This window comes from Modestobacter sp. VKM Ac-2985 (assembly GCF_026967925.1).
GTDB lineage: Bacteria > Actinomycetota > Actinomycetes > Mycobacteriales > Geodermatophilaceae > Modestobacter.
This window is the reverse complement of the sequence record NZ_JAPVBI010000002.1, coordinates 1,185,270-1,300,612: the sequence shown is the minus strand read 5'-3', so window position 1 is coordinate 1,300,612 and position 115,343 is coordinate 1,185,270. Positions and strand designations below refer to the sequence as shown.

The window sequence follows — 115,343 nt, the reverse complement described above, 5'->3', positions numbered from 1 at the left end:
GGACGTCGACGCCGGAGTCACGCAGCGACAGCGCGTGGGCGTGGCCCTGGCTGCCGTAGCCCAGGACGGCGACGGTGCGCCCCTGGATGATCGAGAGGTCGGCGTCGTCGTCGTAGAAGATCTCGGCGGCCATGCGGTTGTGTGCTCCTTCAGTGGACGGGCCACCAGGATGGCCATCTTGGTGGTGGTGGTTCGGGCGGGTGGGGCTAGGCGGAGCGCTCGACCGGGCGCAAGGTACCGGCGCCGCTCATCGACCGCGGTCCGCGGCCCAGGGCGACGGTGCCGGACTGGGCCATCTCCTTGATGCCGAGCGGTGCGAGGACGGCCAGCAGCGCCTGCAGCTTGTCCGGCGTGCCGGTCGCCTCGAGGGTGACGGTGTCGGTGTTGACGTCGATCACCCGGGCCCGGAAGAGCTCGGCGGTCTGGAGCACCTGGGCACGGTCGGCCAGCGGCGCGCGCACCTTGACCAGCAGCAGCTCGCGCTGCACCGCGGCGGTGTCCAGCTCGACGATCTTGATCACCTCGATCAGCTTGTTCAGCTGCTTGGTGATCTGCTCCAGCGGCTGCGCCTCGGCGTCGGCCACGATCGTCATCCGGGACAGGTCCGGGTTCTCCGTCGGCCCCACGGCGAGGGACTCGATGTTGAACCCGCGCCGGCTGAACAGCGCCGAGACCCGGGCCAGGACGCCGGACTTGTTCTCCACCAGCACCGAGAGCGTGTGCCTCGTCATCAGACCTGTCCCTCCCCGAAGACCGGGCGCACGTCGCGCGCGGCCAGGATCTCGTCGTTGCTCTTGCCGGCGGCGACCATCGGCCACACCTGGGCGTCGGAGCCGACGATGAAGTCGATGACGACGGGCGCGTCGTTGATCGCCATGGCCTTCTCGATCACCGCGTCGACGTCGTCCTTGGACTCGCAGCGCAACCCGACGCAGCCCAGCGCCTCGGCGAGGGTGACGAAGTCGGGGATGCGGACCTGCCGGGCCGTCCCCTCCTTGCCGCCGTGGGTGTTCAGGTGGGTGTTGGAGTAGCGGCCCTCGTAGAACAGGGTCTGCCACTGCCGGACCATGCCCAGGTTGCCGTTGTTGATGACGGCGACCTTGATCGGGATGCCCTCGATGGCGCAGGTGGCCAGCTCCTGGTTGGTCATCTGGAAGCAGCCGTCACCGTCGATCGCCCACACCGTGGTGCCGGGCATGCCGTACTTGGCGCCCATCGCGGCCGGGACGGCGTAGCCCATCGTGCCCAGCCCGCCGCTGTTGAGCCAGGTGCCCGGCTTCTCGTAGGAGATGAACTGGGCCGCCCACATCTGGTGCTGCCCGACCCCGGAGGCGTAGATCGCGTCCGGGCCGGCGATCGCACCCAGCCGCTCGATCACGTACTGCGGGGAGAGCATCCCGTCCTCGGGCCAGTCGTAGCCCAGCGGGTAGCGGGTGCGCCAGTCCTCCAGCTGCTCCCACCAGGCGTCCAGGTCCGGGGTCCGGCCGGCCTCGTGCTCGGCGCGCAGCGCGGACACCAGCTCCACGATCGTCGCCTTGGCGTCGCCGACGATCGGCACGTCGGCCTTGCGGTTCTTGCCGATCTCGGCCGGGTCGATGTCGGCGTGGACGACGGCGGCGTGCGGGGCGAAGCTCGACAGCTCGCCGGTCACCCGGTCGTCGAAGCGGGCGCCCAGGGCGACCAGCAGGTCGGCCTTCTGCAGCGCGGTGACCGCGGTGACGTTGCCGTGCATGCCCGGCATGCCCAGGTTCTGCCGGTGGCTGTCCGGGAAGGCCCCGCGGGCCATCAGCGTGGTGACCACCGGGGCGCCGGTCAGCTCGGCCAGCTCGGCCAGCTCCTCGGCGGCACCGGCCTTGAGGACGCCGCCGCCGACGTAGAGCACCGGCTGGCGGGCCGCGGCGATCAGGGCCGCGGCCTCGCGCACCTGCTTGCCGTGCGGACGGGTGGTCGGCTTGTAGCCGGGCAGGTCGATCCGCGGCGGCCAGCTGAAGTCGGTCCTGGCCTGCAGGACGTCCTTGGGGATGTCGACCAGGACCGGCCCGGGACGCCCGGTGCTCGCCAGGTGGAACGCCTCGGCGATCTTCTGCGGAATCTCCGCTGCGTCCGTGACCAGGAAGTTGTGCTTGGTCACCGGCATGGTGATGCCGCGGATGTCGGCCTCCTGGAAGGCGTCGGTGCCGATGGCGGCGGTCGGCACCTGCCCGGTGATCGCGACCATGGGCACCGAGTCCATGTACGCGTCGGCCAGCGGGGTGACCAGGTTCGTGGCGCCGGGCCCGGAGGTGGCCATGCAGACCCCCACCCGGCCGGTCGCCTGGGCGTACCCGGTGGCGGCGTGCCCGGCGCCCTGCTCGTGCCGGACCAGCACGTGCCGCAGCGCGGAGTCGAACAGCGGGTCGTAGGCCGGCAGGATCGCCCCACCCGGGATGCCGAAGACCACCTCGACACCGACCGCCTCCAGCGACCGGACCAGGCTCTGTGCGCCGGTGATGCCGGAGACCGGCTCGGCGGCCGCCTCGGCCATCGACCGGGCGGTCGTCTCCACCCCGAGGGTGGCCTGGGCGGCGGCCTCGCTGGGGACGACGGCCGTGGCCGGCGCGGGACCGGCGCCAGGAGCCGGGCCGGCCGCGGGACCGGCTGCGGACGAGGGGTGGGCCGCGGCGGTGCGGCCGGTGCTGGTGGTGCTCATCTCGACGATCTCCCTGGGCGCGGGGTGGGGTGCTGCGGCGGACGCCTGTCGGTGGCGGGGAGTCGGCCCGGAAAGTGCCCGGCCAACAAAAAACCCCTCGTGCCGGGTGGCACGGAGGGGTGGCGCGTCGGTCGGGAGGGACCGGCGCGCTAGTGGATCGCTACGAGCAGACGAGTGCGTGGCACGTGGACACTGTGCGCCCCGCAACACGGCCCCGTCAACCGCGTCGTCCCACGTCGTGGGAAACGGCTACACGGTTCCTGGGACGGCGACCGCCGGCGACGCCTGCCCGGACACGGCGTCGAGCAGGTCCGGGTCGAACGCGTCGATGACCGCCGGCAGCTCCGCGGGGCTGGTCGGGCGACCCAGCAGGAAGCCCTGCAGGTACCGGCAGCCGAGGTCGCGCAGCGCCGCCAGCTGCTCCGGGGTCTCCACGCCCTCGGCGACGACGTCGATGTACAGCCGCTTCCCCAGCTCGATCACGCTGTGCACGAGCGCCGCGCTGCGTGCGTCGCCGGCGATGCCGGCGAGGAACTCGCGGTCCATCTTGAGCACGTCGACCGGCAGCCGGGCCAAGTAGGCGAAGGTCGAGTACCCCCGGCCGAAGTCGTCGAGGGAGATGACGCAGCCCATGTCGTGCAACGTCTGCAGGTCACCGTCGGCCCGGTCCGGCTGACCGATGAACAGCGACTCGGTCACCTCCAGCATGAGCCGCTGCGCCGGCAGCCCGGCGCGGGCCAGGGCGGCAGCGACGTCGGGCACGAGGCTGCCCGACTGCAGGTGCCGCACGCTGATGTTGACCCCCACACGCAGGTCACGTCCCTCGCGGACCAGCCCGGCGAGCTCGGCGGTGGCCTGTTCCAGCACCCACCGCTGGAGCGGCACGATCAGCCCGTCGTCCTCGGCCAGCGGTACGAACTCCTCCGGCGACACCTCACCGAGCACCGGGTGGTCCCAGCGGACCAGCGCCTCCACGCCCAGCACCCGGCGTTCGGCGACGCCGACGACCGGCTGGTAGACCAGCCGCAGCTGCCCCCGGGACAGCGCGTCGGGCAGGTCGCGGGCCAGCCGGGTGCGCCGGACGGTGGCGCTGTCGGCGGTCTCGCCGTGCCGGCGGACCCGCCCCTTGCCGGCCGCCTTCGCCGCGCGCAGCGCCAGGTCGGCGTTCCGGATCGCCACCGGGACCTCGTCGGCCGGGTTCAGCTCGGTCACCCCGATGCTGCAGGAGACGTCGAAGACCAGGTCCGGGTCGGCGCCGGGGGTGGGCACCGAGCGGTGGACGCCGGCCAGCTCGGCGATGATCCGCTCGGCCAGGGCGGTGGCCTCGTCCAGGTCGGCCCGGACGACGACGGCGAACTCGTCGCCACCGAGCCGGCCGACCAGGTCGCGGTCCCGGACCGAGGCGCGCAGCCGGTCGGCGACCTCGGTCAGCAGCAGGTCGCCGGCCTCGTGCCCGGCGATGTCGTTGACCGCCTTGAAGCCGTCGAGGTCCAGCAGCAGCACGCAGGAGACCTCGCCCTCCGCGGCCCGGCTCCGGGCGCCGGCCAGGGCGGCCATCAGCCGGGCCCGGTTGGGCAGCCCGGTGAGGTAGTCGGTGTAGGCCATCCGCTCCAGCTCGCGCTCGCTGTGCCGGCGCGAGTCGACGTCGCGCAGGTGCAGCACCAGACCGGCGGCGTCGTGGACACCCGGCGCCGCGCTCGGCAGCGCGTCGAGCGTCCTCGAGGGCACCACCCGCACGGTCTCGTACGCCCGCCAGCTGCCGTCCTTGCCCCGCAGCCGGAAGACCCGCCCGCGACCCTGCCCCGGGTCGCCGCCCGCGGCGAGGGCCGCCGCCAGCTCCGCCCGGTCGTCGGCGTGGACGAACTCCACCAGCTGCCGGCCCTCGAGGTCCCGCGCCGTCCAGCCGTGCGGGTGGTGCCCTGCGGTGGAGTCCCAGGTGATCCGACCCCGGTGGTCCAGCACGATGGCGATGTCGGCGGCGCTGTGCACCAGCGTCCGGAAGTAGGCCTCGGTGCGCAGCACCTGCCTGGTCAGCCGGGCGCCGTCCGCCGCCCACACCAGGGTGCGGGCGAAGGTGAGCAGCAGGAGCAGGGCCGCGGCGGCCGCCTCCACCGGCAGGATCGACCGCCCGGCGATCCTGCCCACCAGCAGGACGAGGACCACGCCGAAGGCGGCGCAGTAGCCGACCACGACCCCCAGCAGGGGCACCTCGAGGGGTTCGTCCGGGTCGGCGGACCGCCCCGGGTCGGCGGCGATGGCGAGGGTGCCGAAGGCCAGCATGGCCAGCCAGGCCGTGCCGCTGACCACGTCGGTGAGGACGGAGGGGACGGCCACGGCGATGGCACCGCTGACGGTCACCACGGCCACCGAGGCGAAGCAGGCGAGCAGCCACCCGGCCGCGGCCCGGCGGGCCTGGCCCACCCCGGCGAAGGTGACCAGCCCGACGGTGCACAGCACCACGCCCGCGGCGGGGTAGCCCCGCGCCATGAGGTCGTCGACCGAGTCGGCCGTCCGGCCCAGCGCCGTGCCGATCACCACCTCGGCCAGCGCGGAGAGGGCGACCAGGGCGACAGCGGCGTCCAGCGCCACCCGCGCACCGATCCCGACGGCGGCCGACCGGATCAGCCGGGCGCAGCCGAGCAGCGCGAAGGGGACCGCGGCGACCAGCGCGACGTCCTGCGGCCCGGCGGTCACCGCGTTCACCCCGGCCCCGCGGACGGCGGCGATCGCCTCGCCCAGGGTCAGCAGGGCAGCGAGCACGGCGAACGCCCGCCAGGGCGCCGCCGACTCCCGGTCCAGCCGCTTGGCGTGCCGCACCACGAGCACCCCGATGGCCAGCGACGCTGCGCTGAGCACCGCCGGCGCCGAGTGCGCCGAGGCTGCGGGCCAGAGCGTCTCCACGACGGCGAGGCCGCCGGCGACCGCACCGAGCAGGGACAGCACCGTCGCCCGCGGCCAGCGCGCCCCGGCGGGCACGAGGGGCAGCGCCGGGACGCCGGACGACGGAGCGGGCAGCGCGGTCACGATGCGCCCACCCGGCCGGCCATGCCGGGCCACAGCCGCCCGGTGTCGGACTCCAGCAGCTGCACCAGCCCGGCCAGCCCGACCGGGCGGGAGAGCAGGAAGCCCTGGGCGTACCCGCAGCCGAGGGCGCGCAGCGCCGTCAGCTGGCTGGTCGTCTCCACGCCCTCGGCCACGACGTCGATGCCCAGGGTCGCGGCCAGCGAGACCACGGCCTGGCAGACGGCCCGGCTGTACGGGTCCCGGTCGACCCGGGACAGCAGGCTGCGGTCCAGCTTGATGATGTCGATCGGCAGTCGTCCGAGGGCGGGCAACGAGGAGCGCCCGCTGCCGAAGTCGTCCAGGGCCAGGCGCACGCCCATCAGCCGCAGCGCCGCCACGTCGTCGGCGAGCGCACCGACCTCAAGGCTGGACTCGGCGATCTCCACGACCAGTCGCTCCGGCGGCAGGCCGCTGTCCCGCAGGGCAGCCGTCACGTCACCGACCAGCGTCCCGGCCGCGAGGTGGGCGGCCGAGACGTTGACCGCCAGCTTCAGCGCCGCGCCGTCCCGGGGCAGGGTCAGCGCGGCGGCGGTCGCCTCGCGCAGCACCCAGCGCTGCAGGTCGACCACCAGGCCGGCCCGCTCGGCGACCGGCAGGAACTCCTCCGGCGGCACCTCCCCGTACAGCGGGTGCTGCCAGCGCAGCAGCGCCTCGACGCCGGTGACCCGCTGGTCGTCCAGGGCGACGATCGGCTGCCAGGCGAGCGCGAGCTCACCGCGCTCCCGAGCGCCGACCAGGTCCTCGCGCAGCTGCTCCCGGCGGTCGCGGGCCGCGGACAGCTCGGACCGGTACCGGCGCACCGAGCCGCTGCCGGCCGCCCGGGCGGCCACGACGGCGAGCTCGGCCCGGTCGACCGCCTGACCCTCGGACAGCCCCCGGTCCAGCGGGACGAGCCCGACCGCGCCGGAGAGGTCCACGATCCCGGCGTCGGTCACGATCGGCGTCTCGATCGCCGCCAGACAGCGGGCGGCGAGCCGATCGTGTTCGTCCCCGGTCCCGTGCGCCAGCACGCTGAACAGCTCGGTGCCGATCCGGGCCACCTGGTCCTCGCCGCGCACCGTCGCGCGCAGCCGGCGGGCGACCTCGGTCAGCGTCGTCTCGACGACCTCGCTGCCGGCGTTCTCCAGGGCCGCACGCAGGCCGTGCAGCTCGACGATCAGCAGCGCGGCGTCGGTCGGTTCGTCCTGGCCGGCCAGCAGCTCGGCCAGGGCGAGCCGCTGCGCTGCCCGGTTCGGCAGGCCGGTGAGCGGGTCGACGAAGGCCAGCGAGCGCAGCTCGAGCTCCCGGTCGAGCCGGGCGGTCACGTCGCGGCAGTGCAGCACGAGCGCGGCGACGTCGGCGTCCCCGCGCAGGTCGGTGGCCCCGGCCTCGAAGACCCGCCAGGCGCCAGTGCGGTCGGCCAGCCGGAAGCTGCGCAGGCCGACGACGTCCCCGCCCGGCCCCTCGCCGAGCCACGCGGCCACCTCGACCGCGTCCTCCGGGTGCACGACCTCCGGCAGGAACCGGCCCCGCAGGCCCGGCCCGCCGGCCGGCTCCACCGCGGGGGCCGCCCAGCTGATCCGCAGGTCGCCGTCGAGGATGAGCACCGCGTCGCTGCTGGAGCGGACCAGGGAGCGGAAGTAGGCCTCGCTGCGCCGGAGCCGGCCGGCGACCCGGTGCTCGTCGCGGGCGGCGGCGGCGCGGTGGACGGCGGTGAGGCACAGGCAGCTGAGCATGGCGAACGCGGCGGCCGGGGACGGGTCTGCGCCGAGCAGCGGTGCACCCAGGTAGGCCACGCCGGCGGCCACGGTCACCAGGTGCGGGAGCAGCTGGCCGACCACGTTGAGCCGGGCGCTGGCCCGGGTCGGCGGCGTCTCGTCGTGGGCGCCCGGGTCGCGCAGTGCCGCCAGGCAGAGCAGCAGCAGGCTGACGAGCTCACCGGCGGGTGCGGCGCCGCCCAGGGCGGCGAGGTGCAGGTCCTCACCGGCGATCGCCAGGCCGTGCGTGGTGGCCCAGGTCGCCGCGGCGAGCAGCAGCAGCGCGCCGGCGCCCCGCCGGGGTCCGGGGGACGCCGCGATCAGCAGGAGGACGGCGGAGAGCACCGAGGCGGTCACCAGGCAGGCGACCTCCAGGACGACGCGGTCCGCACCCTCCAGGGACTGGGTCCGCATCGCCGGTCCGACCACGAGGACCTGGGCCAGCACGAGGGAGGCGCAGAAGAAGAGAGCGGTCTGGGTGGCCAGCCGGGCACCGCCGCGGCGCAGCCGCCCCGGGGACAGCAGGGTGAGCACGGCGACCAGCGCGAGCAGCGCCGCCGGCAGCTGGACCAGCTGACCGGTGGCGTCGAACAGGCCCTCGGGCGGCGGGTCGGTGAGCAGCCCGGCGAGCAGGCTGGTGCCCACTCCGAGGAGCACGGCGAGGGAGAGCAGGCGCCAGCCGCGCAGGCAGCCGGAGCCCCGGCTCCCGGTGCGCCACAGCAGCCCCGCGGTGACCAGCGCGGCAGCGAGCAGCACCAGGTCGGCAGCCAGCGGGGCGGCACCACCCGCGGCTCCGGTGAGCACCGGGACGGCGAGCAGCCACCCACGGGTCGGCCACCGGCGCGTCTGCTGCACCTCAGGACTGTCGACGCGGGAGGGCGCCGGCAACAGGGCGGACGGCCCGGCCTCACCCGTTCGGGCAGGGCCGGGCCGGTGCAGACGTCAGCCGCAGACCGCGCCCTGGGCCGCGGAGCCGACCAGCTTCGCGTACTTGGCGAGCACCCCGCGGGTGTAGCGGGGCGCCGGCGGCGCCCAGCCCTCCCGGCGGCGGGCCAGCTCTGCGTCGTCGACGAGCAGTTCCAGCGTGCGGGCGGCCAGGTCGAGCCGGATCCGGTCGCCCTCGCGGACGAACGCGATCGGGCCGCCGTCGGCCGCCTCCGGGGCGATGTGCCCCACGCACAGGCCGGTGGTGCCGCCGGAGAACCGGCCGTCGGTGAGCAGCAGCACGTCCTTGCCCAGCCCGGCGCCCTTGATCGCACCGGTCACGGCGAGCATCTCGCGCATGCCGGGGCCACCGCGCGGCCCCTCGTAGCGGATGACCACGACGTCGTCCTTGGCCAGCGTGCCCTCGGTGACGGCGTCCATCGCGCCCTGCTCGCCGTCGAAGACGCGGGCGGTGCCCTCGAAGACGTCGGCGTCGAAGCCGGCGGACTTCACCACCGCGCCCTCCGGCGCGAGCGAGCCACGCAGGATCGTCAGCCCGCCGGTCTTGTGGATCGGGTCGCCCATCGCGCGGATGATCGCGCCGTCGGGGTCCGGGGGGCTGAGCTCGGCGAGGTTCTCGGCCAGCGTGCGACCGGTGACGGTGAGCACGTCGCCGTGCAGCAGGCCGGCGTCCAGCAGGGCGCGCATGACCACCGGGACGCCGCCGATGCGGTCGACGTCGGTCATCACGAACCGGCCGAAGGGCTTCACGTCGGCCAGGTGCGGCGTGCGGTCACCGATCCGGTTGAAGTCGTCGAGGGTGAGGTCGACGTCGGCCTCGTGGGCGATCGCCATCAGGTGCAGGACGGCGTTGGTCGACCCACCCAGCGCCATGGCCACGGTGATGGCGTTCTCGAACGCCTCCTTGGTCATGATCTGCCGGGCGGTGATGCCCTGGCGGAGCAGGTTCACCACGGCCTCGCCGGAGGCGATCGCGATGGCGTCGCGGCGGGCGTCGGGCGCGGGCGGCGCCGCGCTGCCGGGCAGGGCCATGCCCAGCGCCTCGGCCACGCTGGCCATCGTGTTCGCGGTGTACATGCCCCCGCAGGAGCCCATCCCCGGGCAGGCTGCCTTCTCGATGGCGGTCAGCTCGTCGCGGGTGATCTTCCCGGCGGCGCACGCGCCGACGCCCTCGAAGACGTCGATCAGGGTGAGGTCCTTGTCGCCGAGCTTCCCCGGCAGGGTGGAGCCGGAGTAGACGAACACGCTGGCCAGGTCGAGCCGCGCGGCGGCCATCAGCATGCCGGGCAGCGACTTGTCGCAGCCGGCCAGCAGCACCGACCCGTCGAGCCGCTCGGCGAACATGACGGTCTCGACCGAGTCGGCGATGACCTCGCGGGAGACCAGCGAGGCGCGCATCCCCTCGTGGCCCATGGAGATGCCGTCGGAGACGGAGATCGTGCCGAACTCCAGCGGGTAGCCGCCGGCGGCGAACACGCCCTCCTTGGCCCGCTTCGCCAGCCGGTCCAGGGACAGGTTGCAGGGGGTGATCTCGTTCCAGGACGAGGCGACGCCGATCTGCGGCTTGGCGAAGTCGTCGTCGCCCATGCCCACCGCGCGGAGCATGGCCCGGGCCGGGGCCTTGGCGTCCCCGTCGGTGACCTCGCGGCTGCGCGGCTTGACGTCGACGGTGCGGTCGTTGGTGGTGGGGCGGTCCTCGACGGTCGTCACGACCGGCGATGGTAGGCCGGTGGCCGCGGGCCCGGCGGTGGGCTGGGTGGTGGTCATGGCGTGCTCCTGATCAGGGACGGGGGCCGGGGGCACCGGCCGGGAGGGTGGGCTCGGGCTCGGGCGCGGCGCTCCGGCGCGCCCAGTGACCGGCCAGCAGCGAGCCGGAGACGTTGTGCCAGACGGAGAACAGCGCCGCCGGCAGCGCGGCCGCCGGGGAGAAGTGTGCGGTGGCCAGCGCCGCGGCCAGGCCGGAGTTCTGCATGCCGACCTCGATGCTGACCGCCCGCCGACCCTGCTCGTCGAAGCCGCAGGCGCGGGCCACCGCGTAGCCCAGCCCCAGGCCCAGCAGGTTGTGCGCGATGACCGCCACGACCACGAGCAGCCCCACCGACAGCAGGGTGTCCGCGCTCGCCGCGACCACGATCGCCACCACGGCGGCGATCCCGGCGACCGAGACCAGCGGGAGGAGGTCCAGCAGCCGCTCGATCAGCCGGGGGACGAACCGGCGGAGCAGCAGCCCCAGCAGGACCGGCACCAGCACGATCTGCAGGATCGAGGTGAACAGCCCGGCGCCGTCGACCGGGAGGTACTGGCCGGCCAGCCACAGCACCAGCAGCGGGGTGAGCAGCGGCGCCAGCAGGGTGGAGACCGACGTCATCGCCACCGACAGGGCCGTGTCGCCGCGGGCCAGGTAGACGATCACGTTCGACGCGGTGCCACCCGGCGCCGAGCCGACCAGCACCATCCCGGCCGACAGCGCCGGCGACAGGTCGAGCACCTGGGCGATCCCGAACGCCAGCCCGGGCATGACGACGAACTGGGTGGCCACCCCGGCCAGCAGCGCCCAGGGGCGGCGGGCCACGATCGCGAAGTCGACCGGCCGCAGGGTCATGCCCATCCCGAGCATGATCACCGCGAGCAGCCACGGGACCGCCGCCGTCCCCCCGGCGAACGCCCCGGGGACCGCCAGCGCCAGCGCGCCGGCGAGCACGACGATGACGGCGAACCAGCGCCCGACGAACGAGCTCACGCCCCTGACCCGGTCCACCCGTGACCCCCTTCGCGCGCAGCGGTGCGCCGGCCCAGCGTGCGGGCCGGTCGACGGGGGCACAAGAGAGCAGTGATGCTGGTACTGGCACCACCACCTCCGTCGTCCCGAGGAGCTCCCCCGTGACCGGTTCCCCCCGCACCGAGCTGGCGGCCTTCCTGCGCTCCCGGCGCCGGCAGGTGCAGCCGGCCGACGTGGGTCTGCCCGGGCACGGTGCCCGGCGCTCGCCGGGGCTCCGGCGGGAGGAGGTCGCGCTGCTGTCCGGGGTCAGCCACACCTGGTACACGTGGCTCGAGCAGGGCCGGGACATCTCGCCGTCCCGGCAGGTGGTGGACGCCGTCGCCCGCACGCTGCAGCTCTCGCCGGCCGAGCACCAGTACGTGCTGCGGTTGACCGGGCACGCCGCGACGGCGCCGGCCGAGCCCGGTCCGGCGGAGCTGCCGGCGCACGCCGTGCGGCTGCTGGAAGCGCTGGGCCCCTCCCCCGCCTTCGTCCTCACCCACAGCTGGTCGATCCTCGGGTGGAACACCGCCTACGAGCGGCTGTATCCCGGGGTGGCCACGGCGCCGGAGGACGAGCGGAACCTGCTGTGGGTGGTGTTCACCGACCCGGCCGTGCGGAGCCTGCTCGGCGACTGGGGCACCGACAGCCGGCGCTTCCTCACCCAGTTCCGCGCCGAGGTCGGCAGCCGGGTGCACGACCCGGCCGTCGTCGACCTGGTCACCCGGCTGCAGGAGGCCAGCGAGCACTTCCGGGCCGGCTGGGCCAGCCACGACGTCGAGTCGTTCAGCTCCAGCGAGCGCCGCTTCGAGCACCCCCGGGTGGGCAGCCTGCTGCTGGAGCACCACCAGCTCACCCTGGCCGACTCCCCCGACCTGCACCTGGTCGTCTACACGGCGGCCGCGGGCACGGACAGCGCGGCCCGGCTGGCCCGGCTGAGCCGCGACTGAGGCGTCGCCGGCCGGCCGGGGTGCCGGATCTGGGAGCATCGGGGCGTGGCTGTCGCCCGGATGCGGATGAGCCGGATCTCCCTCGTCCCCGTCCTCTTCCTGACCATCTGCGTGCTGCCGGTGACCGTCGCCAGCCCGTGGGCGTTCCTGCTGCTGCTGGTGCCGCTGGCGTTGGCGGTCTGGGTCCTCCGGGTCGGCGTCGACGTCGGGGACGGCGGGATCACCGTGCGGTCGCCGGTCGCCCACCGCACCATCGCCTGGGACGACCTGGCCGGCGTCCGGGTCGGGGAGCGCGCCGACCTGTGGCTGGTCACGACCGCCGGCACCCAGGTGCAGCTGCCGGTGCTGCGCGCCCGCGACCTGCCCCGCCTCGCCGCCCTCTCCGGCGGCCGCATCCCCGCCCCCTGATCGGCCCCCTCGCAGGGGCCCGCCGCGAGCTCGCGAGCGGTGGGGGGCGAGGGGGTCCTTCTAGTAGTCCGCGACGACGTTGCGCAGCGGCTCGCCGGCCAGCACCCGGGTCAGCTGCTCGGTGACGGCGGCGGTGGCGCGGGCGTTCGTGTCCGGCACCGCGCCGGCCACGTGCGGGGTGAGCAGCAGGTTGGGCGCCGACCACAGCGGGTGCCCGGCGGGCAGCGGCTCGGGGTCGGTCACGTCCAGCGCGGCGCGCAGCCGGCCCGAGGTCAGCTCGGCCAGCAGCGCGTCGGTGTCCACGACCACCCCGCGGGCGGCGTTCACCAGCAGGGCGTCGTCCTTCATCGCGGCGAGGAAGGCGGCGTCGACCAGGCCGGTGGTCTGCGGGGTCACCGGCACGATGAGCACCACGACATCGGCCTCGGGCAGCAGTCGGGGCAGCTCCTCGATGCCGCGCACGCCGTCGCGGGCGGTACGGGCGACGTAGGTGAGGTCGACGTCGAAGCCGGCCATCATCCGGCCGATCGTGCGGCCGATGTCGCCGGCGCCCACCATGAGCACCTTCGCGCCGATCAGCGAGTGCTCGGTGCGGAAGTCCCAGCGGCCGGCGTCCTGGGCACGGGTGAAGTGCGGGATGCCCCGCTGCGCGGCCAGCGTCGCGGCGACCGTCCACTCCGCGGTCGAGGGGGTGTGCGCGCCCCGGGCGTTGCACAGCGTGACCCGCTGGGGCAGCCGGCCGACGAACTTCTCCGCCCCGGCGCTCATCAGCTGGACCAGCCGCAGCTGCGGCAGCGCGTCCAGCACCTCGGCGGGGATCTCCCCGCCACCGCGCGGCACGAGCACCTGCGCCTGCGTCGCCTCCCCGGTGGGCAGCCCCTCGTCGGGGAGCCGGTGGGCACGGATGCGGGGCGAGACGGCCGCGACCGCCTCGGCGAGCGCCCGGGAGGGGACGAGCACGTGCAGCGTCTCCTCCCGGCCCAGGGGCAGCGTGGGGGCGGTGTCGGGACCGGTGACGTCGGGCACGGGTCCCGACCCTAGGGGGGTCACTCGGCGGCGGCGCAGCGGGCAGCCGCCGTACTGTTGCCGGGGTGGGACGACGGACGACGGCACCCGGTGCCCGGCGACGGACGGCACTGCTCCTGGGCGGGCTGCTGCTGGCCGGCTGCGGCGGCGGCTACGAGCCGGCCGGCCCGTTCCGCGAGGTGCCGCAGGGTCAGCCACCGCAGGTCGCCCCGCCGCCGACGAGCCCCGCGATCCCGGCTCCCGGCCAGCCGTCCACCCCGGGCGCCGACGACGACCAGGCCGGTGACCCGAACGTGGTCGCCACCGACCTGGCCGTCCCCACCGGCCTGGTGCTGCTCCCCGACGGGACGGCGGTGGTCGGTGAGCGGGACACCGGGCGTCTGCTCCAGGTCTTCCCCGACGGCGCCGAGCCCCGGGAGCTGATGACCGTGCCCGGCGTCGACACCGGCGGGGACGGCGGGCTGCTCGGGCTGGCCCTGTCGCCGACGTTCCTCGAGGACGGGCTGTTCTACGCCTACGTCTCCACCGCGACCGACAACCGGGTGGTGCGCTTCCCGATCGGCGGCACCCCCAACCCGGTGCTGACCGACATCCCCCGCGGCGAGGTGCACAACGGCGGCGGGCTGCTGTTCGGACCGGACGGCGTGCTGTACGTGGGCACCGGCGACGTCGGGGACCCGGCGCTGGCAGCCGACCCGGCATCGCCGGCCGGCAAGGTGCTGGCCATCGACGTGTTCGGTCAGCCCGCCGGCGCCGGCCCGCTCGTCAGCCGCGGGCACCGGGACGTCACCGCGCTGTGCCAGGGCGGGGACGAGCAGCTCTACGCCACCGACGACGCGCTGCAGGGGCCCGACGAGTTCAACGCCCTCGTCGGCGGCGGCGACTTCGGCCCCGGCGGCATCCCACCGGTGCTCGAGGTGCCCGCGGAGGAGGGCGGGCTGGGCGGCTGCGCGGTCACCGGCCCCTACGTCTTCCTCGGGGCGCTCGACGGGCAGCAGGTGCACGTCGCCGAGCTCGACGGCGGGCGGGTCCCGGTCGAGGAGCCGACCGCGTTCCTGGACGAGGACTACGGGCGGCTGCGCTCGGTGGCCGTGGACGCCGAGGGCGCGCTGTGGATCACCACCTCCAACCGCGACGGAGTGGGCACGCCGACCGAGGACGACGACAAGGTGCTGCGGGTGCTCCCGCCGACGTCCTCGGCAGGCTCTCCGCTCTGACGCGAGGCCGCCTGGGCTACCGGGCGAAGCGGTGGACGACGTGGTCGGGCGGGTCGACCGGGTTGTCCGGCACCAGCTCACCCTCGGCGTACCAGGTCGCCCCGGCGCGGCGCAGGGCCCGCCACGAGGCCTCGTTGCCCAGCGCGACCGCCACCAGCACGTCCTGCGCCTCGGGGTGGTCGGCGAAGCCCTGGGAGACGGCGGCCGCGATCATCGCCGCGCCCAGCCCCCGGCCACGGGCCCCCGGTTCGCCGACCAGGTAGTCGATGCTCAGCGCTCCCGCGGGCACCTCGCAGATCGCCGACAGCTCGGCGAGCGACTCCGGCTCGTCGGCGAACGCGTACACCTGCACCAGTCCGAACGGCTCACCGTCGTGCAGGCCGAGGTACACCGCGGTCGGGTCGGTGCCGTCGACACTGGGGCCGTACCGCCGTTCGACGGCCGCCGGGCTCGGGTCGTCGTCCCACCAGCGGGCGACCAGCGGCTCGGCCAGCCAGCGGCAGAGCAGCGGGAGGTCCGCCCGCCGCAGCGGGCGCAGCTCGACGGCGGGCAGCCCCACCGCCCCAGGCTAGGAGCCCAGCACCCGCTCCTCCAGCATCCGCTTCACGGTGGGGGCATCGGCCTTGCCGCGGGTGGTCTTCATGACCGCCCCGACGAGCGCACCCAGCGCCTGCACCTTGCCGGCCTTGACCTTGGCGATGACGTCGGGGGCACCGGCGATCGCGGCCTCGACGGCGGCGACCAGCTCGTCGGACTCCCCCATCACGGCGAGCCCCTGCGCCTCGACGACCTGCGCCGGGTCGCCCTGGCCGGCCAGCACACCGTCGAGCACCTGGCGGGCCAGCCCGTCGTTGATGGTGCCCGCGTTGACCAGGCCGACCAGCTCGGCCACCTGCGCCGGGGTGACCGCCAGCTCGCCGAGCTCGGTGCCGGCCTCGTTGGCCCGGCGGGCGAGGTCGCCCAGCCACCACTTGCGGGCGTCACCCGGGGTGGCGCCGGCGGCGACGGTCTGCTCGACCAGGCCCAGCGCGCCGGCATTGGCCAGCCAGGTCATCTCCGTGCCGGAGATGCCCCACTCCTGCTGGAGCCGGGTGCGCCGGGCGGCCGGCAGCTCGGGGAGCTCGGCGCGCAGCTTCTCGATCCAGTCGGCGTCCGGCGCCAGCGGCACCAGGTCGGGCTCGGGGAAGTACCGGTAGTCGGTCGCCTCCTCCTTGCTGCGCCCGGAGGAGGTGCTGCCGGTGTCCTCGTGGAAGTGCCGGGTCTCCTGCACGATCCGGCCACCGGAGTCGAGGACGGCGGCCTGCCGGCGCATCTCGAAGCGGACGGCGCGCTCGACCGACCGCAGCGAGTTCACGTTCTTGGTCTCGGTGCGGGTGCCCCACTCCAGGTCGCCGACCGGGTTGAGCGAGATGTTCACGTCGCAGCGCAGGCTGCCCTGCTCCATCCGGACGTCGGAGACGCCGAGGGCCTGGACGATCTCGCGCAGCTCGGTGACGTAGGCGCGGGCGACCTCGGGGGCCAGTCGGCCGGCGCCGGGCACCGGGCGGGTGACGATCTCCACCAGCGGGATGCCGGCCCGGTTGAAGTCGATCAGCGAGTGGTCGGCGCCGTGGATGCGCCCGGTGGCCCCACCGACGTGCAGGTTCTTGCCGGTGTCCTCCTCCAGGTGCACCCGCTCGATCTCCACGCGGTGCGTCGTCCCGTCGACCTCGACGTCCAGGTGGCCGGCAACGCACAGCGGCTCGTCGTACTGGCTGGTCTGGAAGCCCTTGGGGATGTCGGGGTAGAAGTAGTTCTTCCGGGCGAACCGCGACCAGTTCGCGATCCGGCAGCCCAGCGCCAGGCCGATCTTGATGGTCGCCTCGATGGCGGCGGCGTTGGCGACCGGCAGCGAGCCGGGCATGCCCAGGCACACCGGGCAGGTGTGGGTGTTCGGCTCGGCACCGAAGGTGGTGGCGCAGCCGCAGAACATCTTGGAGGCGGTGCCCAGCTCGACGTGGGTCTCCAGCCCGATGACCGGCTCGTAGCGGGTCAGGACCTCGTCGAACTCGACCAGCCGGTCGGCGGTGCTGGTCATGGCTTCTCCTCCGGGTGGTCGATCGGGCCGGACGTCGTGCTGCGGCCGGTGGTGGCGCTGCGGGTGGTGAACCAGGCACCGATGGCGGTCAGCACGCCGAGGACGATGAAGACGGCGAAGATCGCCTGACCGGTCACGGCCCACAGCACCGCGCCGGCGACGATCACGAAGACCGTCAGCCCCCAGGCTGCCTTCATGGGCCCGTTCACGCGGCACCCAGCTCGTCGAGCAGCCGGTGGCCACGGGTGGCGTCCTGCGCGGCCTCCAGTGCAGCGGCGATGCGGTAGCACCGCTCGTCGGCCAGCGCCGGCGCCATGACCTGCAGCCCGACGGGCAGCCCGTCCGACAGCCCGCTGGGCACGGAGATCGCCGGGAGCCCGGCCAGGCTGGCCGGCAGCGTGCACAGGTCGGCGGCGTACATCGCGATCGGGTCGTCGACCCGGGCGCCGATCGGGAAGGCGACCGTGGGCATGGTGGGGCTGACCAGCACGTCGACGTCGGCGAAGGCGGCACCGAAGTCGCGGGTGATCAGCGTGCGCACCTTCTGCGCCTGGCCGTAGTAGGCGTCGTAGTACCCGCTGGAGAGCGCGTACGTGCCCAGGATGATCCGCCGCTTGACCTCCGGGCCGAAGCCCTGCTCCCGGGTCAGCGCCATGACCTCGTCGAGGTCGCGGCTGCCGTCGTCACCGGCCCGCAGGCCGAACCGGACGCCCTCGTAGCGGGCCAGGTTGCTGGAGGCCTCGCTCGGCGCGATCAGGTAGTAGGCCGGCAGCGCCAGGTCGAAGGAGGGGCAGGAGACCTCGGTGACCTCGGCGCCCAGCCCGGCCAGGACCTCGATCGCCTCGCGGGTACGGGCCAGCACGCCGGGCTCGTAGCCGTCGGTGTGGCCCTCGCCGCCGAGCTCGCGCACGACGCCGACCCGCACGCCGCGCAGGTCGCCGGCCGCGCCCTCGCGGGCAGCGTCGGCCAGCCGGGCCAGCGGGGTGTCGATGCTGGTGGAGTCACGCGGGTCGTGGCCGCCGATGACCTCGTGCATCACCGCGGCGTCCAGCACCGTGCGAGCCATCGGCCCGGCCTGGTCCAGGCTGGAGGAGAAGGCGATCAGGCCGTAGCGGGAGACCGAGCCGTAGGTCGGCTTGTGCCCGACGAGCCCGGTCACGGCGGCCGGCTGCCGGATGGAACCGCCGGTGTCGGTGCCGATCGACCAGGGCGCGAGGTGCCCGGCGACCGCGGCGCTGGAGCCACCGGAGGAGCCGCCGGGGATGCGGTCGGTGTCCCAGGGGTTGCGGGTCACCTGGTACGCGGAGTTCTCGGTGGAGGAGCCCATCGCGAACTCGTCCATGTTGGTCTTGCCCAACAGCACGGTGCCGGCCTCGGCGAGCCGGGTGGCGACGGTGGCGCTGTACGGGGGGAGCCAGCCCTCGAGGATCTTCGAACCGCTCGTGGTCGGCACGCCCTCGGTGACCACCAGGTCCTTGAGGGCCACCGGGACCCCGGCCAGCGGGCCGAGCTCGGCGCCGGTGGCACGGGCCTGGTCGACCGCGGCGGCCGCGGCGAGCGCGGCGTCGTCCTCGACGTGCAGGTAGGCGCCGAGCCGGCCGTCGTCGGCGGCGATCCGGTCCAGGTGCGCGCGGGTCACCTCGACGGCGCTCACCTCCCCGGAGCTCAGCAGCCGGGAGAGCCCGGCGACGTCGACGCGGGTCAGGTCACTGCTGGTGCCGGTCACTCGGCGTCCCCCAGGATGCGCGGCACGCGGATGCGGCCGTCCTCGGCGGCGGGCGCACCGGCCAGCACGACGTCGCGGGACAGGCTCGGGGTCACCTCGTCGGGACGGAGCACGTTGGTCAGCGGGACGGCGTGGGTCATCGGCGGCACGTCGGCCACCGCGGCCTCACCCACCCGGGCGACGGCGGCGAGCACCTGGTCGAGCTGCCCGGCGAACCGGTCCAGCTCCTCGTCGGTGACGGCCAGGCGCGACAGACGCGCCAGGTGTGCGACGTCCTCACGGGAGATGCTGCTCATGCTGCGCTGGGACCCCACTTCGGCGGCCGGACGGGCCCGGCCTCGACTCGCTCCACGACCCAGCCACTGTACGTGGGACGCCGCGGCCCTCCGACCGCGAGCCGGGGTTGGTCCGGGGGCCCTCCATGGGGGAGGCTGCCCCCTGTCCGCGATCGACGGCGATCGACCTGCTCCAGCACGCCGTCCGGGGGAATCCGTGTCCTACCTTCTGCGATTGGTCGTCCCCGACCGGCCCGGCACGCTCGGTGCCGTCGCCACGGCCCTCGGCCGGGCCGGCATCGACATCGTCTCCGTCGACGTCCTCGAGCGCGGGAACGGCGTGGCCGTCGACGACATCGTGGTGGAGCTCCCCGCCGACCGGGTCGCCGACAGCCTGATCACCGCGGCGACCGCCGTGCCGGGCGTGCAGGTCGAGTCGCTGCGCCCGTTCGCCGGTCCGATGGACACCCACCGGGAACTGGAGCTGCTGGAGGCGCTCGCCCCGGCCGGGGACGGCACCGCCAAGGTGCTCGCCACGGAGCTCCCTCGGGTGTTCCGCAGCGGGTGGGCGGTGGTGCTCGCCGGTTCTGCCGACCAGCTCACCGTGCTGGCCGCTTCGGACGCTGCGCCGTCGCTGGAGGGCGTCCGCACCCCGTGGCTGCCGCTGACCACGCCCCTGCTGCTGCCCAGCGAGGGCGAGTGGGTGCCGCGCCGCTGGCAGGAGATGGCGGTGGAGATGATGGCCGCACCGCTGGACCCGGGCACCGCCGTGCTGCTGGGCCGGTCCGGCGGGCCGGTGTTCCGCCGCTCGGAGCTGCTGAGGCTGGCCCACCTGACCGGGCTCGCCGCGACGGTCACCCGGCTCCCCCCGGCCGACTGAGGAAGGGCCCGGGCGGGGCCGTCAGGCTCCGGCGGGCTCGGCAGGCTCGGCGGGTGCCGTGCCGTCGCCGATGGTGGCCACCTCGCGGGCGGCGTCCGGCCCCTGCTCGAGCAGGACCGTGAAGCCGTCGTCGTCCAGGACCGGCGCCTTCACCGCGACCGCCTTGTCGTACTTGCTGCCGGGGTCGGCGCCGACGACGACGAAGCCGGTCTTCTTCGACACCGAGCCGGTGACCTTGCCCCCGCGTTCCTGGATGGCGGCGATCGCCTGGTCCCGGCTGTGGTCACGCAGCGACCCGGTGACGACGACGGTGATCCCGGTGAGCGGACCGGGCCCGGAGTCGGACTCGGGGTCCGCCATCCGGACGCCGGCGGCCCGCCACTTCTCCACCACGTCGCGGTGCCAGTCGACGGCGAACCAGTCGCGCACCGCGGTGGCGATGGTCGGCCCGACGCCCTCGGCGGCGGCGAGCTCCTCCTCGGTCGCGGCCATCAGCCGGTCGATCGAGCGGAACTCCCGGGCGAGCGCCTGCGCCGCCGTGGGGCCGACGTGCCGGATCGACAGCGCCACGAGCACCCGCCAGAGCGGGACGTCCTTGCGGGTCTGCAGGTTGGTCAGCAGCCGCTTCCCGTTGGCGGAGAGGGTGCCGTCCTTCTTCGTGAAGAAGTCGGTGCGGCACAGCGCGTCCTCGTCCAGGGTGAAGACGTCGCCCTCGTCGGTGAGCAGCCGGCTCTCCAGCAGTGCGGTCGCCGCCTCGTAGCCGAGCACCTCGATGTCGAAGGCGCCGCGGCCGGCGACGTGGAAGACCCGCTCCCGGAGCTGGGCGGGGCAGGACCGGGCGTTCGGGCAGCGGATGTCGGCGTCGCCCTCCTTCTCCGGCCGCAGCTCGGTGCCGCACTCGGGGCAGTGCGTGGGGAAGACGAACTCCCGCTCGGAGCCGTCGCGGGCCGCCACGACCGGGCCGAGCACCTCCGGGATCACGTCGCCGGCCTTGCGGATCACCACGGTGTCGCCGATCAGCACGCCCTTGCGCGTCACCTCGCTGGCGTTGTGCAGCGTGGCCAGCTGCACGGTGGACCCGGCGACCTTCACCGGCTCCATGTAGGCGAACGGGGTGACCCGCCCGGTGCGGCCGACGTTGACCCGGATGTCGTGGAGCTTCGTCGTCGCCTCCTCCGGGGGGTACTTGAAGGCGATGGCCCACCGCGGCGCGCGGCTGGTCGACCCGAGCCGGCGCTGCAGGGAGACCTGGTCGACCTTGACGACGACGCCGTCGATCTCGTGCTCGACGGCGTGCCGCTGCTCGCGGTAGCGCTCGATGTAGGCCCAGACGCCGGGGAGGTCCTCGACCACCTCGTACCGTTCGCTGACCGGCAACCCCCAGGCGCGCAGCTGCTCGTAGGCGTCGGACTGGCGGGCGGGCTCGAAGCCGCGGCGGGCGCCGATGCCGTGCACCACCATGCTGAGCGGGCGCTTCGCCGTCTCCCGGGCGTCCTTCTGCCGCAGCGAGCCGGCCGCGGCGTTGCGCGGGTTGGCGAACGGCGGCTTGCCCGCCTCCACCAGCCCGGCGTTGACCTCGGCGAAGGCGGCGACCGGGAAGTAGACCTCGCCGCGGACCTCGAGGAACTCCGGCACGTCGTCCCCGGTCAGCTGCTGGGGGACGACGGCCAGGGTGCGCACGTTGGCAGTGACGTCCTCCCCCGTCGTCCCGTCGCCGCGGGTGGCCGCCCGGACCAGCCGGCCGCGCTCGTAGACCAGGTCGATGGCCAGCCCGTCGACCTTCAGCTCGCAGAGGTAGCCGGCACCGGCGGCACCATCGCGCTCCGCGCGGGCGGCCCAGGCGGAGAGCTCGTCGGAGGAGAAGGCGTTGTCCAGGCTCTGCATGCGCTCCGGGTGGGTGACCGGGGCGAAGGTGGCGCCGAAGCCGCCGTTGACCTTCTGACTGGGCGACTCCGGCGTGACCAGCGCCGGGTGAGCGGCCTCCAGCCCCTTCAGCTCACCCATCAGCTCGTCGTACTGACCGTCGCTGACCAGCGGAGCGTCCTGCACGTAGTAGGCGAAGGCGTACCGGTCGAGCTCCTCGGACAGGTCGCGGTGCCGGGTGCGGGCCTCGTCGGGGACCTCGGTGACGTCCTGCCGATCGACGGGTGCCTCGACCGCGGGCTGGTCGGCCCCGTCCACCGTGTCCTGCTCCCCTGCCTCGCTGCTCACGGACGAGACGTTATCCGGCGGCTCCGACGGGAAACGGCGCCCGGACCGTCCAGCCCGTGACGACGTCCCGGTCAGCGAGGTCGGGAGCCTCCGCTGAGCCGGGCCGTCACTCCGGCAGCAGGTACTTCGCGGCCTCGCGGACGTGCGCCATCGCCGTCCGGGCGTAGGCCTCGCTCGCCCCGGCCAGGCCGCAGGACGGCGTGAGCGTCACGGCGCCGGCCAGCTCCTCGGCGGGGAAACCGAGCTCGCGCCACCAGGCCTGCACGCGGGTGGCGGTCGCCTTCGGCCGGCCCAGGTCGGTGTCGGTGCCGGGGACGACGCCGACGAACAGGTGGGTGCCTGCCTCGACGGCGGTGCCGACGGCGTCGAGGTCCTGCACCAGCCCCAGGTCGAAGGACAGCCCCTGCGCCCCGGCGGCCCGGAACAGGTCCAGAGGGGCGCGCTGGGCACAGCAGTGCAGGACGACCGGCGCCGGCACCCGCTGCACGAGCCCGGTCAGCTGCTCCTCCACGACGTGGGACTCCACCGCCGACAGCTTCCCGAAGCCGCTGACGGTGGGCAGGCCGCCCTGCAGCACGGCGGGCACCGACGGCTCGTCGAACTGGAGGAGGACCGAGGCCCCCGGCACCCGTGCGGAGACGGCGGCGACGTGGGCAGCGATCCCCTCGGCGAGGGACTGCGCGAGGTCGCGGCGCGCCCCCGGGTCCACCACGGCGCGGTCGCCGCGGGTGCGCTCCAGTCCGGCGGCCAGGGTCCACGGCCCGGCCACCTGCACCTTGAACGGCCCCACGTACCGCTCGGCCACCTCGTAGAGGGCGTCCAGGTCCCGGGCCATCGCCTCCTGGGCCCGGCGCAGGTCGACACCCGGTCGGGGGACCAACCGCCAGCCCGCCGGGGTGAGGTCGACGTAGAGGTCGACCAGGAGCGCAGCAGCGCGCCCGATCAGGTCCGAGCCCGGGCCGCGGCCGGGCAGCTCGGGAAGGTGTGGGAGGTCTGGCAGCTCGCCGACGGTCAGCCGCATCGCCTCGACCGGGTCGCTGCCGGGCAGGGACCCGACACCGGTGGCCGGCCCCCACACGGGGAGTTCCGGTCGCACGTCGTCGCCGGCGCCGCCCGGCCCACTGCTGTCGTCCGGGAGGTCCGTCGCCGAGGTCACGTGCCGACCGTAGCCCGCCGTCCCGCCGGCATCGGGGACGGTCAGCTCAGCACGGGCTCCGGTCGTTCCCGGGCGCCCAGCACCGTGCTCTGACCCAGCACCAGGTCACCCCGCTCGGCATCGGGGGCGTAGAGCACCGCCGACTGTCCGGGGGCGATCCCACGCTGCCGTTCGCCGAGCACGAGACACAACCCGCCGTCCTCGGCGAGGGAGACCTCGCAGGCGACCGGCACGGCGTGGGCGCGCAGCTGGACCTGCGCCCGGAACGGCAGGTCGGGCACCGGCCCGGTCCACGTGGGGGCGCCGGTGTGCACCTCGTCGACCTCCGCCTGGTCCGCGGTGCCGATGGTCACGGTGCGACTGACCGGCTCGATCCCCAGCACGTACCGGGGGCGCTGGTCACCGGCGGTCACCCCCAGCCCGCGACGCTGGCCGATGGTGAAGCCGTGCGCGCCGGCGTGCGTCCCGACGGTCTGACCGGTGGCGGCGTCGACGACCGGACCGGGCTGCTCGCCCAGGCGGCGGGCGAGGAACCCGCGGGTGTCGCCGTCGGAGATGAAGCAGATGTCGTGCGAGTCCGGCTTGGTGGCCACCGCGTAGCCGCGCTCGGCGGCCAGCTCCCGCACCCGGTCCTTGGTCATCGAGCCGAGCGGGAAGACCGCGCCGGCCAGCTGCTCGGCGGTGAGCACACCGAGCACGTAGGACTGGTCCTTCGCCGGGTCGACCGAGCGGCGCAGCTCGCCGTCGGCCAGCCGCGCGTGGTGACCGGTGACGACGGCGTCGAAGCCCAGCGCCCGGGCCCGGTCGAGGACCGCGGAGAACTTGATCTTCTCGTTGCAGCGCAGGCAGGGGTTCGGTGTCCGGCCGGCGGCGTACTCGGCCACGAAGTCGTCGATGACGTCCTCACGGAACCGGTCGGCCAGGTCCCAGACGTAGAAGGGGATGTCGAGGGAGTCGGCGACCCGCCGGGCGTCGTGGGAGTCCTCGACGCTGCAGCAGCCCCGGGCACCGCTGCGCAGCGTCTGCCGGTCCGGGGAGAGCGCCAGGTGCACCCCGGTGACGTCGTGCCCCGCCTCGACGGCCAGCGCAGCGGCGACCGCGGAGTCCACTCCCCCGCTCATGGCGGCGATCAGTCGCATCTCAGTGCCGCCCGGTCCCGGCCCGCCGGGCCCGCTCCACGACCGGGCCGATCACCTCGAGCAACGCGTCGACGTCGGCGTCGGTCGAGGTGTGGCCCAGGCTGAAGCGCAACGAGCTGCGGGCCCGGGCGGGGTCGGCGCCGGCGGCCAGCAGCACGTGGCTGGGCCGGGCGACGCCCGCACTGCACGCCGACCCGGTGGAGCACTCGATCCCCCGCGCGTCCAGCAGCATGAGCAGCGCGTCGCCCTCCGCGCCGGGGAACGACAGGTGGGCGTTCCCCGGGAGCCGCCCCGGGCCACCGGCGACCACGTCGCCCAGCGGCGGGCCGTTGAGCTGGGCGTCGGGCACCTCGGCGACCACGCCGGCGACCAACCGGTCACGCAGGGCGGCCACCCGGGCGGTGCGCTCGGCCCGGTCGGCGACGGTGGCCTGCGTGGCCGCGGCCAGCCCGACGATCGCGGCGACGTCCAGGGTGCCGGACCGGACGTCGCGCTCCTGCCCGCCACCGTGCAGCAGCGGGGTGCACTCTGCGTCCCGGCGCAGCAGCAGCGCGCCGGCGCCCATCGGACCGCCCACCTTGTGCCCGGTCATGGTCAGCGCGTCGAGGCCGCTGGCGGCGAAGTCCAGGGGCAGCTGCCCGATCGCCTGCACCGCGTCGGTGTGCAGCGGCACCCCGACCTCGTGGGCCAGCGCGGCGAGCGCGGTCAGGTCGCTGACGGCGCCGATCTCGTTGTTGGCCCACATGACCGTGGCCAGGGCGACGTCCCGCCCGTCGCCGAGGGCCTCGGCCAGCGCGTCGGCGGTGACCCGGCCGGTCGGCTCGACGCGCAGCCAGGTGACCTCGGCGCCCTCGTGCTTCTCCAGCCACTCGACACTGTCCAGGACGGCGTGGTGCTCCGCGGGGCTGGCCACGATCCGCCGGCGTCCCTGGTCGGCCGTGCGGCGGGCCCAGTACAGCCCCTTGACGGCGAGGTTGTCGCCCTCCGTGCCACCGCCGGTGAACAGCACCTCCGACGGCCGCGCCCCCAGGGCTGCGGCCAGTCGCTCCCGCGACTCCTCGGCGACCCGCCGGGCCTCCCGGCCACTGGCGTGCAGGGACGAGGCGTTGCCCACCCGGGCCAGCTGCTCGGTCATGGCCGCGAGCGCAACCGGCAGCATCGGGGTCGTCGCCGCGTGGTCGAGGTAGGTCATGGCAGAGCCAGCGTATGCCTCGCCCGCCGAGGGCAACCCGATCGTGTCCGACAGGTGGAAGTCCACACGACCTCCCCGCCTCCTCGTCCCTGTGGCCGCGACGTGCGTCGAGCGCCGACCCGGAGGCCGGCGCCCGACGCGACGCGCTGGGACGGCCCTCCTGCAGGGGCCCACCACGAGTCTGCGAGTGGTGGGGGGCAGGAGGGCCGTTCGACTACTTGCGGGCGCTGATCTGCTCGGTGGCCGCCGGGACGACGGTGAACAGGTCGCCCACGACACCGAAGTCGGCCAGCTCGAAGATCGGTGCCTCGGGGTCCTTGTTGACCGCGACGATCGTCTTCGACGTCTGCATCCCGGCCCGGTGCTGGATCGCCCCGGAGATGCCCACCGCGATGTACAGCTGCGGCGAGACGGTCTTCCCGGTCTGCCCGACCTGGAAGGAGTGCGGGTAGAAGCCGGAGTCGACGGCGGCCCGGGAGGCACCGACGGCACCGCCGAGGGAGTCGGCGAGCCCCTCGATCACCGAGAAGTTCTCGGCGCTGGCCACCCCGCGACCGCCGGATACGACGATCGCGGCCTCGGTGAGCTCCGGCCGGTTGGACTTCTGCTCCACGACCCGGTCGAGCACCCGGGTCTGCTTGGCGGCCTCGGAGACGGCGACCTGCACCGCCTCCTCGGTACCGGCGGCGGGGGCCGGCTCGGGGGTGACCGAGTTGCCGCGCAAGGTGTAGATCGGCGTGCCGACGGTGACCTGCGAGTGCACGATCGTCGCCCCGGCGAACGCCACCTGGGTGGCGGTGCCGTCGGCGGCGATCTCGGTGACGTCGGTCAGGAAGCCGCTGCCGGTCTTGATGGCCAGCCGGCCAGCGATCTCCTTGCCCTCCGGGGAGGACGGGATGACGACTGCAGCCGGGGACCTCTCGGCGACCAGCTGGGCCAGCACCTCGGCCTTGGGGGCCACCAGGTAGGCGTCGACGTCGTCGGACTCGGCCACGTAGACCTTCACCGCGCCGTACTCGGCCAGCACGTCCTTGATGCCCGCAGCGGTGCCGGGGGCACCGAGGACGACCGCGGAGGGCTCACCGAGCACCCGGGCGGCGGTCAGCGCCTCCAGCGTCGTCTTGCGGGGCCCACCGTCGGCGGGGTTCAGCTCGGCAAGGACCAGGACCTCTGCCATGTCTGTTCTCTCCTCAGCTCTGAGTCGCGCGCCGGTCAGACGATCTTCTGGGCGGCCAGGTAGCCGACCAGCTTCTCGGCGCCGTCGCCCTCGTCGGCGACCTTCACGCCCTCGCCCTTGGGCGGGCGCCCCGCGGAGTCGACGACCCTGCTGGTGGCGGTGGCCAGGCCCACGGTCGACGGGTCGATGCCGAGGTCGGCCAGCGTCTTGGTCTCCACCGGCTTCTTCTTGGCGGCCATGATCCCCTTGAAGGAGGGGTAGCGCGGCTCGTTGATCGTGTCCCAGGTGGAGACGATCGCCGGCAGCGGCGCCTCCACCTCCCAGTACCCGCCGTCGGTCTGGCGCTCGATCTTGGCCATCGAGCCCTCGATCGTGAGCTTGCGGGCGCCGGACAGCTGCGGGATGCCCAGTCGCTCCGAGATCAGCGCCGGCATCACCGACACCTGCCCGTCGGTGGACTCGGCGCCGCACAGCACCAGGTCGTACTCCAGCTGCGACAGCGCGGCGGCGATGATCGCGCTGGTCTGCGGGGCGCAGGAGCCGTGGATCGCCGGGTCGCTGACGTGCACGGCCTTGTCCGCGCCCATCGACAGGGCCTTGCGGATGGCGTCGGTGGCGGTGTCGGGGCCGACGGTCAGCACCGTGACCTCGCCGCCGTGCGCCTCCTTGACGGTGAGCGCCTCCTCGATGGCGTACTCGTCCATCTCGTTGATCACGTTGTCGGCGGTGGCCCGCGCGACGGTGTTGTCCGACGGGTCCAGCTTCCGCTCGCTGCCGGAGTCGGGGACCTGCTTGACCAGAACGACGATGTTCATCGTCAGACCAACCTCCGCGGTGGTTCGGGTGGGCGCGGGCGAAGCCCGCCTCGTGCCGATCATCGAGGCTACTTGCGGGTAACACCCAGCGCGCAGGGAGGGGCCGGGTGACCTGGCTCACCCGGCGGGGACCCACTCCCCCGTGCGGGCGAAGTGCTCGAGGACGGCGGTGTGCGGGGCCAGGTCCAGCCCCTGCGCCGCCACCCAGGCGTCGTCGTAGTAGGTGCAGGCGTAGCGCTCCCCGCCGTCGCACAGCAGCGTGACGACGCTGCCGGTGCGGCCGGCGGCGAGCATCTCGGCGATGAGCCCGAACGCCCCCCACAGGTTGGTGCCGGTGGATGCCCCGGCCCGGCGCCCGGTCACCTGCCTCAGGTGGCGCATGGCGGCCAACGAGGCCGCGTCGGGGACGCAGACCATCCGGTCGACGATGGTCGGGACGAAGGAGGGCTCCACCCGGGGGCGGCCGATGCCCTCGATCCGCGAACCACGCCCGACCGTGGCCGGGTCGGCGTCCCGCCAGCCGGGGAAGAACGCCGAGCCCTCCGGGTCGACGACGGCCAGCCGGGTGGGCAGCCGGCGGTACCGGACGTACCGGCCGATCGTGGCGCTGGTGCCGCCCGTGCCGGCGCCGACGACGACCCACTCCGGCACCGGGTGCCGTTCCCGGCTCAGCTGGTCGAAGACCGACTCGGCGATGTTGTTGTTCCCGCGCCAGTCGGTGGCCCGCTCGGCGTTGGTGAACTGGTCGAGGTAGTGCCCGCCCGTCTCGGCGGCGATCCGGCGCGCCTCGTCGTAGACGGTCCCCGCATCGGCGACCAGGTGGCAGCGGCCGCCGTGGAACTCGATCAGGGCGATCTTCTCCGCGCTCGTCGTCGCCGGCATCACCGCGACGAAGGGCAGCCCCAGCATCCGGGCGAAGTAGGCCTCGCTGACCGCCGTCGACCCGCTGGATGCCTCCACCACGGTGCTGCCCTCGTGCAGCTGCCCCGAGCACAGCGCGTAGAGGAACAGCGAGCGCGCCAGCCGGTGCTTGAGGCTGCCGGTGGGATGGGTCGACTCGTCCTTCAGGTACAGGTCGACGCCCCACTCGGGCGGCAGCGGGTAGGCCAGCAGGTGGGTGTCGGCGGACCGGTGCGCGTCGGCATCGACCAGCGCGACGGCGCGATCGACCCAGGCCCGCCCGCCGGGGTCGGAGCGGTCGAGGTCGGTGGGGTGCACGGCGGTCACCGGGGCATGCTCCCGCACCGACGACGCCGGCACCGCGGGGTGGTCAGCGACCGGTGAAGGTGGCCTTGCCGGGGCCGTGCTCCAGGAACGAGCGCATCCCGGCCGCCTGGTCCTCGGTGTCGAACAGCTCGGCGAACAGCCGGCTCTCCAGCTCCAGCCCGGCGGCCAGGGTCCCGTCCAGCCCCTCGTCGATGGCCCGCTTCGCCGCGGCGAGCGCCAGCGGCGGGCCCTCGGCGAACTTGCGGGCCATCGCCAGGGCGGTGGCGTGGACCTCCTCGTCGGGCACGACGGCGTCGGCCAGCCCCATCTCCAGGGCCTCCTCGGCGCCCACGTGCCGGCCGGTGAACACCAGGTCCTTGGCCTTGGCCGGGCCGACCAGCCGGGCCAGCCGCTGGGTGCCACCGGCACCCGGGATGACGCCCAGCTGGATCTCCGGCTGCCCCACCTTCGCGCCGCGGCCCATGATCCGGAAGTCCGCGCACAGCGCCAGCTCGTAACCACCACCGAGGGCGTAGCCGGTGATCGCGGCGATCACCGGCTTCGGGATGCGGGCGACCGTGCTGAACGACGACGTCAGCTCCCGGCCCCAGGCGACCATGCTCGCGCCGGTCAGCTGCGACATGGCCTTGATGTCGGCCCCGGCGGCGAACACCCGCTCGCCGCCGTAGAGGACGACGGCCCGCACGTCCGGGTCCTGCCCGGCCTCCAGCGCGGCGGCCCGCACCTCCCAGTGCAGCTGCTCGTCGATCGCGTTCATCTTCGGCCGGTCCAGCCGGATCGTGCCGACGCCGTCCTCGACCTGGAGGGTGACGAACTCGGGCGCTGCCATGCGGGCCTCCGTGTGCTGCGGGACGTCGGTGTCCGGGATCCGTGCGCCCCGACCCTAGGTCGTCCGGCGGGCGCTGAACCGCCCGTTGTCGCGCTGCACGTCCAGCGGCAGGCCGAACGCCTCCGACAGCAGCGGCCCGGTCAGCACGTCGTCCACCGGGCCGGAGCCGACCACCTCACCGCCGCGCAGCAGCAGCGCGTGGGTGTAGCCCGGCGGGATCTCCTCGACGTGGTGGGTCACCAGCACCTGCGCCGGCGCGTTCTCGTCGCGGGCCAGGTCCGACAGCCGGGTGACCAGGTCCTCCCGGCCGCCCAGGTCCAGCCCGGCGCCGGGCTCGTCGAGCAGCAGCAGCTCCGGGTCGGTCATCAGCGCGCGGGCGATCTGGGTGCGCTTGCGCTCGCCCTCCGACAGGGTGCCGAAGGGCCGGTGCGCCATCCGGGCCACGCCCCACTGCTGCATGAGCAGCGCCGCCCGGGTCAGGTCGTGCACGCCGTAGCGCTCCCGCCACCGGCCGACGACGGCGTACCCGGCGCTGACCACCACGTCACCGACCCGCTCGCCCGGGTCGATCCGCTGCGCCAGCGCCGCGCTGGTCAGCCCGATCCGGGTGCGCAGCTCGAAGACGTCGACCGCGCCGAGGGTCTCCCCGAGGATCTCCACCTCCCCGCGGGTGGGGTGCAGCTGCGCGCCGGCCAGCTGCAGCAGCGTCGTCTTCCCCGCCCCGTTGGGGCCCAGGAGCACCCATCGCTCGTCGGGTCGGACCGTCCAGTCGACCGCGCGCAGCAGGTGCGCCTGGCCCCGGACGACGTCGGCTCCGCGGATCTCGACGACCGGCTCAGTCCACACGCCTGCCATCCAACCAACCCGCCGAGCGCCGTGGTCACCCGGTTCGGCCCCGCCGGTGGGGCACGATGCCCGGGTGACCGCGTGGACGAGTGACCGACCGGTGGAGGTGTGGCCCGGCTCGCCGGCGCCGCTGGGCGCCCACTGGGACGGCACGGGCACCAACTTCGCCCTGTGGTCGGCCGGCGCGTCGGCGGTCGACCTGTGCCTCTTCGACCCCGACGGCACCGAGCACCGGCAGCGGCTGCGGGAGACCACCCACCAGGTGTGGCACGGCCGGCTGCCGGGCGTGGGCCCCGGGCAGCGCTACGGGTACCGGGTGCACGGCCCGCACGACCCCGCCTCCGGAGCCCGGTACAACCCGGCGAAGCTGCTGCTGGACCCCTACGCCCGCGCCGTGGACGGCGAGCTCGTGCTCGACGACGCGCTCTTCGGCTGGTCCGCGCACGACCCGTCCGCCGCCGACCCCACCGACTCGGCGCCGTTCGTGCCCCGCGGGGTGGTCATCCACGACTCGTTCCCGTGGAACGGCGACCGGGTGCTGCGCACCCCGTGGACCGACACGGTCATCTACGAGGTGCACGTCAAGAGCGCCACGATGACCCACCCCGACGTCCCCCCGGCGCTGCGCGGCACCTACGCGGGCCTGGCCCACCCGGCGTTCGTCGAGCACCTGGTCTCCCTGGGCGTGACCGCGGTCGAGCTGCTGCCGGTGCACCACTTCGTCAGCGAGCCGCACCTGCTCCGCCGCGGGCTGACCAACCACTGGGGCTACAACACGCTGGGCTACTTCGCCCCGCACGCGGCGTACAGCTCGGCCGGCACGGGCGGTGAGCAGGTCACCGAGTTCAAGGCGATGGTCAAGGCGATGCACGCCGCGGGCATCGAGGTGGTCCTCGACGTCGTCTACAACCACACCGCCGAGGGCGACCACGTCGGCCCGACGCTGTCCCTCAAGGGCATCGACAACGCCGGGTACTACCGGCTCGACGGGGAGGACCGCTCCCGCTACACCGACTACACCGGCTGCGGGAACACCCTGGACGTCCGCCGGCCGGCCGTGCTCGGCCTGCTGATGGACTCGCTGCGCTACTGGGTCACCGAGATGCACGTCGACGGCTTCCGCTTCGACCTGGCCTCCGCCCTGGCCCGCTCCATGCACGACGTCGACCGGCTGTCGGCGTTCTTCGACGTGGTCCACCAGGACCCGGTGGTGAGCACCGTGAAGCTGATCGCCGAGCCGTGGGACGTCGGCGAGGGCGGCTACCAGGTGGGCAACTTCCCGCCGCCCTGGACGGAGTGGAACGGCAAGTACCGGGACACCGTGCGCGACGTCTGGTCCGGCGCGCGAGTGGGCGTGCGCGACCTGGCGTACCGGCTCACCGGCTCCTCCGACCTCTACCGCTCCGACGGCCGCCGTCCGTTCGCCTCGGTCAACTTCGTCACCGCGCACGACGGCTTCACCCTGGCCGACCTGGTGACCTACGAGCAGAAGCGGAACGAGGCCAACGGCGAGGAGAACCGGGACGGCGAGAGCCACAACCGGAACTGGAACTGCGGCGTGGAGGGCCCCACCGACGACCCGGCGGTGCGCGAGCTGCGGGCCCGGCAGGTGCGCAACCACCTGGCCACCCTGCTGCTGTCGACCGGGGTGCCGATGCTGACCGCCGGCGACGAGCTGGGCCGCACCCAGGGCGGCAACAACAACGCCTACTGCCAGGACGACGAGGTCTCCTGGCTCGACTGGGGGGCGATCGACCCGGACCTGTGGAGCTTCGTGGCCACCCTGGCCGGGGTGCGCCGCCAGTCCCCGGTGCTCCGGCAGGAGGCGTTCTTCGAGGGCACCGAGATCCCCGGGACCGGCGGCACCCGGGACCTGGCCTGGTTCGCCCCCGGCGGGCACCAGCTCACCAGCAGCGACTGGTTCGACACCGGCCTGCAGACGCTCGGGATGTACCTGGACGGCCGGGGCCTGCGGCACCGCGACGAACGGGGACGGCCGGTCATCGACGACTCGTGGCTGATCTGGTTCCACGCCGGCGCCGACCCGGTCGACGTCGTCCTCCCCGGATCCCCTTGGGGGGACGGCTACGAGCTGGTGCTGGCCACCGAGTACCCGACCGGCACTCCCCCGCGGCCGACCGCACTGCCCCCGGGCCCGGCCCAGCTGCCCGGCCACTCCGTCTGGGCGATGCGGGTGGTCCGCACGCCGCGCCCCTGACGGGGCCGCACCGGGATCGCATTGCACGGGTTCCCTCCGCACTGCTCGTGCTGCAGCACGAGCAGTGCGGAGGGACGGCGTGCAATGCCGAGGCCCTCGTCGCCGAGACGACGCAGCCCGCCGCCGGAAGACCGGGGCGGGCTGCGTCGTCGGGACGTCGGGCTGCGACTACTCGGCGGCCTGCTCGAAGGTGATGACGGTCCAGCCGAGCAGCAGCCGGTCGCCGTCGGCGAGCGGGTGCGGCACGCCGGGCTCCAGCTGGGTCCACTCGGTGGCCTCCGGGCCGGCGACGTGGGTGCCGTTGAGCGAGCCGAGGTCGGTCAGGGAGACCTCCCGGCCGGCGCGCTGGATGGCGGCGTGGGCCGAGGAGAGCACGTTCTGGGTGTCGGCGATCGGCACCGGCCGGGCGTTGCCGGTGGTCACCAGGTCGTGGCCGTCGGGACGGCGACCGAGCACCAGGTCCTCGTCGACGGTGACGACCAGACCGTCGTCGAAGCGCAGCACCGGCGCGGCCGGCGGCTCGGGCCGCCAGAAGGCGGTCTGCTCCCCACCCTGGCCGACCGGGGCGTTGGCGATCCGGCCGGAGGCGCCGAAGCCGGCGTCGGAGGCCGCGGTGAAGGACTCGCCGGTGGGCAGCGAGGTGGCCGGCGGGACGGCGACGGACGGCGACGCGGCCGCCGCGAGCTGCAGCAGGGCGCCGGAACCGGGCACGGTGCCCTCGACCAGGTCCAGCGCGACCCCCGGGGGCATCGCCGCGGCGGGCTGGCCGGGGCCGACGTAGAGGGTCTGCCCGAGCGCGAACCCGGAGGCGAGCGTGCAGCCGTCGACCGCGGAACCGGAGACCGGGACGCCGTCCACGGCCGGCTGGCCCTTGCCCGACCAGAGCGCGACGCCGGCACCGGTGCCCCCGGAGGTGTCGGCGAGCACCAGCGCGAAGGACGCCGGCCCGTCGGCGAGCCGGGAGACCTGCGCGGCGACCGCGCCGAGCACGCGTTCGGCCCCGGGGCCGGCGACCCCCAGACAGGCGTGCAGGGCCGCCACCAGCGCCGGCGACCCGGGGGCGTCGACCCACAGCAGGCCACCGCCACGGCGGGCGACGACAGAGTCTCCGGGGAGGACCTCACAGCGGTCGGGCATGACGGCCAGCCTAATGACCGGACCGGCATCCCGTGACCCGCGGGCGCATGGCACGCCGCGACGTCGATCCGTCGTGCACGACCCGCCCCAGTGGCCACGACAGTCCCACCCGGATGGACACCGACCGGGGCCGATGACCAGCGCGCTCCCCGCTCAGGCGTTGACGACGACGCCGAGCTCCGCGGGCACCACCAGGTGCGCCGAGTGCGGGAGCACCCGCACGGTGTACCCGAACGCGCCGGTGCGCTCCAGCGGCACGGTGCCGGTGAACCAGTGCCGCGAGCCGTCCGCGGCCTCGTGCCGCAGCGCCAGCGTGGTGACCTCGTGCAGCCCGTCGGCGTCGTCGACCCGGCCGTAGGCCGCCTCGACCAGGACGTCGGACGGCGCGAGCCCGGGCAGCTCGACCTCGGCCCGCAGGTCGATGCCCCCGCCGATCTCCGGGGTCTCCCCCACGCCGGTGGCCTCCACGTGGGCCACCCGGACACCGGACCAGTGCTCCAGCAGCGTCGCCCGCCAGGCCGCCTGGGCACGGGCCGCCTCGTACCCGCCGGCGGCCATCGAGCGGGCCGAGCCGGCGGCCGGCACGTAGAGCCGCTGCACGTAGTCCCGCACCATCCGGGTGGCCAGCACCTTCGGTCCGGTCTCCCGCAGGGTGTCCCGCACCATCTCCACCCAGCGGGTGGGCAGGCCGTCGGCGTCCACCTCGTAGAAGCGCGGCACCACCTGCCGGTGGAGGAGGTCGTAGATGGCCTGCGCCTCGACGTCGTCCCGCCGCTCCGGGTCCTCGACGCCGTCGGCGGTCGGGATCGCCCAGCCGTTCTGGCCGTCGAACCACTCGTCCCACCACCCGTCGCGGATGGAGAGGTTGAGCCCGCCGTTGAGCGCCGACTTCATCCCCGAGGTGCCACAGGCCTCCAGCGGCCGCAGCGGGTTGTTCAGCCAGACGTCGCACCCCCAGTACAGGTACCGGGCCATGCCGATGTCGTAGTTGGGCAGGAAGGCGATCCGGTGCCGGATCTCCGGGTCGTCGGCGAACTTGACCATCTGCTGGATCAGCTGCTTGCCGCCGTCGTCGGCCGGGTGGCTCTTGCCGGCGATGACCAGCTGGACCGGCCGCTCCTCGTCCAGCAGGAGCGCCTTGAGCCGATCGGGGTCGCGGAGCATCAGCGTCAGCCGCTTGTACGAGGGCACCCGCCGGGCGAAGCCGATGGTCAGCACGTCGGGGTCGAACGCGGTCTCGGTCCAGTCGAGCTCGGCCTCGGCCGCCCCGCGGGACAGCGCCGTGGCCCGCACCCGCCGGCGCACCTCGTCGACCAGCCGGCCCCGCAGCAGCCGGCGGGTGCGCCACAGCTCCGCGGCGGGGATCCGGTCGACGCCGTCGAAGTGCACCTCGCCGTCCACCTCGAGCGGATCGCCCTGGCTGGTGGTCTGGGTGCCCAGCTCCACCAGCTCGCGCGCGGTCCAGGTCGGGGCGTGCACCCCGTTGGTGATGGACCCGATCGGGACGTCGTCGGGGTCGAAGCCCGGCCACAGGGGACCGAACATGTCCCGGCTGACGTGCCCGTGCAGCTGGCTCACCCCGTTGGCCCGCTGGCCCAGCCGCAGCCCCATGTGCGCCATGTTGAACGTGCCGGGGTCCGGTTCCTGACCCAGCGTCAGCAGCTGGTCGACCGGGACGCCGAAGCCGGCGAAGTACCGCTCGATCAGCGACTTGGGGAAGCGGTCGATGCCCGCGGGGACCGGCGTGTGGGTGGTGAAGACCGTGCCACCGCGCACGGCCTGCAGCGCCTCGGCGAAGGACAGGCCGTGGGACTCGGTGAGCTCCCGGATCCGCTCGATGCCCTGGAAGCCGGCGTGGCCCTCGTTGGCGTGGAAGACCTCCGGCGGCGGGGTGCCGGTCAGCGAGCAGAAGGCCCGCAGGGCACGCACCCCACCAATCCCCAGGAGCATCTCCTGGCGGAGCCGGTGGTCCTCGCCGCCGCCGTAGAGCCGGTCGGTGACCCCGCGCTCGGCCGGGCTGTTCTCCTCGATGTCGCTGTCGAGCAGCAGCAACGACACCCGGCCGACCTGGGCCCGGTAGACGTGGGCGTAGAGCGTGCGGCCCTCGGGGAGCGGCACGGCGATCACCACGGCGTTGCGGTCGGCGTCGCGCACGAGCTTCAGCGGCAGGCCGTGCGGGTCCAGTGCCGGGTAGTGCTCCAGCTGCCAGCCGTCGGCGGACAGGCCCTGGGAGAAGTAGCCCGACCGGTACAGCAGGCCGACGCCGATCAGCGGGACGCCCAGGTCCGACGCGGCCTTGAGGTGGTCCCCGGCCAGGATGCCCAGTCCGCCGGAGTACTGCGGCAGCACCTCGGTGATGCCGAACTCGGCCGAGAAGTAGGCGATGGTGGCCGGCGCGTCGGCGCCCAGGGACTGGTACCAGTGCGGTGCGTCGAGGTACTCGCGGAGGTCGGCGGCGACCGTCGTCAGCTGCTGCAGGAAGGCCGGGTCGTCGGCCAGTGCGGCCAGCCGGTCGGCGCTGACCTCGCCGAGGACCTTGACCGGGTCGCCACCACAGCTGGCCCAGAGCCCGGGGTCCAGCGCCTCGAAGAGGTCGCGGGTCTCCGGGTGCCAGGACCAGCGCAGGTTGGTGACCAGCTGCGACAGCGGCATCAGTGCCTCGGGGAGGGAGGCGCGGACGGTGAGTCTGCGGAGGGCTCGCACCTCCGAGACCCTAGCGTGACGACGCTCACGGACAGTGCGGGACGGCGATCGGTCCGGACCCGCCCGGGACCACTCCGAGCCCACCCGTCACTCCCCCTCCCGGTTGAGCCGGTCCCCCGCCGACGTGTGCGCAGCTGATGATCTGGATAGCGTTGCCCCGATGACTGGCCGCGCTGACCTCCGCCTCGGCATCTCTGATGTCGCCCCCGTCGTGTCCTGCGGGTCGTTCTCGACCCGCGCCGTGGTCGGTGAACACCTGCCGATCACCGCCACCGTCTTCCGCGAGGGCCACGACGCCGTGGCCGCCAACGTCGTCTTCACGCCCCCGGGCGAGGAGCCGTCGGCTGCGCCGCTGCTCCGGATGACGAAGTTCGGGCCCGAACCCGACCGCTGGACCGCGACCGTCGTGCCCGACCGCGAGGGGCTCTGGACGTACCAGGTCGAGGCCTGGGACGACCCGCTGAGCACCTGGCACCACGACGTCGAGGTCAAGGTCGAGGCCGGCCAGGGCCCGGAGGAGCTGGCCAACGACCTGGAGTCCGGCGCCCGACTGCTCGAGGAGGTGTCCGCCGCCGCACCCGAGGAGCACCGTGAGGCGCTCACCGGTGCGGCCGCCGCGCTGCGCGACGAGTCGCTGGAGCTGACCGCCCGGATCGCCCCGGCTCTCTCCCCCGCCCTGCAGCAGGTGCTGCACGACCACCCGGTGCGCCGGCTGGTCACCGGGTCGCAGCGGCACGAGCTGTGGGTCGACCGGTCGCGTGCGCTCTACGGCTCCTGGTACGAGTTCTTCCCGCGTTCGGAGGGCCCGGTCGTCGGTGGCAGCCCGACGCACGGGACCTTCGCCCAGGCCGCCGAGCGGCTGCCGGCGATCGCCGAGATGGGCTTCGACGTGGTGTACCTGCCGCCGATCCACCCGGTCGGCAAGGTCAACCGCAAGGGGAAGAACAACACCCTGGTGGCGCAGGCCGACGACGTCGGCTCACCGTGGGCGATCGGCAGCGACGAGGGCGGCCACGACGCCGTGCACCCGCAGCTCGGCACCCTCGACGACTTCAAGGCCTTCGTCGGCCGCACGCGCGAGCTGGGCATGGAGGTCGCGCTCGACCTCGCCCTGCAGGCGGCGCCGGACCACCCCTGGGTGACCTCGCACCCGGAGTGGTTCACCACCAAGCCCGACGGCACGATCGCCTACGCGGAGAACCCGCCGAAGAAGTACCAGGACATCTACCCGATCAACTTCGACAACGACCCCGAGGGCATCTACGCCGAGGTGCTGCGGGTCGTCCGGCACTGGATGGACGCCGGGGTCCGGGTGTTCCGGGTGGACAACCCGCACACCAAGCCGCTGAACTTCTGGCACTGGCTGATCTGGGAGGTCAAGAAGACCGACCCGGACGTGCTCTTCCTGGCCGAGGCGTTCACCCGGCCGGCGATGATGCACCAGCTGGCGCGGATCGGCTTCACCCAGAGCTACACCTACTTCACCTGGCGCACCGAGCGCTGGGAGCTGGAGGAGTACGGCCGGGAGCTGGCCGAGAACGCGCACTACATGCGGCCGAACTTCTTCGTGAACACCCCGGACATCCTGCACGAGAGCCTGCAGGTGGGCGGCCCGCCGATGTTCAAGATCCGCGCGGTGCTGGCCTCCATGATGAGCCCGACGTGGGGCGTCTACTCCGGGTACGAGCTGTTCGAGCACGTCGGCCTGCGGCCGGGCAGCGAGGAGTACCTGGACACCGAGAAGTTCCAGCTGCGACCGCGCGACTGGGCCGCCGCGGACTCCTCCGGACGGTCCCTGGCGCCCTACCTGCGCCGGCTCAACGAGATCCGGCGCGCACACCCGGCCCTCCAGCAGCTGCGCACCCTGCGGTTCCACGCGATCGACAACCCGAACGTGCTCTGCTTCTCCAAGACCGACCCCGGGTCCGACGACTGCGTGCTCGTGGTGGTGTCGCTCAACAGCACCTACACCCAGATCGGCACCACGGCGCTGGACATGCCGGCGCTGGGGCTGGACTGGTCGGACCGCTTCTCGGTCACCGACGACATCACCGGGGCCCACTACGACTGGGGCCAGGCCAACTACGTCGAGCTGGACCCCTACCGGGAGCCCGCGCACGTCTTCACCGTCCACCGCAGCCTGTCCACCGCACCGTCGCCGCAGTGAAGAAGGGCCTGCCTGCTCCCCACCGCTCGCCGACTCCCGGCGGGCGCGTGCAGGCAGGCCGCACCCCGCCAGCCCAGCTCAACCTCTAGGACTCCCCCTCATGACCCTCCCCGTCCCCGCACAGTCGACCCCCGGCACGGGCGAGCAGTCGGCCAACCAGTCAGCGCTGCCGCCCCCGGGGAGCGACCCCGAGTGGTTCAAGCGCGCCGTGTTCTACGAGGTCCTCGTCCGCGGCTTCGCCGACAGCAACGCCGACGGCATCGGCGACCTGCGCGGCATGCTGGGCAAGCTCGACTACCTGCAGTGGCTCGGCGTCGACTGCCTCTGGCTGCCCCCGTTCTTCGCCTCACCGCTGCGCGACGGCGGTTACGACGTCAGCGACTACACCGCGGTGCTCCCCGAGTTCGGGGACATCGAGGACTTCAAGGAGCTGATCGGGGCCTCCCACTCGCGTGGGATGCGGATGATCATCGACTTCGTCATGAACCACACCTCGGACCAGCACCCCTGGTTCCAGGCCAGCCGCAGCGACCCCGAGGGGCCCTACGGCGACTTCTACGTCTGGGCCGACGACGACACCGGCTACGCCGACGCCCGGATCATCTTCGTGGACACCGAGAGCTCGAACTGGACGTTCGACCCGGTCCGCAAGCAGTACTTCTGGCACCGGTTCTTCAGCCACCAGCCCGACCTGAACTTCGAGAACCCGAAGGTGCAGGAGGCGATCATCGACGCCCTGCGCTTCTGGCTGGACCTGGGCATCGACGGCTTCCGGCTCGACGCCGTCCCCTACCTCTTCGAGGAGGAGGGGACCAACTGCGAGAACCTCCCCCGCACCCACGAGTTCCTCAAGAAGGTGCGGAAGATCGTCGACGCCGAGTACCCCGACCGGGTGCTGCTGTGCGAGGCGAACCAGTGGCCGGCCGACGTCGTCGAGTACTTCGGCGAGAACGGCGACGAGTGCCAGATGGCCTTCCACTTCCCGGTCATGCCGCGCCTGTTCATGGCCGTCCGCCGGGAGCAGCGCTTCCCGATCTCGGAGATCATGGCGCAGACGCCGGACATCCCGGACAACTGCCAGTGGGGCGTCTTCCTACGCAACCACGACGAGCTGACCCTGGAGATGGTCACCGACGAGGAGCGCGACTACATGTGGGGGGAGTACGCCAAGGACCCCCGGATGAAGGCCAACATCGGCATCCGCCGGCGGCTGGCGCCCCTGCTCGACAACGACATCGACACCCTCGAGCTCTTCACCGCCCTGCTGCTGTCCCTGCCGGGCTCGCCGGTCATGTACTACGGCGACGAGATCGGCATGGGCGACAACATCTGGCTCGGTGACCGGGACGGCGTCCGCACCCCGATGCAGTGGACCCCGGACCGCAACGGCGGGTTCTCCACCGCCGACCCGCAGCGGATGCACCTGCCGCTGGTGGCCGACCCGGAGTACGGCTTCCAGGTCACCAACGTCGAGGCCCAGCTGCGGAACTCGAACTCGATGCTGAACTGGATCCGCACGATGATCGCGGTGCGCAAGCAGCACCCGACCTTCGGTGTCGGCGGCTACACCGAGATCGGCTCGCGGAACCCGACGGTCCTGTCCTTCGTGCGCGAGTTCGGGGACGACGTGGTGCTCTGCGTCAACAACCTGTCCCGGTTCCCGCAGCCGGTGGAGCTCGACCTCCGCCGCTTCGAGGGCTACACCCCGGTCGAGCTGACCGGGCGGGTGCAGTTCCCGCAGATCGGCGTCCTGCCCTACATGCTCACGCTCGGCGGGCACGGCTTCTACTGGTTCGAGCTCTCCAAGCCCGCCGCCCCGGCGGTCGAGGAGGAGGAAGAGGACTGGGAGACCACCGCCAGCAGCAGCGTGGCGCAGTCGCTGCTCGAGGCCGGGGTGGTCGGCCCCGCCGACACCTCCTCCGGCACCGGCGGCCTCGGCGCCGAGGCCCCCACGAACCCGACCCACGGAGAGTCCTGATGAGTGCTCTGACCGACATGCTGGCCGACTGGATGCCTCATCAGCGCTGGTTCGGCGGCAAGGGCCGCGAGTGGGCGGGGGTGACCGAGGAGGGCTTCTTCCTGGACCAGTCCGACCCGGCGCTCTCGGTGCACCGCGTCCGAGTCGAGTACACCGACGGGGCCAGTGACACGTACCTGGTGCCGCTGTCCTGGCGCAGCGCGCCGGCCGAGGAGCTCGCCGGCGCCTTCGTCGGTGCGGTCTCCGGGTCCCAGGGCGAGAACTACGCCTACGACGCCATGCGGGACCGGGACGCGACCGTCCCGTGGCTGACCCACCTGGTCGCGGCCTCCACCGTCGGGCCCATGCGCTTCCACCCGGCCGGTGTCGCCTACATCCCCGAGGGCCTGCCCGGGGACGTCATCTCCACCGAGCAGAGCAACACCTCGCTGGTCTACGGCGAGACCGCGATCCTCAAGCTGTTCCGCCGGCTCGAGCCGGGGCTCAACCCCGACGTGGAGATCCACGACGCGCTGCGGCAGGCGGAGAACCAGCACATCGCCGGGCTGCTCGGGTACATCGAGATCGACGACCCGAACGGCCTGGAGCCGGCCACGGTGGCGATGCTGCAGACCTTCCTGCCCAACGCCAGCGACGGGTGGCGGCTGGCCACCTCCAGCGTCCGCGACCTGTACGCCGAGGCCGACCTGCACGCCGACGAGGTCGGCGGCGACTTCGCCGGGGAGAGCGAGCGGCTGGGTGAGGCGACCGCCTCGGTGCACGCCGACCTGGCCAGGGTGCTCCCCACCGAGCCGGCCGACCGCGACTGGTACGCCGCCGTCGCCGGGCAGATGACCGCCCGGCTGGAGGCGGCCCTGGCCGTCGTCCCCGACCTCGCCGAGCACGCCGACGCGCTGCGCAGCCTGTACGCCGCGGTCGCCGACACGACCGAGCCGGTGGTGCGCCAGCGGGTGCACGGTGACCTCCACCTGGGCCAGGTGCTGCGCACCACCACGGGCTGGATCGTGCTGGACTTCGAGGGTGAGCCGGCCCGCCCGCTCGCCGAACGGCGCGAGCTGGACACCCCGCTGCGCGACGTCGCGGGGATGCTGCGCTCCTTCGACTACGCCGCCCGGCACATGCTGGTCGAGCAGCCCGACGACCCGCAGCGGGTCTACCGGGCGCACGAGTGGGCCGAGCGCAACCGGCACGCCTTCTGCGAGGGCTACTCCGCCGCCGGCGGACTCACCCTGTCCAGCGACTCCGCCCTGCTGCGGGCCTTCGAGGCCGACAAGGCGGTGTACGAGTGTGTGTACGAGGCGCGCAACCGACCGCACTGGCTGATGATCCCGCTCAGTTCGCTGTCCCGGCTGACGGCCGGCCGATGACGACCCCCGGCCGGACGACCAGCACGACACCGATTCGGACCTGGAAGGACAACCGATGAGCACCGACGACGGCAGCACCCCCCCGGGCACGGACACCAGCAGCGAGCCCGCCGACAAGGCGGAGCTCATGCGCCGGGTCGAGGAGAAGACCGAGGAGGTCCGCGAGTCGAGCGCGACCGACGACGCGCCGGCGCCCGCGAAGAAGGCCACCCGCAAGGCCGCTGCGAAGAAGGCGCCGGCGAAGAAGGCCGCCGCCGACGCACCGGCGAAGAAGACGACGGCCCGCAAGGCCCCGGCGAAGACCGCCGTCGCCGCCGAGTCGCCCGCCGGTGAGCAGACGAGCATCGCCGACGACGCGGCGCAGACCGCTCCCGCGGCTCGCACGACCGCCAAGCGGGCGGCGAAGAAGGCCACGCCGGCCGAGGCCGGGGACGCACCGGCCAAGCGGGCACCGCGGAAGGCGGCCAAGAAGGTCACCGCGGCGCCGGTGATCGCACCGGCGCCGATCGCGCAGCCGGGCGACCCGTCGGCTCCCTCCGCTCCCCAGCCGGAGCCGCCGAGCCCCGACCCCGCTGAGCCGAGCACCCCGCAGGCCCCCGAGGGTGGCGAGCAGGGGGGCACCGGGGGCAGCTCCCCGGCGCAGACCGCCTCCGAGCCCGGCGCGGCGGCCACGACCACCGCCGACCTGGCCACCGGTGAGGTCGCCGACCTGCCCCCGGCGCCGGACGAGGCGCCCGAGCCGGCGGCCGCCGGCCTCGTGGAGGCACTCCCGGAGGGCGAGGTGCCGGTCAGCACCTCGGTGCCCGCCGAGGCCACCCCGTCCGCTCGAGAGGTGAGCCAGGAGGAGATGGCCGCGGTCGTCGACGGCTGGTCCTTCGACCCGCACGGCGTGCTCGGCGCGCACCGCCTGCCCGAGGGCTGGGCCGTGCGCACGCTGCGCCCGGACGCCGAGGCCGTCGCGGTCATCGACCAGGACGGCACCCGCTACGAGGCCCGCCAGGTCTTCCGCGGTGGCGTCTACGAGGCTCGGCTCCCCCAGCAGCCCGGCGACTACCGGATCGAGGTCGTCTACCCCGACGGGCAGGGCGGCACCGACACCTTCACCGTCGACGACCCGTACCGCTGGCTGCCCACGCTGGGCCAGCTCGACCAGCACCTCATCCGCGAGGGCCGGCACGAGAAGCTGTGGACCGTCCTCGGTGCGCACGTGATCGGCTACGACACCCCCGGCGGCCGGGTGGACGGCGTCTCCTTCGCCGTCTGGGCGCCCAACGCCCGGGGCGTGAAGGTGACCGGCGACTTCGACTACTGGCAGGCCCGCGCCTACCCGATGCGGTCGCTCGGCTCCTCCGGTGTCTGGGAGATCTTCGTGCCCGGTGCCCAGGTCGGCACCCGGTACCGGTTCCACGTCCTCGGTGCCGACGGGCAGTGGCAGGTCAAGAGCGACCCGATGGCCTTCGCCACCGAGGTGCCGCCGGCCAACGCCTCGGTGGTGACGGCCTCCAGCCACGAGTGGAACGACGCCGAGTGGCTGGCCCGGCGGGCCGAGGCCAAGTGGCACGAGCAGCCGATGAGCGTCTACGAGGTGCACGCGGCCTCCTGGCGGCAGGGGCTCTCCTACCGCGAGATGGCCGACGATCTGGTCACCTACGTGAAGGACGCCGGGTTCACCCACCTGGAGTTCATGCCGCTGGCCGAGCACCCCTTCGGCGGCTCGTGGGGCTACCAGGTGACCTCCTACTACGCCCCCACGTCGCGGTTCGGCTCCCCCGACGACCTGCGGTACCTCATCGACGCCGCCCACCAGGCCGGCATCGGCGTCATCGTCGACTGGGTGCCCGCGCACTTCCCGAAGGACGACTGGGCGCTGGCCCGATTCGACGGCACGCCGCTGTACGAGCACGCGGACCCCAAGCGCGGTGAGCAGCCGGACTGGGGCACCTACGTCTTCGACTTCGGCCGGCCCGAGGTGCGCAACTTCCTGGTCGCCAACGCGCTGTTCTGGGCGCAGGAGTTCCACATCGACGGCATCCGGGTCGACGCGGTCGCCTCGATGCTCTACCTGGACTACTCCCGCAACGACGGCGAGTGGACGCCGAACCAGTACGGCGGCCGGGAGAACCTGGACGCCGTGGCCTTCCTGCAGGAGATGAACGCCACCCTCTACCGCGAGGTGCCCGGCGTCATCTCGATCGCCGAGGAGTCGACCGCGTGGCCGGGCGTCACCCGGCCCACGTACCTCGGCGGGCTGGGCTTCGGCTTCAAGTGGAACATGGGCTGGATGCACGACTCGCTGGGCTACATGGCCACCGAGCCGGTGTACCGCAGCTACCACCACGGCCAGCTGACGTTCTCCATGGTCTACGCGTACTCGGAGAACTACGTGCTGCCGATCAGCCACGACGAGGTCGTGTACGGCAAGGGCTCCATGCTCGGGAAGATGCCCGGCGACCGCTGGCAGCAGCTGGCCAGCCTGCGCGCCTACCTGGGCTACATGTGGGCCCACCCCGGCAAGCAGCTGCTGTTCATGGGCTCGGAGTTCGGGCAGCTGTCGGAGTGGGCCGAGAGCCGGTCGCTGGACTGGTGGCACCTCGACGACCCGGCGCACCGGGGCGTGCTGGAGCTGGTGACCGACCTCAACACGGTCTACCGGGACAGCGAGGCGCTCTGGAGCCAGGACGTCGACCCGGCCGGGTTCCAGTGGATCGACGCCAACGACGCCGGTGGCAACACCCTCACCTTCCTGCGCGTGGGCAAGGGCGGGCAGCTGCTGGCCTGCGTGGCGAACTTCTCCGGTCAGCCGCACGAGCAGTACCGGATCGGGCTGCCCCGCGGCGGGCGCTGGCGCGAGGTGATCAACACGGACTTCGAGGGCTACGGCGGCTCCGGGGTGGGCAACCTCGGCGGGATCGACGCGGTCGCGCAGTCCTGGCACGGGCAGCCGTGGTCGGCGACGCTGACCGCGCCGCCGCTGGGCACCGTGTGGTTCGTGCACGAGGGGCCGGAGCCGGAGCGCCCGGACGAGGGCACACCGGCCGACCAGGCGGAGATCGCCGCGGCCGAGGCCTCCGGCGCGGCCGAGGGTCCGGGCAGCGGGCTGGAGCCGACCGAGCGCTGACCTGATCGGCCGACGCTGATCGGCTGGGGCTGATCGGGAACGGGGCGGGGACCTCCCAGGGTCCCCGCCCCGTTCCTGTCCCGACGGGCGCTCGTCACCGGGCTGCCCTGCCTGCCGGACCCGGCACGGTCCGGCAGGATGGAGGGGTGCTGCCGCCGCGGGCGGCCTGAACGGATCGGAACACATGTCCTCCTCGCCCCGCCGGCTCCTCGCCGGTGCCGTCGCGAGCGTGCTCCTCGGATCGGCCCTGCTCTCCGGCTGCGCGGTGACCGTGATCGAGGGGCGGGCCAGCCCTGAAGCCGGCCCGCTGGGCGACGTCCTGCCCGAGGAGTTCCCGGTCATCGGCGCGACCGACGACGAGGTCGACCGCCTCGCCCGCAACGCGCTCGCCGACCTGGAGACCTACTGGGCCGCGCAGTTCACCCCGACCTTCGGCCAGGCCTTCACCCCGCTGGCCGGCGGCTACTACTCCGTCGACCCGGGCGACCTGGACCCCGCGCAGTACCCCAACGGGCAGGTGGGCTGCGGGGAGACGCCGGACTCCGTCCTCGACAACGCCTTCTACTGCCCGCCGGGCGGCGAGTACCCCAACGGTGACGCGATCCAGTACGACCGCGCGTTCCTGGGCGCCCTGGCCTTCGGCACCGTCGGCAGCGAGGGGTACGGCCGGTTCATCCCTGCCCTGGTGATGGCCCACGAGTTCGGGCACGCCGTCCAGGGCCGGGTGGGCTACCCGCTGCCGGCGTCCATCGCGATCGAGACCCAGGCCGACTGCTTCGCCGGCGCCTGGACGGCCTGGGTCGCCGCGGGCAACGCCGCGCACAACTCCATCCGCCCGGCGGAGCTGGACGACGTGCTGCGCGGCTACCTGCTGCTGCGTGACCCGGTGGGCACCGGCCTCGACGAGGGCGAGGCGCACGGTTCCTACTTCGACCGGGTGTCGGCGTTCCAGCAGGGGTTCGACGACGGACCGGAGGCCTGCCGCGACTCCTTCGGCGCCGACCGGCCCTACACCCAGGGCGCCTTCCAGAGTGACCTGGACTTCGCCAGCGGCGGGGACGCCCCCTACGACCAGACGGTCGACGCCTTCCTCCCCGAGGGGCTCGGTGAGTTCTGGCAGCTGGCGTTCGACGAGCTGGGCGAGGAGTTCACGCCCCCCGAGCTCGAGCCGTTCGCCAGGACGGCCCCCGACTGCGCGGGCGAGGACGCCGAGGTCGACCTGCTCTACTGCCCCGCCGACGCGACCGTGCGCTACGACGAGGTCGACCTGACCCTGCCGCTGTACGCCGCCGAGGAGGGCGGGGACTACGCCGTGCTGACCGCGGTGGCGATCCCCTACGCCCTCGCCGCCCGCGACCAGCTGGGCCTGTCCGTGGACGGCGAGGACGCGCTGCGGTCTGCCGTCTGCCTGTCCGGCGCCTTCACCGCGGCGGTCCTCGACGGCGAGAGCACGGTGCTGAGCATCTCCCCCGGCGACGCCGACGAGAGCGTCTCGTTCCTGCTCGAGTTCGCCACCGACCCGGCGGTGCTGCCCGGCGTCGAGCTGACCGGCTTCCAGCTGGTCGACGTCTTCCGCAGCGGGGTCGTCGAGGGCCTGGCCGCCTGCGACATCGGCGCCTGACGCGCTCCGGCCGGGCCCCTCGACGAGGAGCCCGGCCGGAGGAGGGATCAGAACAGGGCGGTCATGAGGGCGCGGCGGGCCGGGCCCACGCGCGGGTCCTCGTCGCCCACGATCCCGAACAGCTCCACCAGGTGCTGCCGGGCTGCGTCGCGCTCCTCGCCCGCCGTCCGCCGGACGACGTCGAGCAGCCAGGCGAAGGCGGCGTCCACGTCACCGGTGCCCAGCAGGAAGTCCGCGGCCCGGGTCTGCGCGGCGATGTCGTCGGGCGCGGCCTCGGCGGCGGCCAGTGCGTTCGGCCCGGCCTCCTCGGCCCGCCGGAACAGCTGGACCTGACGCAGCGCCAGCCCGGCCACCTCGTGCTCGGGCTCGGTCTCCAGAATCGACTGGTAGGCCGCCTCGGCGGCGGCCAGGTCACCCCGGTCCAGGGCGGCCTCGGCCGCGTCCAGCCGCGGGTCCTCCGGCTCCTGCACCTCGCCGTCCCCCTCGTCCTCGGCGGCGCCGGGCACCGCACCGCCGCTGGTGGCGGCCACCAGCTCGGTCAGGAACTGCCGGGCCTCCTGCTCGGGGATGGCGCCGGTGAACTCGGCGACCAGCTGGCCCTGCCAGACGGCCTTGACCGCCGGGATGCCCTGCACCCGCAGGCCCTGGGCGAGCGCCGGGTTGGCGTCGACGTCGACCTTGGCCAGCACCCAGGAACCGGCGCCCTCGGCGGCCAGCCGCTCGAGCACCGGGGACAGCTGCTTGCACGGCCCGCACCACTCGGCCCACAGGTCGAGGACGACGGGGACCTGGAAGGAGCGGTCGAGGACCTCGCTCTGGAAGGTCGCCTCGGTGACGTCGACGACGGCGCTGCCGGGCGCACCGGCGGGCGCGGTGGCGCTCGGCGGTGGGGCGGCCTGGGCGCGGGCGGCGGCCTCGTTGCGGGCCTGGATCGCGCCGAGGTCGACCGCGCCGGCCAGCGAGGCCGCCATCTGGGCCTGCTGGGCAGCGGCTCGCGGGTCGACGCGCGGATCGGGTCGAGCGGGACGGTTCGGCTGCATGACCTCATTGTCGCCCCCGCGGGCCGGGCTCCGGGCAGCGGCCCGACCAGCCGCCGCCCGGCCCTCCGCTCAGAACCGGGCGGTCTCGGTGTAGGTGCCCCACTCGGCGCGCAGGGCGTCGCAGATCTCGCCCAGTGTCGCCTCCGCCCGGGCGGCCGCCAGCATCGCCGGGACCATGTTCTCCTCGGTCCGGGCCACCTCGACCATCCGCGCGACGGCGGCGCGCGCAGCGGCGTCGTCCCGGCGCTGCCGCCGGCCGGCCAGCTCGGCCCGCTGGTCGGTCTCCACCTGGTGGCTCACCCGCAGGATCTCCAGGTCGTCGGCGGCGCTGCCGGCGCCGGTCAGCGTGTTGACGCCGACGACCTTCTTCTCGCCCTTCTCCAACGCCCGCTGGTAGACGAACGCCGCCTCGGCGATCTCGCCGGTGAACCACCCGTCCTCGATCCCGCGCAGGATCCCGGCGGTCATCGTGCCGTCGCCGCCCATCTCCCGGACCCGGGTGAACACCTCCTCCGCCTGCCGCTCCAGCTCGTCGGTGAGCGTCTCGACGTACCAGGACCCACCGAGCGGATCGGCGACGTTGAGCACCCCGGTCTCCTCGGCGATCACCTGCTGGGTGCGCAGCGCGATCTGCGCGGCCTTCGCACTGGGCAGGGCGAGCACCTCGTCCAGCGCGTTCGTGTGCAGCGAGTTGGTGCCGCCGAGCACCGCGGCCAGCGCCTCGACCGCCGTCCGCACGATGTTGTTGTCCGGCTGCTGGGCGGTGAGCGAGACGCCGGCGGTCTGGGTGTGGAAGCGCAGCTGCTGGGCCTTGTCGGTGCGGGCGCCGTAGACGTCACGCAGCCAGCGGGCCCAGATCCGCCGGGCAGCCCGGAACTTGGCGATCTCCTCGAAGAAGTCGATGTGCGCGTCGAAGAAGAACGACAGCCCCGGGGCGAAGACGTCGACGTCCAGCCCGCGGGAGAGCCCCACCTCGACGTAGGCGAAGCCGTCGGCCAGCGTGTAGGCCAGCTCCTGCGCGGCGGTCGAGCCGGCCTCCCGGATGTGGTAGCCGGACACCGAGATCGGCTTGTAGGCCGGGATCTCGGCGGCGCAGTACTCCATCAGGTCGCCGATCAGCCGCAGGTGCGGCTCGGGGGCGAACAGCCACTCCTTCTGCGCGATGTACTCCTTGAAGATGTCGGTCTGCAGCGTGCCGTCGAGCTGCGCGAGGTCCGCGCCCTGGCGCTCGGCCGCGACCAGGTACATGCAGAACACCGGGACGGCGGGGCCGCTGATCGTCATCGAGGTTGTCGTCCGGTCCAGCGGGATGCCCTCGAAGAGCACGTCCATGTCCGCCGCGGAGTCGATCGCCACCCCGCAGTGCCCGACCTCACCGAGCGCGAGGGGGTCGTCGGAGTCCCGGCCCATCAGGGTCGGCATGTCGAAGGCGACCGACAGCCCGCCCCCACCCTCGGCCAGCAGCGACCGGAACCGCTCGTTGGTCTGCCGGGCGTTGCCGAAGCCGGCGAACTGGCGGATCGTCCAGGCCCGCCCCCGGTAGCCGGTGGCGTGCAGCCCGCGGGTGAACGGGAACTCACCGGGATAGCCGATCCGCTCGAACCCGGGGACGGCGGCCTCGTCGGCCGGGCCGTAGGCGGGCTGCACCTCCATCCCGGAGAGCGTGCTGAAGTCGGCGTCCCGCACCCGGCCGGCGGCCAGCGCCGCGTCGTAGCGCTGCTGCCACCTGCTGCGGGCCTCGTTGCCCGAGGGCTGCGTCATGCCCAGATGCTAGGACGTCCAACTACTTTGCGGCCACCCCCTGGGCGGGTCAGTCCGCGGCGACGTCCCCCGCGCCGAGCCGCACCTTCTTGAGCACGTCGAACAGCACGTCCAGCTCCGCCTCGGGCAGGTCGGCCAGCCCGAAGTCCTGGCTGCTCAGCGCCTCGGTCGCCCGCGGGACGACGTCCCGTCCGGCGTCGGTGATCGCGGCCAGCACCCCACGGCCGTCGGCGGGGTTGGGCCGCCGCTCGACGTAGCCGGCCGCCACCAGCCGCTCGATCGCGTTGGTGACGCTGGTCGGGTGCACCATCAGCCGGCTGCCGATCACCTTCAACGGCAGCTGCCCGGTCCGGGAGAAGGTCAGCAGCACCAGCACCTCGTACCGGGCGAAGGTCAGCCCGTGCGGCTTGAGCGCCTCGTCGAAGCGGGCCAGCAGGATCTGCTGCACCCGGAACACGCTCGTCGCCGCCCGCATCGAGGCGGCCGGGCCGAAGTGCTGCGCCCAGCTCTCGGCTGCGCGCTCGATCGGGTCGAACGGCAGGCCCAGGGGTCGCACCATGGCCCCAGAGGCTAGTTCTCCCGCCGCCGGGCCCCACCGCTGCCGCCGAGATCCGACCTGCCGACGTCCCGCGGTCAGGCCAGAGGTCGACAACTCGACACTCGATGCGCGCCTGCTCCGAGCCTGTGGACGACGCAGTCGGCTGGGCGGCCTCATCGGCCAGGCTCCCCCGGTGGTCGTTCCCCCGCACCGCCCGCCGTTGCTGCGCGGACGCGTCTTCCGCGGCACCGCGGCCGTCCGGGACGGGCTGGTCACCCGGCGGCAACTGGACAGCAGTGCGTGGCAGCGGTTGTTCCGGGACGTCTACGCCTGCGCGGACCTGGCGGTCACGCACCAGGTGCGGGCAGTGGCCGCCGCGTCGCTGCTGCTGCCGGGTTCCGTCGTGAGCGGAGCCAGCGCCGCCGTCCTGTGGGGCCTGGCCGCCGCCGGGCCCGAGGACGACGTCGAGGTGACCGTGCCCCCAGCGACTCGGACCAGCGCCGTCACCGGGGTCCGCGTCCGCCGGGCCCGGCTGGTGCCCGGTGACGTCACCCGCCGCCGTGGCGTCCCGGTCACCACACCGGAGCGGACCGCCGTGTCGCTGGGCGCCGAACGCACGGTCGAGGAGGCCGTCGTCCTCATCGACCAACTCGCCGCCGGCGGCCTGCTCGATGTCCGCGACGTCCGATCCCTGGCCGCGGCGACCACGGGCCGCGGGTGCCGGCGGGCCCGGACGGCTGCCGCGCTGGCCGACGGACTGGCCGGCTCGCCCCAGGAGACCCGGCTGCGGTTGCTGCTGCACCGCGCCGAGCTGCCGACGCCGGTCGCCCAGCACTCCGTGCACGACGGACGGGTCTTCGTTGCCCGGGTCGACTTCGCCTGGCCCGAGCAGCGGCTGGCGCTGGAGTACGACGGGCTCTGGCACGCCGAGCCCGGCCAGTTCGCTGCCGATCGCCGCCGGCTCAACCGACTGCTCGCCGCCGGCTGGCGGGTCCTCTTCGTGACCGCGGCCGACCTGCACCGACCCGACCAGCTGGTCGCTTGCATCGCGGCCGAGCTCGCTCGCTGAGTGTCGACTCGTCGACCCCTCACGCGGGGGCGACAGGTCGACAACTCGACACTCGGCGAGCGCAGCGCTGGCGTCAGGGGCGCGGGGCGGGGCGGAGCGCCGGGGCGTCCCGGATGCCGAAGACCTCGCGCAGCGCCACCCGGGCGGCGTTGTCGCCGCAGTGTCCGTGCACCGCGGGCCCGGGCGGGGTCGCCGAGGACGCCAGGTAGGTGCCGCGGACCGGGGTCTTGTAGGTGTTCCACCGCGGCACCGGACGGGCGAGCATCTGCCGCAGCGACGCCTCGCCGTTGGAGATGTCCCCGCCGACGTCGTTGGGGTTCCAGCGCTCCATCTCCCCGGCGTGCATGGTGTGCCGGGCCAGGATCGTGTCCCGGAAGCCCGGGGCGAACCGCTCGACCTGCGCCTCGATCGCCTCGGTCATGTCGACGGTCGAGCCGTGCGGCACGTGCACGTAGGCCCAGAAGACGTGACCGCCGTCGGGCGCACGGGAGGGGTCGACGACCGTGGGCTGGACGGCGAGCACGTAGGGCTTGTCGGTGATCCGCCCCGCGGCCGGCGCCGCCTCCCCGGCGATCGTCTCCTCCATCGTCCCGGCGACGTGCACGGTGCCGGCCCGGCGGACGTCGGGATCGGTCCACGGCACCGGCTCGGACAGCGCCCAGTCGACCTTGAAGACCCCGGGCCCGTGCTTGTACCGCTTCACCCAGCGCCGGTAGCCGTCGGTGACCTGGTTGCCGGCCATCGCGACGAACGCGCTCGGCGAGGTGTCCAGCAGCACGGCCGGGACGCCGTCGAACTCGCGCAGGTCGGTGACCTCGTGGCCGGTGACGACCTCACCGCCCTGCTGCTCCAGCGCGGTGACCATCGCGTCGGCCAACTGCTGCGAGCCACCCTCGATCAGCGGCCAGCCGTGGTGGTGGCTCATCATCCCCAGGAACATGCCGAGTGCTGCGGTGAGCGGGCGGCTGAGGTCGAGCATCCCGTGGGCGGCGGCGCCGGCGATCAGGGCGCGGGCCTCGTCGTCGTCGAAGTACCGGCGGGCCAGCCACCCGACGCTGGGCAGCCCCTGGAGCCCGAAGCCGGCGATCCCGGCGAAGCCCTTGACCGGCGGCAGCCGCCGGAACGCCGACGTCAGGAAGAAGTCGGTGATCTCGTCCGCCTGGCGCAGCAGCGGCCCGAACAGCCGGCGGTAGCCGCGCTCGTCCCGGCCCAGCCCGGCCGCCGTCTGCTCCAGCGAGTGGTGGGAGAGGGCAGCGCGGCCGCCGTCCAGCGGGTGGGCGAAGTTGATCTCCGGCTGGAGCAGCCGGACCCCCCGGGAGGCGAGGTCGAACTCGCGGAAGAACGGCGCGGTCGCGGCCATCGGGTGCACCGAGGCGCAGATGTCGTGTCGGTACCCGGGCAGCGTCACCTCCTCGGTGCGCAGGCCCCCACCGGCTCGCTCACCGCGCTCGACCACCCGTACCGAGAGCCCGGCCGCGGCCAGCCGCAGCGCACCCGCCAGCCCGTTGGGTCCGGCTCCGACGACGACGGCATCCGGGGTCCCGTTCACGCCGCCATCCTGCCCGCCGCCTCCTACAGGTGCGCGATGAGCTCGTCGGCCGCCCGGTAGGGGTCGGTCTCCCCCGCCACCACCTGCTCGGCCAGCGCACCGAGCGCCGCCGACCCCGAGACGTCGCCCATCCGCTCCCGCAGCCCGGCCACCGCGATCGCCTCGACCTCCCGGGCGGCGCGCTCGACCCGGCGCCGGCGCCCCTCACCCGAGGAGGCCAGCCAGTCGCCGTGCTCCTCGATCCGGGCCAGGACGTCGGCGACCCCGTTGTCGGTGTCGCGGGAGGCGACGGTCTTCACGATCGGCGGGCGCCAGGCCCCGGACTCGGTGTGCCGGCCGCCGAGGGAGAGCATCGCCCGCAGGTCGCGCACGGTGGTGTCCGCGCCGTCCCGGTCGGCCTTGTTGACGACGAAGACGTCGGCGACCTCGAGGATCCCGGCCTTCGCCGCCTGGATCCCGTCGCCCATCCCCGGTGCCAGCAGGACCAGCGTCGTGTCCGCGAGCGAGGCGACCTCCAGCTCCGACTGCCCGACCCCCACGGTCTCCACCAGGACGACGTCGCAGCCGGCCGCGTCGAGCACCCGCAGCGCCTGAGGGGTCGCCCAGGCCAGCCCGCCGAGGTGGCCGCGGGAGGCCATCGAGCGGATGAAGACACCGCCGTCCCCGGCGTGGTCCTGCATCCGCACCCGGTCGCCCAGCAGCGCGCCGCCGGAGAACGGGGACGACGGGTCGACCGCCAGGACGCCGACCCGCTGGCCGGCCTGACGGAAGGCCCGCACGAGGGCGGTCGTCGTCGTCGACTTGCCCACGCCGGGCGGCCCGGTGAGCCCCAGGACCCGGGCCCGCCCGGTGTGCGGCGCCAGCGCGGCGGCGACCTCGCGCAGCAGCGGGCTGGCGTCCTCGACGAGCGAGATCAGCCGGGCCACCGAGCGGGCGTCCCCCTCGCGGGCCCGGGAGACCAGGGTGCCGACGTCGGCCGCCCGGCGACCCCGCCGCCCGGACGGGACCACGACGGCCGGCGTCTGGACGGCGGTGCCCTCGGGCTGGGACGTCACGCCCGGGCGGGTACGTGCAGGACGAGCGCATCGCCCTGACCACCGCCGCCGCACAGTGCCGCGGCACCGACCCCGCCACCACGGCGGCCCAGCTCCAGCACCAGGTGCAGCACGATCCGCGCACCGCTCATCCCGACCGGGTGACCCAGCGCGATGGCGCCCCCGTTGGGGTTCACCTTCTCCGCGTCGACCGCCAGCTCGCGGGTGGAGACGATGCCGACGGCGGCGAACGCCTCGTTGAGCTCGACCAGGTCCAGGTCGGCCGGGTCGATCCCCTCCCGAGCGCAGGCCTTGGCGATCGCCCGCGCGGGCTGGCTCTGCAGGGTCGCGTCCGGCCCGGCGACCACGCCGTGCGCACCGATCTCGGCGAGCACGGTCAGCCCCAGCTCCTCGGCCTTCGCCGCGGACATGACCACGACCGCGCAGGCGCCGTCGGAGATCTGCGAGGAGGTGGCGGCGGTGATCGTGCCGTCAGCAGCGAACGCGGGCTTCAGCCGGCCCAGGCTCTCCGCGGTGGTGTCCGGGCGGATGCCCTCGTCCTCACGGAACTCGATCGGGTCGCCCTTGCGCTGCGGGATGAGCACCGGGGTGATCTCGTCGTCGAACAGGCCGTTCTTCTGGGCGGCGGCGGCCTTCTGGTGGCTGGCGGCGGCGAAGGCGTCCTGCTCCTCGCGGGTGAGCCCGTACCGGCTGTTGGCCTGCTCGGTCAGTGCGCCCATGGCCACCTGGTCGAAGGTGTCGGTCAGGCCGTCGTGCGCCATCGCGTCGACCAGCGTGGCGTCGCCGTACTTGGTGCCGGTGCGCGAGGTGGGCAGCAGGTGCGGCGCCTGGGTCATCGACTCCATGCCACCGGCCACCACGACCTCGAACTCACCTGCCCGGATCAGCTGGTCGGCCAGGGCGATCGCGTCGAGGCCGGAGAGGCACACCTTGTTCAGCGTGAACGAGGGCACCGACATGGGGATGCCACCGGCGACAGCGGCCGGCCGGGCGGGGTTCTGGCCGGCCCCGGCCTGGATGACGTGGCCCATGATCACGTAGTCGACCTGGTCGCCGGTGATGCCGGCGCGCTCCAGCGCCGCCTTGATCGCCACGCCGCCCAGGTCGGCGGCGGAGAAGTCCTTCAGCGAGCCGAGCAGGCGGCCCATCGGGGTGCGGGCACCCCCGACGATGACGGAACGGGTGGATGCGGGCTGGCTCATCGAGGCTCCAGTGACTCCCGGTCACCGCCGTTGGCGACCGTCTCGGCAGGACACCGCGCGGTCCCTCGGGACACCACGGACTGTCGTCAGGATAGGGCTCGCGCCCTCCGCCGGGTCCGTGCCGGCGACGAAGGCCACCGGCAGGAGGTGAAGCCCGTCACAACGGACTCCCCGTCGGCGATCGGCAGCGGCAGGATGCCCGCATGACCTCCGCCGTGCCCGACGACGCGCACACCGGCCTGTTCACCACGATCGACCACGTCGGCATCGCCGTCCCCGACCTGGACGAGGCGATCGCCTTCTACGCGGCGACCTTCGGGATCCACTCGGTGCACGAGGAGACCAACACCGAGCAGGGCGTGCGCGAGGCGATGCTCGCGGTGGGCGACGGCGAGACCCGCGTCCAGCTGCTCGCCCCGCTGACCCCCGAGTCCACGATCGCCACGTTCATCGGCCGCTCCGGCCCGGGCCTGCAGCAGCTGGCGTTCCGGGTCGCCGACGTCGAGGCGGCGAGCGCGACGCTGCGCGAGCGCGGCATGCGACTGCTCTACGACGAGCCCCGGCGCGGCACGTCGGGCAGCCGGGTCAACTTCGTGCACCCGAAGGACGCCGGCGGGGTGCTCGTCGAGCTGGTGGAGCCCGCCGCCCACGGATGAGTTGCCTGGGTCACATGACCTGGTCAACCGGAGCTACTGGTCAGTAACCTCCGCGCCACACCTGCACCCTCCGAGCCAATGACGACCCGGGAGCGCACGCATGGACCAGATCAGGGACGCCGTCCTCGCCGACCACCTCGACGCGATCGGAGGGCTCCCGACACCGGAGTCCTACCGCGCCGTGCTGGTCCGCCGCGACGAGCAGGACATGTTCGAGGGCCTGCCCACCAAGGACAAGGACCCCCGCAAGGCACTGCACGTGGAGGAGGTGCCGACCCCGGAGATCGGGCCGGGCGAGGCGCTGATCGCGGTGATGGCCTCCTCGGTCAACTACAACACCGTCTGGACGTCGATCTTCGAGCCGGTCTCCACCTTCGGGTTCCTCGCCCGGTACGGCCGGCTCAACGAGCTGACCAAGAAGCACGACCTGCCCTACCACGTGGTGGGCTCGGACCTCGCCGGCGTCGTGGTCCGGGTCGGCCCCGGCGTCAACCGGTGGAAGCCCGGCGACGAGGTCGTCGCCCACTGCCTGTCCGTCGAGCTCGAGGACCCGGCCGGCCACGACGACACGATGATGGACCCGCAGCAGCGGATCTGGGGCTTCGAGACCAACTTCGGCGGCCTGGCCGAGCTCTCGCTGGTCAAGAGCAACCAGCTCATGCCCAAGCCGGCGCACCTCACGTGGGAGGAGGCGGCCTGTCCCGGGCTGGTCAACTCCACCGCCTACCGACAGCTGGTCAGCCACAACGGCGCCAACATGAAGCAGGGCGACGTCGTCCTCATCTGGGGCGCCTCCGGCGGGCTCGGCTCCTACGCCACCCAGATGGCGCTCAACGGCGGGGCCATCCCGGTGTGCGTCGTGAGCAGCCCGGAGAAGGCCGAGATCGCCCGCCGGATGGGTGCGGAGCTGGTCATCGACCGCTCCGCGGAGGGCTACCGGTTCTGGAAGGACGAGGAGACCCAGGACCCCAAGGAGTGGCAGCGGCTCGGCGCGAAGATCCGCGAGCTGACCGGCGGGGACGACGCCGACATCGTCTTCGAGCACCCCGGGCGGGAGACCTTCGGCGCCAGCGTCTACGTCGCCAAGAAGGGCGGCACGATCGTCACCTGCGCCTCGACCAGCGGCTTCATGCACTCCTACGACAACCGCTACCTCTGGATGAACCTCAAGCGGATCGTCGGCTCGCACTTCGCCAACTACCGCGAGGCGTGGGAGGCCAACCGGCTGATCGACCGGGGCCTGATCCACCCGACGCTGTCCCGGACCTACGCCATGGACGACGTGGGCCAGGCCGCCTACGACGTCCACCGCAACCTGCACCAGGGCAAGGTCGGCGTGCTGACCCTCGCCCCGGAGGAGGGCCTGGGCGTCAAGGACCACGCCAAGCGGGAGCGGCACCTCGCCGCGATCAACCGCTTCCGCGACGTCTGAGGAGGGGCTGCCTGGGAGTTCGCTGGGTGCGGCCCTCGACACGCTGACCACACCTTCGATCAATGCGAGGATGACGCCATGAGCGACCCCCGCGACGACGAGTTCGGTTACCGCGACGGCGGCCCCACCTTCGACGTGGTGCGCAAGGGGTACGACCGCGACCAGGTCGCCGAGACGCTGGCCGGTCTCGACGCCGACCTGCACGTGGCGCTGGCCGACCGGGACGCCGCCGTGTCCCGGTCGGCCGACCTCGCCCGCCAGCTGCAGGCGCTGCACGGCGAGGTCGAGTCGCTGCGGCGCCGGGCCGCCAGCGCGAGCGCCCCCACGTTCGAGAACATGGGCGAGCGCATCTCCAACATGCTGCAGCTCGCCCAGGACGAGGCAGCGGAGATCCGCCGCTCGGCCGAGGAGCAGGCCGCCCAGCTGCAGGCGGCCGTGGCCGCCGAGGCAGAGGCGATCCGCGAGCGGGTCGCCGGCGAGGAGCGCGCGCTCGGGGAGCGCTCGGCCGCCAGCCGGGCCGAGGCCGAACGCCTGGTCGCCGAGGCGCGCCAGCACGCCGAGCAGATCGCCGAGGTCGCCCAGTCCCGCGCCGACGACCTGGTCGCCAAGGCCCAGGAGCGGGTGACCCGGCTCGACAACGACTCCCAGGCCCGCCGCGCCAAGGCCGAGCAGGACTTCGAGATCGCCCAGCGCGCCCGCCGGAGCGAAGCCGCCCGACTGGAGCAGGAGCGCGAGCAGGCGTCCATCGCCACCGCCCAGCAGCGGGTAGCCGCGGCCGACGAGCGGGCCCACCACACGGTCGCCGAGGCCGAGGCCGCCGCGGCCGCGATCGGGAAGATCCGGGACGACCTGACCCGCCGGCTGGCCGACGTCCGCACCCTGCTCGGCCGGCTGCCGGACCTCTCCGACCAGCCCCAGCCGGCCCAGGACACCCGCCCGGCCGAGCAGCCCGAGGCGGCCCGGCCGCAGCAGGGCACCCCTGCCGAGTCCGAGCAGCAGCCGACCGGGGCGACCACCGGCGAGCAGCCGGGTGCGGAGCGCCCGGCAGCGCCGGCCACCCAGCTCACCCCGGAGCCGGCGGCCGCCCAGACCCAGGCGGTCCCGGTGCAGGCGGTCCGGACCGAGTCGGTACCGGCCCAGCAGGCTCCTGCGGCCGGCGCGCAGCAGCCGGTCCGGACCCCGGCGCCGGCGCACCCGACCCAGACCACGCCGGCCCAGCAGGCTCCGGCCCAGCAGGCTCCGGCCGAGGAGCGGACGACGGCGGAGCAGCCGGCGGCCGAGCAGGCACCTCAGCAGCGACCCCAGCCCGGCGTGCGGCAGACACCGCCCGTACCGGCCCGCGGTCCGGCCACCCGGGTCCAGCCGACCCCGGCCGTGCCCGCCGGGCAGGGTGGCCCGCCCCCGGCGAACCGGGGCTGACCGCCACCTCGATCCTCGACGGACCCGTCCGGCGCACCGGGCCGGGCGGGGGTGATCGACCACCACCGGAGGGGAACACCGTGCCCGGGCTGCCTCGAACCGTGCTGATCGCCGTGCTCAGCGCTGCCCTGTGCTCCCTCGGGCTGCTGGTGGCACCCGTGGCGGCGGCCGCACCGGCGGAGGACACCGGCCTGGTGCGGATGATGCACCTCTCCCCCGACACCCCGTCGGTCGACGCGTTCGTCGACCGTGCCTCCATCGACCATGCCGCTATCGACCATGCCGCCATCGCCGCGGTCCCGGCCCCGGACGCCCAGGTCCTGCTGCCCGCGCTCGGCTACGGCGACGTGTCCGCCTACCAGCGGGTCCCCGCCGGCAGCTACACCGTGAGCGCGCGGGCGGCCGGCGCCGACCCGGCCAGTCCTCCGGTGCTCACCACCGCCGTGACCGTGGCCGCCGGGACCGCGACCACGGTCGCCGCGGTGGGGCGGTTCGCCGACCTGGGCCTCGCCGTCGGCACCGACGACCTCACCCTGCCGCCGGCGGGGGCTGCCCGGGTCCGGGTGGTCAACGCCGCCGCGACCGGCTCCCCGCTGGACGTCGCCCTGGGCGGGGGACCCGTGCTCGCCGCCGACCTGGCGTTCACCGACTCCACCGACCCCGTCCACGTGCCCGGCGGTGCAGGGACGCTCGTCGTCACCGACGCCGGTGGCACCCCGGTCGAGCTGCCGGTCGACCTCGCCGCCGGATCGGTGCACACCGTGCTCGTGCTGGAGCGCGCGGACGGCGGGGTCACCGCGACCGTCACCCTGGACGCCGCAGCCCCCGGCGTCGTGCCGGTCGGCGGGGTGGAGGCCGGCGCCGGCGGTACCGCCCCGGACGACGACCCCCCGGTCGGCCGCGCAGCCCTCGCCGCCCTGTCCCTCACCGCACTGCTGCTGGCCGTCGGCCTGCGCCGGACCCGTCCCGGGCACCCGGCCCCGACGTCCTGAGCTGCCGGCGATGACGACCTCGGCCCGTCCCGGCGAGCCCTCACGACCGGGCCGCCACCGCCTGACGGCGCTGCGGGTGGGGCTGCTCGCGGTGGCCGTCGCCGCCGGCGGGGTGGCGCTGGTGGACCGGCCCGCCGACGCCGTCGGCAGCACCGCGGTGCCCGCCCCGCCCGCGCCGGTGGTCCTCGGCCCCGCCGCCGCGGGGCCGGCGGAGCCGACCGTCGCGTCCCCGGTCGGGCTGCGCATCGCCGCGATCGGCGTGGACGCGAACCTCGTGCCGATCGGCGTGGACGGCGCAGGTGCCCTCGTGCCCCCGGCGGACGTCCAGCAGGCGGGCTGGTTCGCCGCCGGACCGGTGCCCGGTGGGGTGGGGCCGGCGGTGCTGGCCGGGCACGTCGACGACCACACCGGCCCCGGGGTGTTCGCCCGGCTGGAGGAGCTCACCGCCGGAGACCAGGTGGTCGTCACCGGCGGCGACGGCCGGCCGGTGACGTTCACGGTGACCCGGGTGTCCGCCCACCCCAAGGGCGACTTCCCGACCGAGGAGGTCTACGGGCCGACCACCGGCGCCGAGCTCCGGCTGATCACCTGCGGCGGCACCTTCGACCGCTCGCGGCGCAGCTACACCGACAACGTCGTCGTCCACGCATCCGCAGGATGACGGGGCCCCGCTGCGAGCTCGCGAGTGGTGGGGGCAGTGGGTCCTTCAGCGGCGACGGTCGCGAGCCCGCCAGCAGGCGGTGTGCCAGTGCCGCCGCCAGTCCGAGGCGGAGTCGGTGTCCCACGGGTCCAGGTCGGAGTCGCGGGCGTAGGCCGGCCAGCTGACCACGTGCGGGGTCCGCGGCGGGATCAGCTGGTCACAGCCCGGGCAGCGGTAGCTCTTGTCGCTGCCCGCCCCGGTGAGCGGCCGCACCACCCAGTCGCCGTCCGCGGCCTCCTCGACCGGCTGCCGGGCCGCCACCGGCCCACGCCCCGGTTGCGCGGACCGGGCGCGCCCCGGACCACGCCGCGAGCCACCTCGGCGGGGCACCGGCTACCGGTTCGCGTGGTCGCGGAAGCCGCGCCCGGCCTTGCGGCCCAGGTAGCCGGCGGTCACCAGGTGCTCGAGCAGCGGCGCCGGGGCGAAGCCGGGCTCACGGAACTCGGTGTACAGCTCGCGCTCGATCGCCAGGGCGACGTCCAGACCGACGACGTCCAGCAGCTCGAAGGGGCCCATCGGGTAACCGCAGCCGACCTTCATCGCGGCGTCGATGTCGTCGGCGGTGGCGTAGTGCGCCTCCAGCATCTTGACCGCGTCGTTGAGGTAGGGGAACAGCAGCGCGTTGACGACGAACCCGGCCCGGTCGGTGCAGGAGACCGCGTGCTTGCCCACCTGCGCGCACAGCGCGTGCGCGGTGGCGGCGACGTCGGGCTCGGTGGCGATCGTCGAGACAACCTCGACCAGCTTCATCACCGGTGCGGGGTTGAAGAAGTGCAGGCCGACGACGTCACCGGGGCGCTCGCTGGCCTTGGCGCACTCGATGACCGGCAGGCTGGACGTCGTGGTCGCCAGCACCGCGCCGGGCTTCGCGATCTCCCCGAGCGCGGCGAACAGCGCCTGCTTGACCCCCAGGTGCTCGACCACGGCCTCGATGACCAGGTCGGCCCCGGCGAGGTCGTCGAGCTGCGCGGAGCCGGTGACCCGGGCCAGGGCGGCGTCCCGCTCGGCCTCCCCCAGCCGGCCGCGGGCGACCTGCTTGTCCAGCGACCGGGTCAGCGCGTGCTGCACGGCCTCGACCTTGTCCAGCGTGCGGGCCACGAAGGTGACGTCGTAGCCGCCCGTGGCGACCACCTCGATGATCCCGACGGCCATCGTCCCGGAGCCCACCACGCCGACGCTGCGGATCGGGCGGGCTCGCTCGGCGGCACCGCCGGTGGCCGGCGTCGCGGCGTCCGGGACCACCTCGGCGGAGTCGCGGCCGGCGTAGGTGTAGAAGCCGCGGCCGCTCTTCCGGCCCAGCAGCCCGGCGGTCATCATCTGCTTGATGACCGGCGCAGGGGCGTGCAGCCGGTTGCGCGACTGCTGGTACATCGTCACGAGGATCTCGTAGGCGGTGTCGATGCCGATCAGGTCCATCAGCGCGAGCGGGCCCATCGGCAGGCCGCAGCCCAGGCGCATCGCGGCGTCGATGTCCTCGCGGCTGGCGTAGCGGTTCTCGAACATCGAGACGGCGTGGTTGAGGTACCCGAACAGCAGCGCGTTGGCGATGAACCCCGCCTTGTCACCGATCGTCACGTCCGTCTTGCCCAGCCGTGCGGCCAGCGCCTCGACGTCGGAGACCACCGACGGCTCGGTGACCACCGTGCGCACGATCTCGACCAGCTTCATCACCGGTGCGGGGTTGAAGAAGTGCATCCCGATGACCTTGCCGGGGCGGCCGGTGGTGACCGACAGCTCGGTGACCGACAGGCTGGAGGTGTTGGTCGCCAGGATGGTGTCCGGCGGGCAGATGGCGTCCAGCTTGGAGAACAGCTGGGCCTTGAGCTCCATCCGCTCCGGGATGGCCTCCACGACCAGCTCGGCGACGGCGAGGTCCTCCATCGCCGTGGTGAACCGGATCCGGGACAGGATGACGTCGCGGTCGCCGGCCTCGAGCTTCCCGCGGGCGACCGCCTTGCCGGTCGACTGCTCGACGTGCGCCCGCCCGCGGCTCAGCGCCTCGTCGGTCACCTCGACCGCCGTCACCGACAACCCGGCCCGGGCGAGCACCTCGGCGATGCCGGCACCCATCGTGCCGAGCCCCACCACGCCGACCTCGGTCAGTTCTCTGGCCACGCTGCCATCCCTCCGCCGTCCGGTGATCCCGAGCAGTTTCGCACCACTGGCCGACCCGGGCGCTACCGGCCGGTAGTTCCGGCCCTGCCGCAGGGGCCAGCCGCGCGCGGAGCGGGTGGTGGGGGGCGACGAGGTCTTCTAGAAGAGGCGCTGCGAGGGGTCGTCGGTGCCCTTGAGGACGGCGTAGTCGACGGTCAGGCACTCGATGCCGCGGTCGGCGGCCAGCACCCGGGCCTGCGGCTTGATCTCCTGGGCGGCGAACACGCCCTTGACCGGGGCCAGCCGCGAGTCGCGGTTGAGCAGCTCCAGGTAGCGGGTCAGCTGCTCGACCCCGTCGATCTCGCCGCGCCGCTTGATCTCCACGGCCACCGTCGCGCCACCGGCGTCCCGGCAGAGCAGGTCGACCGGGCCGATCGCGGTCGGGTACTCCCGGCGCACCAGCGACCAGCCCTCGCCGAAGGTCTCCACGTGCAGCGCGAGCAGTCGCTGCAGGTCGGCCTCCACGCCGTCCTTCTGCAGGCCGGGGTCCACGCCGAGGTCGTGCCGGGAGTCGTGCTCGACCGACTCGATGGTGATGATCAGCTGCTCGCCGGCCTTGTTGGTGACCGTCCAGGTGCCCGAACCGTCCGTCAGGTCCTCCGTGACCGAGCACGGCGGGCTCATCCAGTTCAGCGGCTTGTAGGCCCGGTCGTCGGCGTGGATGGACACCGAGCCGTCGGCCTTGACCAGCAGCAGCCGGGTGGCGGGCGGGAGGTGGGCGGTGAGCCGCCCGATGTAGTCCACGGAGCAGCGGGCAATGACCAGGCGCACGGACGACGACGCTACCGGCCGTCCCACCGGCCCTCCGCACCGGCGGGAGCGGGCAGGAGCCCGTGGAACCCCCGGCGCCGCCGAGCCGTGTACTCCCCGTGCGGAACCCACCTGCCCTCCGTCCCGCCGTCGGCCTCGCGCTGGCGACCCTGCTGCTGACCGCCTGCGCCGAACGGGGCGGCACCGGGGCCGCGCCACCCGGCCCGTCCAGCGAGACGCCGACGGAGTCCGAGACCGTCTCGCTGCCCGAGGGCGAGGACGCGCTGGTGCTCCAGGTCGCCGACGTCGGCGGCTTCACCACGCCGGAGATGCTGGCCGCACGGCTGCCTGTCCTGAGCGTCTACGCCGACGGCCGGGTGATCACCCAGGGGCCGGTGCCGGACATCTATCCCGCGCCGGCCTGGCCCAACGTGCAGGTGCAGCAGGTCGACGAGGCCACCGTGCAGGAGCTCGCCGCGCGGGCGCTGGACGCCGGCATCGCCGAGACGGCCGACCTGGGCTCCCCGCCACTGGCCGACGCCACCTCCACCCGGTTCACCCTGGACACCGCAGAGCGCACCGTGCAGCGAGAGGTCTACGCGCTCCGTGAGACCACGGGCGCCGGTGGGCTCCCCGGGGACCCGGGCGCCGGCGGGCTCACCGAGGAGCAGGAGGAGGCACGGGCACAGCTGCGGGACCTGCTCGACGACCTGACCGACCTCTCGCAGACCCTCTACAGCGAGGGCCAGACGCCGGAGCAGTACAGCCCGGAGACGGTCGCGGCGCTGGCCCGGCCGTGGACCGAGCCCAACGACGACCTGACCCACGCGGAGCTGCCCTGGCCGGGACCGGCCCTGCCGGGCGAGCCGATCGCCCCGGGCGTGACCTGCGTGACGGCAACGGGCGAGGAGGCGCAGGCCGTCGCCGAAGCGGCCCGGGACGCCAACGTCCTGACCCCGTGGGTCGGTGCGGACGGCGCCCGCTGGTCGATCACCTTCCGCCCGCTGCTGCCGCACGAGTCCGGCTGCGCCGACCTGACCGACTGAGGAGCCGGGGTGGTGCTCCCCGGGCTGGGGAGCACCTCGGCTCAGACCGGCTGCGGCGAGCGCAGGTCGCCGTCCACGCCGTCCTGCTGTGCGACGGGGGCCAGCGGTTCCGCCGGCCGGGTCGACCGGAACCGCTCGAGGTCCAGCAGCCCCTCGCGCTTGGCGACGATGGTCGGCACCAGCGCCTGGCCGGCCACGTTGGTGGCGGTCCGGCCCATGTCGAGGATCGGGTCGACCGCCAGCAGCAGGCCGACACCGGCCAGCGGCAGGCCCAGCGTGGACAGCGTGAGCGTCAGCATCACGACCGCACCGGTCACGCCCGCGGTCGCCGCGGAACCCACCACGGACACCAGCGCGATCAGCAGGTAGTCGGTGACCGAGAGGTCGACGTCGAAGAACTCGGCCACGAAGATCGCGGCCAGCGCCGGGTAGATCGCCGCGCAGCCGTCCATCTTCGTCGTCGCGCCGAGGGGAACCGCGAAGGACGCGTAGCTGCGCGGGACGCCCAGCTCGGTCTCGGTGACCCGCTGGGTCACCGGCAGGGTGCCGATGGAGCTGCGGGACACGAAGGCCAGCTGGATCGCCGGCCAGGCACCGGCGTAGAAGCGCACCGGCGACAGCCCGTGCAACTGGAGCAGCACCGGGTAGACGACCAGCAGCACGATCGCGAGACCGGCGTACACCGCGCCGACGAAGACCCCGAGCGAGCCGAGGGACTCCCAGCCGTAGCTGGCCACCGCCTTGCCGATCAGCCCGACCGTGCCCAGCGGCGCCAGCAGGATGACCCACCAGAGGACCTTCTGCACGATCGCCAGCACCGAGCGGGTGACCGACAGGAACGGGTCCGCGGCGGCACCGACCTTCAGCGCCGCGACCCCGATGGCGACCGAGACGACGATCAGCTGCAGGACGTTGAAGCTGACCCCGCCGTCGCCGTTCCCCTCCAGTCCGAGGAAGTTGGCCGGGACCAGCCCGGTCAGGAAGTCCCACCAGGAACCGGTGGTCGCCGGGGCCTGGGCGAGTCCGGCGTCGACCGAGCTCCGGTTGCCGGGCTGGGTGAGCAGGCCGAGACCGATGCCGATGGAGACGGCGATGAGCGAGGTGATCGCGAACCACAGCAGGGTCTGGCCGGCCAGCCGGGCGGCGTTGGAGACCTGCTTGAGGTTGGCGATGCTGACGATGATCGCGGTGACGATCAGCGGGACGACGATCGCCCGCAGCAGCCCCACGAAGGTGTTGCCGATGGTGGTGAGGGTGCTGGTCAGCCAGTTGGCGTCGGTGCCGGGGACCAGGGCGCCGTCGACGAAGGAGCCGTCGACCGGGCCCATCGCGCGGGCCACCAGGCCGAGGGAGATGCCGACGACGAGGCCGAGCAGGACCTGGACCGCGAACGGGACGCGGCGGAGACGTGCGAGCACGGGAGGGGTGCCTCTCTGGGGCGGTGCGGGGTGTCGGACGGGTCGGGACCGGGTGCGCTCAGCGCGAGGTGGTCATCCGCCCGTGGTCGATGACACGACGCCGCGTCAGCCACCAGAGATCGATCACGTGCCGGTCAAGGCCGCCATCGCCGTCCGCCATTCCGCCACGTGAGCGAGGTCATCACCGGGCGGCCGTCATCCTCTCGGGGGACGTCGTGGGGGACCTGAGGGGGATGTGCGCCGCTCCTCCGCCGAGCAGGCTCAGGACATGCCGTTCCCGGGGAGCCGACCGTGACCGATGCCGTGCTCGGCTGGGTGCAGGAGCTGATGGCCTCCCCCTGGGTGTACCTGGTGCTGTTCTCGCTGGCCGCCCTCGACGGCTTCCTGCCCGTCGTACCGGGTGAGAGCGTGGTGATCACCGCCGGCGTCTTCGCCGCGACCGGGCAGCCCGACCTGGCGGCGGTCGTCGCGGTGGCCGCACTGGGGGCCTTCGCCGGTGACCACGCCTCCTACCTGATCGGGCACCGGGCGGGCCCGCGGCTGCAGGCCTGGGCCCGGCCCGGCGGCCGGCGCCGGGCAGCGCTGGACCGGGCGGCCCGGCTGCTGGCCGCCCGCGGCGGCGTCCTACTGGTCACCGCCCGGTACGTGCCGGGCCTGCGGACGGCGGTGACGCTGACCGCCGGGGCGGTGGGCTGGCCGCTGCGCCGGTTCGCCCCCTTCGCCGCGCTGGCCGCCCTGACCTGGGCCGGCTGGTCCGCCGGGATCGGCTACGTCGGCGGGCTGGCCTTCGAGCGCGACCCGTTGCGCGGCCTGCTGCTGGGCCTCGGCCTGGCGCTGGTCCTGGCCGCGCTCGGCGAGGGCGTCCGCATCCTCGTCCACCGCCGCCGGCCCCCCGTCGACGCGGTGGCCGAGCGCGCGCCGGCCGAGGTGGGGGCAGGCTGACCGGGTGAGCACCGTCGAGGACGTCACCCCCACCTCCCCGCGACCGCTGCGCCGCACCGTCTTCACCCAGGGCTGGCGGGACGCCACCTTCCTGCACTGGGCGGTCGACCCGGCCCTGGTCGCCCCGCTGCTGCCGGCCGGCGCCCGGCCCGACGTGCTGGACGGCGCCACCTACGTCGGTCTCATCCCCTTCCGGATGCGCCGGATCGGCCTGCTCGGGGCACCGGGGCTGCCCTACCTCGGCTCGTTCGCCGAGACGAACGTGCGGCTCTACTCGGTCGACGACCAGGGACGGCGCGGCGTGGTCTTCCGGTCGCTGGAGGCCGACCGGCTGCTGCCGGTGCTGGCCGCCCGCTGGGTCGCCCGCCTGCCCTACCTGTGGTCCCGGATGCGCATCGCCCGGGACGGCGACCGGATCACCTACCAGGCGGCCCGCCGGTGGCCCGGCCCTCGGGGCGCCGGCGGCCGCATCACCGTCCGGGTGGGGGCCCGGCTGGCCGACCCCGGCCCGCTGCCGCGGTTCCTCACCAGCCGCTGGGGCCTGCACCAGACCACCCTGGGCCGGCTGGCCTACTGGCCGAACGAGCACCCGGAGTGGCCGCTGCACGCCGCCGAGCTGCTGGAGCTCCAGGACGACCTGGTCGCCGCCGCCGGCCTGCCCACGGTCGGCGGCGCCCCGGACAGCGTGCTGTTCTCCCCCGGCGTCGACGTCCGGTTCGGCCCGCGGGTGCCGTGAGCCCGGCCGGTCGGGCGACCCACCGGCCAATCGAGACGAGATGGTTCCGCGCGAGCAGGTCCTGGGCCAGACTGCCGGGGTGAACGGGAGCCCGACGTCGCCGCCCCCGCCGTCCGTCGCTCTCTCCCCCGCCTGGCTGCACCGGGTGCTGGACGCTGCCCGCACCCGGCTGGGCATGGACGTCGCCTGGATGTCGACGTTCACCGAGAGCAGCCAGCAGATCCGCGCCGCCACCGGCGCGCTGGACGCCATGCACGTGCGTCCGGGGATGGAGCCCTCCCTGGAGGGCTCCTTCTGCGTCCGGGTGCTCAGCGGTCAGCTCCCCCCGGTGGTCACCGGCGCCCGCCGGCACCCCGGCACCCGCCACCTGGCGGTCACCGCCGACCTGGGCATCGGGTCCTACGTGGGCGCCCCGGTCCGGGCGCCGGACGGCCGCCCGGTCGGGATGCTGTGCTGCGTGAGCCGGGACGACGGCGCACACCTGGACGGCGCGGCCGCCCGCACCCTGGAGCTGCTGGCCGACGTCATCGCCGACCGGCTGGCCGAGCCGCTGCCCGCACCGCCGACCGACCCCGCTGCCCGGGTACGCGCCGTGCTGAGCGAGGGGGCGGTCGTCACCCACGTCCAGCCGATCGTCGACCTGGCCACCGAGGAGGTCGTGGCCTACGAGGCGCTGGCCCGGTTCCCGGGCGTCGCCGAAGGGCCGGAACGGCTGTTCAGCGCCGCCGCGGCCGCGGGGCTCGGCACCGAGCTGGAGGAGCTGGCCGCGCGCGCCGCGCTCGCGGTGGCACCACGGCTCCCCGCGGGACGCCCGCTCGGGATCAACCTCTCCCCCTCGGCGCTGCTGTGCGCCTCGGTCACCGACCTGCTGCTGGACCACCGGCACCTGGACGTCGCGGTCGAGGTCACCGAGCACAGCCCGGTGGACGACTACGACGCCCTGGGGCGTGCCCTGACCTGTGTCCGCGACGCCGGCATCGGCCTGACCGTGGACGACGCCGGTGCGGGGTACGCCAGCTTCCGGCACGTGCTGCAACTGCGCCCCGACGCGATCAAGCTCGACCTCGCGCTGGTCGCCGGCGTGCACCTCGACCCGGCGAAGCAGGCGATGGTCACGGCGATGGTCAGCTTCGCCGGCGCGACGGGCGCCCGGCTGGTGGCCGAGGGGATCGAGGACCCCGCCGAGGTCGGCGTGCTCCGGTCCCTGGGCGTGGGGCTGGGCCAGGGATACCTGTTCGGCCGTCCGGCGCCCCTGCTCTGACGCGCTGCGCCGGTCCCCCGCCGAGCCGCGCGATGCCGCCGGCAGCGGACAGGGGATGATCCGGCCACGCGTCGTCGAGGTGGGGAGCACCGTGGTGGAGCCCGTTCGGTTCGGACTGGTGGGGTACGGCTTCGGGGGGCGGTACTTCCACGCCCCGCTGCTCGCCGCTGCCATGGAGTGCGACCTCGTCGCGGTGGCGACCTCCTCGACCGAGCGGCGCGAGCTGCTCCGCCAGGAGCACCCGGGCGCGACCGCCGTCGGGTCGCTGCCCGAGCTGGCCGCGGCCGGCGTCGAGGCCGTGGCGATCTCGACGCCCGCCGACACCCACACCGCGCTCACCGACCAGGCGCTCGACCTCGGCCTGGCCGTGGTCTGCGACAAGCCGTTCGCGCTGGACGCCCCGGCCGCGCAGGCCAGCGTCGAGCGCGCCCGCCGGCTCGGCCTGCCGCTGGCGCCCTACCAGAACCGCCGCTGGGACTCCGACTTCCGCACCGTCCAGGCGCTCGCCGAGGCAGGGACGCTGGGCACGATCACCCGGTTCGAGTCCCGCTTCGAGCGGTTCACCCCCGACCCCGGCCCGGCGCCGTCCGGGGGTGGCACGCTGCTGGACTTCGGCAGCCACCTGGTCGACCAGGCGCTGGTGCTGCTCGGCCCGGTGTCCTCGGTCTACGCCGAGTGGCGGGTGCGCGAGAGCGGGCTGGACGACGACGTCTTCGTCGCCCTCACGCACGCCGGCGGCGCCCGTTCGCACCTGGCCGGCAGCTGGAGCGAGGGCGCACCGGGGAACCGGTTCCGGGTCACCGGCACGGCCGGCAGCTACGTCGTCGGCGGGCCGATGGACGGCCAGGAGGAGGCGCTGGTCGCCGGGGAGACCCCCGCCACCCGCGGTCCGGAGTGGGGCGCCGAGCCGGAGGCCCGCTGGGGCCGGGTGCTGCGGGGGGACCACGAGTACCGGGTGCCCACCCTGCCCGGCGCCTGGGACACGTTCTACCCGGCGTTCGCCGCCGCCGTCCGCGGCCTGGGCGCCGTGCCGGTCGAGCCGCAGGACGCGGTCGCCTCGCTCACCGTGCTCGACGCCGCCCGCCGCAGCGCGACCGAGGGCGTCGTCGTCCGGCTCGGGTGACGGCCGGGTCGGTCCCTCGGTCGGTCACCGGCGGGCCGCCTGGACGGCCAGCAGCTCGGCGTGGTCGTCCTCGACCCACTCGAGGTGACCACCGGGCTGGCAGCCCAGCACCCGCACATCGCCTCCAGGGTGCTGGAGCGCGGTCACTCAGACGGGGACGGCGGCGTCCGCCGCGAGGCCGTTCGCCTCCCGGACGACGGCGACCACCTCGGCCATGATGTCGGTGATCCCGAAGTCCTTGGGCGTGAAGACCCGGGCCACGCCGAGGTCCCGCAACCGCCGCGCATCGCCGTCGGGGACGATCCCGCCGACGACCACCGGGACGTCGTCCAGACCGGCCGCCCGCAGGCCGGCCAGCACTGCCGGGACGACCTGCAGGTGCGACCCGGAGAGCACCGACAGCCCGACCACGTGCACGTCCTCCTCGACGGCCGCGGAGACGATCTGCGCCGGGGTGAGCCGGATCCCCTGGTAGACCACCTCGAACCCGGCGTCCCGGGCCCGCACGGCGATCTGCTCGGCGCCGTTGGAGTGCCCGTCCAGCCCGGGCTTGCCGACCAGGAAGCGGAGCCGCCCCCCGAGCTCTGCGCCGGTGCGCCGGACCAGCTCCCGCACCTCGGTCAGGCTCGCGTCGGCCGCACCGGCGCTGGCCCCACCCACGCCGGTCGGGGCCCGGTACTCACCGAACACCGCGCGCAGCGCGCCGGCCCACTCCCCCGTGGTCACGCCGGCCCGTGCGCAGCACAGCGTGGCGGCCATCAGGTTCTGGTCGGTGGCCGCGGCTGCGCGCAGCTCGTCGAGCGCCGCGGCCACCGCCTCGGGTGCCCGCTCCGCGCGCCACCGCTGCACCGCCGCCTGCGCCGCCGCCTCGACCGCCGGGTCGACGCTCTGGATCGCGGTCTCGAGGTCGGCCAGCAGGGGGTTGGGCTCGCTGGTCGTGTAGCGGTTCACCCCGACGACGACGTCCTCCCCGCTCTCCATCCGCCGCCGGCGCTGGGCCAGCGAGGTCACCAGCTCGCTCTTCATGTAGCCGGACTCGACCGCGGCCACCGCGCCGCCCAGCTCCTGCACCCGGGCGATCTCCACCCGGGCGCCCTCGACCAGCTCGGCGACCTTGCGCTCGACCACCACCGAACCGGTGAACAGGTCCTCGTACTCCAGCAGGTCGGTCTCGAACGCCAGGACCTGCTGCAGCCGCAGCGACCACTGCTGGTCCCAGGGCCGCGGCAGGCCGAGCGCCTCGTTCCAGGCCGGCAGCTGCACCGCCCGCGCCCGGGCGTCCCGGGACAGCGTGACCGCGAGCATCTCCAGCACGATCCGCTGGACGTTGTTCTCCGGCTGCGCCTCGGTCAGGCCCAGGGAGTTGACCTGCACCCCGTACCGGAAGCGCCGCTGCCTCGGGTCGGCGACGCCGTAGCGCTCCGCGGTCAGCTCGTCCCAGAGCTGACCGAAGGCGCGCATCTTGCACATCTCCTCGACGAACCGGACCCCGGCGTTGACGAAGAAGGAGATCCGGGCGACGACGTCACCGAAGCGCTCCGGCGGCACCTGCCCGGAGTCGCGCACCGAGTCCAGGACGGCGATCGCGGTGCTCATCGCGTAGGCGATCTCCTGCACCGGCGTGGCCCCGGCCTCCTGCAGGTGATAGCTGCAGATGTTGATCGGGTTCCACCGCGGCATCGCCGTCACGGTGTAGGCGACCATGTCGGTGATCAGCCGCATGCTCTGCGCCGGCGGGAAGACGTAGGTCCCCCGCGACAGGTACTCCTTGATGATGTCGTTCTGCGTCGTCCCGGCCAGCTGCGCGACGTCGTGGCCGTGCTCCTCCGCGACCGCCTGGTAGAGCGCGAGCTGCCACATCGCGGTCGCGTTGATCGTCATCGACGTGTTCATCTCGTCCAGCGGGATGCCGTCGAACAGCGCCCGCATGTCACCGATGTGCGTCACCGGCACCCCGACCTTGCCGACCTCCCCGACGGCCAGCTCGTCGTCGGGGTCGTAGCCGGTCTGGGTGGGGAGGTCGAAGGCGACCGACAACCCGGTCTGGCCCTTGGCGAGGTTCCGCCGGTAGAGGGCGTTGGACTCCGCGGGCGAGGAGTGGCCGGCATAGGTGCGCATGACCCAGGGACGGTCGCGGTCCTTCGGCGCTGAAGGGAACGGCATGCCAGCGGAGTGTAGGGCGGTTACTCATCAGTAGCCACGGGCCTCCCCCCGCGGTGGCACACTCGGCTCCGGGCTCGCGACCGGCCGGTCGCGCCCCTCCGGAGGGGGTCAGCGTGCCGATCGACGCTGGGAGCCTGCACTACGCCGTGGGGCCGGTCATCGCCTTCCTGATGCTGGTCCTGATCGGGCTCTTCCTCCGCTGGGCCTTCGCCTCGGACACCACGTCGGGCACCCCGGTGCAGCGCGAGGAGCTGCTGACACCGGTGGCCACGCTCACCCGCAGGGACTCGGCGCTGGCGCTGCGGGCCGTGCTGAGCGACGCCGGCATCCGGTCCACGATCCGCGAGCCGGCCGCGCACCGGGCGGACGTGCTCGTCTTCCCCGAGGACCTGCAGCGCGCCCGCGCGCTCGCGCTGTCCTTCGGGGAGCGCTGACGAAGGCCCCCTCGCCCCCCAGACCTCGCTCCGCTCGGTCCGGGCCCCTGCGAGGGGGCCGATCCGTCAGCTCGGACGCTGGGTCCGCTCGATCTGCACGCCCACACCGCGCAGCTGGTCGGTGAAGTCCGGGTAGCCGCGGTCGACGTGGTGCACGTCCTGCACCTCGGTGACGCCGTCGGTCAGCAGGCCGGCGAGCACCAGCCCGGCGCCGGCGCGGATGTCGGTGGCCAGCACCGGGGCGCTGGAGAGCCGTTCCCGGCCCCGCACGACCGCGTGGTGGCCGTCGATGCGCACGTCGGCCCCGAGGCGGACCAGCTCGTTGACGAACATGAACCGTCCCTCGAAGACGTTCTCGGTGATCAGCGCGGTGCCGCTGGAGACCGCGGCCAGCGCCACGGCCATCGGCTGCAGGTCGGTCGGGAAGCCGGGGAACGGGAGCGTCACGATGTCCATGCCCCGTGGCCGGTCCGCCATCGCCACCCGGATGCCGTCGTCCAGGGACTCCACGGTCGCCCCGGCGTTGACGAGCTTCTCCAGCGGCACGCTCAGGTGCTCGGCCACCGCCCGCTCGATCACCAGGTCGCCCCGGGTCATCACCGCACCGATCGCCCAGGTGCCCGCGACGATGCGATCCGGGACGGTCGAGTAGGCCACAGGCCGCAGCTCCCGGACGCCCTCCACGGTGATGGTGGAGGTGCCGGCACCCTCGATCTCGGCGCCCATCGCGACCAGCATCCGGCAGAGGTCGACGATCTCCGGCTCACGGGCGGCGTTGTCCACGATCGTCGTCCCCTGGGCGAGGGCGGCGGCCATCACCAGGTTCTCGGTGGCCCCGACGGAGGGGAAGTCGAGCCAGATCGAGGTGCCGACGAGCTTGGGGGCCGTCGCGATCAGAAAGCCGTGCTCGTTCACCACGGTCGCGCCGAGCCGCTCCAGGCCGGCGATGTGCATGTCCAGCCCGCGGGAACCGATGGCGTCGCCGCCGGGCAGGGCCACCTTGGCGGTGCCCAGCCTGGCCACCAGCGGGCCGAGCACGCTGATCGACGCGCGCATCCGGCGGACCAGGTCGTAGTCGGTCTCGGTGGAGGGGCGCTCGGGCACGTCGATCAGCACCCGCCCGCCGCCGCTCGGGCTGCCGCCCGCCTCCAGCGGGTAGCGCTCGAAGGTCACGCCACAGCCCAGGCGCCGCAGCACCTCGCTCATGATCGCGACGTCGAGGATGTCGGGCACCTCGTCCAGCGTCGTCCGGCCCGGGGCGAGCAACGCTGCCGCCATGAGCTTCAGCGCGCTGTTCTTGGCGCCGGTGACCCGGACGCGGCCGCGCAGGGACGACCCGCCGGTCACCTCGAAGCAGTCCACCCGCCCAGCCTAGAGGCGCGCGCGGACGGAGCCCGACCGGGCGCAGGGGTGGCGACGCACCGCCTGGTCCGGCCTAGTCTCGGGACCATGACCGTCCGGCTGACCCGCATCTACACGCGCACCGGTGACGCCGGGCAGACCCACCTCGGGGACATGTCCCGGGTGGCCAAGACGGATGCGCGGCTGATCGCCTACGCCGACGTCGACGAGACCAACAGCGCGATCGGGGTCGCCATCGCCCTGGGCGGGCCGTCGACCGAGGTCACCGAGCTGCTCCGCAGCGTGCAGAACGACCTGTTCGACGTGGGCGCCGACCTCTCCACCCCGATCCAGGAGGCGCCGGAGCACCCGCCGCTGCGGATCACCGCGGCGTACACGGAGCGACTCGAGGCGGCCTGCGACACGGCCAACGCCGAGCTCCCCGCGCTCACTTCGTTCGTGCTCCCGGGCGGCACCCCGCTGGCGGCGCTGCTCCACACGGCGCGCACGGTCGCCCGGCGGGCCGAGCGCAGCGTCTGGGCGTTGCTGGCCGACGACGCGGAGCGGACCAACACCGAGACCGCCCGGTACCTCAACCGACTGTCGGACCTGCTCTTCATCCTCGCCCGCAGCGCCAACCCCGACGGCGACGTGCTGTGGGAGCCCGGCGCGCACAGCGGCGTGCACGCCCAGCGCGCCGCCCGCACCGCTCAGCCGGAGTCCTGAGCCGGACGACGGCTCGGCCGCTCAGCGGTCGACCGGCGGGGCGGACTCGATCCAGGACAGGAACCCGGTCACCGTCGAGGAGTCCATCGCGAGCTCCTGGGGCCCGGCTCCGGTGCGCACCGTGAGGATCACGCTGTCGTCGGGCAGCGACAGGTCCGCCGCGGTCGGGCGACGCCGGGCGTCGACCTGGAACTGGGCGCGGCACAGCCGCCGGTTCGGCCGGACGGACAGGGACAGCGCGCGGTACCAGAGCAGGGTGTCGCCGGAGTACCAGGCGACACCCACGGCCCAGCGGGAGGTGCCCGGGGCGCGCAGCCACATGGTGACCGCCCCCAGGCCGGAGAGCAGGAACCGCCGACGCAGCAGGAAGGCGGCCACCAGGGCGACCAGCAACAGCCCGACGACGACCAGGACGGCGGTGGTCACCGGGCGGGGCTCGTCAGCCGAGGCGGGTCAGGGACGGACTCGGACGGCGGTCAGGCGTCCTGGCCGGCGGCGCGGAGCCGGGACTGTGCCCGCCTCGCGGCGGCGACGGCCTCTGGGTCATCGCTGTCCTGCTCCGCGCGGCGGAGCGCCTCGCGAGCCCGCTCCACGTCGATGTCGGTGGAGATCTCGGCGGTCTCGGCCAGGATGGAGACGCCTCGCTCGGTCACCGAGAGGAAGCCACCGTGCGCGGCGACGACGAGGTCCTCCCCGGACTCCGTGCGGATCGTCACGACCCCACCGGGAGCCAGCTCGCCCAGCAGTGGCGAGTGACCCGGCAGGACACCCAGCTCACCTTCGGTCGTGCGGGCGATGACCATGCTGGCCTCACCGGACCAGAGCATCTTCTCCACGGCCACGAGCTCGACCTGCAGGGTCGCCACGTATGTCCTCCAGGGTCATCGACCGCCCGAGCCAGGCCGGTGATGCGGGCCGCCGGTCCGGTCGGAGCGGCAGCGGGTCTCCCCCACTGTACCGGCGGCGTGGCCCCGGTTCCGCCACAGGCTGTCACCAGCCTCGCGGACACACTCGGGTTGGGGAGAGGGCTCCTGTCGAGCGCGCCGCCGAGCGCCGGTCAGCGGTGCGGGCAGCGGGCCGCTCAGCAGACGGTGCGGCGGTAGACGACCGTCCAACGCCCGAGCCGCAGCTGGGGGTGCCAGACCACCGACGGCGGCGCCCACTCGGTCGTGTCGAACGGTTCACCGTCCACGGCCAGCGGCGCGTACGGCGGCCAGCTCCACTCCATCGCGTCGTCCGGTGCTGCGTCGTGGCGGGTGGTCCCGCTCATCGAGGTCGCCGTCATCGTCGTCCCGCTGCGCAGCGCCGCTGCCAGGTGCCAGGTGTGCACGAGTCGAACTCCTGTGCATGACGCCCGCCGCTCGGACGTTCCGATGGACATGTTCGTCACCCGGCCGCCCGAACTTGAGGTCCACGGCTGCGGCCCACCCGATCGGATGGCGCGCCGCCAGCGCACCGGCGCCGCCCGCGCGCGGACCGTCACCGGTCCCCCGCTCTGGACCGGCGCAGGAGGCCGGAGAACGCCACGGCCGGGCACCCCGAAGGAGTGCCCGGCCGTGGCGCGGTGCTCGGACGACCCCTCGCCGGTCCCCGTCGCGAGCGGCGGGAGCGAGGGGTCCTCGATCAGCTCTTCTTGAGCTTGTCGTAGTTCCGCTCGAGGTCCTCGAGGCCACCGCACATGAAGAAGGCCTGCTCGGGGACGTGGTCGTACTCGCCGGCCGCGACCGCCTTGAAGGCCTGCAGGGTCTCCGACAGCGGGACGTAGGACCCCGGCTGACCGGTGAACGCCTCGGCGACGAACATGTTCTGCGACAGGAAGCGCTCGATGCGACGGGCCCGGTTGACGGTGACCTTGTCCTCCTCACCGAGCTCGTCGATGCCGAGGATCGCGATGATGTCCTGCAGCTCCTGGTAGCGCTGCAGGATCCGCTGCACCTCACGGGCCGTGTCGTAGTGCTCCTGCCCGATGTACTGCGCGTCGAGGATCCGGCTGGTGGAGTCCAGCGGGTCGACGGCCGGGTAGATGCCCTTCTCCGAGATCGGCCGGGAGAGCACCGTCGTCGCGTCCAGGTGGGCGAACGTGGTGTGCGGCGCCGGGTCGGTGATGTCGTCGGCGGGCACGTAGATCGCCTGCAGCGAGGTGATGGACCGGCCCCGCGTGGAGGTGATCCGCTCCTGCAGCGTGCCCATCTCGTCGGCCAGGGTCGGCTGGTAGCCCACCGCGGAGGGCATGCGCCCGAGCAGGGTGGAGACCTCGGAGCCGGCCTGGGTGAACCGGAAGATGTTGTCGATGAAGAGCAGCACGTCCTGGTCCTGCTCGTCGCGGAAGTACTCCGCCATCGTCAGGGCCGACAGTGCCACCCGGAGCCGGGTGCCCGGCGGCTCGTCCATCTGGCCGAAGACCAGGGCGGTCGAGTTGATGACGCCGGACTCGGTCATCTCGGTGATCAGGTCGTTGCCCTCACGGGTGCGCTCGCCGACGCCGGCGAACACGGACACGCCACCGAACTCCTGGGCGACGCGACGGATCATCTCCTGGATGAGCACCGTCTTGCCCACGCCGGCACCGCCGAACAGGCCGATCTTCCCGCCGCGGACGTAGGGGGTCAGCAGGTCGATGACCTTGATCCCGGTCTCCAGCAGCTCGGTGCGACCCTCGAGCTGGTCGAACTTGGGCGCGTTGCGGTGGATCGACCAGTGCAGCGCGTCCTCGGCGTACCCGGGGGTGTCCAGGCACTCGCCCAGCGCGTTGAAGACGTGCCCGGTGACGACCTCGCCGACGGGCACCATGATCGGGGACCCGGTGTCGCGCACCTGGGCGCCACGGACCAGGCCGTCGGTCGGGGCCATCGAGATGGTGCGGACCACGTTGTCGCCCAGGTGCTGGGCGACCTCCAGGGTCAGCGTCTTGCCCAGGTCGGCGAGGGTGACCTCGACCTTGAGGGCGTTGAAGAGCTCGGGCATCGCGTCGCGGGGGAACTCGACGTCGACGACCGGGCCCGTGACCCGGACGACGCGGCCTGCGCCGACGGTCTCCTGGCTGGACGGACGTTCCTCGGTGACGGTCATCTGTGCTGCTCTCCTGCCCTCGGGCTCGGTGGTCTCGCGTCTTGAGTGTCCCCGTCCGCGGCGACTGGTGCCGCGGACGGGGCGGGTGGCTCAGTCGTCGGCGTTGGCCGACACCAGCGCGTCGGCGCCGCCGACGATCTCGCTGATCTCCTGGGTGATCTCGGCCTGGCGGGCCTGGTTGGCCTGCCGGGAGAGGTTCTTGGCCAGTTCCTCGGCGTTGTCGGACGCCGACTTCATCGCCCGCCGGCGCGACGCCGACTCCGAGGCCGCTGCCTCGAGCAGGGCCGCGTAGATCCGGGTGGTCACGTACTTGGGCAACAGGGCGTCCAGCAGCTGCTCGGCCGACGGCTCGAACTCGTAGGCCGGGGTGATGTCGGTGCTGTGCGACTCCTCGACCTGCGCGTCACGTTCGTCGCGCAGCTCGTCGACCTCCTCCACCACCAGCGGCGCCATCCGGTTGGCCACCGGCACCTGGGAGAGCAGGGACCGGAACTCGGTGAAGACGATGTGCAGTTCGTCCACGCCAAGCACGTCGTCGGCACCGCCACCGGTCTCGTCGTCGTCCTCACCAGCGGTGAAGGCGGCGATGAGCGTCCGGCCGATCTCCTGGGCGTTCTCGTAGCCGGGCTGCTCGGAGAAACCGGTCCAGGTCTCCTCCATCTCCCGGTCACGGAACCGGTAGTACGTCTCGCCCTTGCGGCCGACGACGTACAGCAGCGGCTCCTTGCCCTCGTTGCGCAGCAGGGCGAGGAGCTCCTCGGTGCGGCGCAGCACGTTGACGTTGTACGAGCCGGCGAACCCACGGTCGGAGGTGATCACCAGGACGGCGACCCGCCGGGGGTTCTCCCGCTCGGTCAGCAACGGGTGGTCCAGGCTCGCCGAGCCGGCCAGCGCCGACAGCACGCGGGTGATCTCCCGGGAGTACGGCTTGGAGGCCTCGACCCGGGCCTGGGCACGCACGATGCGGGCACCGGCGATCAGCTCCTGGGCCGAGAAGATCTTCTTCGTCGACTGGGTGGAGCGGATCCGGCGGCGCAGCGCGCGGAGGGAACCGGCCATCGTCAGCCGGCCCGCTTGACCTGGACGGTCTCCTGGCCCCGCTCGCGCGCGTCCATGGCCTCGGCCTCGGGCTCGTTGACCCGGAGCGACTCGCCGTCGGAGGTGGTGAACCGGCCGTAGAACTCCTCGACGGCGGACTCGAGGCTGGACACGGTGTCCTCCTCGAGCTTCTTGGAGGTCCGGATCGTGTCGAAGACGACGTTGTCGCTCCGGTCGAGGAACTCCAGGAACTCCACCTCGAAGCGGCGGACGTCGGGCACCGGGACGCGGTCGAGCTTGCCGGTCGTGCCGAGCCACAGCGACACGACCTCGCGCTCCACCGGGTACGGGGAGTACTGGCCCTGCTTGAGGAGCTCGACCAGGCGCTGGCCACGCTCCAGGGTCGCCCGGCTGGAGTCGTCCAGGTCCGAGGAGAAGGAGGCGAAGGCCTCCAGCTCGCGGAACTGGGCCAGGTCCAGCCGCAGGCGGCCGGCGACCGACTTCATCGCCTTGATCTGTGCCGACCCACCCACGCGGGAGACCGAGACGCCCACGTTGATCGCCGGACGCACACCGGAGTTGAAGAGCCCGGTCTCCAGGAAGATCTGGCCGTCGGTGATCGAGATGACGTTGGTCGGGATGTAGGCCGACACGTCGTTGCCCTTGGTCTCGATGAGCGGCAGCCCGGTCATCGAGCCCGCACCCAGCTCGTCGTTGAGCTTCGCGCAACGCTCGAGCAGGCGGGAGTGCAAGTAGAAGACGTCGCCGGGGTAGGCCTCACGGCCCGGCGGGCGGCGCAGCAGCAGCGAGACCGCGCGGTAGGCCTCGGCCTGCTTGGAGAGGTCGTCGAACACGATCAGGACGTGCTTGCCCTCGTACATCCAGTGCTGGCCGATGGCCGAGCCGGTGTACGGCGCGATGTACTTGAAGCCGGCTGCCTCCGAGGCGGGGGCGGCGACGATGGTCGTGTACTCCATCGCGCCGGCGTCCTCGAGGGCGGCCTTGGTCGCCGCGATCGTCGACCCCTTCTGGCCGACCGCCACGTAGATGCAGCGCACCTGCTGGGCCGGGTCACCGGTCGCCCAGGCCTGCTTCTGGTTGATGATCGTGTCCAGCGCGATCGCCGACTTGCCGGTCTGCCGGTCGCCGATGATCAGCTGTCGCTGACCGCGGCCGATCGGCGTCATGGCGTCGATGGCCTTGATGCCGGTCTGCATCGGCTCGTGCACCGACTGCCGCTGCACCACGGTCGGCGCCTGCAGCTCCAGGGCGCGCCGGGTCGTGGTCTCGATCGGGCTGCCGCCGTCGATGGCGTTGCCCAGCGGGTCGACGACCCGGCCGAGGAAACCGTCGCCGACGGGGACCGAGAGGACCTCGCCGGTCCGGCGGACCGTCTGCCCCTCCTCGATGCCGGAGAAGTCACCCAGGATGACGACGCCGACCTCGCGCACGTCGAGGTTCAGGGCCAGGCCACGCACGCCGCCCTCGAACTCGAGCAGCTCGTTGGTCATGACCGAGGGCAGGCCCTCGACCCGGGCGATCCCGTCGCCGGACTCGGTGACGACCCCGACCTCTTCCCGGGAGACGTCCGGGGTGTAGTCGGTGACGTAGTTCTGGATGGCACTGCGGATCTCGTCCGCGGAGATCGTCAGCTCGGCCATGGCTCTGCGTCCTCTTCCTGCTGGTGTCTGTGGTGGTGCGGTGCGGCGGTGCCGGTCGAGCTGGTTCAGCCGGCGAGCCGCCGGCCGCTGGCCTCGAGTCGCGCAGCGATGCTGCCGTTGATGACCTCGTCGTCCACCCGGACGACCAGGCCACCGAGCACGTCGGGGTCGACCTGGACCTGCAGGCCCATCGTCCGCCCGTAGAGCCGGCCGAGCACGTCGGTCAGCCGTCGTTCCTGCGCGACCGTCAGCGGGACGGCGGAGGTCACGTGGGCGACCGACCGCCCCCGGCGACGGGCGGCCATGGTGGACAGCCGCTCGACCTCGTTCTCCGGGTTGTGCACGTGCGGGCTGGTCAGAGCGTTCCGCACCAGCCGCTCGGTCACCGGGCTGACCCGGCCCGCCAGCAGCCGGTCGAGGAGGGCGGTCTTGCCCTCCCGCGGCGCGGACCGCTCACCCAGGATCCGGGCGAGGTCGGCGTCGCCGGCCACGATGCGGCCGAATCGGAACAGGTCGTCCTCGACCCCCTCCAGCTCACCGCGGGCGTCGGCCGCGTCCAGTGCGGCCTCGGTGGCGAGGGTCTCGGTGGCCTCCACGAGGTCCCGCGGTCGAGACCAGCGCTGCCGCGCGACCGTCTCGACGACGGACATCGAGTCGGCGCCCAACTGCCCGGAGAGCAGCCGCTGAGCCAGCCCGGCGCGGTCGTCGGGCCGCACGGAGGCGTCCGACAGCGCCCGCCGCAGCGACGCCTGGCTCTCCAGGAGGTGCGCCACGGCGAAGAGCTCGTCGGCCAGGGTGAGCAGGACGTCACCGTGGTTGCGGCTGCGCGCACCCTGGGACTTCTCCTGGAGGGCCGCCCGCGACTCCTCCATCGCCGCCCGACTGGACGCGTTCATCAGCGGTTGCCCTCAGGGACGTAGACCGTGCTCCCGGTCGTGGCGCCCGAGCTCGGCTGCGCCCCGCCGTTGCCGGCGGGGTTGCTCGCGGCCATCTCGTCCAGCTCGTCGAGGAACCGGTCGACCGTCCCGCTGCGACGGGCGTCGTCGGCCAGCGACTCGCCGACCACCCGGCCGGCCAGCTGGACGGCGAGGGTGCCGATCTGACCGCGCAGCTCGGCCACGACCTGCTGACGGGAGGCAGCGAGCTGCTCCTCGCCGCGGGCCACGATCCGGGCCGACTCCTCCTGGGCCTGGGTGCGCAGCTGCTCGATGATCTGCTGCCCCTCGGCCCGGGCGGAGTCCCGGATCTCGGCGGCCTCGTTACGGGCCTCGGCGAGCTGGGCCCGGTACTGCGCCAGCGCAGCCTCGGCCTCGGCCTGCATGGCCTCGGCCCGCTCGATGCCGCCCTCGATCGCCGCACGACGCGCCTGGAAGGCCTTCTCGAAGCCGGGTGCGACGAACTTCCACACCACGAAGAGGAGGACCAGGAAGGCGATCGTCCCGATGATGATCTCGCCGACCACCGGGATGAGCGGGTTCGGGCTCTCCGCTGCCAGGATGCTCATGCTCTCAACGTCCCTGTCTGGAATGGGTGACCGTACGCGGGGGGCGTACGGATCAGGTGCCGTAGACGAGGGGGGCGACGAAGCCGATGAGGGCCAGCGCCTCGGCCAGGGCGAAGCCCAGGAAGGCGTAGGTGCGGGTCAGCCCGGCGGACTCGGGCTGGCGGGCGGTGGCCTGGATGTAGGCGGCCCACACCAGACCGACACCGATGCCCGGGCCGATCGTGGCGATGCCGTAGCCGACGGAACCGATGCTGCCTTCGAGCTCTGCGAGAACCTCGATCATTGCGGGGTGTTCCTCCTGTGTCGGTCGCCCGGTGGTCACCGGGCGGCTGGCGGGGTCGTGCGGTGGTGCAGTACGTGGGGTGGACCGGGGTGGCCACCGCGGTCAGGTCAGTGCGCGGCCTCGACCGAACCGTTGAGGTAGGTGCCCATCAGCATCGTGAAGACGTAGGCCTGCAGGAAGATGATCAGCAGCTCGAAGAACGTCATCACGATCGCCATGAGCGCCGACAGCGGGAAGAAGATCACGGAGAAGTTGCCGACCTGGAACAGGTAGACCGCGCCCAGCGCGAACGTCACCAGCAGCATGTGGCCCGCGAACAGGTTGGCGAAGAGCCGGATCGCCAGGGTGAACGGCCGCACGATGAAGTTCTGCAGCAGCTCCAGCGGCGTCACCAGGATGTAGGCGGCCTTCGGCACGCCCGGCAGGAACATGATGTCCCGGAAGTAGGGCCACAGACCCTGGTTCTTGATGCCGACCGCGATGTAGACGACCCAGCAGATCAGCGCGAGCACCAGGGGGAAGGAGAACCGTGCCATCGGCGAGATCTGGATGCCGGGGATGATCGCGAGCGCGTTGTTGGCGAGGATGAAGAAGAACAACGAGGCCAGGAACGGGGCGAAGGGCAGCCCCTTGGGCCCGACCACGTCGCGGGCGATGCCGTCGCGCACGAGCGAGTAGCCGGACTCGCCGATGAACTGCAGGCGGCCGGGGACGATCTCGGCCTTGCGGGCCGCCAGCACCAGGAAGACCAGGATCACCGCGGTGGCGAGCCACAGCGCCAGGATGATCCGGTCGATGTCGAACTGGATGCCGAGGACCGAGAAGCCGAACAGCGTCTCGGGGAAGAACTCGCCGACGCCCGGAGGCGTGAAGCCGCCGCCGGGGTCGCTCTCCACGGCGAGCACGTCGCCGAGCGCGTGGGCGCTGGAGGTCACCGTTGTCCCTTCTGCGTCCTGGGCCGGCTCCGTCGTCCGCCCGGGGGGTGTCCGGCGATCCGCCCGGGGGCCGGGTCAGGTTCGCCGTAGGTCTTGAAGACCACGTAGATGGCCACTGCCACGCCGAGGATGATCCCGCCCGGGAAGAACACTCGCGTGTCCAGCCACTGGTCGATCAGCCACCCGACCCCGCCCCACACCGCCATCCCGGACAGGAGCGTCCCGGTGACCGCCCAGCCCATGTCGGCCCCACTGGGCTGACGAGCTGCACGCGCAGGTCGTGGTCGTGCGCCCCCAGGTTCGGAGGTGTCCTCGGCCATTGGTTCGGACACTATCAGCCGCCCGGCGGCGGTCCGTCCGGGGAAGGCCGCGGGCCCCCCGGCGGCGCAGGCGGCGGGACGTAGAACAGCTGCCGGGTCCAGACCCAGCGCAGCTGCACACCGCTCCACAGCAGGGCACCGGCGACGACGGTCCAGGCCAGCACCTGGCGGTCCGGCCACCCCTCGGCCGGCAGGCCGGTGAGCAGCGGGAACAGCACCAGGGCCTTGAGCCCGAAGGTGCCCAGCGCCGCCGGCATCGTCCACGTGTCGTCGACCTTGCCGGCCCAGGCCACGACCAGCCCCGAGACGCAGAAGAACGCCGTGACGACGGCCGCGCCGATGAGCACGGTCAGCGCATCCGCCCAGCTCAGCGCCACCCCGACGACGACAGCGGCCACCCCGGTCACCGCGCCGGTGGCGAGCAGACCGATCCGCAGGAACGACAGGTCCCAGGGCGCGTCCCCGGTCGTCCGGACACCGCTCACCGGCGCACCCCGGCCGGGGTGGACGGTGCGGCAGCAGAGGGCGGACGCGGCGTCCCGGCGCCCTGCCGGACCGCCCGGCTGGCCGGGTGGGCGGCGCGGCTGCGGTCCCGCATCGCCGCGAGCTCGGCCTCGCGGGCGGCGATCGCCGCCCGGCGGGCGCGTGGGCTCAGCACCACGACGACGCCCACCACGAGCAGCGCGCCGACGATCACCAGGACCTCGACGGTGCCGCCGGTGATGGACAGCGCGACTGCGCCGAAGCTGAGCAGGGCGGCCCAGAAGTACATGATGAGCACCGCCCGGCGGTGCGAGTGGCCGATCGACAGCAGCCGGTGGTGCAGGTGCATCTTGTCCGGGCTGAACGGCGACCGACCGCGCCGGGTGCGGCGCACCACGGCCATGAGCAGGTCGATGAACGGGATGAAGAGCACTGCGATCGGCACGAGGAGGGGCAGGGTCAGCGGCAGCAGGCTGGCCGCCGAGCCGAGGGTCTGGGAGTCGGTCTGCCCGGTGGCCGAGACCGCCGCGGCCGAGAGCATCAGCCCGACCAGCATCGAGCCGGAGTCGCCCATGAAGATCCGGGCCGGGCTGAAGTTGTGCGGCAGGAAGCCCAGGCAGGCCCCGGCGAGCACGGCGGTGATCAGGGCGGGCGCGCTGGCCACGTCGTCGAAGCCGACCAGGCCCAGGTTGTAGCTGTAGGCGAAGAAGGCCAGCGCCGCGATCGCCGAGACCCCGGCGGCCAGCCCGTCCAGCCCGTCGATGAAGTTGAGCGCGTTGACCGTGAGGACGGTCAGCAGGATCGTCGCCGGCACGCCGACGTCCGGGCCCAGGGACAGCGTGCCGATGTCGGCGACCGGCAGGAACACGTACGCCAGCTGCACACCGAGCAGCACCATCACCCCGGCCGCGGCGATCTGGCCGGTGAGCTTGGTGAGCGCGTCCAGGCCGAACCGGTCGTCCAGCACCCCGAGGGCGCAGATCAGCCCACCAGCCACCAGGACGGCGATCGTCTGGGTGCTGAACTCGAAGCTCCGCTGCAGCGAGGGCAGCTGCGAGGCGACCAGGACGCCGGCCGCCACGCCGAGGTACATCGCCACTCCCCCGCCCCGCGGGGTCGGGATGACGTGCACGTCCCGGTCACGGACCGCCGCCATCACCCGGAACCGGACCGCCGCCACCCGCACCACCGGCGTGGCCAGGAAGGTGACCAGCGCGGCGGCGAGGAGGACGACGGCGTACTCGCGCACGGCTCAGCCGACGCGCGTGGGCTCGGGGTAGGCAGGGTGGGCGCCGACCAGCTCGCGCACCCCGGCCGCGACCTCGGTCGTCCGGGAGCCGTCGGCGTCCCGGATGGCGGTGCCGATGAGCGAGGCGATCGACTTCATGTCGCTCTCCACCATGCCCTGGGTGGTGACCGAGGGGCTGCCGACCCGGACGCCGGAGGCGACCGAGGCCGGCTGCGGGTCGAAGGGGATGGCGTTCTTGTTGAGCACGATCCCGGCCGCGTCACAGCGGGCCTCGGCCACCTTCCCGGTGACCAGCTCGCCGGCGGTGTCGGTGACCTCGCGCAGGTCCAGCAGCGCCAGGTGGGTGTCGGTGCCGCCGGCGACGGGGCGCAGGCCCTCCGCGGCCAGGCCGGCGGTCAGCGCCTGGGCGTTGGTGATCACCTGGCGGGCGTAGGTCTGGTACTCGGGCGCGAGGCACTCCTTGAGGTTCACCGCCTTCGCCGCGATGGCGTGCATCAGCGGGCCGCCCTGCATCATCGGGAAGGCCGACTTGTCGATGGCCTTGGCGTGCTCGGCCTTGCAGACGATCGCCCCGCCGCGGGGGCCGCGCAGCACCTTGTGCGTGGTGAAGGTGACGACGTCGGCGTAGGGCACCGGCGAGGGGATCGCCTTGCCGGCCACCAGGCCGATGAAGTGGGCCGCGTCGACCATGAAGATCGCGCCGACCTCGTCGGCGATCTCGCGGAAGGCGGCGAAGTCGATCAGTCGCGGGATCGCCGAGCCCCCGGCGACGATGAGCTTGGGCCGGTGCTCGCGGGCCAGGTCGCGGACCTGGTCGTAGTCGATGTGCTCGGTCTTCTCGTCGACGCCGTACTGCACGGCGTTGAACCACTTGCCGGAGAAGGAGACCTTGGTGCCGTGGGTCAGGTGCCCGCCGTGCGGCAGCGCCATGCCCAGCAGGGTGTCCCCGGGCTGCAGGAAGGCGCCGTAGGCCGCCAGGTTCGCGCTGGCACCGGAGTGCGGCTGCAGGTTGACGTGCTCGGCGCCGAACAGCTCCTTGCCGCGGGCGATGCCGATCTCCTCGGCGCGGTCGACGACCTCGCAGCCGCCGTAGTAGCGGCGCCCCGGGTAACCCTCGGCGTACTTGTTCGACAGCGTGCTGCCCAGCGCGGCCAGGACGGCGGGGCTGGTGAAGTTCTCGCTGGCGATCAGCTGCAGTCCACCCCGCAGCCGGTCGAGCTCGTCGAGGACGACGCCGGAGATCTCCGGGTCGAAGTCGGCCAGGGCGTCGAAGTCGGGGCCCCAGTAGGGGGTGGTGGCCGGGGTGCTCATCGCGGGTGCACTCCTGCTGCTCGGTGCCGGTGCCCGCGTGCACTCGTCGTGAGAGGCGCGCGGCTGTCGCACCACGGTATCGCTACGACTCCGCGATCCTCCGGATCGCACCGCGGCCAGGTGCCGTCCCCCAGGACGCGGTGAGCCGTGTCGTGCCCCGCCGGCGGGCAGCCTCCGGCCGCCGCCGGGTCACGATCTCGGGACAGGCCCACCACCGCACGGACCGCGAGACCGGACAGCCACCACGCGACCACCCGCGACGCGACCACCCGCGACGCGACCACCACCTGACGACGACCTCGAGACCGGACCACGGCATCGTCCGGAGGACCACTGTGGGAGGCCGGCGCGGGCCCGGAGGGTCCCGCCGGCATCGCACGAAGCGGCTCGGCGCAGCAGGGGGGACGGCCGTTGGCCGCGTTGCGGCCCGTCAGGGTCGCCTTCTAATCAGTGATCTCCGGGACGACCTCGCGGAGCTGCTCGAGGCTGATCGCGCCCAGCCGCAGCACCCGGGGGGTCGGGGCCGTGCAGTCGACGATGGTGCTGGGCGCCGACCCGGTGCGCGGCCCGCCGTCCAGGACCACCGCCGCGTGCTCGCCCAGCTGGTAGGCCGCCTCCGCCGCGGTCGTGCCGGCCGGCCGGCCGGAACGGTTGGCACTGGAGACCGCCAGCGGGCCGGTCCGGCGCAGCAGGTCCCGGGTGACGTCGTCGTCCGGCAGCCGGACGGCGACGGTCCCCTCGGCGTCCCCGAGGTCCCACGCCAGCGACGGCGCGTGCTCGACCACCAGGGTCAGCCCGCCGGGCCAGAAGGCCTCGGCCAGCTGGTGGGCGACCGGGGGCACGACGACGACCAGCCCGGCCAGCGTCGATGCCTCCCCCACCAGCACGGGGACCGGCATGTTCCGGCCCCGGTTCTTGGCGGCCAGCAGTCGGGTCACCGCGGCCGGGGTGAAGGCGTCGGCGGCCACGCCGTACACGGTGTCCGTCGGGAGCAGCACGAGCTCACCGCGGGACAGCGCCATGGCGGCCTCGGTCAGGCCGGCCTCGCGCTGGTCGGGGTCACTGCAGTCATAGACGTCGGGCACGAGTGCGCAGTCTGCTCCACCTACGCTGCGCCCTCGTGCACAGGTGGGCGGTGGCGACGTCCCTCGTGCTGCTGCTGGCCGGCTGCGGGGAGGCCGGGGCGCCCGCGGCGCAGGTCACCGCACCGGCCACCGGAGCCCGCTTCGACTATCAGCTGGGCGGGGCCCACCCACCGGCGGACGGCGTACAGGTGGTGGTCCGCGACCGCACCGCCGAGCCGGGCGATGGGTACCCGGTCTGCTACGTCAACGCCTTCCAGACCCAGCCGGGCGCCACGGAGCTCCCCGCCGACCTGCTGCTGCGCGACGGCGGGGAGCTGGTCGAGGACCCGGACTGGCCCGGCGAGCACCTGCTCGACGTCTCCACCGCCGATCGGCGCGAGCGTCTCGCGGAGCGGGTGGGCGGCTGGCTCACCGGCTGCGCCGCCGACGGGTTCGCCGCCGTCGAGCTGGACAACCTGGACAGCTGGACCCGGTCCGGGGGCCTGCTGGACCGGGCCGACGCGGCGGCGATGGCGCGGCTGCTGGTCGACCGGGCGCACGCCGCCGGTCTCGCGGTCGCGCAGAAGAACGCCCCCGAGCTGGCCGGCACGGGCCTGGGGTTCGACTTCGCCGTGGTCGAGGACTGCGGCGCCTACGACGAGTGCACGACCTTCACCGACGCCTATGCCGTGGTGCTCGACGTCGAGTACACCGACGAGGGGTTCGCCGCGGCCTGCGGTGTCGCGGGCCTGAGCGTGCAGCGCCGCGACCTGGCGGTGTCGGTACCGGGCGACCCTGCCTACGTGGCGGAGTGGTGCCCGGCCAGCTGAGTCCCCGTCCACCGTGCCGTGGTGTAGCGGGGCCGGCCGGCGAGGTCGGCGTGGTCGGCCACCCCGGCCCAGCCGCCGTGAGCCCGCACCAGCGCCGGCAGCGAGGCCCCCTGCTGGTCGGCGTGCTCGATGCCCAGCCAGCCGCCGGGCCGCAGCAGCCGGGCGGCGGTGCCCAGCAGGCCCCGGACGACGTCCAGCCCGTCCGGCCCGCCCCACAGCGCCAGCGGCGGGTCGTGCTCGGTGACCTCCCGCGGCAACCGGGCGCCGTCGGGCACGTAGGGCGGGTTGGAGACGACGACGTCGACGGTGCCGTCGAGCTCGGCGAGCAGCAACGGGTCGGTCATGTCCCCGGAGCGCACGTCGACCGGGGTGTCACCGGCCGCGGCCCGGGTGCGGGCGTTGTGCCGGGTCCACTCGATGGCCCCGGCGTCCCGCTCCACGGCGACCACCCGGGCACCGGGGTGCTCGTGGGCCACCGACAGCGCGATCGCCCCGGACCCGCTGCCCAGGTCGACGACGAGCGGCGCGTCCTGCCCGGCGACGCGCTCGAGCACCCAGCCGGCGATGAGCTCGGTCTCCGGGCGGGGCACGAACACCCCGGGCCCGACGGCGAGCTCGAGGTGCCGGAAGGGGGCGGTGCCGGTGAGGTGCTGCAGCGGCACCCGGTCGGCGCGCAGCTCGATCCACCCGGCGAACCGCTCGGCGGCGGCCGCGGGCACGTCACCAGCGGTGAGCAGGGCGGCGCGGGAGGTGCCCAGGACGGCGGCGAGCAACAGCTCGGCGTCCACCCGCGGCGACTCCACCCCGGCCTCGGCGAGCCGCCGCGCCGCGTCGGTGAGCAGGGTGCGGGCGGCGGTCAGGAGCCGGCCGCCAGCAGCTCGGCCGTCGCGGCGGCGGTGAGCGCGTCGAGCACCGGGTCCAGGTCGCCGTCCAGCACCTGGTCCAGGTTGTGCGCCTTGAAGCCGACCCGGTGGTCGGCGATGCGGTTCTCCGCAAAGTTGTAGGTGCGCACCCGCTCGCTGCGGTCGACCGTGCGCACCTGGCTGCGCCGCTGGTCCGACGCGGTGGCGGCGGCCTCCTCCCGCGCGGCGGCGAGCAGCCGGGAACGCAGCACCCGCAGCGCGGACTCACGGTTCTGCAGCTGGCTCTTCTCGTTCTGCGAGCTCACCACGATCCCGGAGGGCAGGTGGGTGATCCGCACTGCCGAGTCGGTGGTGTTGACGCTCTGCCCACCGGGCCCGGAGGAACGGAAGACGTCGATGCGCAGGTCGTTCGGGTCGACGCTGACGTCGACCTCCTCGGCCTCGGGGAGCACGAGCACCCCCGCCGCCGAGGTGTGGATCCGGCCCTGGGACTCGGTGACCGGGACCCGCTGCACGCGGTGCACCCCGGCCTCGAACTTCAGCCGGGCGAAGATGCCCTCGTCGGTGCGCGACTTGATCGCCACGGCGACGTCCTTGTACCCGCCCAGCTCGGCCGGGACGGCGTCGAGGACCTCGGTCGCCCAGCCGCGCCGCTCGGCGTAGCGCAGGTACATCCGCAGCAGGTCGCCGGCGAACAACGCCGACTCCGCCCCGCCCTCCCCCGCCTTGATCTCGAGGATGACGTCCTTCTCGTCGTCGGGGTCCTTGGGCAGCAGCAGCTCGGTGAGCCGGCCGGTCAGCTCACCGACGCTGCCGGCCAGCTCCTCGGCCTCGGCGGCGAAGGAGGGGTCCTCCCCGGCGAGCTCCCGGGCGGCGGCGAGGTCGTCGGCCGCAGCGTCCAGGGCACGTGCGGTCTCCACGACCGGTGCGAGCTGGGCGTACCGCCGCCCCAGCCGGCGGGCCCGCGCGGCGTCGGCGTGCACCGCCGGGTCGGCGAGCTCGGCCTCGAGCTCACGGTGCTCGGCGAGCAGGCCGGCGAGCCGGTCGCTGCCGGCTCCGGTGCTGCTGCTCACGGGCACTCCTCCTGGTCGTCGATCCCGCTCCTGCTCGATCCCGCAGGCCCCAGGCGGGGTGCGGACACGACGACGGCGCCTGTGCCGCCCTGGTGCAGGGCGGCGCAGGCGCCGTCGGGGGTGCTACTTGTCGGCCGGGGTACCGGCAGCGCGCTTGCCGAACCGCTTCTCGAAGCGGGCGACACGGCCACCGGTGTCCAGGATCTTCTGCTTGCCGGTGTAGAAGGGGTGGCACGCCGAGCAGACCTCGACGGTCAGCTGACCGGTCGGCGAGGTGCTGCGGGTGGTGAACGTGTTACCGCAACCACAGGTCACCTCGGTGACGTTGTACTGCGGGTGGATGTCGGCCTTCATGCCGGTACACCCTCTCTCTGGTCTCGTGGTCTGCTGGTCTGTCGCCTGGTCGTTGCACCGTCGGGGAACTGGGCGACCCTGACGGCGGAGGCTCGATCGCCCAGTGTACGGCCCCCCTGCCGAGCCCCGCCGCGAGCTGGCACGCGGCGGGGAGCAGGGGGCCTTCGTCAGTCCTTCTCGTTCACGCCCAGCGTCGTCTTCTGCACCTGCATCAGGAACTCGATGTTGTTGCGCGTCTTGCGCATCCGGTCGAGCAGCAGCTCCAGGGCCTGCTGGGGCTCCAGGGCGGACAGCACCCGGCGCAGCTTGATGATGATCGCCAGCTCGTCGGGCGAGAGGAGGATCTCCTCCTTGCGGGTGCCCGAGGCGTTCACGTCGACCGCGGGGAAGACCCGCTTGTCGGCGAGCCGCCGATCCAGCTTGATCTCCGCGTTCCCGGTGCCCTTGAACTCCTCGAAGATGACCGTGTCCATCGTCGAACCGGTCTCGACCAGCGCCGAGGCGATGATCGTCAGCGAGCCACCGTTCTCGATGTTGCGGGCTGCACCGAGGAAGCGCTTCGGCGGGTAGAGCGCCGTGGAGTCGACACCACCGGACAGGATGCGCCCGCTGGCGGGGGCCGCCAGGTTGTAGGCGCGACCCAGCCGGGTGATCGAGTCGAGCAGGACGACGACGTCGTGGCCCATCTCGACCAGGCGCTTGGCCCGCTCGATCGACAGCTCCGCGACCGTGGTGTGGTCCGCCGGCGGCCGGTCGAAGGTCGAGGCGATGACCTCGCCCTTCACCGAGCGCTGCATGTCGGTGACCTCTTCGGGCCGCTCGTCGACCAGCACCACCATGAGGTGGACCTCGGGGTTGTTGGTCGTGATCGCGTTGGCGATCGACTGCAGGACCATCGTCTTGCCGGCCTTCGGCGGGCTGACGATCAGCGCCCGCTGGCCCTTGCCGATCGGCATGACCAGGTCGATGAGCCGGGTGGTCATCAGGTGCGACTCGGTCTCCAACCGCAGGCGGTCCTGCGGGTAGAGCGGGGTCAGCTTGGTGAACTCGGGGCGGTTGCGCGCCTGCTCCGGGTCCAGCCCGTTGACCGAGTCCAGCCGGACGAGCGCGTTGTACTTGTCCTTCTTCTCGCCCTCCCGGGGCTGACGGACCGCCCCGGTGATTGCGTCACCGCGGCGCAGGCCGTAACGCCGCACCTGGGACAGCGAGACGTAGACGTCGTTCGGGCCGGTCAGGTACCCCGACGTGCGGACGAACGCGTAGCTGTCCAGCACGTCCAGGATGCCCGCCACCGGCAGCAGGACGTCGTCCTCGCTGACGGTGGGCTCGCCCTGGTCGAAGCGCTCGCGCCCACCGGCGCTGCTGCCGCGCCGGTTGCGGTCGCGGTACCGGCGACCGCGGCGACCGCGGCTGCCCTCGAAGTCGTCGTCGTCCTCGTCGTTCCGGGCCTCACCACGGGCCTCGCCACGGGTGTCGCCACGCGTGTCGTTGCGGTTGGCGCCCGCGTCGCCACGGTTGCCCGGGGCGTCGGGGCGGTTGCCGTCCCGGTTGTTGCGACCCGGGCGCCCGGACTCGCCGTCGGTGCGGTTGCGCCCGCCGCGCTGCTCACCGTCGCGGTCCGCGCCGTCCCGGTTGCCCCGCTCGTCGCGGCTGGAGTCCCGGTTGCGGTCCTCCCGGCCGGAGTCGCGGTTCCCCCGCTCGTCCCGGTCGGCGTCGCGGCTGCCGGCGTCACGGGTGCGGTCCTCGCGGGGGCCGGAGTCGCGGGTGGCCCGCTCGTCGCGGTTGCCGGCGTCCCGGTTGCGGTCCTCGCGGGGGGCACGCTCCTCGCGCTCGCCACCCTCCCGGGGGCCACGCTCGGCGCGGTCCCGGTTGCGGCTGCGCTGGGGCCGGTCGCCGCCGCTGCGGGTGTCGGCCTGCGGAGCCTGATCGGTGTCCGCGGCAGTCCCCTCGGCCGGGGTCGGCTGGGCGACCTCGTCCGCGGCGGCCGGGCTCGCCGGTGCGTCGGGGGTGCTGGTCGAGGCGTCGCCGGTGGGGGCACCCGCCGGACGGCTCGCCGCGCGGCGGCGACGGCCCGTGGGGGCGTCGTCGGCGGGGGCAGTGCCGGAGGGAGCAGTGTCGGTGCCGACCACCGGGCCGCTGTTGGCGCCGCCACTGACGGGGGCCTCCAGGGGCGCAGCCTGAGCAGCGGCACCACCGGCGAGGGTCTCGTCGGCGCGCGGGGCCGACACGTCCGGGGCGGTGGCCGGCGCAGCGGCGGGCGCCTCGGCGGCGGGAGCGCCGCCGACCTGGCGTTCGGAGATGGCGGCGACGAGGTCGCTCTTGCGCATCTTGCCGGTCCCGGGGATGCCCAGTTCGCCGGCCAGACGCTGCAGCTCGGGCAGCAGCATGCCGGACAGTCCGCTGCCCCGGCGACGCGAACGGGGAGCCGTCGCGCTCTCGGCAGCTGCCTCGTCGGACGGGGCGGCGTCGTGCGCGCCGTCGATGAGGTCGGTGCTCTCGCTCACGTACAGGTCCTTCCCTGCGGTGACCTGCGCCTACCAGCGCAGGAGGTGACCCGGCCCCGGAACGCGAGAGCCCGGTGGAGGACTCATCGGATCGATCGGGAGTGCGCGGGTCTGTGGATGCGAGGGGTTCAGCGGCGACGGATCGACCGTCTGCAACGCCCCGCGTGAGGCTCGCCCGGGGGCGGCTACGTCATCAGCCTAGACACAGGCCGACAGTGCTCACAACGCAGTCCGTCACGGGTGTGTTCCGAGCGCTGACGACGATACCGCATCGTGATCACCGGGCCGCGGGGTGACGACCGCACCGGTGGGGTCGACGGCCATGGGTCGACACTCCCAACCACCCGGTGTCAGCTCCTGCAGCGCCCTGACCTGCGCCGCGGCAGCCGGCGTCGCGGCGTCCTCGCCCGGACCCAGCACCGCCAGCGCCAGGACGCACGGGCCGGCGCCGGAGACGACGGCCGCGTGCCCGTCGGCCCGCAGCCGGGCCAGCAGCGCGGCGCTCTCCGGCATGGCGGGTGCCCGCTGCGCCTGGTGGAGCCGGTCCTCGGTCCCCTCCAGGAGCAGAGCGGGATCGCGGGTGAGCGCGTGCACCAGGAGCGCGGAACGGCCGGCGGCGTGGACGGCGTCGGCGTGCGGCACGGACGCCGGCAGCAGCCCCCGGGCCAGGTGGGTGGACAACGTGGTGGCCGGCACGAAGAGCACCGGGACGATCCGCGGGTCGACGGCCAGTCGCGCGGCGCGCGCGCCCGAGGCCGTCGTCCAGGACAGCGTCGCCCCACCGAGCAGGCACGGGGCCACGTTGTCCGGGTGGCCCTCGAGCTCCGAGCACAGCCGCAGCACGGCGTCCTCGTCGACCTCGGCGACGTCGGGGCACAGCGACCACGCCGCCAGCACCCCGGCGGTCACGGCCGCGGCGGAGGAGCCCATCCCCCGCCCCTGCGGGATGGCGTTGTGCGCGGACAGCCGCAGCCCGGGCGGCGTCCAGCCCAGCTCGGCCGAGGCGGCGCGGAACGCCCGCACCACCAGGTGCGACTCGTCGGTGGGCAGGTCACCGGCCCCGGCGCCCGCCACCTCGACGGTGAGCCCGCCGTCGGTGACGGCGACGTCGACGGAGTCCCAGCAGGACAGCGCCAGGCCTGCGCAGTCGAAGGCCGGCCCGAGGTTCGCACTCGTCGCCGGGACCCGGACGCGGACCGCGGGGAGCTGCGCCACTCAGAGCCCCAGCTGCGCCGCCGCGGCGGCGGCGTCGACCGGGACGGTGACCGGGACGGGGGCACCGGAGATCGCCCACTCCGGGTCCTTCAGGCCGTTGCCGGTGACCGTGCAGACGACCCGCTGGCCCGGTTCCAGCCCGCCGGCCTCCGCGACCTGCAGCAGCCCGGCCACCGATGCGGCCGACGCCGGCTCCACGAAGACGGCCTCACTGCGGGCCAGCAGCCGGTAGGCGGCCAGGATCGCCCGGTCGGTGACCGCGTCGATCCGGCCACCGGAGGTGTCCCGGGCGTCCAGCGCCTTCGTCCAGGACGCCGGGTTGCCGATCCGGATGGCGGTGGCGATGGTCTCGGGCCGGTCGACCACCCGACCGGTGACGATGGGCGCGGCGCCGGCGGCCTGGAAGCCCCACATCCTCGGGGTGTGGGTGGCCGTGCCATCAGCCGCGTACTCGCGGTAGCCCTGCCAGTAGGCGGTGATGTTGCCGGCGTTGCCGACCGGCAGGCAGTGCACGTCGGGGGCGTCGCCGAGCACGTCGACGATCTCGAACGACGCCGTCTTCTGACCCTCGATGCGGTACTGGTTGACGCTGTTGACCAGGCTGACCGGGTAGTCGATCGCCAGCTTGCTGGCCAGGGTCAGGCAGTCGTCGAAGTTGCCCTCGACCTGCAGCAGCTTCGCCCCGTGCACCAGCGCCTGGGCGAGCTTGCCGGTGGCGATCTTGCCGGTCGGGACCAGGACGGCGCAGGTCAGCCCGGCGCGGGCGGCGTAGGCCGCGGCACTCGCGCTGGTGTTGCCGGTGGAGGCGCAGATCACCGCCTGCGCGCCCTCCTCCACCGCCTTGGAGATGGCCATGGTCATGCCGCGGTCCTTGAACGACCCGGTGGGGTTGGCCCCCTCGACCTTCAGCCAGACCTCGCACCCGGTGCGGCGGGACAGCTCCGGCGCCGGCAGCAGCGGGGTGGCGCCCTCCTGCAGCGTCACCACCGGGGTCGCGGCGCTCACCGGCAGCCGGTCCCGGTAGGCCTCGATCAGCCCGGGCCAGTACGGCGAGACCGGGGCGCGCAGCCCCGTCGGGAGTCCAGCGCTCATGACCACATCACCCGTTCGTCTCCGCCGCACACCCTGGTCACAGCCCCTCCACCCGCAGCACGCTGGTCACGCCCCGGACGGCCGACATCTCCCGCAGCCGGGCGACGGTCGTGGCCAGCGCCGCGTCCGGGGCCCGGTGGGTCACGATCACGAGCGTCGCGGCGTCGCCGTGCCCGTCCTGGCGGACGGTGGCGATGCTCACGCCCTGCGCCGCGAACTCGTGCGCGACGGTCGCCAGCACGCCGGGCTTGTCCGCGACGTCGAGGCTGACGTGGTACCGGGTGGGGGTGTCGGCCATCGGCCGCACGGTGAGGCCGGCGTAGCCCGTCGTCCCCGGCCCGGCGACGCCGGCGACCCGGTTGCGGGCCACCGCGACCAGGTCGCCCAGCACCGCACTGGCGGTCGGCTGCCCGCCGGCGCCCTGGCCGTAGAACATCAGCTCACCCGCCGCCTCCGCCTCGACGAAGACGGCGTTGAACGCGCCGCCCACCGCCGCCAGCGGGTGGGTGGTCGGGATCATCGCCGGGTGCACCCGGACGGCGACGGAGTCGTCGGCGCCGTCGCTGCCGGCGACCCGCTCGCAGATCGCCAGCAGCTTGACCGTGCAGCCGATCTCGGCGGCTCGGGCGACGTCGGCCGCGGAGACCGCGGAGATGCCCTCGCGGTACACGTCGGCGGCGGTGACCGGGGAGTGGAAGGCCAGCGAGGCCAGGATCGCGGCCTTGGCGGCGGCGTCGAAGCCGTCGACGTCCGCGGTCGGGTCGGCCTCGGCGAACCCGGCCTCGGTCGCCTCGGCCAGCGCCTCGCCGAAGCCGGCACCGGTCTCGACCATCCGGGACAGGATGTAGTTCGTCGTCCCGTTGACGATGCCGACCACCCGCCGGAGCTGGTCACCGGCCAGCGACTCGCGCAGCGGGCGCAGCAGCGGGATGGCCCCGGCGACCGCGGCCTCGTAGTAGAGGTCGACGCCGGCCTCGGCGGCCGCGGCGTGCAGCGCGACGCCGTCCTCGGCCAGCAGCGCCTTGTTCGCGCTGACCACGGACTTCCCGGCGCCGATGGCGGCCAGCAGCAGGGTGCGCGCGGGTTCGATGCCGCCGATCACCTCGACCACCAGGTCGACGTCGGGGCGGGTGACCAGCCCCTCGGCGTCGGTGGTCAGCAGCTCGGCGGGCACCTCGGGGTGCCGGTCGGGGCGGCGCACGGCGACCCCGACGACCTCGACCCGGCGCCCGATCCGGGCGGTCAGGTCGTCGGCCTGCTCGGACAGCAGCCGCAGGACGGCGCCGCCCACGGTGCCGCAGCCCAGCAGGGCCACCTTCAACGAGTCACTCACGACTGGGCTCCTGCGGCGTGCTCGGGTGCCGGCTGGTCGATCGCCGGGCTGGGGGCGGGCACGTCGGCGAGGACGGCATCGAGGGCGAACACGTCGGACAGTGTCTGACGCCGCACGATCTCGGTCGCCACCCCGTCCCGCACGGCGACCACCGGCGGCTTCAGCAGGTAGTTGTAGTTGCTCGCCATCGACCAGCAGTAGGCGCCGGTGGCGGCGACCGCCAGCAGGTCGCCGGGCTGCACGTCCGACGGCAGCCACAGGTCGCGGACCAGCACGTCGCCGCTCTCGCAGTGCTTGCCGACCACCCGGCACAGCGCCGGCGGGGCGTCGGAGCTGCGGTTGGCCAGCACGCAGGTGTAGCTGGCGTCGTAGAGGGCGGTGCGGATGTTGTCGCTCATCCCGCCGTCGACGGAGACGTAGTTGCGCACCAGCGGGGTGCCCGGCGCGCCGCTGGCCCCGAGCCGCACCGGCTTGATCGTGCCGATCTCGTACAGCGTCACGGTGCCCGGCCCGGCGATCGCGCGGCCCGGCTCGACGGCCAGTCGCGGCACCGGCAGCCCGAGGGCCGCGCACTCGGCGGCGATGACCGACCGGAGCTTCACCGCGACGTCCTCGGGGGTGACCGGGTCGTCCTCGGCGAGGTAGGCGATGCCGAACCCGCCGCCGAGGTTGAGCTCGCCGAGCACCTCACCGGTGGCCTGGTGCACCTGGCCGAGCAGGCCGACGACCCGGTGCGCGGCGGCCTCGAAGCCGGCCGTGTCGAAGATCTGCGAGCCGATGTGGCTGTGCAGGCCGGCCAGGTGCAGCCCCGGCTCCCGGATCACCCGGACCGCTGCGGTGAGCGCGTCGCCGGTGGCCAGCGAGAAGCCGAACTTCTGGTCCTCGTGGGCGGTGGCGATGAACTCGTGGGTGTGCGCCTCGATGCCCACCGTCGACCGGATCAGCACCGACACCGGCGCGCCACCGGCGGCCAGCCGGGCCTCGCCGAGCGGCACCAGCCGGTCGATCTCGTCGAAGGAGTCCAGCACCACGTGGCCGATCCCGGCGTCGACCGCGAGCTGCAGCTCGACCAGCGACTTGTTGTTGCCGTGCAGCGCGATCCGCTCGGCCGGGAAGCCGGCGGCCAGCGCGACCGCGAGCTCGTTGCCGCTGCAGGCGTCCAGGTGCAGCCCGTCGTCGGCGATCCAGCGGGCCACCTGCCCGCAGAGGAACGCCTTGGAGGCGTAGTGCACGTCGGCGTCGGTGAAGGCGTCGGCGAAGTCGGCGGCCCGGCCGCGGAAGTCGCCCTCGTCCAGCACGAACAGCGGCGTGCCGTGCTCGCGGGCCAGGTCGGTCACCCGGCGGCCACCCAGCTCCAGCTCGCCGTCGACCCGCCGGGCCGACCGCGGCCAGACCTGCGGGTCGAGCACGCCGAGGTCGGCCGGTGCCGGGCCGGCCGCCGGGGGCGGCGCGATGTTGCCGTGCAGCGGACCGGCCGGGTGCGCCCTCACATCCGCTCCGGGGCGGAGACGCCGAGCACGGCCAGGCCGTTGCGCAGCACCGTCGCGGTCGCCGCGCACAGCCACAGCCGGGCGGTGGTCACCGGCGTGGCCTCCTCGTCACCGCGGGGCAGCACCCGGCAGGAGTCGTAGAACCGGTGGTAGGTGCCGGCCAGCTCCTCCAGGTACCGGGCCACCCGGTGCGGAGCCCGCAGCTCCGCGGCCGAGGCGATCACCCGGGGGAACTCCCCCAGCGCCCGCAGCAGGTCGCCCTCCCGCTGGTGGGCGAGCGCCGCGGTGTCCACGTCGCCGGCCTCGCCCAGCGGCAGGCCGAGGTCGGCCGCGCCGCGCAGCAGCGAGGAGATCCGGGCGTGGGCGTACTGGACGTAGAAGACCGGGTTGTCGTTGGTCTGCCGGCTCCACAGGTCCAGGTCCAGGTCGATCTGCTGGTCGACCGAGGCCCGGGCCAGGGCGTACCGGGCCGCGTCGGCCCCGACGGCGGCCACCAGGTCCTCCAGCAGCACCACCGTGCCGGCGCGCTTGCTCATCCGCAGGGGTTCGCCGTCCCGGACCAGGTTGACCAGCTGGCCGATCAGGATCTCCAGGTTGGTGTCCGGGTCGTCGCCCAGTGCGGCGACCAGCGCCTTGTACCGGCCGATGTAGCCGTGGTGGTCGGCGCCGAGCATGATCACGACCTTGTCGAAGCCACGCTCGCGCTTGTCCAGGTAGTAGGCGCAGTCGGCGGCGAAGTAGGTCGTCTCGCCGTCGCTCTTGACCAGGACCCGGTCCTTGTCGTCCCCGAAGGTCGTCGTCCGGAGCCAGACGGCGCCGTCGGCCTCGTAGACGTGCCCCTGCTCGCGCAGCCGGGCCACCGCCTTCTCCAACGCACCGGTCTCGTGCAGCGTGCGCTCGCTGAAGTAGACGTCGAAGACGACGCCGAAGTCGGCCAGCGTCCGCTTGATCTCGGCGAACATCAGGTCGACGCCGCGCACCCGGAACCGCTCCTGCTGCTCGGCCTCGGGCAGCTCGAGCACGCCGGGCTCGGCGGCGACCACCTGGGCGGCGATCTCGCCGATGTAGTCGCCGGCGTAGCCGTCCTCCGGCACCGGCCGCCCGTGTGCGGCGGCCAGCAGGCTCAACGCGAAACGGTCGATCTGCGCACCGGCGTCGTTGAAGTAGTACTCCCGGGTGACCTGCGCGCCGCTGGCGGTCAGCAGCCGGCCGAGCGCGTCCCCGACGGCGGCCCACCGGGTGCCGCCGATGTGCACCGGCCCCGTCGGGTTCGCCGACACGAACTCCAGGTCCAGCCGCTGCCCGGCCAGCACCTCCGTGCGTCCGTAGGCCTCCCCCGCGGCGACCACCCGGACGGCGATCTGCCCCAACGCGTCCTTGGCCAGGGTGACGTTGAGGAAGCCGGGCCCGGCGACGTCGACGGCCGAGATGCCCTCGACGCCACGGAGCTCACCGGCGAGCACCTCGGCGACCTCGCGCGGCGGGCGGCCGGCGGCCTTGGCCAGCCGGAGCGCGACGTTGGTGGCGTAGTCGCCGTGCTCGGGGTTCTTCGGGCGCTCGATCACGACCTCGTCGGGGACGGCGACCGAGAGCACGCCGCGCTCCACGGCCGCCGCGACTGCGGACCGGACGACGTCGCTGAGCTGCTCGGGTGTCACCGTTCGATCGTACGGAGCGGGGCATCCCCGTTCCGACCTGCCCGCCGACTGTGTGCGGGGACACCTCTGCAGCGACCGCCGACGGTCAGGGACCGCACAGGTCGGCGACCTAGACTCGCAGCCGCCGGACGGGAGCAGCCCGGGACGGACGCGAGCGGTGCGGCTCCCACGGGACGGCGCAGCTCACGACGCACAGCGAACGAGGAGCGGCAGTGGCCAAGGACCCCAAGCCCGAGAACAGCCGCGCGACCGGCGGCGCTTCCCGTGGAGGGTCCGGCGCCAGCGGCCAGCGGGTGCCCGGCAAGGGCTCGGGCGGCCGCGGGCGCACCCGCCCGCCGGCCAACGTGGTCACCAAGCAGAAGCCCTGGGGCCTGATCGCGGCGACCGTCGCGGTGGTCGTCTTCGCCGCAGCCATCATCAGCTACGCCGTCGTCCAGGTGAACGAGTCGAACGCGAACCAGGTCACCGAGGCCAGCGAGATCACCGGCCTGGAGACCTTCGACTACGCCGCCGGCCAGGAGCACGTCACCACGCCGGTCAGCTACACCGAGAGCCCGCCGGTCGGTGGGCCGCACGACGGTGAGTGGGCCGACTGCACCGGCACCGTCTACGACGTGGACATCCGGCACGAGAACGCCGTCCACTCCATGGAGCACGGCGCCACCTGGATCACCTACGACCCGGAGCTGATCAGCGACGGCGACCTCGCCACGCTGGAAGAGCTGGTCGAGGGCACGTCCGGGCTCATGCTCTCCCCCTACGTCGGGCTCGGCTCGCCGATCAGCCTGCAGTCGTGGAACCACCAGCTGACCGTCGACTCCGCCGACGACATCCGGGTGCAGCAGTACGCCGAGTTCATGACCTACAACGCCGACTTCTACCCCGAGGTCGGGGCCAGCTGCGAGAACCCGCTGTTCATCACCGACCCGATCCTGGCGGGCAGCAGCAGCCGCGGCACCGACGCGATGGTCACCGACGCACCGACGACGTCGACCCCGGCGCCCGAGACGACCTCGGCGCCCTGACCCGCCGCCCGCCCGGCACGGCACCTGAGAGGACCCGATGACCGATCCCGCGACCGAGGACGACCGCGGAGCGACGAGCTCCGGCCGGCCCCGCGGCTGGCTGACCGGCGTCCTGGTGGCGGTGATCGCCGTGGGACTGCTGCTGGCCGGTGGCGGGCTGGCCGTGGCGATGGGAGTCGGCCGGGAGGACCAGCCCACCACGGACTCGGTGGCGGCCGGGTTCTCCCGGGACATGTCCCGGCACCACCTGCAGGCCGTGGAGATGGCGAACCTGGCCCTCCTCCGGACCGAGGACCCGGAGATCCGCCAGCTCGCGTTCGACATCTCGGCCACCCAGACGAACCAGCTGGGCCGGATGCAGGGCTGGCTGGCGCTGTGGGACCTGCCGTTCACCGGCGGGGAGACCATGGCCTGGATGTCCGAGGGCGCGGAGATGGCCGGGCACGACATGGCCGGCCACGACACGGCCGGCGGCGCGCTCATGCCGGGGATGGCGACCGAGGCAGAGCTCGCCGAGCTGCGCTCGCTGTCCGGGACGGCGTTCGACGCGATGTTCCTGCAGCTGATGATCCGGCACCACCAGGGCGGCCTGGCCATGGCCGAGTACGGCCGGGAGCACTCCGACGTGGACGTCGTGGAGCGCCTGGCCCGGTCGATCGCGGAGACCCAGGACGCCGAGACGACCACCATGGCGACGATGCTCCGGGCCCGTGGCGGGGAGCCCCTCCCGGCCCCCTGACCCGGTCGGCGGGGTCGCCGGGGTCCCTGCCGATGCGCCACCCGCGGGCTGGTAACGTGCCACGGGCGCCGAGCGGGAGCAGAGCGCAGCACGATCGCAGGACAGCAGGACACGTGGACGAGCCCCCGTAGCTCAGGGGATAGAGCACTGCCCTCCGGAGGCAGGGGCGCAGGTTCGAATCCTGCCGGGGGCACACCAGCCCAGCTCGCACCACGACACCCCGCCCGCCCAGGACACCTAGTCCCGGGCGGGCGGCGTCGTTCCCGGCCCCGTCAGCCCTGCTGGACCCGGCCGTCGGCCACCGCGAACCGCCGGGTGGTGCGCACCGCCTCGAGCATCCGGCGGTCGTGGGTGACCAGCAGCAACGTGCCGGTGTAGTCGGCCAGCGCCTGCTCCAGCTGCTCGATCGCCGGCAGGTCCAGGTGGTTGGTCGGCTCGTCGAGCACCAGCACGTTGACCCCGCGAGCCTGCAGCAGCGCCAGCGCCGCACGGGTCCGCTCCCCCGGTGACAGGGTGCCGGCCGGCCGCACCACGTGGTCGGCGCGCAACCCGAACTTGGCCAGCAGCGTGCGCACCTCGGCATCGGGCAGGTCGGGCACCTCCGCACCGAACGCGGCCGCGAGCGGCTCGTCGCCGAGGAACAGCCCACGCACCTGGTCCACCTCGCCCAGCCGCACGCCGGACCCCAGCGACGCCGTCCCCTCCTCGAGGGGCAGCCGGCCCAGCAGCGCAGCCAGCAGCGTGCTCTTGCCCGAGCCGTTGGCCCCGGTGATCGCCACCCGGTCCCCCCAGTCCACCTGCAGGTCGACCGGACCGAGGGTGAAGGAGCCCCGGCGGACGACGGCGCCGCGCAGCGTGGCGACCACGGCACCGGCGCGCGGGGCGGCGGCGATCTCCATCCGCAGCTCCCACTCCTTGCGCGGCTCCTCGACCACCTCCAGCCGCTCGATCCGCCGCTCGGTCTGCTTGGCCTTGGCGGCCTGCTTCTCCGAGGAGGACCGGTTGGCCGCCTTGATGTGCTTGTCGCCGTCCTTGGACTTCTTGATCGAGTCGCGGACGCCCTTGGCCATCCAGTTGCGCTGCATCCGCGCCCGCGACTCCAGCGAGGCCTTGGTGTCGGCGAACTCCTCGAACTCCTCGCGGGCGTGCCGGCGGGCCACCTCCCGCTCGACCAGGTAGGCCTCGTAGCCGCCGTCGTGCACCCGCACCAGCTGCTGGGCCAGGTCCAGCTCCACCACCCGGGTGACGGTGCGGGCGAGGAACTCCCGGTCGTGGCTGACCAGCACCACCCCGGTGCGGAGGCCGGTGACGAAGCGCTCCAGCTGCTCCAGCCCGGCCAGGTCGAGGTCGTTGGTGGGCTCGTCGAGGAGCAGGACGTCGTACCGGCTCAGCAGCAGCGACGCCAGCCCGACCCGGGCGGCCTGCCCGCCGGAGAGCCCGACCGTCGCCGCGTCCAGCGCGACACCGGGGGCCACCGAGTCCACCACCGCCTCGGCACGCTCGACCAGGTCGGCGCCACCGAGGGCCAGCCAGCGCTCCAGGGCGTCGCCGTACCGGTCGTCGGCACCCGGGGCACCGGCGGTGAGCGCCTCCGTGGCCTCCTCCATCGCCCGCTCGGCGGCGGCCACCCCGGTCCGGCGGGCCAGCAGGTCCAGCACGGTCTCCCCCGGCCGCCGGTCGGTCTCCTGCGGCAGGTACCCGACCGTCGCCGACGGCGGGCTGAGCGCGATCTCCCCGGACTCGGCCGGCAGCACCCCGGCGAGGGTCTGCAACAGGGTGGACTTCCCGGCGCCGTTCACCCCGACCAGGCCGACGACGTCGCCGGGGGCGACGACCAGGTCGAGGTCGGCGAACAGGACCCGGGCGCCGTGACCGGCGGCCAGTCCACGGGCGAGCAGCGTGGCGGACACCCGCTCATGGTGCCGCCCGATGGCCGGCGGACCGGTGAGCGGCCCCGGCGCGGACCTGCTCAATCGGCGAAGGGACCGGCTCCGCCGGGCAGCTCCTCCTCCTCCGACGCGGCCAGCACGTCGTCGGCGATCTCGTCGAGCAGCTCCTCGAACGCCGCCACACCCGGGGCCTCGTCACCCGTGGCGCTCCGCCGTACCAGCCACGGGCGCAGGTTGTCGTAGCCGCGCACCGACACCCGGCGCAGCGGCCGTACCCGGTACTCCCGGACGCCGCGCAGCTCGCGCGCCAGCTGCTGGTCGACCAGGACGGTCGAGGGCCGGGCGATCGAGGTGAGCCGGCTCGCCAGGTTGACCACCGGTGAGTAGACGTCCCCGAGCCGGGTGAGCACCGGGCCGTAGGCGGCGCCCACCCGCAGCGGTGGACGCTCCGCGGCGGTCCACTCGTCGGGCAGCAGCAGCGCGATCTCCACGGCGTCCGCCGGGTCGGCGCAGGTGAACAGCACGCCGTCCCCGACCGTCTTCACCACCCGGCCACGGAACCGGGCGATGACGTCGGCGGCCAGCCCCTCGAAGTCCTCGACCATCGCACCCAGCTCCCGGCCGCCCATGCCGCGGCTGCGGGAGGTGTAGCCGACGAGGTCGGCGAAGCCGACCGCCAGCTCCCGCCGGTCCCCGGCACCAGGGGCGGCAAGGAACAGCCGCCCGGCGTTGGCGGCCAGGTGCCGCCGCCAGACGTAGTCCTGCAGCTCGCGCATGAGCGGCAGCAGCTGCTCGGTGGTCCGGACGGCCTCGGCCTCCACCGCCACACGGTCCGCCGGCGCGGCGTCGGGCGCGGTGAGGAGGGTGGCCAGCATGTCGGTCTGCCAGTCGGCCAGCCGGGACAGCGACTGCCCCATGGCACGGGCGATGGACGCCTCGGCGCCGGGCTCGACGAAACCCGAGTCGATCAGCGCCGACAGCCGGGCCAGGGCGGTGACGTCCGCGTCGGTGAACGCCGGGTGGTCCTCCGGGACGTCGGCGAAGCCCAGGGCGCGCCACAGCCGCTGGGTGCGCTCGGGGGGCATGCCGGCCAGCTCGGCCACCTGCCGGCGGGTGTACCGGCGGGGCCCGCCGAGCAGCAGCTGCTCGAGGTCGTCGCGCGGGTCGTGGCCGCTCTGCGACAGCGGTCAGTCCGTGGTGTGCACGACGAGCACGTCGACGGTCGCCCGCCGGGTGACGTCGGCCGGCACCGAGCCCAGGAGTCGCCCCCGGAGCCCGGAGAGCCCGCGGTTGCCCACCACCAGGAGGTCGGCGTCCTCCCGGCGGACGATGTCCAGCAGTGCCTCGACCGGGGCACCGACGGCGGCCACGGTGTCCACGGACCGCGCACCAGCCGCTCGCGCGCGGTCCCCCGCCCGGCGGACCGCGTCCTCACCCGGAGCCGTGCCGAAGGCGAGGTGCGCCTCGGAGCCGAGCGCGGCCCGGGCGTCGGCTGCGGTCCCCTCATCGACCGTCCGCGGCTGGTGGGCCAACGCGACGACCAGCCTGGCCTGGCAGGCACCTGCCAGTTCGGCCGCCCGATCGACGGCTCGCATCGAGGACTCCGAGCCATCGGTCCCCACGACGACACACCGGTACGCGCTCACACGACCCCCTCGCCCGTGACCCGACCATCGAGCCCTCGGCCTGGGCGCAGTGCACCCGGGCCGAAACCTAGCGCGACGCCTGCGCCCCCGGCCCCAAGGGGCACGGCGTGCCGCCCGGCGACGTCCCACGAGGCCCGCGCGGGGCGTCCACGGCCCTGGCCACCGGCCAGGCCGGTGCGCTTGGATGGCTGCGGTGCCGGACCGGCCGGCGGAACGAGGAGGGCGAGATCACCAGCGTCAGATCGGCCGCCGTCGACCCCGTCCGGGTCGAGGTGAACGGCCTCACGAAGACGTTCGGCACGGTGCGCGCGGTCGACGACCTCAGCTTCACCGTCGAGCCGGGGCAGGTGACCGGCTTCCTGGGTCCCAACGGCGCAGGCAAGACGACCACGCTGCGGATGGCCCTGGGCCTCATCACCCCCGACAACGGGACGACCACGTTCAACGGCGTCCGCTACGCCGGGCTGCCCGAGCCGATGCGCCAGGTCGGCGCGGTGCTGGAGACGGCGTTCCACCCCGCCCGCAGCGGCCGGGACCACCTGCGGGTGTACTGCCGTGCGACCGGCCTGCCGGTCCGCCGCGCCGACGAGGTGCTCGAGCAGGTCGGGCTCGGCACCGCCGGCCGACGCCGGGCCGGGGGCTACTCCCTGGGCATGCGCCAACGCCTCGGCCTGGCCACGGCCCTGCTGGGCGACCCGGCCGTGCTGGTGCTCGACGAGCCGGCCAACGGCCTGGACCCGGAGGGCATCCAGTGGCTGCGCGGCTTCCTCCGCCACCTGGCCCACACCCAGGGCCGCACCGTGCTGGTCTCCAGCCACCTGCTGGCCGAGGTCGAGCAGACCGCCGACCGGGTGGTGATCGTCGGCGCCGGGAAGCTCGTCCGGGAGGGGACGCTGGCCGAGCTGCGCTCGGGCAACGCCGGCAGCGTGCTGGTGCGCAGCCCGCACAGCACCGCCCTGGCCGACCTGCTGCGCACCACCGGGACGACGGTGGCCCCGACCGATGCCATCCCCGACGGCCTGACCGTCACCGGGCTGAGCACCGACGAGGTCGGTCGGCGGGCCTTCGCCGGCGGGATCGAGCTGCACGAGCTGCGGTCGCACACCAGCGGACTGGAAGAGATCTACTTCCAGCTCACCGCCGGTCAGGAGCAGTACGCCGCCGCCCACGCCGAGCAGGGAGCCGCGTGATGGGCACGGTCGTCGCACGGCTGGTCCGTGCGGAGTGGACGAAGCTGTTCACCACCCGGGTCTGGATCGGGCTGCTGCTCGGCGCCTGCGTGCTCTCCGGTGCGTTCGCGGCGCTGTTCACCGCCTTCGCCGGCAACCAGGACAGCGGGCTGCCGCCGCTGGACTCGCCCGAGTACGCGCGGCTGGCCTTCTCCATCGCCACGAACGCGACGGTCATCTCCGTCGTCCTCGGGATCATCGGGATCACCCAGGAGTACCGGCACCGCACCGCGACGCCCACCTTCCTGGCGACCCCGCAGCGTGGCCGGGTGGTGATCGCCAAGCTGCTGGCCTACGCCCTCGTGGCCGTCCCCTACGCGGTGCTCGTCTGCGCGGTCACCGTGGCGGTCGTGCTGGTCTACGGCAACGCCCGCGGCAACGCACCCGAGCTGACCGGGGAGAACCTGGAAGTGCTCGCCTTCGCCGGTCTGGCCCTGGTCGTCTACACGGTGATCGGCGTCGGGCTCGGTGCCCTGCTGAAGAACCAGGTGGGGGCCATCGTCGCCGCCCTGGTCTACCTCTACGTCGTCGAGCCGCTGCTGCGCAGCATCCCGGCGACCTCCGGGGCCTACAAGTGGCTGCCCGGCGGGGCGCTGGAGGCGATGACGGCCACCTTCCAGGGCCCGGACCTCCTGGAGCAGTGGCAGGGCGTGCTCCTGCTGCTGGGCTACGGGCTGGCCGCCGCCCTGCTCGGCACCCTGCTGGCCGTCCGCCGGGACGTGGTCTGAGTGGGCGCCGCACCGGGGCAGGAGGACGACGGGGGGCGCTCGGCGACCACCCGGACGACCGCCCAGCGGCTGAGCCGGATGACCGCACAGCGGCTGAGCCTGCTCGTCTCCGACGGCGACCTGGCCGCCGTCCGGACAGCGGTGCAGGAGCAGCCGCAGCTGCTCTCGGTCGCCGTCGAGCGGGACGGGGCCGACGGCTGGACCCCGCTGCACCTGGCCGTGGCCGCCGGGCACGCGCCGATCGTGACCGCCCTGGTGGAGGCCGGGGCCGACCCCACCGCCCGCACCGAGGACGGCCGCACCCCGCTGCACCTGGCCCTGGCGCACACGCCGCACCTCGTCGAGGTGCTCCGCGAGCTGGGCGCCCCCGTCGACGCCGCCTCTGCGGCGTTCCTGGGTGACGTCCAGACGCTGTCCCGTGCGCTGGACGACGGCGCTCCGCTCACCGACCCGGACACCGACGCGGACCTGCTGAGCTGGGCGGCGGCCGGCGGCCGACGGGACGCCGTCGAGCTGCTGCTGCGGCGCGGTGCGGCACCCGGCCCCGCGCTGCACGCCGCAGCCGCCGCCGGTGCACCGACGGTCGTGCAGGCACTGCTCGACGCCGGCGCGGACGTCGACCGCCGTGACGAGGCCACCGGCCGCACCGCCCTGCACGCCGCCGTCACCGGTTCCGGGCACGACGCCGCCGCCGGTCCCGGGCACGACGCCCCGGCCGTGGTCCGGCTGCTGCTCGAGGCCGGGGCCGACGTGGACGCCACCACCCACGACGGCGCGTCCGCGCTGGACATCGCCCGGGTGGCGGCCGCGCGGCAGCGCGCCGCGGCCACCGGGGACGCGCCGGAGGCCGACGCGCTCGTCGAGATGCTGGTCACCGCCGGGGCCACCGGATGAGACCGGCCCGGGCCCCAGACCGGACCGCGCGGTGCCGGTTCTCGTGGGTCACGAGGGGCCGGTGACCCGGGACACGTGCGGCAACTCACGGAGCATCACTGCACCGCCGGAGCCGGGGCGTAAAGTCGGCACCCGGTCCAACGACGTCCCTCGACGAAGAAGGCACTCGACCCCGTGTCAAGCGTGAGCTCATCCCAGCCGTCCCCTGCCCACTCCGCCAACCCGGTGGCGGGCTTCGGTACCAACGAGTGGCTGGTCGAGGAGATGTACCAGCAGTACCTCGCCGATCCACGGAGCGTGGACCAGGCCTGGCACGACTTCTTCGCCGACTACCGGCCCGGCAGCCCGGTCGCCGACGGGCAGGACCGCACGACGGAGCCGGCCGAACCGGCCCCGGCGCCGGAACCGTCCGAGCCCCGGAGCGCCCAGGCGGAGTCGACGCCGTCGGCCACCACCTACGCCTCCCCCGCGCCCAGCCGAGAGGTCGCACCGCAGATGACCCAGTCGGGTCCCGCCGCACCGAAGCCGGCACCCGCCAGCACGAGCTCGTCCGACGAGGGCGCCACGGGCGCCTCGGCGAAGAGCTCCTCCGACAAGAGCGCCTCCGACAAGGGGGCTGCCGCCCCGGCCTCCCGCGCCGCCGAGAGCGACGCCCGGTCCGAGGGCACGGTCGTGGCCCGTGCCGCCGAGCGCGCCTCCCAGCAGCAGCCCGCGGCGCCGGCCAAGCCGGTCGTCAAGCCGGGTCCCGGCCGCGCCGAGGGCGACGACGCCGGCCCGAAGCGCACCCCGCTGCGCGGGGCCGCCGCGAGCGTCGTGAAGAACATGAACGCCTCGCTGACCGTGCCGACGGCCACCAGCGTGCGGGCGGTGCCGGCCAAGCTGATGGTCGACAACCGCATCGTCATCAACAACCACCTGGCCCGCGCCCGGGGCGGGAAGATCTCCTTCACCCACCTGATCGGCTACGCGCTGGTCCGGGCGCTGGACGACTTCCCGAACATGAACAGCGCCTTCGCCGAGGTCGACGGCAAGCCGGTCCACGTCCAGCCCGAGCACGTCAACTTCGGCCTGGCCATCGACCTGCCCAAGCCCGACGGCACCCGATCACTGGTGGTCGCCTCCATCAAGGCCGCCGAGGAGATGGACTTCGCCGCCTTCTGGGGCGCCTACGAGGAGATCATCCGGCGGGCCCGGGCGGGCAAGCTGACGATGGAGGACTTCTCCGGCACGACGATCAGCCTCACCAACCCCGGCACCATCGGCACCAACCACTCGGTGCCGCGACTGACCACCAACCAGGGCACGATCGTCGGCGTCGGCGCGATGGACTACCCGGCCGAGTTCCAGGGGATGAGCCCCGAGGCCCTCGCCGAGATGGCCGTCTCCAAGATCATCACGCTGACCTCGACCTACGACCACCGGGTCATCCAGGGCGCGGAGTCCGGCGACTTCCTGCGCCGGATGCACGGGCTGCTGCTGGGCCAGGACGGCTTCTACGACGACGTCTTCCGCTCGCTGCGCATCCCGTACGAGCCGGTCCGCTGGGTGCCGGACAAGCGGGTCAGCCACGAGGGCCAGATCGACAAGGAAGCCCGGGTCATCGAGGTCATCGAGGCCTACCGGCGCAACGGCCACCTCATGGCCGACACCGACCCGCTGGAGTTCAAGGTCCGCACCCACCCCGACCTGGACATCGTCCAGCACGGGCTGACCCTGTGGGACCTCGACCGGCCCTTCCCGGTCGGTGGCTTCGCCGGCGAGCGGACGATGCTGCTGCGCGACATCCTCGGCGTGCTGCGCAACTCCTACTGCCGCACCGTCGGCATCGAGTACATGCACATCACCGACCCCGAGGAGCGCCAGTGGCTCCAGGAGCGCATCGAGGTCAAGCACGACCAGCCCGGCCGGGACAAGCAGAAGCGCGTGCTCGGCCGGCTCAACGCCGCCGAGGCGTTCGAGACCTTCCTGCAGACCAAGTACGTCGGTCAGAAGCGGTTCAGCCTGGAGGGCGGCGAGTCGGTCATCCCGCTGCTGGACGAGGTGCTGGTGAGCTCCTCGGAGCACGGGATCGAGGAGGTCGCGATCGGCATGGCCCACCGCGGCCGGCTGAACGTGCTGGCCAACGTGCTGGGCAAGAGCTACGCCAAGATCTTCGGTGAGTTCGAGGGCAACATCGACCCGGGCACCGTGCAGGGCTCCGGTGACGTGAAGTACCACCTCGGCGCCGAGGGCAGCTTCGAGCACGAGGGCCGTTCGGTGGCGGTGTCGCTGGCCAGCAACCCCAGCCACCTGGAGACGGTCAACCCGGTGCTCGAGGGCATCGTGCGGGCCAAGCAGGACATGATCGACAAGGGCGAGGGCGGCTTCACCGTGCTCCCCCTGCTGCTGCACGGCGACTCCGCGTTCGCCGGCCAGGGCGTGGTGCAGGAGACCCTGAACCTCTCCCAGCTGCGCGGCTACCGCACCGGCGGCACGGTGCACGTCGTCATCAACAACCAGGTCGGCTTCACCACGAGCCCGGCGGCCGCGCGGTCGAGCCTCTACTCGACCGACGTCGCGCGGATGATCGGCGCCCCGGTCTTCCACGTGAACGGCGACGACCCCGAGGCCTGCGTCCGGGTGGCGAAGCTGGCGGTCGACTACCGCCAGGAGTTCAAGAAGGACGTCGTCATCGACCTCGTCTGCTACCGCCGTCGCGGGCACAACGAGGGCGACGACCCGTCGATGACCCAGCCGCTGATGTACGACATCATCGACCGCAAGCGCTCGGTCCGGAAGCTGTACACCGAGGCGCTCGTCGGCCGCGGCGACATCACGCTGGCCGAGGCCGAGGAGGCCCTGAAGGACTACCGCGGCCAGCTCGAGCGGGCCTTCGCCGAGACCCACGACTCCCGCGACTCCTCCGGGCCCGAGCCGGTCATGGACCCCCGCTCGCCGCAGGAGGCCACGGTCGACACGGCGATCACGCCCGAGGTCCTCAAGACCATCGGCGACGCGCACGTCTCGCTCCCCACCGACTTCACCGTGCACCCGAAGCTGCAGCGGATGCTGGAGCGCCGGGCGGCGATGGCCAGCGAGGGCGGCGTCGACTGGGCGATGGGCGAGCTGCTGGCCTTCGGGTCGCTGCTCATGCAAGGCGTCCCGGTGCGGCTGGCCGGACAGGACTCCCGCCGCGGCACGTTCGTCCAGCGGCACTCGGTGCTCATCGACCGGGAGACCGCCAGCGAGCACACCCCGCTGCTGAACCTCTCCGAGGACCAGGCGAAGTTCTTCGTCTACGACTCGCTGCTGTCGGAGTACGCCGCGCTCGGCTTCGAGTACGGGTACTCGGTGGCCAACCCCAAGGCCCTCGTGCTCTGGGAGGCCCAGTTCGGTGACTTCGTCGACGGCGCCCAGATGGTCATCGACGAGTTCATCAGCTCCGGCGAGGCCAAGTGGGGCCAGCGCTCCGGCGTCGTCATGCTGCTCCCGCACGGGCTGGAGGGCCAGGGGCCCGACCACTCCAGCGGCCGGATCGAGCGGTTCCTGCAGCTGTCGGCCGAGAACAACATGACGGTCGCCAACTGCTCCACGCCGGCGAACTACTTCCACCTGCTGCGCCGCCAGGCGCTGTCGGAGGTGCACCGCCCGCTGGTCGTCTTCACACCCAAGTCCCTGCTGCGCGCCAAGGCCGCGGTCAGCCCGGTCGACGACTTCACCGAGCAGCGGTTCCGCCCGGTGCTGCCCGACCCGGGGGTGGGCGGGGAGGCCCTGGACGGTTCCGCGGTGCGCCGCGTCCTGCTCTGCAGCGGCAAGATCAGCTACGAGCTGCTCGCCCAGCGGGAGAAGGACGGCACCGCCGACACCGCGATCCTGCGGGTCGAGCAGCTCTACCCGCTGCCCGCGGAGGAGATCGCCGAGGCGCTGGCGGCCTACCCGGAGGCGGACGACGTCGTGTGGGTCCAGGAGGAGCCGGCCAACATGGGCGCAGCCCAGTTCATGGCCGTCAACCTGCCCGAGCACCTGCCGGCCGGGCGCACGCTGCGCCGGGTGTCCCGGAAGGCCTCGGCCAGCCCGGCCGTGGGCTCGGCCAAGGTGCACGAGGTCGAGCAGCGTCAGCTGGTCGCGCGGGCCTTCGCCGACTGACGCGACGGGGCCCGACGATGTACTTCACCGATCGCGGCATCGAGGAGCTGGCCGGCCGGCGGGGCGAGGAGCAGGTCTCGCTCTCCTGGCTGGCCGACCAGCTCCAGGCCTTCGTCGACCAGCACCCGGACTTCGAGGTGCCGGTCGAGCGGCTGGCCACCTGGCTGGCCCGGGGCGGCACGGACGACGTCGACGAGGACTGAGGAAGGACCCCTCTTCCCGCCTCTCCGAGCGCGCCTCCTGGGCAGCGTGCCGTCGCGGCGGCACGCTGCGTAGGTGCTCGGTCACTCTCACGCCCTCTCCGGTCTGGCTGCCGGCGCCGCGACGCTCCCCTGGGTCCCGGTGCACGGCACGGTCGCCCAGGTCGCCTGGGTCTCCGCCGTCGGCGGGTTCGCCATGCTCCCCGACCTGGACCAGCGGGGTTCCACGATCTCCGGCATGTGGGGGCCGTTGACCGACGTCCCGTCCGGCCTCGTCAACACGATCGCCCGGGGACACCGTTGGGGCACCCACGACGCCGTCCTCGGCTCGCTGGCGTTCGGGCTCCTGGCCACCGCCGCGACGTGGCACCGCTGGTCCACCCTGCTGCTGCTGGCGCTCGCGATCGGGCTGGCGCTGCGGGCGCTGCACTTCGTCATCCCCGGCCGTGCGGAGAACACCGTGATCGGCAACCTGGCGCTCTCCTGGGGCGGCGCGTGGCTGCTGCTCGAGCACAGTCCGGCGCCCGGGTGGCTCCCGCTGGCCGTCGTCCTCGGCACGCTGACCCACATCGCCGGCGACTGGCTGACCAAGGAGGGGGTGCCCGTCCCGGTCTTCTGGCTCGTCCGGCGCAGCCGGCTGGCCCCCGTGCACCTGCGCACCGGTGCGATCGTGGAGAAGGCCGTGCTGGTCCCGCTGTTCCTGGTGGCCACCGTCGTCCTGCTGTACCTGAACACCGCGGCGCACGACCTCGTCGCCCCCCTGCTGGACCGCCTCGGCTGACGCCGACCCGTCAGCCGGGCGGGGTGGGGCGCAGCCGCCCCGGCCGAGGCCACAGCCGGCCCACCACCCGCCCCACGACGACCGCCGTCCCGAAGGCCCGGGAGTCGTCGGTGACCAGCGGGTTGTCCCCCTCCACCCAGTGCCCGCCGGGCACCGCGCGACGCACCCGCTTGACCACCAGCAGCTCCGGCCGCGCCGGGAAGCGGGCGAGCACGACGGTGCCGCTCGGCACGGACGCACCGACCGCCACCCGGCGGACCAGCAGCCGGTCGCCGTGCCGCACCGTCGGGGTCATCGAGGGCCCGGTCACCCGGGCCGACACCCAACGGGTCGGCAGCCCGGGCAGGTCGTCCGGGCTGCCACTTCTCGACGTGTCCTCGTTGATCACCGCGGGTAGGGTCGCAGAAGACCCATCCCCGCGAACCCGGAGGCACACCCATGCGTCTGTTCCGCATGTTCTCCGCCGTGGAGGCCACCGCGCACTGCGACCTCCCCTGCGGCGTCTACGACCCGGCCCAGGCCCGCATCGAGGCCGAGAGCGTCAAGGGCATCCAGGAGAAGTACCAGGGCAACGAGGACCCGGTCTTCCGGACCCGCGCCATCCTGATCAAGGAGCAGCGGGCCGAGCTGGTCAAGCACCACCTGTGGGTGCTGTGGACCGACTACTTCAAGCCCCCGCACTTCGAGAAGTACCCGCAGCTGCACGAGCTGTTCAACAAGGCGACCAAGCAGGCCGGCGCCGCCGGCGGCAAGGGCAGCATGGACCCCGCCGAGGGTCAGAAGCTGCTCGACTACATCGCCGAGATCGACAAGATCTTCTGGGAGACCAAGGCCGCCGCCTGATCGAGGACCCGTCCTCACCACCCCTCGCACGCTCGGGGTGGACCTCGGGACGGGGCCGTACTGCCGGGTCATCCCCTCCGGGGTGGCCCGGCAGTGTCGTACCTGCTGCCGGTCGGGTGGCAGCTCGCCCGACCCAGGAGACCAGCGCCATGAGCCGCCGTTTCGACCTGCGCTCGTTGCTGGAACGGGTGGAGGCAGCCGCACCGATCGACGCAGTCACCGCGGTCACCGCTGAGCTCGCCACCCTGTCCGGCGCCACCGAGGTCTCGTTCCTGATCGCCGACTTCAGCGGGCAGGCCCTGGTCCGGCTCGGGACGGCGACCCAGGCGCCCGACGGTTCCCGGGTCCGCGGCCCCGAGCACGCCGCGACCCTCGCGCTGGCGGGCACGGTGCACCAGCAGGTCCTGCGCAGCCAGCAGGCCGTCGTGCAGCCGGGGGACGAGGGCGCCTGCGTGATCGTCCCGGTCACCGACCGCGGGGACGCCATCGGCGTCCTCGAACTGACGCTCCCCGAACCGCCCGGCGCCGACGAGCTGGCCGACATCTCCGCGGCCGGCCACGCGCTCGCCTACGTGATCATCGCCAACCGGCGGCACACCGACCTCTTCGAGTGGGGTCAGCGCACCACGCCCTTCTCGCTGGCCGCGGAGATCCAGCGCCGGCTGCTGCCCAGCGCGTTCACCTGCGAAGCCGCACAGTTCACCCTGGCCGGGTGGCTGGAGCCGGCCGCCACCGTGGGCGGGGACACCTTCGACTACGCACTGGACCGGGACTCCCTCCACGTCTCGGTCAGCGATGCGGTCGGACACGAGGTCGGCGCGGCGTTGCTGGCCACCCTGCTGGTCGGCAGCCTGCGCAACGAGCGGCGTCGCGGGCTCGGCCTCGGCGACCAGACCCGCAACGCCAACGACGCCGTGAGCTCGCACTCGGCGCCCGGGGAGTTCGTCACCGGCCAGGTCCTGCGTGTCGACCTGCACACGCTCGAGGCCGAGATCGTGAACGCCGGGCACCCGTTCCCGCTGCGGCTCCGCGACGGCCGCGTGGAGGAGGTCGAGCTGGCCATCGACCTGCCGTTCGGCGTCCAGGCCGGTACCCAGTACCAGCTCCAGCGCTTCGTGCTGGAGCCCGGCGACCGGGTCGTCTTCGTGACCGACGGGATGCAGGAGCGCAACGCGGCCTCCCTCGACGTCGCGGCCGCGCTGGCTGCCACGGCCGCGCTGCACCCCCGGGAGGTCGTCCACGAGCTCGGGCAGGCGGTGCTGCGCGCCACCGGCGGGGTGCTGCGGGACGACGCCTCGGTGGTCTGCCTCGACTGGTACGGCGGCCCGCCCCGCGACCGCGTGAGCCGCACCGGGGCCAGCGACCGGCTCGCCTCCTCGTGACCCCGCGGGAACGCGCGGCCGCCGCGACGCCGCCGTCCGCAGGCGTTCGGGCCGCGTCCCGGTAACCTCGGTCTGCGATGCGCATCGACCGGGCCGGCTGGCCCTTCCTCGCCGTTCCCCTGGCCTCTGCGGCGGTCACCACCGCCCTGGGGCGGGGCAGCGGTCCCCGTGGGGCCCGGGCCCTGACGTGGCCCCTCCTCGCCCTGTCGGCGTACATGGCCGTCTTCTTCCGCGACCCCGAGCGGCGGTGCGACTCGACCCCGCCTCCGGCCGATGACGTCATCTCCCCCGCCGACGGCGTCGTCATGGTCGCCGGCGACCCCCAGCCCGGCGTGGCCCCCGAGGGCGACTGGCAGCAGGTGAGCGTCTTCCTCT

General features: G+C 73.8%; 99 protein-coding genes and 1 tRNA gene (2 of these 100 cut by a window edge). 36 read left to right on the top strand and 64 right to left on the bottom strand.

Features of this window, described 5'->3' with window-relative positions:
• The 7 genes from ilvC to O2V61_RS15460 form a co-directional block, all read right to left on the bottom strand.
• On the bottom strand, positions 1–133 hold the 5' end (the start) of the coding sequence (gene ilvC, locus O2V61_RS15490) for a ketol-acid reductoisomerase (protein WP_269165330.1). Its footprint begins 893 nt before the window's first position; the window shows 133 of its 1,026 coding nt (coding positions 1–133); it begins with the start codon at positions 131–133; its stop codon lies off the left edge, out of view.
• A 73-nt stretch (positions 134–206) separates the two neighbouring features.
• Positions 207–731: an acetolactate synthase small subunit gene (ilvN, locus tag O2V61_RS15485; RefSeq protein ID WP_036340025.1), complete on the bottom strand. Its 525-nt coding sequence runs from the start codon at positions 729–731 to the stop codon at positions 207–209.
• The gene (locus O2V61_RS15480) at positions 731–2,689 is read right to left on the bottom strand and encodes an acetolactate synthase large subunit (RefSeq protein ID WP_269184156.1); all 1,959 of its coding nucleotides are present in this window, start codon (positions 2,687–2,689) and stop codon (positions 731–733) included. Before O2V61_RS15480 ends, ilvN begins: the two co-directional genes overlap by 1 nt.
• 249 nt (positions 2,690–2,938) lie before the next feature.
• Positions 2,939–5,713, bottom strand: a complete 2,775-nt coding sequence (locus O2V61_RS15475; RefSeq protein ID WP_269184155.1) for a putative bifunctional diguanylate cyclase/phosphodiesterase — start codon at positions 5,711–5,713, stop codon at positions 2,939–2,941.
• A complete protein-coding gene (locus O2V61_RS15470; RefSeq protein WP_269184154.1) occupies positions 5,710–8,343 on the bottom strand; it encodes a putative bifunctional diguanylate cyclase/phosphodiesterase in 2,634 nt (877 codons plus the stop codon). Before O2V61_RS15470 ends, O2V61_RS15475 begins: the two co-directional genes overlap by 4 nt.
• A gap of 87 nt (positions 8,344–8,430) precedes the next feature.
• Positions 8,431–10,200 (bottom strand): dihydroxy-acid dehydratase, encoded by a 1,770-nt coding sequence (gene ilvD / locus O2V61_RS15465; protein ID WP_269184153.1) that lies wholly within the window; start codon positions 10,198–10,200, stop codon positions 8,431–8,433.
• Between the two features lie 13 nt (positions 10,201–10,213).
• On the bottom strand, positions 10,214–11,173 hold the full coding sequence (locus O2V61_RS15460) for a bile acid:sodium symporter family protein (protein WP_269184152.1): 960 nt from the start codon (positions 11,171–11,173) through the stop codon (positions 10,214–10,216).
• Between the two features lie 140 nt (positions 11,174–11,313).
• Between O2V61_RS15460 and O2V61_RS15455 the strand changes: the two genes are divergently transcribed.
• Together O2V61_RS15455 and O2V61_RS15450 are read left to right on the top strand one after the other, a co-directional pair.
• Positions 11,314–12,141, top strand: coding sequence for a helix-turn-helix transcriptional regulator (locus O2V61_RS15455; RefSeq protein ID WP_269184151.1), 828 nt, complete (start codon positions 11,314–11,316; stop codon positions 12,139–12,141).
• 45 nt (positions 12,142–12,186) lie between these two features.
• Positions 12,187–12,549, top strand: coding sequence for a PH domain-containing protein (locus O2V61_RS15450; protein WP_269184150.1), 363 nt, complete (start codon positions 12,187–12,189; stop codon positions 12,547–12,549).
• 60 nt (positions 12,550–12,609) lie between these two features.
• Here the strand turns inward: O2V61_RS15450 and O2V61_RS15445 are convergent, their stop codons facing one another.
• Positions 12,610–13,575 (bottom strand): 2-hydroxyacid dehydrogenase, encoded by a 966-nt coding sequence (locus O2V61_RS15445; RefSeq protein ID WP_269184149.1) that lies wholly within the window; start codon positions 13,573–13,575, stop codon positions 12,610–12,612.
• 65 nt (positions 13,576–13,640) lie between these two features.
• Between O2V61_RS15445 and O2V61_RS15440 the strand changes: the two genes are divergently transcribed.
• The gene (locus tag O2V61_RS15440) at positions 13,641–14,792 is read left to right on the top strand and encodes a PQQ-dependent sugar dehydrogenase (RefSeq protein WP_269184148.1); all 1,152 of its coding nucleotides are present in this window, start codon (positions 13,641–13,643) and stop codon (positions 14,790–14,792) included.
• 16 nt (positions 14,793–14,808) lie between these two features.
• On the opposite strand, the gene O2V61_RS15435 is transcribed toward O2V61_RS15440, so the two are convergent.
• Genes O2V61_RS15435 through gatC form a run of 5 tightly spaced genes read right to left on the bottom strand, consistent with a single transcriptional unit; the run spans position 14,809 to position 18,891 of the window.
• On the bottom strand, positions 14,809–15,351 hold the full coding sequence (locus tag O2V61_RS15435) for a GNAT family N-acetyltransferase (RefSeq protein WP_269184147.1): 543 nt from the start codon (positions 15,349–15,351) through the stop codon (positions 14,809–14,811).
• Positions 15,352–15,360: 9 nt separating this feature from the next.
• Positions 15,361–16,869, bottom strand: a complete 1,509-nt coding sequence (gene gatB / locus O2V61_RS15430) for an Asp-tRNA(Asn)/Glu-tRNA(Gln) amidotransferase subunit GatB (RefSeq protein ID WP_269184146.1) — start codon at positions 16,867–16,869, stop codon at positions 15,361–15,363.
• The gene (locus tag O2V61_RS15425; protein ID WP_269170875.1) at positions 16,866–17,078 is read right to left on the bottom strand and encodes a hypothetical protein; all 213 of its coding nucleotides are present in this window, start codon (positions 17,076–17,078) and stop codon (positions 16,866–16,868) included. Before O2V61_RS15425 ends, gatB begins: the two co-directional genes overlap by 4 nt.
• The gene (gatA, locus tag O2V61_RS15420; RefSeq protein ID WP_269184145.1) at positions 17,075–18,595 is read right to left on the bottom strand and encodes an Asp-tRNA(Asn)/Glu-tRNA(Gln) amidotransferase subunit GatA; all 1,521 of its coding nucleotides are present in this window, start codon (positions 18,593–18,595) and stop codon (positions 17,075–17,077) included. Before gatA ends, O2V61_RS15425 begins: the two co-directional genes overlap by 4 nt.
• Positions 18,592–18,891: an Asp-tRNA(Asn)/Glu-tRNA(Gln) amidotransferase subunit GatC gene (gene gatC, locus O2V61_RS15415; RefSeq protein ID WP_269158853.1), complete on the bottom strand. Its 300-nt coding sequence runs from the start codon at positions 18,889–18,891 to the stop codon at positions 18,592–18,594. The genes gatA and gatC overlap by 4 nt, the downstream gene beginning before the upstream one ends.
• Before the next feature lie 214 nt (positions 18,892–19,105).
• On the opposite strand from gatC, the gene O2V61_RS15410 reads away from it, so the two are divergent.
• Complete coding sequence (locus O2V61_RS15410; protein ID WP_269184144.1) at positions 19,106–19,750, top strand: ACT domain-containing protein; 645 nt, start codon at positions 19,106–19,108, stop codon at positions 19,748–19,750.
• Positions 19,751–19,771: 21 nt separating this feature from the next.
• Here O2V61_RS15410 and ligA read toward each other — a convergent pair whose 3' ends face one another.
• The 9 genes from ligA to O2V61_RS15365 all read right to left on the bottom strand — a co-directional run bounded on the left by ligA (position 19,772) and on the right by O2V61_RS15365 (position 30,351).
• The gene (gene ligA / locus O2V61_RS15405; protein ID WP_269184143.1) at positions 19,772–21,961 is read right to left on the bottom strand and encodes an NAD-dependent DNA ligase LigA; all 2,190 of its coding nucleotides are present in this window, start codon (positions 21,959–21,961) and stop codon (positions 19,772–19,774) included.
• A gap of 106 nt (positions 21,962–22,067) precedes the next feature.
• Positions 22,068–23,117 (bottom strand): methionine synthase, encoded by a 1,050-nt coding sequence (locus O2V61_RS15400; RefSeq protein ID WP_269184142.1) that lies wholly within the window; start codon positions 23,115–23,117, stop codon positions 22,068–22,070.
• A gap of 41 nt (positions 23,118–23,158) precedes the next feature.
• Positions 23,159–24,256 carry a tRNA 2-thiouridine(34) synthase MnmA gene (mnmA, locus tag O2V61_RS15395; RefSeq protein ID WP_269184141.1) on the bottom strand — a complete coding sequence of 366 codons (1,098 nt, stop codon included), beginning with the start codon at positions 24,254–24,256 and terminating at the stop codon, positions 23,159–23,161.
• A 1-nt stretch (position 24,257) separates the two neighbouring features.
• Entirely contained in the window at positions 24,258–25,448 is a 1,191-nt protein-coding gene (locus O2V61_RS15390) for a cysteine desulfurase family protein (protein WP_269184140.1), read from the bottom strand.
• 214 nt (positions 25,449–25,662) lie between these two features.
• Positions 25,663–26,625, bottom strand: coding sequence for an electron transfer flavoprotein subunit alpha/FixB family protein (locus tag O2V61_RS15385; protein WP_269184139.1), 963 nt, complete (start codon positions 26,623–26,625; stop codon positions 25,663–25,665).
• Positions 26,626–26,660: 35 nt separating this feature from the next.
• Complete coding sequence (locus O2V61_RS15380) at positions 26,661–27,440, bottom strand: electron transfer flavoprotein subunit beta/FixA family protein (RefSeq protein WP_269184138.1); 780 nt, start codon at positions 27,438–27,440, stop codon at positions 26,661–26,663.
• Between the two features lie 117 nt (positions 27,441–27,557).
• On the bottom strand, positions 27,558–28,667 hold the full coding sequence (locus O2V61_RS15375; protein WP_269184137.1) for a PLP-dependent cysteine synthase family protein: 1,110 nt from the start codon (positions 28,665–28,667) through the stop codon (positions 27,558–27,560).
• A gap of 43 nt (positions 28,668–28,710) precedes the next feature.
• A complete protein-coding gene (locus O2V61_RS15370; protein WP_269184136.1) occupies positions 28,711–29,496 on the bottom strand; it encodes an enoyl-CoA hydratase/isomerase family protein in 786 nt (261 codons plus the stop codon).
• A gap of 54 nt (positions 29,497–29,550) precedes the next feature.
• Positions 29,551–30,351, bottom strand: coding sequence for an ABC transporter ATP-binding protein (locus O2V61_RS15365; protein WP_269184135.1), 801 nt, complete (start codon positions 30,349–30,351; stop codon positions 29,551–29,553).
• Between the two features lie 64 nt (positions 30,352–30,415).
• On the opposite strand from O2V61_RS15365, the gene glgX reads away from it, so the two are divergent.
• The gene (glgX, locus tag O2V61_RS15360) at positions 30,416–32,560 is read left to right on the top strand and encodes a glycogen debranching protein GlgX (protein ID WP_269184134.1); all 2,145 of its coding nucleotides are present in this window, start codon (positions 30,416–30,418) and stop codon (positions 32,558–32,560) included.
• Between the two features lie 168 nt (positions 32,561–32,728).
• On the opposite strand, the gene O2V61_RS15355 is transcribed toward glgX, so the two are convergent.
• Together O2V61_RS15355 and glgP are read right to left on the bottom strand one after the other, a co-directional pair.
• Positions 32,729–33,697, bottom strand: coding sequence for an FHA domain-containing protein (locus tag O2V61_RS15355; RefSeq protein ID WP_269184133.1), 969 nt, complete (start codon positions 33,695–33,697; stop codon positions 32,729–32,731).
• 153 nt (positions 33,698–33,850) lie between these two features.
• The gene (gene glgP / locus O2V61_RS15350; protein WP_269184132.1) at positions 33,851–36,400 is read right to left on the bottom strand and encodes an alpha-glucan family phosphorylase; all 2,550 of its coding nucleotides are present in this window, start codon (positions 36,398–36,400) and stop codon (positions 33,851–33,853) included.
• A gap of 160 nt (positions 36,401–36,560) precedes the next feature.
• On the opposite strand from glgP, the gene O2V61_RS15345 reads away from it, so the two are divergent.
• The 5 genes from O2V61_RS15345 to O2V61_RS15325 all read left to right on the top strand — a co-directional run bounded on the left by O2V61_RS15345 (position 36,561) and on the right by O2V61_RS15325 (position 46,651).
• Entirely contained in the window at positions 36,561–38,567 is a 2,007-nt protein-coding gene (locus tag O2V61_RS15345) for an alpha-1,4-glucan--maltose-1-phosphate maltosyltransferase (RefSeq protein ID WP_269184131.1), read from the top strand.
• Positions 38,568–38,667: 100 nt separating this feature from the next.
• Positions 38,668–40,545: a maltose alpha-D-glucosyltransferase gene (gene treS, locus O2V61_RS15340; RefSeq protein ID WP_269184130.1), complete on the top strand. Its 1,878-nt coding sequence runs from the start codon at positions 38,668–38,670 to the stop codon at positions 40,543–40,545.
• Positions 40,545–41,912 carry a maltokinase N-terminal cap-like domain-containing protein gene (locus O2V61_RS15335; protein ID WP_269184129.1) on the top strand — a complete coding sequence of 456 codons (1,368 nt, stop codon included), beginning with the start codon at positions 40,545–40,547 and terminating at the stop codon, positions 41,910–41,912. Before treS ends, O2V61_RS15335 begins: the two co-directional genes overlap by 1 nt.
• Positions 41,913–41,967: 55 nt before the next feature.
• On the top strand, positions 41,968–45,030 hold the full coding sequence (gene glgB / locus O2V61_RS15330; RefSeq protein ID WP_269184128.1) for a 1,4-alpha-glucan branching protein GlgB: 3,063 nt from the start codon (positions 41,968–41,970) through the stop codon (positions 45,028–45,030).
• Between the two features lie 184 nt (positions 45,031–45,214).
• Positions 45,215–46,651 carry a hypothetical protein gene (locus O2V61_RS15325; protein ID WP_269184127.1) on the top strand — a complete coding sequence of 479 codons (1,437 nt, stop codon included), beginning with the start codon at positions 45,215–45,217 and terminating at the stop codon, positions 46,649–46,651.
• Between the two features lie 47 nt (positions 46,652–46,698).
• Here the strand turns inward: O2V61_RS15325 and O2V61_RS15320 are convergent, their stop codons facing one another.
• The 3 genes from O2V61_RS15320 to O2V61_RS15310 all read right to left on the bottom strand — a co-directional run bounded on the left by O2V61_RS15320 (position 46,699) and on the right by O2V61_RS15310 (position 50,011).
• Positions 46,699–47,691, bottom strand: a complete 993-nt coding sequence (locus tag O2V61_RS15320; RefSeq protein ID WP_269184126.1) for a tetratricopeptide repeat protein — start codon at positions 47,689–47,691, stop codon at positions 46,699–46,701.
• A 69-nt stretch (positions 47,692–47,760) separates the two neighbouring features.
• Positions 47,761–49,452 (bottom strand): acyl-CoA mutase large subunit family protein, encoded by a 1,692-nt coding sequence (locus O2V61_RS15315; protein ID WP_269184125.1) that lies wholly within the window; start codon positions 49,450–49,452, stop codon positions 47,761–47,763.
• 49 nt (positions 49,453–49,501) lie between these two features.
• Positions 49,502–50,011, bottom strand: a complete 510-nt coding sequence (locus O2V61_RS15310; RefSeq protein ID WP_269184124.1) for a MarR family winged helix-turn-helix transcriptional regulator — start codon at positions 50,009–50,011, stop codon at positions 49,502–49,504.
• Positions 50,012–50,183: 172 nt separating this feature from the next.
• Here O2V61_RS15310 and O2V61_RS15305 point away from each other — a divergent pair, with 172 nt between their 5' ends.
• On the top strand, positions 50,184–51,059 hold the full coding sequence (locus O2V61_RS15305; protein WP_269184123.1) for a hypothetical protein: 876 nt from the start codon (positions 50,184–50,186) through the stop codon (positions 51,057–51,059).
• A gap of 73 nt (positions 51,060–51,132) precedes the next feature.
• On the opposite strand, the gene O2V61_RS15300 is transcribed toward O2V61_RS15305, so the two are convergent.
• The 3 genes from O2V61_RS15300 to O2V61_RS15290 are packed head-to-tail and all read right to left on the bottom strand — an operon-like array spanning position 51,133 to position 54,865.
• Positions 51,133–52,608 (bottom strand): phytoene desaturase family protein, encoded by a 1,476-nt coding sequence (locus tag O2V61_RS15300; RefSeq protein ID WP_269184122.1) that lies wholly within the window; start codon positions 52,606–52,608, stop codon positions 51,133–51,135.
• 23 nt (positions 52,609–52,631) lie between these two features.
• Complete coding sequence (gene meaB, locus O2V61_RS15295; protein WP_269184121.1) at positions 52,632–53,663, bottom strand: methylmalonyl Co-A mutase-associated GTPase MeaB; 1,032 nt, start codon at positions 53,661–53,663, stop codon at positions 52,632–52,634.
• Positions 53,660–54,865: an acetyl-CoA C-acetyltransferase gene (locus O2V61_RS15290; RefSeq protein WP_269184120.1), complete on the bottom strand. Its 1,206-nt coding sequence runs from the start codon at positions 54,863–54,865 to the stop codon at positions 53,660–53,662. Before O2V61_RS15290 ends, meaB begins: the two co-directional genes overlap by 4 nt.
• Before the next feature lie 203 nt (positions 54,866–55,068).
• On the opposite strand from O2V61_RS15290, the gene mce reads away from it, so the two are divergent.
• From mce to O2V61_RS15265, 5 genes are all read left to right on the top strand, one after another.
• On the top strand, positions 55,069–55,521 hold the full coding sequence (gene mce, locus O2V61_RS15285; protein ID WP_269184119.1) for a methylmalonyl-CoA epimerase: 453 nt from the start codon (positions 55,069–55,071) through the stop codon (positions 55,519–55,521).
• Between the two features lie 100 nt (positions 55,522–55,621).
• Positions 55,622–56,953, top strand: coding sequence for a crotonyl-CoA carboxylase/reductase (gene ccrA, locus O2V61_RS15280; protein ID WP_269184118.1), 1,332 nt, complete (start codon positions 55,622–55,624; stop codon positions 56,951–56,953).
• A 78-nt stretch (positions 56,954–57,031) separates the two neighbouring features.
• Positions 57,032–58,372, top strand: a complete 1,341-nt coding sequence (locus O2V61_RS15275; protein WP_269184117.1) for a hypothetical protein — start codon at positions 57,032–57,034, stop codon at positions 58,370–58,372.
• A gap of 80 nt (positions 58,373–58,452) precedes the next feature.
• Positions 58,453–59,364 (top strand): DUF4397 domain-containing protein, encoded by a 912-nt coding sequence (locus O2V61_RS15270; RefSeq protein WP_269184116.1) that lies wholly within the window; start codon positions 58,453–58,455, stop codon positions 59,362–59,364.
• A 10-nt stretch (positions 59,365–59,374) separates the two neighbouring features.
• On the top strand, positions 59,375–60,025 hold the full coding sequence (locus O2V61_RS15265) for a class F sortase (protein ID WP_269184115.1): 651 nt from the start codon (positions 59,375–59,377) through the stop codon (positions 60,023–60,025).
• Between the two features lie 45 nt (positions 60,026–60,070).
• Here O2V61_RS15265 and O2V61_RS15260 read toward each other — a convergent pair whose 3' ends face one another.
• The 3 genes from O2V61_RS15260 to nucS all read right to left on the bottom strand — a co-directional run bounded on the left by O2V61_RS15260 (position 60,071) and on the right by nucS (position 62,989).
• On the bottom strand, positions 60,071–60,325 hold the full coding sequence (locus tag O2V61_RS15260; RefSeq protein WP_269170839.1) for a hypothetical protein: 255 nt from the start codon (positions 60,323–60,325) through the stop codon (positions 60,071–60,073).
• Between the two features lie 72 nt (positions 60,326–60,397).
• The gene (locus tag O2V61_RS15255; RefSeq protein WP_269184114.1) at positions 60,398–62,179 is read right to left on the bottom strand and encodes a 3-hydroxyacyl-CoA dehydrogenase family protein; all 1,782 of its coding nucleotides are present in this window, start codon (positions 62,177–62,179) and stop codon (positions 60,398–60,400) included.
• Positions 62,180–62,317: 138 nt separating this feature from the next.
• Positions 62,318–62,989: an endonuclease NucS gene (nucS, locus tag O2V61_RS15250; RefSeq protein ID WP_269184113.1), complete on the bottom strand. Its 672-nt coding sequence runs from the start codon at positions 62,987–62,989 to the stop codon at positions 62,318–62,320.
• 98 nt (positions 62,990–63,087) lie between these two features.
• Between nucS and O2V61_RS15245 the strand changes: the two genes are divergently transcribed.
• Positions 63,088–64,014 carry a hypothetical protein gene (locus O2V61_RS15245; RefSeq protein ID WP_269184112.1) on the top strand — a complete coding sequence of 309 codons (927 nt, stop codon included), beginning with the start codon at positions 63,088–63,090 and terminating at the stop codon, positions 64,012–64,014.
• Between the two features lie 41 nt (positions 64,015–64,055).
• On the opposite strand, the gene O2V61_RS15240 is transcribed toward O2V61_RS15245, so the two are convergent.
• On the bottom strand, positions 64,056–65,432 hold the full coding sequence (locus O2V61_RS15240) for a dicarboxylate/amino acid:cation symporter (RefSeq protein WP_269184111.1): 1,377 nt from the start codon (positions 65,430–65,432) through the stop codon (positions 64,056–64,058).
• A 291-nt stretch (positions 65,433–65,723) separates the two neighbouring features.
• Here O2V61_RS15240 and O2V61_RS15235 point away from each other — a divergent pair, with 291 nt between their 5' ends.
• The 4 genes from O2V61_RS15235 (at position 65,724) to O2V61_RS15220 (ending at position 69,494) form a co-directional block, all read left to right on the top strand.
• A complete protein-coding gene (locus tag O2V61_RS15235; RefSeq protein ID WP_269184110.1) occupies positions 65,724–66,374 on the top strand; it encodes a DedA family protein in 651 nt (216 codons plus the stop codon).
• 4 nt (positions 66,375–66,378) lie between these two features.
• The gene (locus O2V61_RS15230) at positions 66,379–67,110 is read left to right on the top strand and encodes a YqjF family protein (RefSeq protein ID WP_269184109.1); all 732 of its coding nucleotides are present in this window, start codon (positions 66,379–66,381) and stop codon (positions 67,108–67,110) included.
• 79 nt (positions 67,111–67,189) lie between these two features.
• Entirely contained in the window at positions 67,190–68,371 is a 1,182-nt protein-coding gene (locus O2V61_RS15225) for a sensor domain-containing phosphodiesterase (RefSeq protein WP_269184108.1), read from the top strand.
• Positions 68,372–68,426: 55 nt separating this feature from the next.
• Positions 68,427–69,494, top strand: coding sequence for a Gfo/Idh/MocA family protein (locus O2V61_RS15220; RefSeq protein WP_269184107.1), 1,068 nt, complete (start codon positions 68,427–68,429; stop codon positions 69,492–69,494).
• A gap of 147 nt (positions 69,495–69,641) precedes the next feature.
• Here O2V61_RS15220 and O2V61_RS15215 read toward each other — a convergent pair whose 3' ends face one another.
• Positions 69,642–71,657 (bottom strand): methylmalonyl-CoA mutase family protein, encoded by a 2,016-nt coding sequence (locus O2V61_RS15215; protein WP_269184106.1) that lies wholly within the window; start codon positions 71,655–71,657, stop codon positions 69,642–69,644.
• Between the two features lie 113 nt (positions 71,658–71,770).
• On the opposite strand from O2V61_RS15215, the gene O2V61_RS15210 reads away from it, so the two are divergent.
• A complete protein-coding gene (locus O2V61_RS15210; protein WP_269184105.1) occupies positions 71,771–72,091 on the top strand; it encodes a hypothetical protein in 321 nt (106 codons plus the stop codon).
• A gap of 66 nt (positions 72,092–72,157) precedes the next feature.
• Here O2V61_RS15210 and murA read toward each other — a convergent pair whose 3' ends face one another.
• Positions 72,158–73,453 (bottom strand): UDP-N-acetylglucosamine 1-carboxyvinyltransferase, encoded by a 1,296-nt coding sequence (gene murA / locus O2V61_RS15205; protein WP_269184104.1) that lies wholly within the window; start codon positions 73,451–73,453, stop codon positions 72,158–72,160.
• Between the two features lie 87 nt (positions 73,454–73,540).
• Here murA and O2V61_RS15200 point away from each other — a divergent pair, with 87 nt between their 5' ends.
• The gene (locus O2V61_RS15200; RefSeq protein ID WP_269184103.1) at positions 73,541–74,158 is read left to right on the top strand and encodes a cob(I)yrinic acid a,c-diamide adenosyltransferase; all 618 of its coding nucleotides are present in this window, start codon (positions 73,541–73,543) and stop codon (positions 74,156–74,158) included.
• 21 nt (positions 74,159–74,179) lie between these two features.
• Here O2V61_RS15200 and O2V61_RS15195 read toward each other — a convergent pair whose 3' ends face one another.
• From O2V61_RS15195 to O2V61_RS15125, 15 genes are all read right to left on the bottom strand, one after another.
• Positions 74,180–74,584: a DUF2550 domain-containing protein gene (locus O2V61_RS15195; protein ID WP_269184102.1), complete on the bottom strand. Its 405-nt coding sequence runs from the start codon at positions 74,582–74,584 to the stop codon at positions 74,180–74,182.
• Between the two features lie 50 nt (positions 74,585–74,634).
• Positions 74,635–75,024, bottom strand: coding sequence for a F0F1 ATP synthase subunit epsilon (locus tag O2V61_RS15190; RefSeq protein ID WP_269184101.1), 390 nt, complete (start codon positions 75,022–75,024; stop codon positions 74,635–74,637).
• Positions 75,025–75,239: 215 nt separating this feature from the next.
• Positions 75,240–75,488, bottom strand: coding sequence for a hypothetical protein (locus O2V61_RS15185; RefSeq protein WP_269184100.1), 249 nt, complete (start codon positions 75,486–75,488; stop codon positions 75,240–75,242).
• A gap of 293 nt (positions 75,489–75,781) precedes the next feature.
• Entirely contained in the window at positions 75,782–77,227 is a 1,446-nt protein-coding gene (gene atpD / locus O2V61_RS15180; protein ID WP_269184099.1) for a F0F1 ATP synthase subunit beta, read from the bottom strand.
• Positions 77,228–77,317: 90 nt separating this feature from the next.
• Complete coding sequence (locus O2V61_RS15175; RefSeq protein WP_269184098.1) at positions 77,318–78,286, bottom strand: F0F1 ATP synthase subunit gamma; 969 nt, start codon at positions 78,284–78,286, stop codon at positions 77,318–77,320.
• A 2-nt stretch (positions 78,287–78,288) separates the two neighbouring features.
• Complete coding sequence (gene atpA / locus O2V61_RS15170; RefSeq protein ID WP_269184097.1) at positions 78,289–79,926, bottom strand: F0F1 ATP synthase subunit alpha; 1,638 nt, start codon at positions 79,924–79,926, stop codon at positions 78,289–78,291.
• A 65-nt stretch (positions 79,927–79,991) separates the two neighbouring features.
• Complete coding sequence (locus O2V61_RS15165; RefSeq protein WP_269184096.1) at positions 79,992–80,822, bottom strand: F0F1 ATP synthase subunit delta; 831 nt, start codon at positions 80,820–80,822, stop codon at positions 79,992–79,994.
• Positions 80,822–81,430 carry a F0F1 ATP synthase subunit B gene (locus O2V61_RS15160; RefSeq protein ID WP_269184095.1) on the bottom strand — a complete coding sequence of 203 codons (609 nt, stop codon included), beginning with the start codon at positions 81,428–81,430 and terminating at the stop codon, positions 80,822–80,824. Before O2V61_RS15160 ends, O2V61_RS15165 begins: the two co-directional genes overlap by 1 nt.
• Positions 81,431–81,482: 52 nt before the next feature.
• Positions 81,483–81,713, bottom strand: coding sequence for an ATP synthase F0 subunit C (gene atpE / locus O2V61_RS15155; protein ID WP_014377627.1), 231 nt, complete (start codon positions 81,711–81,713; stop codon positions 81,483–81,485).
• A 107-nt stretch (positions 81,714–81,820) separates the two neighbouring features.
• Positions 81,821–82,648, bottom strand: coding sequence for a F0F1 ATP synthase subunit A (gene atpB / locus O2V61_RS15150; protein WP_269184094.1), 828 nt, complete (start codon positions 82,646–82,648; stop codon positions 81,821–81,823).
• Positions 82,645–82,890 carry an AtpZ/AtpI family protein gene (locus O2V61_RS15145; protein WP_269184093.1) on the bottom strand — a complete coding sequence of 82 codons (246 nt, stop codon included), beginning with the start codon at positions 82,888–82,890 and terminating at the stop codon, positions 82,645–82,647. Before O2V61_RS15145 ends, atpB begins: the two co-directional genes overlap by 4 nt.
• A gap of 92 nt (positions 82,891–82,982) precedes the next feature.
• Positions 82,983–83,453, bottom strand: a complete 471-nt coding sequence (locus O2V61_RS15140) for a hypothetical protein (RefSeq protein ID WP_269184092.1) — start codon at positions 83,451–83,453, stop codon at positions 82,983–82,985.
• Positions 83,450–84,700 carry a glycosyltransferase family 4 protein gene (locus O2V61_RS15135; RefSeq protein ID WP_269184091.1) on the bottom strand — a complete coding sequence of 417 codons (1,251 nt, stop codon included), beginning with the start codon at positions 84,698–84,700 and terminating at the stop codon, positions 83,450–83,452. The genes O2V61_RS15140 and O2V61_RS15135 overlap by 4 nt, the downstream gene beginning before the upstream one ends.
• Before the next feature lie 3 nt (positions 84,701–84,703).
• Positions 84,704–86,011 (bottom strand): serine hydroxymethyltransferase, encoded by a 1,308-nt coding sequence (glyA, locus tag O2V61_RS15130; RefSeq protein WP_269184090.1) that lies wholly within the window; start codon positions 86,009–86,011, stop codon positions 84,704–84,706.
• Between the two features lie 443 nt (positions 86,012–86,454).
• The gene (locus O2V61_RS15125; RefSeq protein ID WP_269184089.1) at positions 86,455–87,096 is read right to left on the bottom strand and encodes an L-threonylcarbamoyladenylate synthase; all 642 of its coding nucleotides are present in this window, start codon (positions 87,094–87,096) and stop codon (positions 86,455–86,457) included.
• 50 nt (positions 87,097–87,146) lie between these two features.
• Between O2V61_RS15125 and O2V61_RS15120 the strand changes: the two genes are divergently transcribed.
• Complete coding sequence (locus tag O2V61_RS15120) at positions 87,147–87,905, top strand: endo alpha-1,4 polygalactosaminidase (protein ID WP_269184088.1); 759 nt, start codon at positions 87,147–87,149, stop codon at positions 87,903–87,905.
• Here O2V61_RS15120 and prmC read toward each other — a convergent pair.
• The 9 genes from prmC to argS form a co-directional block, all read right to left on the bottom strand.
• The gene (prmC, locus tag O2V61_RS15115; RefSeq protein ID WP_269184275.1) at positions 87,875–88,747 is read right to left on the bottom strand and encodes a peptide chain release factor N(5)-glutamine methyltransferase; all 873 of its coding nucleotides are present in this window, start codon (positions 88,745–88,747) and stop codon (positions 87,875–87,877) included. The genes O2V61_RS15120 and prmC overlap by 31 nt on opposite strands.
• A gap of 14 nt (positions 88,748–88,761) precedes the next feature.
• Positions 88,762–89,841, bottom strand: coding sequence for a peptide chain release factor 1 (gene prfA, locus O2V61_RS15110; RefSeq protein WP_269184087.1), 1,080 nt, complete (start codon positions 89,839–89,841; stop codon positions 88,762–88,764).
• A gap of 123 nt (positions 89,842–89,964) precedes the next feature.
• On the bottom strand, positions 89,965–90,195 hold the full coding sequence (gene rpmE, locus O2V61_RS15105; protein WP_269158793.1) for a 50S ribosomal protein L31: 231 nt from the start codon (positions 90,193–90,195) through the stop codon (positions 89,965–89,967).
• 167 nt (positions 90,196–90,362) lie between these two features.
• Complete coding sequence (gene rho / locus O2V61_RS15100; protein WP_269184086.1) at positions 90,363–92,699, bottom strand: transcription termination factor Rho; 2,337 nt, start codon at positions 92,697–92,699, stop codon at positions 90,363–90,365.
• 234 nt (positions 92,700–92,933) lie between these two features.
• A complete protein-coding gene (gene thrB, locus O2V61_RS15095; RefSeq protein WP_269184085.1) occupies positions 92,934–93,914 on the bottom strand; it encodes a homoserine kinase in 981 nt (326 codons plus the stop codon).
• Positions 93,915–95,006 carry a threonine synthase gene (gene thrC / locus O2V61_RS15090; RefSeq protein ID WP_269184084.1) on the bottom strand — a complete coding sequence of 364 codons (1,092 nt, stop codon included), beginning with the start codon at positions 95,004–95,006 and terminating at the stop codon, positions 93,915–93,917. It abuts the gene before it with no gap.
• Between the two features lie 37 nt (positions 95,007–95,043).
• On the bottom strand, positions 95,044–96,339 hold the full coding sequence (locus O2V61_RS15085; protein WP_269184083.1) for a homoserine dehydrogenase: 1,296 nt from the start codon (positions 96,337–96,339) through the stop codon (positions 95,044–95,046).
• Positions 96,336–97,829: a diaminopimelate decarboxylase gene (gene lysA / locus O2V61_RS15080; RefSeq protein ID WP_269184082.1), complete on the bottom strand. Its 1,494-nt coding sequence runs from the start codon at positions 97,827–97,829 to the stop codon at positions 96,336–96,338. Before lysA ends, O2V61_RS15085 begins: the two co-directional genes overlap by 4 nt.
• Positions 97,826–99,487, bottom strand: a complete 1,662-nt coding sequence (gene argS, locus O2V61_RS15075) for an arginine--tRNA ligase (RefSeq protein ID WP_269184081.1) — start codon at positions 99,485–99,487, stop codon at positions 97,826–97,828. The genes lysA and argS overlap by 4 nt, the downstream gene beginning before the upstream one ends.
• 212 nt (positions 99,488–99,699) lie before the next feature.
• On the opposite strand from argS, the gene O2V61_RS15070 reads away from it, so the two are divergent.
• The 3 genes from O2V61_RS15070 to O2V61_RS15060 all read left to right on the top strand — a co-directional run bounded on the left by O2V61_RS15070 (position 99,700) and on the right by O2V61_RS15060 (position 101,444).
• Entirely contained in the window at positions 99,700–100,512 is an 813-nt protein-coding gene (locus tag O2V61_RS15070; RefSeq protein ID WP_269184080.1) for a DUF3105 domain-containing protein, read from the top strand.
• Positions 100,513–100,549: 37 nt separating this feature from the next.
• Positions 100,550–101,251 (top strand): DUF305 domain-containing protein, encoded by a 702-nt coding sequence (locus tag O2V61_RS15065; RefSeq protein WP_269184079.1) that lies wholly within the window; start codon positions 100,550–100,552, stop codon positions 101,249–101,251.
• 121 nt (positions 101,252–101,372) lie between these two features.
• Positions 101,373–101,444, top strand: a tRNA-Arg gene (locus O2V61_RS15060).
• A gap of 79 nt (positions 101,445–101,523) precedes the next feature.
• Here O2V61_RS15060 and O2V61_RS15055 read toward each other — a convergent pair.
• The 3 genes from O2V61_RS15055 to O2V61_RS15045 all read right to left on the bottom strand — a co-directional run bounded on the left by O2V61_RS15055 (position 101,524) and on the right by O2V61_RS15045 (position 104,735).
• Positions 101,524–103,161 (bottom strand): ABC-F family ATP-binding cassette domain-containing protein, encoded by a 1,638-nt coding sequence (locus O2V61_RS15055; protein ID WP_269184078.1) that lies wholly within the window; start codon positions 103,159–103,161, stop codon positions 101,524–101,526.
• A 59-nt stretch (positions 103,162–103,220) separates the two neighbouring features.
• Positions 103,221–104,243 (bottom strand): adenylate/guanylate cyclase domain-containing protein, encoded by a 1,023-nt coding sequence (locus O2V61_RS15050; RefSeq protein WP_269184077.1) that lies wholly within the window; start codon positions 104,241–104,243, stop codon positions 103,221–103,223.
• Between the two features lie 84 nt (positions 104,244–104,327).
• Positions 104,328–104,735 carry a universal stress protein gene (locus tag O2V61_RS15045; protein WP_442929178.1) on the bottom strand — a complete coding sequence of 136 codons (408 nt, stop codon included), beginning with the start codon at positions 104,733–104,735 and terminating at the stop codon, positions 104,328–104,330.
• A 353-nt stretch (positions 104,736–105,088) separates the two neighbouring features.
• On the opposite strand from O2V61_RS15045, the gene O2V61_RS15040 reads away from it, so the two are divergent.
• From O2V61_RS15040 to O2V61_RS15015, 6 genes are all read left to right on the top strand, one after another.
• On the top strand, positions 105,089–105,976 hold the full coding sequence (locus tag O2V61_RS15040; protein WP_269184274.1) for an ATP-binding cassette domain-containing protein: 888 nt from the start codon (positions 105,089–105,091) through the stop codon (positions 105,974–105,976).
• Positions 105,976–106,743, top strand: coding sequence for an ABC transporter permease (locus tag O2V61_RS15035; protein WP_269184075.1), 768 nt, complete (start codon positions 105,976–105,978; stop codon positions 106,741–106,743). The genes O2V61_RS15040 and O2V61_RS15035 overlap by 1 nt, the downstream gene beginning before the upstream one ends.
• Complete coding sequence (locus O2V61_RS15030) at positions 106,744–107,637, top strand: ankyrin repeat domain-containing protein (protein ID WP_269184074.1); 894 nt, start codon at positions 106,744–106,746, stop codon at positions 107,635–107,637.
• 183 nt (positions 107,638–107,820) lie between these two features.
• A complete protein-coding gene (locus O2V61_RS15025; RefSeq protein ID WP_269184073.1) occupies positions 107,821–111,762 on the top strand; it encodes a multifunctional oxoglutarate decarboxylase/oxoglutarate dehydrogenase thiamine pyrophosphate-binding subunit/dihydrolipoyllysine-residue succinyltransferase subunit in 3,942 nt (1,313 codons plus the stop codon).
• Between the two features lie 17 nt (positions 111,763–111,779).
• Positions 111,780–111,965: a DUF6104 family protein gene (locus O2V61_RS15020; RefSeq protein WP_269158777.1), complete on the top strand. Its 186-nt coding sequence runs from the start codon at positions 111,780–111,782 to the stop codon at positions 111,963–111,965.
• Between the two features lie 73 nt (positions 111,966–112,038).
• A complete protein-coding gene (locus tag O2V61_RS15015; protein WP_269184072.1) occupies positions 112,039–112,743 on the top strand; it encodes a metal-dependent hydrolase in 705 nt (234 codons plus the stop codon).
• A 10-nt stretch (positions 112,744–112,753) separates the two neighbouring features.
• On the opposite strand, the gene O2V61_RS15010 is transcribed toward O2V61_RS15015, so the two are convergent.
• Positions 112,754–113,131 carry a S26 family signal peptidase gene (locus tag O2V61_RS15010; RefSeq protein WP_269184071.1) on the bottom strand — a complete coding sequence of 126 codons (378 nt, stop codon included), beginning with the start codon at positions 113,129–113,131 and terminating at the stop codon, positions 112,754–112,756.
• Positions 113,132–113,181: 50 nt separating this feature from the next.
• Between O2V61_RS15010 and sodN the strand changes: the two genes are divergently transcribed.
• The 3 genes from sodN to O2V61_RS14995 form a co-directional block, all read left to right on the top strand.
• Positions 113,182–113,586: a superoxide dismutase, Ni gene (gene sodN / locus O2V61_RS15005; protein ID WP_269164662.1), complete on the top strand. Its 405-nt coding sequence runs from the start codon at positions 113,182–113,184 to the stop codon at positions 113,584–113,586.
• Positions 113,587–113,735: 149 nt separating this feature from the next.
• Positions 113,736–114,968 carry a PP2C family protein-serine/threonine phosphatase gene (locus tag O2V61_RS15000; RefSeq protein ID WP_269184070.1) on the top strand — a complete coding sequence of 411 codons (1,233 nt, stop codon included), beginning with the start codon at positions 113,736–113,738 and terminating at the stop codon, positions 114,966–114,968.
• Positions 114,969–115,045: 77 nt separating this feature from the next.
• A protein-coding gene (locus O2V61_RS14995; protein WP_269184069.1) for a phosphatidylserine decarboxylase crosses the window boundary here: on the top strand, positions 115,046–115,343 show its 5' end (the start). 368 nt of this gene lie beyond the right edge of the window; 298 of the gene's 666 nt are visible here — the first part of the coding sequence; the start codon lies at positions 115,046–115,048; its stop codon lies beyond the right edge, outside the window.

What these genes read in the sequence shown, in the direction of transcription:
- O2V61_RS15365 (WP_269184135.1), bottom strand. Translation starts at nt 30,351, where the DNA reads ATGGCAGGCGTGTGGACTGAGCCGGTCGTCGAGATCCGCGGAGCCGAC.
- O2V61_RS15355 (WP_269184133.1), bottom strand. Translation starts at nt 33,697, where the DNA reads ATGCCCGACCGCTGTGAGGTCCTCCCCGGAGACTCTGTCGTCGCCCGC.
- treS (WP_269184130.1), top strand. Translation starts at nt 38,668, where the DNA reads ATGACCCTCCCCGTCCCCGCACAGTCGACCCCCGGCACGGGCGAGCAG.
- O2V61_RS15310 (WP_269184124.1), bottom strand. Translation starts at nt 50,011, where the DNA reads ATGGTGCGACCCCTGGGCCTGCCGTTCGACCCGATCGAGCGCGCAGCC.
- rpmE (WP_269158793.1), bottom strand. Translation starts at nt 90,195, where the DNA reads ATGAAGGCCGACATCCACCCGCAGTACAACGTCACCGAGGTGACCTGT.
- O2V61_RS15065 (WP_269184079.1), top strand. Translation starts at nt 100,550, where the DNA reads ATGACCGATCCCGCGACCGAGGACGACCGCGGAGCGACGAGCTCCGGC.
- O2V61_RS15335 (WP_269184129.1), top strand. Translation starts at nt 40,545, where the DNA reads ATGAGTGCTCTGACCGACATGCTGGCCGACTGGATGCCTCATCAGCGC.
- gatB (WP_269184146.1), bottom strand. Translation starts at nt 16,869, where the DNA reads ATGACCAGCACCGCCGACCGGCTGGTCGAGTTCGACGAGGTCCTGACC.
- O2V61_RS15265 (WP_269184115.1), top strand. Translation starts at nt 59,375, where the DNA reads ATGACGACCTCGGCCCGTCCCGGCGAGCCCTCACGACCGGGCCGCCAC.
- mce (WP_269184119.1), top strand. Translation starts at nt 55,069, where the DNA reads ATGACCTCCGCCGTGCCCGACGACGCGCACACCGGCCTGTTCACCACG.
- O2V61_RS15145 (WP_269184093.1), bottom strand. Translation starts at nt 82,890, where the DNA reads ATGGGCTGGGCGGTCACCGGGACGCTCCTGTCCGGGATGGCGGTGTGG.
- O2V61_RS15480 (WP_269184156.1), bottom strand. Translation starts at nt 2,689, where the DNA reads ATGAGCACCACCAGCACCGGCCGCACCGCCGCGGCCCACCCCTCGTCC.
- glyA (WP_269184090.1), bottom strand. Translation starts at nt 86,011, where the DNA reads ATGAGCACCCCGGCCACCACCCCCTACTGGGGCCCCGACTTCGACGCC.
- ccrA (WP_269184118.1), top strand. Translation starts at nt 55,622, where the DNA reads ATGGACCAGATCAGGGACGCCGTCCTCGCCGACCACCTCGACGCGATC.
- O2V61_RS15315 (WP_269184125.1), bottom strand. Translation starts at nt 49,452, where the DNA reads ATGACGCAGCCCTCGGGCAACGAGGCCCGCAGCAGGTGGCAGCAGCGC.
- atpE (WP_014377627.1), bottom strand. Translation starts at nt 81,713, where the DNA reads ATGATCGAGGTTCTCGCAGAGCTCGAAGGCAGCATCGGTTCCGTCGGC.
- O2V61_RS15380 (WP_269184138.1), bottom strand. Translation starts at nt 27,440, where the DNA reads ATGAACATCGTCGTTCTGGTCAAGCAGGTCCCCGACTCCGGCAGCGAG.
- O2V61_RS15290 (WP_269184120.1), bottom strand. Translation starts at nt 54,865, where the DNA reads ATGAGCCAGCCCGCATCCACCCGTTCCGTCATCGTCGGGGGTGCCCGC.
- O2V61_RS15165 (WP_269184096.1), bottom strand. Translation starts at nt 80,822, where the DNA reads ATGAACGCGTCCAGTCGGGCGGCGATGGAGGAGTCGCGGGCGGCCCTC.
- O2V61_RS15000 (WP_269184070.1), top strand. Translation starts at nt 113,736, where the DNA reads ATGAGCCGCCGTTTCGACCTGCGCTCGTTGCTGGAACGGGTGGAGGCA.
- gatC (WP_269158853.1), bottom strand. Translation starts at nt 18,891, where the DNA reads ATGAGCAGCATCTCCCGTGAGGACGTCGCACACCTGGCGCGTCTGTCG.
- atpD (WP_269184099.1), bottom strand. Translation starts at nt 77,227, where the DNA reads ATGACCGTCACCGAGGAACGTCCGTCCAGCCAGGAGACCGTCGGCGCA.
- O2V61_RS15200 (WP_269184103.1), top strand. Translation starts at nt 73,541, where the DNA reads ATGACCGTCCGGCTGACCCGCATCTACACGCGCACCGGTGACGCCGGG.
- O2V61_RS15160 (WP_269184095.1), bottom strand. Translation starts at nt 81,430, where the DNA reads ATGAGCATCCTGGCAGCGGAGAGCCCGAACCCGCTCATCCCGGTGGTC.
- sodN (WP_269164662.1), top strand. Translation starts at nt 113,182, where the DNA reads ATGCGTCTGTTCCGCATGTTCTCCGCCGTGGAGGCCACCGCGCACTGC.
- O2V61_RS15385 (WP_269184139.1), bottom strand. Translation starts at nt 26,625, where the DNA reads ATGGCAGAGGTCCTGGTCCTTGCCGAGCTGAACCCCGCCGACGGTGGG.
- ilvN (WP_036340025.1), bottom strand. Translation starts at nt 731, where the DNA reads ATGACGAGGCACACGCTCTCGGTGCTGGTGGAGAACAAGTCCGGCGTC.
- O2V61_RS15275 (WP_269184117.1), top strand. Translation starts at nt 57,032, where the DNA reads ATGAGCGACCCCCGCGACGACGAGTTCGGTTACCGCGACGGCGGCCCC.
- O2V61_RS15345 (WP_269184131.1), top strand. Translation starts at nt 36,561, where the DNA reads ATGACTGGCCGCGCTGACCTCCGCCTCGGCATCTCTGATGTCGCCCCC.
- O2V61_RS15045 (WP_442929178.1), bottom strand. Translation starts at nt 104,735, where the DNA reads ATGCGAGCCGTCGATCGGGCGGCCGAACTGGCAGGTGCCTGCCAGGCC.
- thrC (WP_269184084.1), bottom strand. Translation starts at nt 95,006, where the DNA reads ATGAGCGCTGGACTCCCGACGGGGCTGCGCGCCCCGGTCTCGCCGTAC.
- O2V61_RS15035 (WP_269184075.1), top strand. Translation starts at nt 105,976, where the DNA reads ATGGGCACGGTCGTCGCACGGCTGGTCCGTGCGGAGTGGACGAAGCTG.
- O2V61_RS15215 (WP_269184106.1), bottom strand. Translation starts at nt 71,657, where the DNA reads ATGCCGTTCCCTTCAGCGCCGAAGGACCGCGACCGTCCCTGGGTCATG.
- O2V61_RS15370 (WP_269184136.1), bottom strand. Translation starts at nt 29,496, where the DNA reads ATGGCAGCGCCCGAGTTCGTCACCCTCCAGGTCGAGGACGGCGTCGGC.
- O2V61_RS15320 (WP_269184126.1), bottom strand. Translation starts at nt 47,691, where the DNA reads ATGCAGCCGAACCGTCCCGCTCGACCCGATCCGCGCGTCGACCCGCGA.
- O2V61_RS15325 (WP_269184127.1), top strand. Translation starts at nt 45,215, where the DNA reads ATGTCCTCCTCGCCCCGCCGGCTCCTCGCCGGTGCCGTCGCGAGCGTG.
- glgB (WP_269184128.1), top strand. Translation starts at nt 41,968, where the DNA reads ATGAGCACCGACGACGGCAGCACCCCCCCGGGCACGGACACCAGCAGC.
- ilvD (WP_269184153.1), bottom strand. Translation starts at nt 10,200, where the DNA reads ATGACCACCACCCAGCCCACCGCCGGGCCCGCGGCCACCGGCCTACCA.
- O2V61_RS15175 (WP_269184098.1), bottom strand. Translation starts at nt 78,286, where the DNA reads ATGGCCGGTTCCCTCCGCGCGCTGCGCCGCCGGATCCGCTCCACCCAG.
- atpA (WP_269184097.1), bottom strand. Translation starts at nt 79,926, where the DNA reads ATGGCCGAGCTGACGATCTCCGCGGACGAGATCCGCAGTGCCATCCAG.
- O2V61_RS15020 (WP_269158777.1), top strand. Translation starts at nt 111,780, where the DNA reads ATGTACTTCACCGATCGCGGCATCGAGGAGCTGGCCGGCCGGCGGGGC.
- O2V61_RS15220 (WP_269184107.1), top strand. Translation starts at nt 68,427, where the DNA reads ATGATCCGGCCACGCGTCGTCGAGGTGGGGAGCACCGTGGTGGAGCCC.
- O2V61_RS15390 (WP_269184140.1), bottom strand. Translation starts at nt 25,448, where the DNA reads ATGACCTACCTCGACCACGCGGCGACGACCCCGATGCTGCCGGTTGCG.
- mnmA (WP_269184141.1), bottom strand. Translation starts at nt 24,256, where the DNA reads ATGCGACTGATCGCCGCCATGAGCGGGGGAGTGGACTCCGCGGTCGCC.